At 36.1% G+C, this 115,343-nt stretch carries 101 protein-coding genes, 3 tRNA genes and 3 pseudogenes (2 of these 107 only partly in view); 57 read left to right on the top strand and 50 right to left on the bottom strand.

Translation table 11 applies throughout. From position 1 onward, the window contains the following. Positions 1 to 68: the 3' portion of an orotate phosphoribosyltransferase gene (gene pyrE / locus GQR59_RS16815; protein ID WP_160064634.1), read on the top strand. The gene continues 574 nt to the left of window position 1, outside the view; the window shows 68 of its 642 coding nt (coding positions 575-642); the start codon falls outside the window, past its left edge; it ends in the stop codon at positions 66 to 68. Positions 69 to 241: 173 nt separating this feature from the next. On the opposite strand, the gene GQR59_RS16810 is transcribed toward pyrE, so the two are convergent. From GQR59_RS16810 to GQR59_RS16800, 3 genes are read right to left on the bottom strand one after another with little or no spacing between them, the layout of a single operon-like run. Further along, complete coding sequence (locus GQR59_RS16810) at positions 242 to 3,328, bottom strand: multidrug efflux RND transporter permease subunit (RefSeq protein ID WP_160064632.1); 3,087 nt, start codon at positions 3,326 to 3,328, stop codon at positions 242 to 244. Between the two features lie 8 nt (positions 3,329 to 3,336). Continuing rightward, on the bottom strand, positions 3,337 to 4,458 hold the full coding sequence (locus GQR59_RS16805; protein ID WP_160064630.1) for an efflux RND transporter periplasmic adaptor subunit: 1,122 nt from the start codon (positions 4,456 to 4,458) through the stop codon (positions 3,337 to 3,339). Then, complete coding sequence (locus GQR59_RS16800) at positions 4,455 to 5,045, bottom strand: TetR/AcrR family transcriptional regulator (protein WP_160064628.1); 591 nt, start codon at positions 5,043 to 5,045, stop codon at positions 4,455 to 4,457. The genes GQR59_RS16805 and GQR59_RS16800 overlap by 4 nt, the downstream gene beginning before the upstream one ends. Positions 5,046 to 5,291: 246 nt before the next feature. Between GQR59_RS16800 and rep the strand changes: the two genes are divergently transcribed. Further along, positions 5,292 to 7,301, top strand: a complete 2,010-nt coding sequence (rep, locus tag GQR59_RS16795; RefSeq protein ID WP_160064626.1) for a DNA helicase Rep — start codon at positions 5,292 to 5,294, stop codon at positions 7,299 to 7,301. Between the two features lie 166 nt (positions 7,302 to 7,467). Next, positions 7,468 to 8,199 carry a glutathione peroxidase gene (locus GQR59_RS16790; protein ID WP_137297938.1) on the top strand — a complete coding sequence of 244 codons (732 nt, stop codon included), beginning with the start codon at positions 7,468 to 7,470 and terminating at the stop codon, positions 8,197 to 8,199. A 606-nt stretch (positions 8,200 to 8,805) separates the two neighbouring features. Here the strand turns inward: GQR59_RS16790 and ubiA are convergent. Continuing rightward, on the bottom strand, positions 8,806 to 9,669 hold the full coding sequence (gene ubiA, locus GQR59_RS16785) for a 4-hydroxybenzoate octaprenyltransferase (RefSeq protein ID WP_160064624.1): 864 nt from the start codon (positions 9,667 to 9,669) through the stop codon (positions 8,806 to 8,808). Next, positions 9,669 to 10,226 (bottom strand): chorismate--pyruvate lyase family protein, encoded by a 558-nt coding sequence (locus GQR59_RS16780; protein ID WP_160064622.1) that lies wholly within the window; start codon positions 10,224 to 10,226, stop codon positions 9,669 to 9,671. The genes ubiA and GQR59_RS16780 overlap by 1 nt, the downstream gene beginning before the upstream one ends. A 252-nt stretch (positions 10,227 to 10,478) precedes the next feature. On the opposite strand from GQR59_RS16780, the gene GQR59_RS16775 reads away from it, so the two are divergent. Continuing rightward, positions 10,479 to 10,895, top strand: a complete 417-nt coding sequence (locus GQR59_RS16775; protein WP_160064620.1) for a flagellar basal body-associated FliL family protein — start codon at positions 10,479 to 10,481, stop codon at positions 10,893 to 10,895. 20 nt (positions 10,896 to 10,915) lie between these two features. Here the strand turns inward: GQR59_RS16775 and glpG are convergent, their stop codons facing one another. After that, a complete protein-coding gene (gene glpG, locus GQR59_RS16770; RefSeq protein WP_160064618.1) occupies positions 10,916 to 11,752 on the bottom strand; it encodes a rhomboid family intramembrane serine protease GlpG in 837 nt (278 codons plus the stop codon). Positions 11,753 to 12,087: 335 nt separating this feature from the next. Between glpG and GQR59_RS16765 the strand changes: the two genes are divergently transcribed. Both GQR59_RS16765 and galE read left to right on the top strand, forming a co-directional pair. Continuing rightward, positions 12,088 to 12,453, top strand: a complete 366-nt coding sequence (locus GQR59_RS16765) for a ComEA family DNA-binding protein (RefSeq protein ID WP_160064616.1) — start codon at positions 12,088 to 12,090, stop codon at positions 12,451 to 12,453. Between the two features lie 227 nt (positions 12,454 to 12,680). Beyond that, positions 12,681 to 13,697, top strand: a complete 1,017-nt coding sequence (gene galE / locus GQR59_RS16760) for a UDP-glucose 4-epimerase GalE (RefSeq protein ID WP_160064614.1) — start codon at positions 12,681 to 12,683, stop codon at positions 13,695 to 13,697. 185 nt (positions 13,698 to 13,882) lie between these two features. Here galE and GQR59_RS16755 read toward each other — a convergent pair whose 3' ends face one another. After that, positions 13,883 to 14,767: a GGDEF domain-containing protein gene (locus GQR59_RS16755; protein WP_160064612.1), complete on the bottom strand. Its 885-nt coding sequence runs from the start codon at positions 14,765 to 14,767 to the stop codon at positions 13,883 to 13,885. Positions 14,768 to 14,903: 136 nt separating this feature from the next. Between GQR59_RS16755 and GQR59_RS16750 the strand changes: the two genes are divergently transcribed. Continuing rightward, on the top strand, positions 14,904 to 18,218 hold the full coding sequence (locus GQR59_RS16750) for a DEAD/DEAH box helicase (RefSeq protein WP_236546825.1): 3,315 nt from the start codon (positions 14,904 to 14,906) through the stop codon (positions 18,216 to 18,218). Next, positions 18,219 to 18,980 (top strand): tRNA isopentenyl-2-thiomethyl-A-37 hydroxylase MiaE, encoded by a 762-nt coding sequence (gene miaE / locus GQR59_RS16745; RefSeq protein ID WP_160064610.1) that lies wholly within the window; start codon positions 18,219 to 18,221, stop codon positions 18,978 to 18,980. A gap of 65 nt (positions 18,981 to 19,045) precedes the next feature. Here the strand turns inward: miaE and GQR59_RS16740 are convergent, their stop codons facing one another. From GQR59_RS16740 to GQR59_RS16730, 3 genes are read right to left on the bottom strand one after another with little or no spacing between them, the layout of a single operon-like run. Further along, a complete protein-coding gene (locus tag GQR59_RS16740) occupies positions 19,046 to 20,146 on the bottom strand; it encodes a YcbX family protein (RefSeq protein ID WP_160064608.1) in 1,101 nt (366 codons plus the stop codon). A 15-nt stretch (positions 20,147 to 20,161) separates the two neighbouring features. Continuing rightward, a complete protein-coding gene (locus GQR59_RS16735; RefSeq protein ID WP_160064606.1) occupies positions 20,162 to 20,620 on the bottom strand; it encodes a methylglyoxal synthase in 459 nt (152 codons plus the stop codon). A gap of 21 nt (positions 20,621 to 20,641) precedes the next feature. Continuing rightward, positions 20,642 to 21,025: a YijD family membrane protein gene (locus tag GQR59_RS16730; protein ID WP_160064604.1), complete on the bottom strand. Its 384-nt coding sequence runs from the start codon at positions 21,023 to 21,025 to the stop codon at positions 20,642 to 20,644. Between the two features lie 222 nt (positions 21,026 to 21,247). Between GQR59_RS16730 and sthA the strand changes: the two genes are divergently transcribed. Beyond that, entirely contained in the window at positions 21,248 to 22,678 is a 1,431-nt protein-coding gene (sthA, locus tag GQR59_RS16725) for a Si-specific NAD(P)(+) transhydrogenase (RefSeq protein WP_160064602.1), read from the top strand. Between the two features lie 72 nt (positions 22,679 to 22,750). On the opposite strand, the gene nudE is transcribed toward sthA, so the two are convergent. After that, complete coding sequence (gene nudE, locus GQR59_RS16720) at positions 22,751 to 23,302, bottom strand: ADP compounds hydrolase NudE (RefSeq protein WP_160064600.1); 552 nt, start codon at positions 23,300 to 23,302, stop codon at positions 22,751 to 22,753. A 255-nt stretch (positions 23,303 to 23,557) separates the two neighbouring features. Between nudE and yrfG the strand changes: the two genes are divergently transcribed. Continuing rightward, positions 23,558 to 24,223, top strand: a complete 666-nt coding sequence (gene yrfG / locus GQR59_RS16715) for a GMP/IMP nucleotidase (protein ID WP_160064598.1) — start codon at positions 23,558 to 23,560, stop codon at positions 24,221 to 24,223. Here yrfG and GQR59_RS16710 read toward each other — a convergent pair. Next, on the bottom strand, positions 24,220 to 26,793 hold the full coding sequence (locus tag GQR59_RS16710) for a penicillin-binding protein 1A (protein WP_201288132.1): 2,574 nt from the start codon (positions 26,791 to 26,793) through the stop codon (positions 24,220 to 24,222). The two genes, yrfG and GQR59_RS16710, sit on opposite strands and share 4 nt — an antisense overlap. A gap of 191 nt (positions 26,794 to 26,984) precedes the next feature. On the opposite strand from GQR59_RS16710, the gene pilM reads away from it, so the two are divergent. From pilM to trpS, 12 genes and pseudogenes are all read left to right on the top strand, one after another. Further along, complete coding sequence (gene pilM, locus GQR59_RS16705) at positions 26,985 to 28,043, top strand: type IV pilus assembly protein PilM (protein WP_160064596.1); 1,059 nt, start codon at positions 26,985 to 26,987, stop codon at positions 28,041 to 28,043. Further along, on the top strand, positions 28,043 to 28,594 hold the full coding sequence (locus GQR59_RS16700) for a PilN domain-containing protein (RefSeq protein ID WP_160064594.1): 552 nt from the start codon (positions 28,043 to 28,045) through the stop codon (positions 28,592 to 28,594). The genes pilM and GQR59_RS16700 overlap by 1 nt, the downstream gene beginning before the upstream one ends. Positions 28,595 to 28,596: 2 nt before the next feature. Continuing rightward, positions 28,597 to 29,166, top strand: coding sequence for a type 4a pilus biogenesis protein PilO (locus GQR59_RS16695; protein ID WP_160064592.1), 570 nt, complete (start codon positions 28,597 to 28,599; stop codon positions 29,164 to 29,166). Next, positions 29,166 to 29,684: a pilus assembly protein PilP gene (locus GQR59_RS16690; protein WP_160064590.1), complete on the top strand. Its 519-nt coding sequence runs from the start codon at positions 29,166 to 29,168 to the stop codon at positions 29,682 to 29,684. The genes GQR59_RS16695 and GQR59_RS16690 overlap by 1 nt, the downstream gene beginning before the upstream one ends. A gap of 26 nt (positions 29,685 to 29,710) precedes the next feature. Further along, positions 29,711 to 31,786 (top strand): type IV pilus secretin PilQ, encoded by a 2,076-nt coding sequence (locus GQR59_RS16685; protein WP_160064588.1) that lies wholly within the window; start codon positions 29,711 to 29,713, stop codon positions 31,784 to 31,786. A 157-nt stretch (positions 31,787 to 31,943) separates the two neighbouring features. Further along, positions 31,944 to 32,459 (top strand): shikimate kinase AroK, encoded by a 516-nt coding sequence (aroK, locus tag GQR59_RS16680; protein WP_113819341.1) that lies wholly within the window; start codon positions 31,944 to 31,946, stop codon positions 32,457 to 32,459. Then, positions 32,459 to 33,529: a 3-dehydroquinate synthase gene (aroB, locus tag GQR59_RS16675; protein ID WP_160064586.1), complete on the top strand. Its 1,071-nt coding sequence runs from the start codon at positions 32,459 to 32,461 to the stop codon at positions 33,527 to 33,529. The genes aroK and aroB overlap by 1 nt, the downstream gene beginning before the upstream one ends. A 6-nt stretch (positions 33,530 to 33,535) precedes the next feature. After that, on the top strand, positions 33,536 to 35,161 hold the full coding sequence (locus tag GQR59_RS16670) for an AAA family ATPase (RefSeq protein WP_160064584.1): 1,626 nt from the start codon (positions 33,536 to 33,538) through the stop codon (positions 35,159 to 35,161). Next, a complete protein-coding gene (locus tag GQR59_RS16665) occupies positions 35,154 to 35,966 on the top strand; it encodes a Dam family site-specific DNA-(adenine-N6)-methyltransferase (protein ID WP_160064582.1) in 813 nt (270 codons plus the stop codon). The genes GQR59_RS16670 and GQR59_RS16665 overlap by 8 nt, the downstream gene beginning before the upstream one ends. 102 nt (positions 35,967 to 36,068) lie before the next feature. Then, positions 36,069 to 36,741: pseudogene (gene rpe / locus GQR59_RS16660) on the top strand (ribulose-phosphate 3-epimerase). A 12-nt stretch (positions 36,742 to 36,753) separates the two neighbouring features. Continuing rightward, entirely contained in the window at positions 36,754 to 37,425 is a 672-nt protein-coding gene (locus GQR59_RS16655; protein ID WP_160064580.1) for a phosphoglycolate phosphatase, read from the top strand. Positions 37,426 to 37,446: 21 nt separating this feature from the next. Further along, positions 37,447 to 38,448, top strand: a complete 1,002-nt coding sequence (gene trpS / locus GQR59_RS16650) for a tryptophan--tRNA ligase (protein WP_160064578.1) — start codon at positions 37,447 to 37,449, stop codon at positions 38,446 to 38,448. 139 nt (positions 38,449 to 38,587) lie between these two features. Here trpS and gloA read toward each other — a convergent pair whose 3' ends face one another. From gloA to plsY, 3 genes are all read right to left on the bottom strand, one after another. Next, entirely contained in the window at positions 38,588 to 38,998 is a 411-nt protein-coding gene (gene gloA / locus GQR59_RS16645; protein WP_160064576.1) for a lactoylglutathione lyase, read from the bottom strand. A gap of 107 nt (positions 38,999 to 39,105) precedes the next feature. Then, positions 39,106 to 39,531, bottom strand: a complete 426-nt coding sequence (locus GQR59_RS16640) for a c-type cytochrome (RefSeq protein ID WP_236546800.1) — start codon at positions 39,529 to 39,531, stop codon at positions 39,106 to 39,108. A 124-nt stretch (positions 39,532 to 39,655) separates the two neighbouring features. Then, complete coding sequence (gene plsY / locus GQR59_RS16635) at positions 39,656 to 40,252, bottom strand: glycerol-3-phosphate 1-O-acyltransferase PlsY (protein ID WP_160064574.1); 597 nt, start codon at positions 40,250 to 40,252, stop codon at positions 39,656 to 39,658. Between the two features lie 170 nt (positions 40,253 to 40,422). On the opposite strand from plsY, the gene folB reads away from it, so the two are divergent. Genes folB through GQR59_RS16620 form a run of 3 tightly spaced genes read left to right on the top strand, consistent with a single transcriptional unit; the run spans position 40,423 to position 42,098 of the window. Continuing rightward, positions 40,423 to 40,776: a dihydroneopterin aldolase gene (gene folB / locus GQR59_RS16630; RefSeq protein ID WP_160064572.1), complete on the top strand. Its 354-nt coding sequence runs from the start codon at positions 40,423 to 40,425 to the stop codon at positions 40,774 to 40,776. After that, a complete protein-coding gene (gene folK, locus GQR59_RS16625; RefSeq protein ID WP_160064570.1) occupies positions 40,776 to 41,264 on the top strand; it encodes a 2-amino-4-hydroxy-6-hydroxymethyldihydropteridine diphosphokinase in 489 nt (162 codons plus the stop codon). The genes folB and folK overlap by 1 nt, the downstream gene beginning before the upstream one ends. Positions 41,265 to 41,297: 33 nt before the next feature. Further along, positions 41,298 to 42,098, top strand: coding sequence for an undecaprenyl-diphosphate phosphatase (locus tag GQR59_RS16620; RefSeq protein WP_160064568.1), 801 nt, complete (start codon positions 41,298 to 41,300; stop codon positions 42,096 to 42,098). 180 nt (positions 42,099 to 42,278) lie between these two features. Here the strand turns inward: GQR59_RS16620 and GQR59_RS16615 are convergent, their stop codons facing one another. Next, the gene (locus tag GQR59_RS16615) at positions 42,279 to 43,514 is read right to left on the bottom strand and encodes a multifunctional CCA addition/repair protein (RefSeq protein WP_160064566.1); all 1,236 of its coding nucleotides are present in this window, start codon (positions 43,512 to 43,514) and stop codon (positions 42,279 to 42,281) included. A 183-nt stretch (positions 43,515 to 43,697) separates the two neighbouring features. Here GQR59_RS16615 and GQR59_RS16610 point away from each other — a divergent pair, with 183 nt between their 5' ends. Further along, positions 43,698 to 45,311, top strand: a complete 1,614-nt coding sequence (locus GQR59_RS16610; RefSeq protein ID WP_160064564.1) for an AAA family ATPase — start codon at positions 43,698 to 43,700, stop codon at positions 45,309 to 45,311. Positions 45,312 to 45,318: 7 nt separating this feature from the next. Then, positions 45,319 to 46,119 carry a general secretion pathway protein GspB gene (locus tag GQR59_RS16605; protein WP_160064562.1) on the top strand — a complete coding sequence of 267 codons (801 nt, stop codon included), beginning with the start codon at positions 45,319 to 45,321 and terminating at the stop codon, positions 46,117 to 46,119. A gap of 190 nt (positions 46,120 to 46,309) precedes the next feature. Here GQR59_RS16605 and GQR59_RS16600 read toward each other — a convergent pair whose 3' ends face one another. The 3 genes from GQR59_RS16600 to GQR59_RS16590 form a co-directional block, all read right to left on the bottom strand. After that, entirely contained in the window at positions 46,310 to 46,912 is a 603-nt protein-coding gene (locus GQR59_RS16600) for a TIGR04211 family SH3 domain-containing protein (protein ID WP_160064560.1), read from the bottom strand. 112 nt (positions 46,913 to 47,024) lie between these two features. Continuing rightward, positions 47,025 to 48,290 (bottom strand): inorganic phosphate transporter, encoded by a 1,266-nt coding sequence (locus GQR59_RS16595; protein WP_160064558.1) that lies wholly within the window; start codon positions 48,288 to 48,290, stop codon positions 47,025 to 47,027. Between the two features lie 16 nt (positions 48,291 to 48,306). Continuing rightward, entirely contained in the window at positions 48,307 to 48,987 is a 681-nt protein-coding gene (locus GQR59_RS16590; protein ID WP_025562551.1) for a TIGR00153 family protein, read from the bottom strand. A gap of 179 nt (positions 48,988 to 49,166) precedes the next feature. On the opposite strand from GQR59_RS16590, the gene GQR59_RS16585 reads away from it, so the two are divergent. Together GQR59_RS16585 and GQR59_RS16580 are read left to right on the top strand one after the other, a co-directional pair. Then, positions 49,167 to 50,678, top strand: a complete 1,512-nt coding sequence (locus GQR59_RS16585; RefSeq protein ID WP_160064556.1) for a CYTH and CHAD domain-containing protein — start codon at positions 49,167 to 49,169, stop codon at positions 50,676 to 50,678. A gap of 199 nt (positions 50,679 to 50,877) precedes the next feature. After that, on the top strand, positions 50,878 to 52,026 hold the full coding sequence (locus GQR59_RS16580) for a methyl-accepting chemotaxis protein (RefSeq protein ID WP_160064554.1): 1,149 nt from the start codon (positions 50,878 to 50,880) through the stop codon (positions 52,024 to 52,026). A gap of 114 nt (positions 52,027 to 52,140) precedes the next feature. On the opposite strand, the gene GQR59_RS16575 is transcribed toward GQR59_RS16580, so the two are convergent. The 4 genes from GQR59_RS16575 to GQR59_RS16560 all read right to left on the bottom strand — a co-directional run bounded on the left by GQR59_RS16575 (position 52,141) and on the right by GQR59_RS16560 (position 54,450). Further along, a complete protein-coding gene (locus tag GQR59_RS16575) occupies positions 52,141 to 52,482 on the bottom strand; it encodes a hypothetical protein (RefSeq protein WP_201288131.1) in 342 nt (113 codons plus the stop codon). 2 nt (positions 52,483 to 52,484) lie between these two features. Next, positions 52,485 to 53,132 carry a hypothetical protein gene (locus tag GQR59_RS16570; RefSeq protein ID WP_160064552.1) on the bottom strand — a complete coding sequence of 216 codons (648 nt, stop codon included), beginning with the start codon at positions 53,130 to 53,132 and terminating at the stop codon, positions 52,485 to 52,487. 207 nt (positions 53,133 to 53,339) lie between these two features. Then, on the bottom strand, positions 53,340 to 54,023 hold the full coding sequence (locus tag GQR59_RS16565; RefSeq protein WP_160064550.1) for a PspA/IM30 family protein: 684 nt from the start codon (positions 54,021 to 54,023) through the stop codon (positions 53,340 to 53,342). 13 nt (positions 54,024 to 54,036) lie between these two features. Beyond that, positions 54,037 to 54,450 (bottom strand): YjfI family protein, encoded by a 414-nt coding sequence (locus GQR59_RS16560; RefSeq protein ID WP_160064548.1) that lies wholly within the window; start codon positions 54,448 to 54,450, stop codon positions 54,037 to 54,039. Between the two features lie 307 nt (positions 54,451 to 54,757). Between GQR59_RS16560 and glnE the strand changes: the two genes are divergently transcribed. Next, a complete protein-coding gene (gene glnE / locus GQR59_RS16555; RefSeq protein WP_160064546.1) occupies positions 54,758 to 57,613 on the top strand; it encodes a bifunctional [glutamate--ammonia ligase]-adenylyl-L-tyrosine phosphorylase/[glutamate--ammonia-ligase] adenylyltransferase in 2,856 nt (951 codons plus the stop codon). Between the two features lie 120 nt (positions 57,614 to 57,733). On the opposite strand, the gene lpxL is transcribed toward glnE, so the two are convergent. Further along, positions 57,734 to 58,654 carry an LpxL/LpxP family Kdo(2)-lipid IV(A) lauroyl/palmitoleoyl acyltransferase gene (gene lpxL, locus GQR59_RS16550; protein WP_160064544.1) on the bottom strand — a complete coding sequence of 307 codons (921 nt, stop codon included), beginning with the start codon at positions 58,652 to 58,654 and terminating at the stop codon, positions 57,734 to 57,736. Between the two features lie 124 nt (positions 58,655 to 58,778). On the opposite strand from lpxL, the gene GQR59_RS16545 reads away from it, so the two are divergent. Then, positions 58,779 to 61,055, top strand: a complete 2,277-nt coding sequence (locus GQR59_RS16545) for a sensor domain-containing diguanylate cyclase (protein ID WP_160064542.1) — start codon at positions 58,779 to 58,781, stop codon at positions 61,053 to 61,055. Here GQR59_RS16545 and GQR59_RS16540 read toward each other — a convergent pair. The 4 genes from GQR59_RS16540 to GQR59_RS16525 all read right to left on the bottom strand — a co-directional run bounded on the left by GQR59_RS16540 (position 61,047) and on the right by GQR59_RS16525 (position 65,370). Further along, positions 61,047 to 62,495, bottom strand: a complete 1,449-nt coding sequence (locus GQR59_RS16540) for an AMP-binding protein (protein ID WP_160064540.1) — start codon at positions 62,493 to 62,495, stop codon at positions 61,047 to 61,049. The two genes, GQR59_RS16545 and GQR59_RS16540, sit on opposite strands and share 9 nt — an antisense overlap. Beyond that, positions 62,480 to 63,523 (bottom strand): o-succinylbenzoate synthase, encoded by a 1,044-nt coding sequence (gene menC, locus GQR59_RS16535; RefSeq protein ID WP_160064538.1) that lies wholly within the window; start codon positions 63,521 to 63,523, stop codon positions 62,480 to 62,482. Before menC ends, GQR59_RS16540 begins: the two co-directional genes overlap by 16 nt. A gap of 63 nt (positions 63,524 to 63,586) precedes the next feature. Further along, positions 63,587 to 64,987, bottom strand: coding sequence for a replicative DNA helicase (dnaB, locus tag GQR59_RS16530; RefSeq protein ID WP_160064536.1), 1,401 nt, complete (start codon positions 64,985 to 64,987; stop codon positions 63,587 to 63,589). A gap of 26 nt (positions 64,988 to 65,013) precedes the next feature. Further along, positions 65,014 to 65,370, bottom strand: a complete 357-nt coding sequence (locus GQR59_RS16525) for a diacylglycerol kinase (protein WP_160064534.1) — start codon at positions 65,368 to 65,370, stop codon at positions 65,014 to 65,016. A 196-nt stretch (positions 65,371 to 65,566) separates the two neighbouring features. On the opposite strand from GQR59_RS16525, the gene plsB reads away from it, so the two are divergent. The 6 genes from plsB to recQ all read left to right on the top strand — a co-directional run bounded on the left by plsB (position 65,567) and on the right by recQ (position 72,894). After that, positions 65,567 to 67,888, top strand: a complete 2,322-nt coding sequence (gene plsB / locus GQR59_RS16520) for a glycerol-3-phosphate 1-O-acyltransferase PlsB (RefSeq protein WP_236546799.1) — start codon at positions 65,567 to 65,569, stop codon at positions 67,886 to 67,888. A gap of 8 nt (positions 67,889 to 67,896) precedes the next feature. After that, the gene (locus GQR59_RS16515) at positions 67,897 to 68,292 is read left to right on the top strand and encodes a rhodanese-like domain-containing protein (protein ID WP_160064530.1); all 396 of its coding nucleotides are present in this window, start codon (positions 67,897 to 67,899) and stop codon (positions 68,290 to 68,292) included. Next, positions 68,285 to 68,920 (top strand): YigZ family protein, encoded by a 636-nt coding sequence (locus tag GQR59_RS16510; RefSeq protein WP_160065270.1) that lies wholly within the window; start codon positions 68,285 to 68,287, stop codon positions 68,918 to 68,920. Before GQR59_RS16515 ends, GQR59_RS16510 begins: the two co-directional genes overlap by 8 nt. Positions 68,921 to 68,923: 3 nt before the next feature. Next, a complete protein-coding gene (locus GQR59_RS16505) occupies positions 68,924 to 70,381 on the top strand; it encodes a TrkH family potassium uptake protein (protein ID WP_160064528.1) in 1,458 nt (485 codons plus the stop codon). Positions 70,382 to 70,384: 3 nt separating this feature from the next. After that, the gene (gene hemG / locus GQR59_RS16500; RefSeq protein ID WP_160064526.1) at positions 70,385 to 70,981 is read left to right on the top strand and encodes a menaquinone-dependent protoporphyrinogen IX dehydrogenase; all 597 of its coding nucleotides are present in this window, start codon (positions 70,385 to 70,387) and stop codon (positions 70,979 to 70,981) included. 110 nt (positions 70,982 to 71,091) lie between these two features. Further along, a complete protein-coding gene (gene recQ / locus GQR59_RS16495; protein WP_160065268.1) occupies positions 71,092 to 72,894 on the top strand; it encodes a DNA helicase RecQ in 1,803 nt (600 codons plus the stop codon). A gap of 170 nt (positions 72,895 to 73,064) precedes the next feature. Here the strand turns inward: recQ and GQR59_RS16490 are convergent, their stop codons facing one another. The 7 genes and pseudogenes from GQR59_RS16490 to GQR59_RS16460 all read right to left on the bottom strand — a co-directional run bounded on the left by GQR59_RS16490 (position 73,065) and on the right by GQR59_RS16460 (position 81,039). Next, positions 73,065 to 74,039, bottom strand: a complete 975-nt coding sequence (locus GQR59_RS16490; protein ID WP_160064524.1) for a metal-dependent hydrolase — start codon at positions 74,037 to 74,039, stop codon at positions 73,065 to 73,067. A 126-nt stretch (positions 74,040 to 74,165) separates the two neighbouring features. After that, positions 74,166 to 74,519, bottom strand: a complete 354-nt coding sequence (locus GQR59_RS16485; protein ID WP_160064522.1) for a hypothetical protein — start codon at positions 74,517 to 74,519, stop codon at positions 74,166 to 74,168. An 810-nt stretch (positions 74,520 to 75,329) separates the two neighbouring features. Further along, positions 75,330 to 76,364, bottom strand: a pseudogene (locus GQR59_RS16480) (IS110 family transposase). A 513-nt stretch (positions 76,365 to 76,877) separates the two neighbouring features. Further along, positions 76,878 to 77,309, bottom strand: coding sequence for an META domain-containing protein (locus GQR59_RS16475; RefSeq protein WP_160064520.1), 432 nt, complete (start codon positions 77,307 to 77,309; stop codon positions 76,878 to 76,880). A gap of 105 nt (positions 77,310 to 77,414) precedes the next feature. Then, positions 77,415 to 79,538 carry a RelA/SpoT family protein gene (locus GQR59_RS16470; RefSeq protein WP_160065266.1) on the bottom strand — a complete coding sequence of 708 codons (2,124 nt, stop codon included), beginning with the start codon at positions 79,536 to 79,538 and terminating at the stop codon, positions 77,415 to 77,417. Between the two features lie 90 nt (positions 79,539 to 79,628). Further along, positions 79,629 to 80,477 (bottom strand): deoxyribonuclease IV, encoded by an 849-nt coding sequence (gene nfo, locus GQR59_RS16465; protein ID WP_160064518.1) that lies wholly within the window; start codon positions 80,475 to 80,477, stop codon positions 79,629 to 79,631. Positions 80,478 to 80,667: 190 nt separating this feature from the next. Beyond that, the gene (locus tag GQR59_RS16460; protein WP_160064516.1) at positions 80,668 to 81,039 is read right to left on the bottom strand and encodes a hypothetical protein; all 372 of its coding nucleotides are present in this window, start codon (positions 81,037 to 81,039) and stop codon (positions 80,668 to 80,670) included. Positions 81,040 to 81,167: 128 nt separating this feature from the next. Here GQR59_RS16460 and GQR59_RS19050 point away from each other — a divergent pair, with 128 nt between their 5' ends. Continuing rightward, positions 81,168 to 81,407, top strand: a complete 240-nt coding sequence (locus tag GQR59_RS19050; protein WP_442966199.1) for a DUF3624 family protein — start codon at positions 81,168 to 81,170, stop codon at positions 81,405 to 81,407. A 130-nt stretch (positions 81,408 to 81,537) separates the two neighbouring features. On the opposite strand, the gene GQR59_RS16450 is transcribed toward GQR59_RS19050, so the two are convergent. The 5 genes from GQR59_RS16450 to GQR59_RS16430 form a co-directional block, all read right to left on the bottom strand. Next, positions 81,538 to 82,680, bottom strand: a complete 1,143-nt coding sequence (locus GQR59_RS16450) for an anhydro-N-acetylmuramic acid kinase (RefSeq protein ID WP_236546798.1) — start codon at positions 82,678 to 82,680, stop codon at positions 81,538 to 81,540. After that, positions 82,670 to 84,037 (bottom strand): oxygen-independent coproporphyrinogen III oxidase, encoded by a 1,368-nt coding sequence (hemN, locus tag GQR59_RS16445; protein ID WP_160064510.1) that lies wholly within the window; start codon positions 84,035 to 84,037, stop codon positions 82,670 to 82,672. Before hemN ends, GQR59_RS16450 begins: the two co-directional genes overlap by 11 nt. Positions 84,038 to 84,198: 161 nt before the next feature. Next, positions 84,199 to 84,678, bottom strand: a complete 480-nt coding sequence (locus GQR59_RS16440; protein WP_160064508.1) for a DUF2489 domain-containing protein — start codon at positions 84,676 to 84,678, stop codon at positions 84,199 to 84,201. 20 nt (positions 84,679 to 84,698) lie between these two features. Then, the gene (yihI, locus tag GQR59_RS16435; RefSeq protein WP_160064506.1) at positions 84,699 to 85,301 is read right to left on the bottom strand and encodes a Der GTPase-activating protein YihI; all 603 of its coding nucleotides are present in this window, start codon (positions 85,299 to 85,301) and stop codon (positions 84,699 to 84,701) included. 306 nt (positions 85,302 to 85,607) lie between these two features. Next, entirely contained in the window at positions 85,608 to 86,210 is a 603-nt protein-coding gene (locus GQR59_RS16430) for a c-type cytochrome (RefSeq protein WP_160064504.1), read from the bottom strand. Between the two features lie 135 nt (positions 86,211 to 86,345). Between GQR59_RS16430 and yihA the strand changes: the two genes are divergently transcribed. Next, entirely contained in the window at positions 86,346 to 87,029 is a 684-nt protein-coding gene (gene yihA / locus GQR59_RS16425; protein ID WP_160064502.1) for a ribosome biogenesis GTP-binding protein YihA/YsxC, read from the top strand. 127 nt (positions 87,030 to 87,156) lie between these two features. Here yihA and GQR59_RS16420 read toward each other — a convergent pair whose 3' ends face one another. Further along, a complete protein-coding gene (locus GQR59_RS16420; RefSeq protein ID WP_160064500.1) occupies positions 87,157 to 89,145 on the bottom strand; it encodes an ATP-binding protein in 1,989 nt (662 codons plus the stop codon). A gap of 203 nt (positions 89,146 to 89,348) precedes the next feature. Between GQR59_RS16420 and prlC the strand changes: the two are divergent. After that, a pseudogene (gene prlC, locus GQR59_RS16415) lies at positions 89,349 to 91,403 on the top strand (oligopeptidase A). A gap of 109 nt (positions 91,404 to 91,512) precedes the next feature. Here the strand turns inward: prlC and cobO are convergent. Then, positions 91,513 to 92,121: a cob(I)yrinic acid a,c-diamide adenosyltransferase gene (gene cobO / locus GQR59_RS16410; protein WP_160064498.1), complete on the bottom strand. Its 609-nt coding sequence runs from the start codon at positions 92,119 to 92,121 to the stop codon at positions 91,513 to 91,515. A gap of 418 nt (positions 92,122 to 92,539) precedes the next feature. Here cobO and GQR59_RS16405 point away from each other — a divergent pair, with 418 nt between their 5' ends. Further along, positions 92,540 to 93,748, top strand: coding sequence for a DUF945 family protein (locus GQR59_RS16405; protein ID WP_160064496.1), 1,209 nt, complete (start codon positions 92,540 to 92,542; stop codon positions 93,746 to 93,748). A gap of 101 nt (positions 93,749 to 93,849) precedes the next feature. On the opposite strand, the gene GQR59_RS16400 is transcribed toward GQR59_RS16405, so the two are convergent. Next, the gene (locus GQR59_RS16400) at positions 93,850 to 94,479 is read right to left on the bottom strand and encodes an MBL fold metallo-hydrolase (protein ID WP_160064494.1); all 630 of its coding nucleotides are present in this window, start codon (positions 94,477 to 94,479) and stop codon (positions 93,850 to 93,852) included. Positions 94,480 to 94,592: 113 nt separating this feature from the next. Next, on the bottom strand, positions 94,593 to 96,143 hold the full coding sequence (gene leuA, locus GQR59_RS16395; RefSeq protein ID WP_160064492.1) for a 2-isopropylmalate synthase: 1,551 nt from the start codon (positions 96,141 to 96,143) through the stop codon (positions 94,593 to 94,595). A 357-nt stretch (positions 96,144 to 96,500) separates the two neighbouring features. Between leuA and msrB the strand changes: the two genes are divergently transcribed. Continuing rightward, the gene (gene msrB / locus GQR59_RS16390) at positions 96,501 to 96,944 is read left to right on the top strand and encodes a peptide-methionine (R)-S-oxide reductase MsrB (RefSeq protein ID WP_160064490.1); all 444 of its coding nucleotides are present in this window, start codon (positions 96,501 to 96,503) and stop codon (positions 96,942 to 96,944) included. Positions 96,945 to 97,031: 87 nt separating this feature from the next. Here the strand turns inward: msrB and GQR59_RS16385 are convergent, their stop codons facing one another. Beyond that, complete coding sequence (locus GQR59_RS16385) at positions 97,032 to 97,454, bottom strand: GNAT family N-acetyltransferase (protein WP_160064488.1); 423 nt, start codon at positions 97,452 to 97,454, stop codon at positions 97,032 to 97,034. 120 nt (positions 97,455 to 97,574) lie between these two features. On the opposite strand from GQR59_RS16385, the gene murB reads away from it, so the two are divergent. The 11 genes from murB to GQR59_RS16330 all read left to right on the top strand — a co-directional run bounded on the left by murB (position 97,575) and on the right by GQR59_RS16330 (position 106,435). Further along, positions 97,575 to 98,636, top strand: coding sequence for a UDP-N-acetylmuramate dehydrogenase (gene murB, locus GQR59_RS16380; RefSeq protein ID WP_160064486.1), 1,062 nt, complete (start codon positions 97,575 to 97,577; stop codon positions 98,634 to 98,636). Next, complete coding sequence (gene birA, locus GQR59_RS16375; protein ID WP_160064484.1) at positions 98,629 to 99,600, top strand: bifunctional biotin--[acetyl-CoA-carboxylase] ligase/biotin operon repressor BirA; 972 nt, start codon at positions 98,629 to 98,631, stop codon at positions 99,598 to 99,600. Before murB ends, birA begins: the two co-directional genes overlap by 8 nt. 117 nt (positions 99,601 to 99,717) lie before the next feature. Further along, a tRNA-Thr gene (locus tag GQR59_RS16370) sits at positions 99,718 to 99,793 on the top strand. Positions 99,794 to 99,803: 10 nt separating this feature from the next. Then, positions 99,804 to 99,887 (top strand) — tRNA-Tyr (locus GQR59_RS16365). Positions 99,888 to 99,978: 91 nt separating this feature from the next. Continuing rightward, positions 99,979 to 100,053: transfer RNA gene (locus tag GQR59_RS16360), tRNA-Gly, on the top strand. Between the two features lie 587 nt (positions 100,054 to 100,640). Then, positions 100,641 to 103,436, top strand: coding sequence for a monovalent cation/H+ antiporter subunit A (locus GQR59_RS16355; protein ID WP_160064482.1), 2,796 nt, complete (start codon positions 100,641 to 100,643; stop codon positions 103,434 to 103,436). Next, positions 103,436 to 103,786, top strand: a complete 351-nt coding sequence (locus GQR59_RS16350; protein WP_160064480.1) for a Na+/H+ antiporter subunit C — start codon at positions 103,436 to 103,438, stop codon at positions 103,784 to 103,786. The genes GQR59_RS16355 and GQR59_RS16350 overlap by 1 nt, the downstream gene beginning before the upstream one ends. After that, the gene (locus tag GQR59_RS16345; RefSeq protein ID WP_160064478.1) at positions 103,786 to 105,297 is read left to right on the top strand and encodes a monovalent cation/H+ antiporter subunit D; all 1,512 of its coding nucleotides are present in this window, start codon (positions 103,786 to 103,788) and stop codon (positions 105,295 to 105,297) included. The genes GQR59_RS16350 and GQR59_RS16345 overlap by 1 nt, the downstream gene beginning before the upstream one ends. Beyond that, the gene (locus GQR59_RS16340) at positions 105,297 to 105,797 is read left to right on the top strand and encodes a Na+/H+ antiporter subunit E (RefSeq protein ID WP_160064476.1); all 501 of its coding nucleotides are present in this window, start codon (positions 105,297 to 105,299) and stop codon (positions 105,795 to 105,797) included. Before GQR59_RS16345 ends, GQR59_RS16340 begins: the two co-directional genes overlap by 1 nt. Further along, positions 105,791 to 106,060: a K+/H+ antiporter subunit F gene (locus GQR59_RS16335; protein ID WP_160064474.1), complete on the top strand. Its 270-nt coding sequence runs from the start codon at positions 105,791 to 105,793 to the stop codon at positions 106,058 to 106,060. Before GQR59_RS16340 ends, GQR59_RS16335 begins: the two co-directional genes overlap by 7 nt. A gap of 9 nt (positions 106,061 to 106,069) precedes the next feature. Beyond that, a complete protein-coding gene (locus tag GQR59_RS16330) occupies positions 106,070 to 106,435 on the top strand; it encodes a Na+/H+ antiporter subunit G (protein WP_160064472.1) in 366 nt (121 codons plus the stop codon). Between the two features lie 803 nt (positions 106,436 to 107,238). Here GQR59_RS16330 and GQR59_RS16325 read toward each other — a convergent pair. From GQR59_RS16325 to GQR59_RS16305, 5 genes are all read right to left on the bottom strand, one after another. Beyond that, the gene (locus GQR59_RS16325; RefSeq protein ID WP_160064470.1) at positions 107,239 to 108,036 is read right to left on the bottom strand and encodes an amino acid ABC transporter ATP-binding protein; all 798 of its coding nucleotides are present in this window, start codon (positions 108,034 to 108,036) and stop codon (positions 107,239 to 107,241) included. Between the two features lie 17 nt (positions 108,037 to 108,053). Next, entirely contained in the window at positions 108,054 to 108,716 is a 663-nt protein-coding gene (locus tag GQR59_RS16320) for an amino acid ABC transporter permease (protein WP_160064468.1), read from the bottom strand. Positions 108,717 to 108,727: 11 nt separating this feature from the next. Beyond that, positions 108,728 to 109,378, bottom strand: coding sequence for an amino acid ABC transporter permease (locus tag GQR59_RS16315; protein ID WP_160064466.1), 651 nt, complete (start codon positions 109,376 to 109,378; stop codon positions 108,728 to 108,730). A 1-nt stretch (position 109,379) separates the two neighbouring features. Next, complete coding sequence (gene speB, locus GQR59_RS16310; RefSeq protein WP_160064464.1) at positions 109,380 to 110,330, bottom strand: agmatinase; 951 nt, start codon at positions 110,328 to 110,330, stop codon at positions 109,380 to 109,382. Positions 110,331 to 110,475: 145 nt separating this feature from the next. Beyond that, on the bottom strand, positions 110,476 to 111,330 hold the full coding sequence (locus tag GQR59_RS16305; RefSeq protein ID WP_160064462.1) for a transporter substrate-binding domain-containing protein: 855 nt from the start codon (positions 111,328 to 111,330) through the stop codon (positions 110,476 to 110,478). A 340-nt stretch (positions 111,331 to 111,670) separates the two neighbouring features. On the opposite strand from GQR59_RS16305, the gene gcvA reads away from it, so the two are divergent. The 4 genes from gcvA to GQR59_RS16285 form a co-directional block, all read left to right on the top strand. Further along, a complete protein-coding gene (gene gcvA, locus GQR59_RS16300) occupies positions 111,671 to 112,633 on the top strand; it encodes a transcriptional regulator GcvA (RefSeq protein ID WP_160064460.1) in 963 nt (320 codons plus the stop codon). A gap of 281 nt (positions 112,634 to 112,914) precedes the next feature. Further along, positions 112,915 to 113,712: a helix-turn-helix transcriptional regulator gene (locus GQR59_RS16295; RefSeq protein ID WP_160064458.1), complete on the top strand. Its 798-nt coding sequence runs from the start codon at positions 112,915 to 112,917 to the stop codon at positions 113,710 to 113,712. A 95-nt stretch (positions 113,713 to 113,807) separates the two neighbouring features. Further along, complete coding sequence (locus tag GQR59_RS16290) at positions 113,808 to 115,040, top strand: M20 family metallo-hydrolase (protein WP_160064456.1); 1,233 nt, start codon at positions 113,808 to 113,810, stop codon at positions 115,038 to 115,040. Positions 115,041 to 115,045: 5 nt separating this feature from the next. Further along, a protein-coding gene (locus tag GQR59_RS16285) for a dimethylarginine dimethylaminohydrolase family protein (RefSeq protein WP_160064454.1) crosses the window boundary here: on the top strand, positions 115,046 to 115,343 show its 5' portion. Its footprint extends 611 nt past the window's final position; only the first 298 of its 909 coding nucleotides appear in the window; its start codon is at positions 115,046 to 115,048; its stop codon lies off the right edge, out of view.

Here is a 115,343-nt window from a genome sequence, read left to right as displayed (position 1 = left end):
AAACGTTACCTGAAATGCAGCAATACCTTGAATCGGTTCAAGCATATCGTCAACAATATGGTGTTTAAGCTTTAATCATTTTTTAGTATAAAGCGCTATAAAATAAAAATGCCAAAGCCTATCACTAGTCTTTGGCATTTTTGTATGTGCTATAAATAATCACATTTAAGAATTCAATTTCAAGATAATAGAGTCGTGCTTATTAGGCTATTTTTCGCACGATGCTATTTTCCATTCCATTCTATGACTTTGTACTATTTACCTTTAAGGCTTGTTCTTCATCGAATTCAGGCAGTTTTTTATGTTCACTGGCAATGAATGAATAGATAACAGGTAAGATAAATAACGTAAATAACGTACCGATTGATAACCCAGCTACAATAACAATACCAATACCAAAACGACTCACTGCGCCTGCTCCGGTTGCAAATAATAGTGGGATAAGACCCGCTACCATTGCTGCTGTTGTCATCAATATTGGACGTAAACGCACGGTTGCTGCTTTTTTAACTGCGGCAATTTTATCTAGACCATGATGCAATTGCTCTTCTTTTGCTACTTCAGCAATCAAAATACCATGTTTAGTAATCAATCCCACCAAGGTTATCAAACCAACCTGAGTGTAGATATTCATGGTTGCAAAACCCCAAGCAAGTGCGAGTAAAGCGCCACTAATCGCTAATGGTACGGTCATGATAATAACCAATGGATCTCGAATACTTTCAAACTGACTTGCTAGCACTAAAAATATAATAAATAACGCAAGAATAAAGGTCACGTATAACGCGCCGCCTTCCGTTACAAATTGACGTGCTTCGCCTAAATAGTCATGGCTATAACCTTGTGGCAATTTAGTTGTTGATAGCCCTTCAAAGAAGGTGATTGCCGTCCCCATCGTGACACCCGGCGAAAGTACTGCGCCTATTGTTGCACTGTTAAGTTGGTTAAAGTGCGGTAATGAACGAGGTTCCGCGACAACATTGACAGTAATCAGTTCGCTTAATGGCACCATGTCATTATTTTTAGCACGCACATAAAAATCACCTAATTGTTCAGGTGATAAACGATATTTACGTTCTACTTGTGCAATCACTTCATAACTACGGCCATTTAAGTTAATACGGTTTAAGTATCCATCACTTAACAACGTGCCTAAGGTAATACCAATATCTTGCATGGTTACACCATAAGCACCGGCTTTGTCACGATCAATGCTGATATTCATGGTCGCAGAATCAAAGGCTAAATCTAACTCTGAATAAACAAAGCTTGGGTTAGCTTGTGTTTCTGCTAATACATCGGCAGCGATACTCACTAAACTTTGGAATGGATTAGAGGTAGTAATAACAAATTGTACTGGTAGACCACCCGATGAACCCGGTAACTCAGGTCTTTGGAAAGTAACTGTCGCCACAGAAGGGATCATACTAAATGCTGGTGTTAATGTTTTAGATAGCTCATCTGGGCTTTTTTCTCGTTGGCTCCATGGTTTCATGATGGCGATACCAAAGGCTTGGTTAGCATTCGGAATACCAGACATCGCTAAGCTACTTTCTACTTCTGGTTGTTTCGCTATTTCGCTAGTGACTAAACGCATACTATTTTCAACAAAATCCAAGTTGGCATTAGCAGGGGCTTTAGACAACATCATGAGAACACCTTTATCTTCTTTTGGTGCTAACTCTGATGGGATAAATTTAAATAGGAACGGTAGTGAAATAAACACTAATAATGCAAAGATAATAATGGCAGGACGTCGCAACATAATAATATTGAGCGCATTGCTATATTTATTCGTTAAGCCGGTTAGCGTTCTATCAACAGCACGTTCAAATCTATTTGGCTGATGATTGATGGTCAACATTTTACTACACATCATCGGAGATAGTGTAAGTGCAACAATACCTGATACAAATACTGCGCCTGCTAACGTTAAAGCAAACTCGGTAAAGAGTGACCCTGTAATACCGCCCATTAATGCAATAGGTGCGTATACAGCTGCTAAGGTGATGGTCATGGAAATAACCGGTACTGCAATTTCACGCGTACCAATAATCGCTGCGCGGAAAGGTTCTTCACCTGCTTTAATATGGCGGTCGATATTTTCTACTACAACAATCGCATCATCTACTACCAAACCAATCGCTAATACCATGGCTAATAGTGTCATTAGGTTGATAGTAAAACCAAACATTTGCATCACAACGGCTACACCAATCAGTGATAGCGGAATAGTAATGATTGGAATGAGCACTGCACGCCATGATCCTAAAAATAGAATCATTACAATGAGTACAATTAATCCGGCTTCTGCAATAGTTTTAATGACTTCATAAATAGACTCTTCAATCGCAATGGTCGAATCATAAAGGACTTTCATTTTGATTGAGCTAGGATTGTTTTTTTCTAAATCAGGTAGCATTTTCCTTACATCTGACGTTATATCCAATGGATTTGCACTTGCAGTTGCATCAATCGCAACAACAACTGCATCATTACCATTAGCCATTGCTCGGTAGATGTCATGACTTTTTTCAAGAGAAACGCGTGCAATATCCTGTAGGTGGATTGTTCTACCGTTATCGCGTGTCGCAATGATCAGGTTTTCTAGCTCGCTTGCATTCTTAACCTGGGTCTGTGCACTGCCATTAAACAGAGTGAAATAACCCATTGCTTGGCCTGAAGCTGACTGAATATTATTAGCTTGTAAAATAGTAATAACATCAGCGGTATTAAGCCCGAAAGCAGCCATACGTTCTGGATCTAACCAAATACGCATTGCAAATTTAGTACCCCCATAAAGGTTAACTTTTGCAACACCATTAATACTAAACAACTGCGGTTTAATAACACGTTCTAAATAGTCGGTAATTTGACTAGAGTTTAATTGCTCACTTGAAAAGGCAATGTAGATAACAGAAGTCGTTGAGCCAGTACTGACATCAATCGTAGGATCTTCTGCATCACTTGGTAACTGAGAGCTAACACTGTTTACTTTAGCAAGAATATCCGCCACAGCACCACTTGGATCAGTGTTTAGCTTCATATTCACAGTAATGGTTGAACTACCCATAAAACTTTGTGAGCTGATAAAGTCAATATTATCGGCTTGTGCAATCGCTTGTTCAATTGGTTGAGTAATAAACCCTTGAATTAAATCAGCACTTGCTCCGTAATAGCTGGTGGTTACCGTCACTACGGTATTGGTCATGGTCGGGTACTCTCGTACCTGCATTTTTGTAAGCGCTTGTATCCCTAACAATACAATCAGCAAACTCAACGAGATTGCTAAAATGGGGCGCTTTATAAAGATATCTGTAAATTTCATAACGTCGCCTACAGTGCTGGAAGAACAGAAGGAGTATCAAGCGCGTTTGATTCAACGATTTTAACGTGTGAACCATTGCTTAATCTAACTTGTCCGCTAGTGGCAATCACATCATTTTCATCTAAGCCAGATAACACATGAACACTATCGTCCTTTGCTTTACCTAATGTGACGATTCTTTGTTTCGCTTCTAAAAATGTTTTACCATCATCAGTTTGTTGTTCTGTTAAAACATAAACTGTTTCACCGTAAAGCGTGTAGTTAACGGCGGTAACAGGAACGATGATTTGTTTTTTTACGGTCGGCAAAATGATATTTGCTTTAGCAAACATACCTGAACGTAGCTTTTGTTGTTCATTTGGAATAGACGCTTGAATGAGGATAAGTCCACTTTCAGAGTTCACAGCGGGCTCAATAGCAGTAATCACACCAGTAAATGACGAATCAGGCTGGGCATCAATAAACACATCCATTGCTTGATTTATATGTACTTTATTAATATCGTTTTGAGCAATAGTAAAGCGCATTTGCATGCGGCTAATATCTTCTAAACGAACTATTTCAGTACCATTCGCTAGATATTGCCCCAAAAACACATTTCGTAAACCTGTTACTCCTGAGAATGGTGCACGAATAGTACGTAAGCTAATGGTTGCTGCGTAACCTTCAATCTCACCTTGAAGTGCTAGGTATTCTGCTTGTGCATCATCAACATTACCCTGAGAAACAGATCCTTTTTTAAGTAATGAGTTTAAACGTTTATAGTTACGCTCTACGGAAGGTAAACGCGCTTTAGCTGCTTTTAAGTTGGCTTGTTCTACTTCGCTGTCTTGGTAAACAATGGGATCACCTTTTTGTAATTTTTGACCCGATACAAAATTAATTTTAGAGACTTTACCGGCGACTTCGTTAGTAATAGTAACGCCTTGCATTGGCTCAATAAAACCAATAGCACGTAAATGAGGAGTCCAATCTTCCAATTTTACAGTCGTCGCTGTAACTGGGAATTCAGGAATAGGACGCGATGAAAGGTATTCGTTTATTTTTTTAGCTTTAAACATATTAAAGCCAATCACAGTACCAAATACAAGTATTGCTAAGATGATTGCCGAAGCTATCCATTTTTTCATTGAATTATTCCTGTTGGTTTAAAGTGTGGGTTTTGAATGATGTTCCATGAAGCGTCTCTAACTTGATCTAACTGTTTTTGATCAGGTGTCACTCGCTCTCGTATTACTTGTTTTGCTAATGAAATGGCAGTGTCGATACTAACCGCTATTAATGCAAATAATTGCCAATTTAAGAATTGTTTTGTATTGATGCCCTGTTGGTAAAAGAAGATAAGCGGTTTAAAAGCTTCATTCTCGAATAAGGTGATATCGGCTTGGTCTACATTAGGTATGCAATGAAGTACTTCGATTAGCGTTAAGCGCCTAGGATTGGCTATGACGTAATCAAATATATTCTGCCATACTAAATCGTATTTATTTTTTGTCGTTGAACATTCATTAAAGCCAGCTAATATGATATTAGCCGATTGCTCCCGAATAAATTTTTGTAGTTCATTCATTAATGCCTCTTTGCTATCAAAGTAACGATAAAGCGTACCTGCTGCAACGCCAGCAGTATCAGCTAGATTTTGCATAGAAAAAGCGTAAAAACCTCGTTCTGCTAAAACGCATTCTGCAGCAATTAAAATTTGAGTCCGCTTATCCATAAGGCCACTTTAAAATGAATGAACGTTCATTATCGTTTAATGTGAGGTGATTGCAATCTTAAAGCGATAATTTATATAAATATTATTGTGATCTACAATATAGGCTTTTTTGATATTAAAAATAAAAACATCTTTAAGTTAATGAGTTAATTCCTTAATCAACCCTATCTACCTTTCTACGCTAGCTTTCAATTAAAAGATCAGTAAAATCGAATGGCTTTTTCTTTTTAAATTTTTGGACTCAATATGAAACTAAATCCTGGACAAGATGCCGCGGTTAAAACGATTTCTGGCCCTTGTTTAGTGCTAGCAGGTGCTGGCAGTGGTAAAACGCGCGTCATTACTAATAAAATCGCTTATTTAATACAACATTGTGATTACCTAGCGAAGAATATCGTTGCGGTAACATTTACCAACAAAGCTGCACGTGAAATGAAAGAGCGTGTCAGTGAAACCTTAGGTAGAAAAGAGTCTCGTGGTTTAATGGTCTCTACTTTTCACTCCTTGGGTTTAGAAATCATTAAGCGAGAAATAAAAACCTTAGGCATGAAAGCCGGTTTTACGTTATTTGATGATCAAGATACCTTGGCATTATTAAAAGAATTAACCGAGAAACAATTAAAAGAAGATACTGATTTATTAAAAGCGTTAGTGACGCAAATTTCTAATTGGAAAAATGCGCTTATTCTTCCTCCTCAGGCAAAAAAACAAGCTAAGGGCGAACGAGATGTCATTTTTGCTCATTGCTATGACTTATACCAACGTCAACTAAAAGCTTATAACGCCTTAGATTTTGATGATTTAATCGTTTTACCCACTTTATTACTAAAATTTAAAGAGGAAGTTCGTTTACGTTGGCAGAAGAAAATTCGTTATTTATTAGTAGATGAATACCAAGATACTAATACAAGTCAATATGAGTTGATTAAATCCTTAGTGGGAGAAAGGGCTCGCTTCACCGTAGTAGGTGATGATGACCAATCTATCTATTCTTGGCGCGGTGCCCGACCTGAAAACTTAGTCTTGTTACAAAGAGATTTTCCACAACTCAAAGTCATTAAATTAGAGCAAAATTACCGTTCTAGCCAACGTGTATTAAAAGCTGCGAATGTACTCATTGCGAATAATCCTCATGAGTTCGATAAACGTTTATTTAGTGAATTAGCTTATGGTGAATCACTTAAAGTATTGTTGGCCAAAAATGAGCAAAATGAAGCAGAAAGAGTTGTTATGGAGATTTCTGGACATAAGTTTATGAATGGTGCTAATTTTAAAGATTACGCTGTTTTATACCGAGGCAATCATCAAAGTCGTTTATTAGAAAAAGTGATGATGGAAAATCGTATCCCTTACAAAATAAGTGGCGGAACGTCATTTTTTGCTCGTAGTGAAGTAAAAGACATCATGGCTTATTTGAAATTATTAGTGAATCACGATGATGAAAATGCATTTATTCGCGTGGTTAATAAACCCCCTAGAGGGATTGGTGCCGTGAGTCGTGAAAAGCTAGGTAATTATGCTAATTTACGTCATATCAGTATGTTTTCGGCTAGCTTTGAGCTTGGCTTAGAGCAAACCTTAAATGGTAAATCGTTACATACATTACAAGCCTTTACTTGTTGGTTAGTCGAATTAAATGATCGTTTAAAAAAAGAAGATGATATCGATGTAGTAAGAGACTTAATTCGTGATATTGGTTATGAAGATTGGTTATACGAAAATAGTCCAAGCCCTAAAGCTGCAGAGATGCAAATGAAGAACGTTTCCACACTCTTTAAGTGGGTGACTGAAATGCTGAAAGGTGATGACTTAGATGAGGAAATGACATTAGAGCAGGTAGTTGCACGATTAACATTACGTGATATGTTATCTCGTAATGAAAGTGAAGAAGAGTTAGATCAAGTACAATTAATGACATTGCATGCATCGAAGGGATTAGAGTTCCCTTACGTTTATATGATTGGTATGGAAGAAGGTTTATTGCCACATCAAGTTAGTATTGACGAAGATAATGTCGAAGAAGAACGACGTTTAGCTTATGTTGGTATTACACGTGCACAAAAAGAATTAACATTTACTTTAGCTAAAGAACGTAGCCAGTATGGAGAAACAATTAAACCGACTCCAAGTCGTTTTTTAAATGAGTTACCACAGGAAGATGTGGAGTGGGAAAGTGGCCCAAAAAAACGCACGGAAGATCAAAAGAAGCAATTAGCCGATAAAGGCATTGCAAACTTGAAAGCCTTATTTGATTAACAATAAAAATAATGTGAATCAATAGCTAAAGACTATTTCTAGAAGTGATAGTTGATGTTAATTTTAAATAATTAGCATTTGCGATTTCGCATAATAACGCCACCGCAACAAACGCGTGTTTGTTAGCAAACTTAACATAAATAATTGAAAATTTCAGGAGCAATACATGTTAGATAATATCGAAGGTCAAAGCGTACCATCAGCAACTTTTCCAACTCGCCAAGGCGATGAATGGGTTAATGTTACAACCGACGAATTATTCAAAGGTAAAACAGTGGTTGTATTTGCATTACCAGGTGCCTTTACACCAACTTGTTCTTCTACACATTTACCTCGTTATAATGAATTAGCAGGTGTATTAAAAGAAAATGGTGTTGATGAAATCATTTGTTTAAGTGTTAATGATACGTTTGTTATGAATGCATGGCTTGCAGATCAAGAAGCTGAAAATATCACTGTTGTACCTGATGGTAGCGGTGAATTTACTGAAGGCATGGGTATGCTAGTTAATAAAAATGACATTGGTTTTGGTAAGCGTAGCTGGCGCTACAGTATGCTGGTTAAAGATGGCGTGATTGAAAAAATGTTCATCGAACCAAATCAACCTGGTGACCCGTTTGAAGTGTCTGATGCAGATACAATGCTAAATTATGTGAACCCAAATGCTAAAGCGCCTGCTGCAGTTGCGTTGTTAACTAAGCCTGGTTGTCCTTTTTGTGAGAAAGCGAAAGCGGCATTAAAAGATAACAATATTAGTTTTGAAGAGATTGTATTGGGTAAAGATGCAACTAGTATTAGTTTGAAAGCAATGACAGGTCAAACGACTGTGCCACAACTTTTTGTAGATGGTAAACATATTGGTGATAGTGATGCTGCTGTTGCCTATGCAAATAGTTAGTAATCGCTAACTAAATATTACTTAAAGCGTATGTTTTTATAATGAAACATACGCTTTTTTTGTTTAAAAACTCTAAAAATAGATAATAAATATAAAGTAAGTGGTTATATACATTATGGTTATTGGCAGTAGAGGAGGGGACTATCACTAAAGAAAGGTCATAGGCTCAGTGATTTTTATACTGGTATGTCTTTTTTGTTAGTAAGTACTTATATCAATCACACTAATTAACTGATCTATTTTACTTGTTAAAATAACTTATTTCTTCGTTGTAAATTTCGTAAAGGGAACAGCCATTAATGAATTAACATGTTTTAGTTAATTCACCGACAGACAATTAACGAAGTTAATCTTCGAAAGGCCTCAATTTACGCCTTAAACTAAGTCATTTTTCAGGTGCAAAATTTAGATCACTTATTTAATGTAATCGGTATTACTTTGTTTTTTGATAATTGAATATGCTGGTGGAAATCTAAGCGCTGCTTTTATTTTTAAGTTATTTTAATGCTAGAAAAATGATAAGCAATAGAGTACATATCATTTTTATTCAGACCTTCAACAGCGCTATTGTATGGTTTTTTTGTGTTATCAATAAAGTTAGTTTATTTACAGATAAGTTAATAACAAACCAACAAAAACGATTAACCCTACATAATTATTATCTAAAAAAGCTTTAAAGCAGGCACTTTTATCACGATCTTTAATACGTCGTTGTTGCTGTGAAAATAAAAATCCCGCAATGACTAACCCTGCATAATAAAACCAAGTTAACTGCTCTAAGATGCCTACAGTCATTAATAGAAGTAATGTGGCTAGCTGTAATAATCCGATAATTAGTTTATCATTTTTTCCAAATAAAATAGCAGTAGATTTAATGCCTATTTTTAGATCATCTTCCTTATCGACCATGCCATACATGGTGTCGTAGGCAATAGTCCACGTAATATTGGCAATAAATAGCAGCCATATAGAATTAGAAAGCATGTTCGCTTCTGCTGCATAAGCCATCGGAATAGACCAAGAAAAAGCCAGGCCTAATACAAATTGAGGCAAGTGCGTAAAACGCTTCATAAACGGATATGCAAAGGCTAATAATAGGCCGATTACTGAAAGCTGAATAGTCAAATTATTTTGTGTCAATACTAATAAAAAGGATGATATTGCTAAGCCTAAAAACAAATAAACAGCTTCTTTGCTGGTGGCTCTACCTGATGGTAAAGGCCTATTTTTAGTGCGGGAAACGAAACCATCTACTTTCCTATCGGCAAAGTCATTGATTACACAACCTGCACTGCGCATTAAAAATACACCTAAACAAAAAACAATTAATACACTGATTTTAGGCAAACCTTGTGCAGCAATCCATAATGCCCACAATGTTGGCCATAGTAATAATAACGTACCAATAGGCTTATCGACTCGCATTAATTCCAATAAGGCTTGGCGTTTAGGTGCATTTAAATAGACCATTATTTATAAATTCCAGATGCAGGTAAAAATACTTCACTGACTAATAAAGGCTTATTTTCGATGTAAAACAATGAACGTCTTGCCCAAAGAGAGTGATCACAAGGTTGTTGTAATACATCGCATAATTCATGTAACGATGAACCAATAGGAAATTCTGCGATTTCAATTTTTCCGCGTTGTAATGTTTTATCTTGAAACAAAAACTTACCTAATGACTCAGAACCGATGTTAGCTAGTTTTTTTTGTTTATCAGCCAGTGTTTGATAAGGGATTTCTGTTTGTGCAAATATATTTGCAACACCATCACAATGTAAGAGTACTTCCCGCACCAATATTTGTTCCGATTGAGGAAATAACTGAGAAAGTACTGACTCATTAGCATTGGTATTTAATTGTTGTTTGACCTCTACAGTAAATTTTTCACATTGTTGTTCAAGTTTTTTAGTTAAAGAAGTTTCATCCAATAACCAAGATAGTATTTGCTTAGAACAACTTTGTGGGTGACTATTTTTTTGCCAATGCGTAGATGACACAATATTAAGTAACGGATTAAACATACAAACCTTTTATTTTAAATCATTTTATTTATTGCTGTGAAGTCATCGATATTTCATTAAGTTTCCATTTAAATACTATTAAATCAATTACTTTACCTTAAGTAAAAATTTTAATTGAAGATAAGTTTAGATAGAAATTTACATCTTTATAAATTATTTAACTAAGAAATGCTTTTTTTATGCACAATATTGGGTATAGATTGATATCATATCACCCAAAAAATATTAACGCCTTAGTTGAAGGAATCGATCATGTTCAAAAAAATACTCTTTTGTCTATTTTATTTAACGCTATTTTCACCATTTAATCTTGTATCTGCTGAAGAAGAAAGTACAGAGCTAGTGGCGGATTATCAATATTATGCATTAGAACCAGATATTATTACTAATTATATTAAACCTGGTAAGCAGCTTGGCTATATTCGATTAGGCATTGATTTAATGGTTAAATCGACAGCTGCTTATCAAGCGGTAGAAACGCATGAGCCAATTATTCGTGATCGTATTATAACGATCCTTGGTGAGCAAAGTGAACAACAAATAAAATCCATAACTGAACGTCAAACAATTAGAACTCGTTGTTTAAATGCTGCGAATGATGCTATTTTTGAAATTACTGGCACCAGACCTATTGAAGATCTATTATTTACCAAGTATTTAGATCAATAATTTATTCGCTTTGTTTATTTTTATAGTTTCAATTTGCTGCAAGCGGCTGCTAAGAGAAGACCTGCTAATAAACCAACTAAGTGCGCGTAGTTTGCAACGTTAACAGGCAATATATCTATAAAACCTAATACTAACCAACCTAATAGAAATGCAAACATACTATTTGGTAAATGTACTTGGCTGCCTTTATTCATCAAACCGTATAACCAACAGTAGCCGACTAAGGCATAAACCACGCCACTCAAGCCTCCAAAGTAAGGGCCGACTAAAAAAAACTGCGCCAAGTTAGAAGCAATGGCTGAAAATAGAAAGAGTATGAATAATCGTTGTTTACCTTGTTTTTTTTCAACCATCCCCCCTAGTTGCCACCACCATAATGAATTAAAAACGATATGTAATAGGCTGAAATGCAAAAAAGCAGGTGTGATAAAACGCCAGCTTTGAAGGTAATCAAAAGGTTGTTTTACAAAAAATGAAAAAATGGAATTGATTGGATTGAAAAAACCTAATGCCGACACTCCGTAAATAACCAAGCAAATAATAAATACACTATGTGTAATGATCCCACCATGCTGTTTAAAGTTACTTAATAAACTGGAATTAGCATAGGCAAGACTCGTTGAATTTTCTTCAATATTACCTGATTCCCAGCTAGCGGAAAGATATTTGCTTTTAGTTGGGTTTGCTAAAAATAGAGCGAGTTCTGATTCTGCCAGTATTAACTGAGTTTCATTTTTAATAATGATTTGGTGTTGGAATTCACTTCGCTGAATAATATTATGAATATTTTTACTATTTAAATAATCTGAAAAAGCTTGTGCTAAACGTAAATGCTCAAAGCTGTGTAATACTGTCATAATATACCTCTGAAAATTTATGCCATCATATTTAATAATTTATCTTATTAATTAACATGTTATAAAGGATTTTTTTGCCAAAAAATTAATGTTTTTTATTGTTTTTACTCTATATAAACCCATTCAACTTTGAATTCTCTTTATTTTTTTGTATTGCGTTAAATCCTATAAGAACGTGATAGAGAACTGTTTTGTAGTGTAATGAATAACTAAGGATGAATCGAATTAAATAAATTAGCTATTTATTCAATAAACTTTATTTGTGATATTTTATTGACACAGCGGAAGAGTAAACTAAATTTAGTATTCCCAATAATAAAAGAAAGGAACGTTATATGATCAATAAATTTATACGTGGATTAACCCTCGCTGCGTCTTTAGTTTTATTACCAACTAGTTTATTTGCCGCCGATCTTAACAGTCTCACTTCCTCTAGTGTTGAAAAGGTTAGCTCTGCAACCACTAGTGTTAAAAAAGCTAGTGCGACGGCCGCTGCTGCTACAAAAATATCGAGTATTGATGTTAATAGTGCGAGTCTAGACCAATTGACTTCTATCTCAGGAGTTGGGCCTAAAACCGCACAGTCTATTATTGACTATCGAGACCAATATGGTGATTTTACAGATTTAAAAGATCTCGTGAATGTTAAAGGTATTGGTGCGAGCACTTTAGAGAAAATAATGCCTTACTTGAGTTTGTGATTATTTCTAAGTCCCTTCGATAATGCAGGGACTTATACTTCTTTTAATTTTTCTATTTTTCTATTTTTCTATTTTCTATTTAGCTAATTGGTCTAATCACTTCAAATTTCATTTTTACAGTTGCTTCCATACTTGTTATTCCCTCTCTTTAAACGTTAAAATGTGAGAACAAATTTAATTTATTTATTTTTCCTTTATATTTTAATTTATAGAACAATAGGCAACTTATGACAATTTTAGTTACTGGCGGTGCAGGTTATATTGGTTCTCATACAGTGGTAGAGCTTTTAGAGGAAGGGCAGCAAGTTATTATTATCGATAATTTATGTAACTCTTCATTAGAGTCACTTTCTCGTGTTAAAAAAATAACTGGTAAAGCCCCTATTTTTTATCAAGGTGATATTTTAGACAAAAGTTTTTTAGAGACAGTATTTAAACAACATAAAATTGATTCTGTTATTCATTTCGCAGGTTTAAAAGCAGTAGGCGAGTCGGTTGCTAAACCTATTTCTTACTATCAAAACAACGTTCAAGGAACATTAACACTACTTGATGCGATGAAAGATGCAGGTGTGTTTAAACTTGTTTTTAGTTCTTCTGCTACGGTCTATGGTGATCCTGCTGCGTTGCCTATTCGTGAAGATTTTCCCGTTGGTGGCACAACAAACCCTTATGGAACATCAAAGTTAATGGTAGAAATGGTGTTAGCAGATGTGGCGAAGTCAGATCCTCGTTGGGCATTTGTTATTTTACGTTATTTCAATCCAGTTGGTGCGCATCTATCAGGTTTAATTGGCGAAGATCCTAATGGTATTCCAAATAACTTATTACCTTACATTGCTCAAGTTGGCGTAGGAAAACTAAAAGCACTCGCTGTTTTTGGTGATGACTATGATACGCCTGATGGAACTGGTGTACGTGATTATATACACGTAGTTGATTTAGCGGTTGGCCATTTAAAAGCCTTAAAAAGAATTGAGAATGAAAAAGGCGTATTTATTTACAATTTAGGTACGGGTAATGGTTATTCTGTTTTAGATATGATTAAGGCATTTGAAACTGCTAGTAAAAAATCCATCCCTTACAAGGTTTCACCACGTCGTGAAGGCGATATTGCAGCTTGTTATGCTGCACCAGAAAAAGCATTAACAGAGTTAGATTGGAAAGCGGAACGTGGTTTAGAAGATATGATGCAAGATACCTGGCGCTGGCAGTCAAATAACCCTAATGGCTATAAAGATTAGAAGAGTATTGATGTTATTTTAAAATGCTAATCCATAAATATAAGGTTCATAAAGAGCCTTATAGATTTATTGAAATAACTAAAAAATGAGATTGTAATAAAATTGTTTAATTTCTCTCTAAATATCAAAAGTTTAAATGTCAAAAATATATCGTATACAAATGTTAATTGGTATATATCAATAAATTATACTATTCCAGCATCCACTCGCACGTATACTTGATTTTTACCTTGCTGTTTTGCTTTAGATAAACATTGTTCTGCACTGTTAATAAGCTCACTACTTTTTAATTCATCTTTGTAAGTAACAGCGCCAATGCTGACTGTGATATTAATAATATCTTGATCATATTCTACACATAATAATTCTGTGTTTGTTCGTATCATTTCTGCCACTTGTTTAGCGATCTCATCATTACTATTATTCAGTAAAATAATAAATTCTTCACCACCCCAACGCGCTATGGTATCGGTTTTACGTACACAATCTCTTAATTTATTAGCGAGTCGTTTTAATACAATATCGCCAGCTGCTTGGCTGTAGCGTTCATTAGTGAGTTTAAAGTTATCAATATTAATTAATAGGATAGAGAAGGTTTCAATGCGAGGTGAAATTAATAAGTTAGTCAGTTGATAATTAAAGTGGCTACGAGTGTATAGTTGGGTAAGGTCATCGGTTTCAGAAAGTTTTTTTAATTTAGAAGAGTTAGCATTATTTTGTGCTATCCATTTGCCTATTCCGTATGTCACTAAAACAAACCCGATTAATTGTCCTGTATCTTCAAATAAAGCCCCTAATAACCAAGGTTGAACAAATATTTCATCTAATGTGTCGGTTAACATCGCAACAAATAGAAAGAAAAAGCCACTCATCAGGTATTTATAGACATCAGGGTTATATTTTACTTTTTGCATATTAACAAATGAAAAAAGCAAAGTGGCAGTAATCATGACACCAAAAAATAGACTATAGAGGTCTATTTGATAGGTAATCGGAAATAACCACGTTTGTAGTGCTACATAGGCAATAACAAAAAAGTAAAGTGAGCTGGCTGCTGTGCTTTTAATCAAGTGGTTTTATCTCTATTAACTGAATTGTTATCAATATTATGTGAATTTGATAACAAATAAATATTTAAATACAACTTACTACAATTATATTTCTGAGTAAATAAATGAACGACTAAATAGATCATTTTTGAATAATGTGATTAATGCTTTATTTATGCCGACTATCTCTTTATCATTAACGATCCGTTTTTTAGATGGTTTTTTTCCGATGCCTAAAGTAACTCAGCAAGATATTTCAACAAGTTTTGGTCGTAACATTATTGATCGAGGCACCCTTTATTTTAAAGAAAGTCGTGTATTAGCCTGCGATTATGATGAATCGAGTAACGCCCTTGTTGGGCTAGTTAAAGGGAGCCATGATACTCCTTATAAAACTAAAGCATCAATAAAACCTTCTAATAAAGGTGGTTATATAATTCATAGCACTTGTTCTTGCCCTGTGGGTTGGAACTGTAAACATGCTGTGGCTTTATTATTAGCTTATCAAGCAGATACACCTAATTATAACGTCGAAAATAGTTATCAAACTTGGTATGAAATGTTAAATGGTAAAGCGGCTGCTCCTGCAAAAATAAGGGCCTCTGCTTATCAAGGTTATTTCCGCTTTTCATTTGATAAAAAAATACTTAATCATGAGCACCGTTATATAAAAGTCGAATATGGCACGGTACGTTTTTTGAAAAGTGAAAATACACATGTCTTTAGCGAAAAAGATTTAGTTTCAGTTGCTGATAACGAAAGCTGGATGGAAAGCTTTAAATGGGTTGAAGATGTAGATGTTGAAATCTTACGTCTTTTATTAACCAAAGAAGGACGAGCGACTAAATTAGGCAAAACCTATATAAAAACGGAACTCGATTTACTGGCATTACAAAAAATATTAGAGACGGGACGTTGTTTTTGGGAGCATTTAGAACAAAAAATAACAGTTTCTGAATCACGTCCAATGAAACTTGAGTGGCAATCAATAGAAGATGACTTAAAACAGTTAACTGTTAATTTAGATGACTGTGAAGAATGGTTGTTGATTCCTACTCCTAAACCTTATTTTTATGATTTAACGCGTCATCAAGTTGGTGAAATTGAAACACATTTTAATCGTGATTGGTTACTTTCTCTATTACAGACTCCGCCATTAGGTGAAGTACAATGCGCTCATTTTACCCAAGAGGTTTCATTAGGCTTTTCACAGGATGTATTACCTAATCCACAACATTACGATATTCAGCCTATCGATGAAAAACTTCAGGTTATTTTTAAGTTAGATGTACAAACAATTAAATCTCAAACCTTATTTTTAGGGCGTTTATATTTCAAGTATGGTGATTTGCTATTAACACCAAGTATTCTAGATGATAAAGAACGTAACCAGTACATGCATAAAAGCCAGATCGTGAGTATTTCTCGAGATATTGAAGCTGAACTCGCGGCGCTTAAAGAGTTCAATGACTTATGTCTTCTTGATGTCTATATGTATGATCCAAAATACCCTATTACCAAAGATCTACAGGGTATTTTACCGCCAGAGTTAGGTGGTTCTCAAGAGTTCCAATGGTTATCTCTATTAACTGCACATAAAGCACGCTTAGAAGTATTAGGTTGGGAGTTTGATATTGCTAAAGATTTAGCACTGCAGAGCCAACAAGTTGATAGCATTGATATTGCGATCGATGAAAAAGGTAATTGGTTTGACTTAGGGGTGTCGATTGAAGTTGAGGGTAAACGTATTGAGTTATTACCACTATTATTAGAGTGGTTACGTAGTAACGAAGATTGGCAGCAGAATAATTACGATATCTTGTTAGCGCAAGGCAATGGACGCCCACTGCGTGTTAAACGAGAATCTATCCAGCCTATTTTGTCAATTTTACAAGAACTCGGTGAAGTTAATGAAAGCAAAATTAATTTACCGCAAAACCAAGCTGCATTATTAGCTCAGTTACCGGAAATTAATCGTTGGGTTGGTGGTGAGCATGTACAAAATCTAGCTAAAAAATTAGCTAATTTTAGTGGTATCCAAGAAATCGCTAAACCTGAAGGTTTAGCAGCAGAATTACGTGACTATCAAAAAGAAGGTCTTAACTGGTTAATGTTCTTAAATGAATATGGCTTCTCTGGTGTGCTTGCGGATGACATGGGTTTAGGTAAAACCGTGCAAACGTTAGCTTATTTGTTATATAAAAAGCAGCATCAGTTACTAACATTACCTGCGATGGTTATTTGTCCTACCTCGTTGGTAGGCAACTGGTTAAACGAAGCGATTAAATTTACGCCTGATTTAAAAGTATTAGTATTACATGGCGTTAGCCGCCATCAATTCTTTAAAGATATTAATGATTATGATTTGGTGATCACGACTTATCCACTTATTGCTCGTGACTTTAAAGAATTTTCTGATTTTTCTTTTGCTGACCTTATATTAGATGAAGCACAAACGATCAAAAACCCACTCGCAAAAATGACTAAAAGTATTAAATTGATCGATGCTAAACAGCGTTTATGTTTAACAGGTACGCCAATGGAAAACCATTTAGGTGAATTGTGGTCTTTATTCGACTTCCTAATGCCTGGGTTCTTAGGGTCGTACAGCACTTTCAATCGCGTTTACCGCAAAGGTATTGAAGGTGAGGGTAATCAACAAATTCAACATTGGTTAATTCAAAAAACCAAACCTTTCTTATTACGTCGTACAAAAGATGATGTTGCTAAAGAGTTACCAGCTAAAACTGAAATCATTCATAAAATTGCGCTACAAAATGACCAACGTACATTATATGAAAGCATTCGTATTACGATGGAAGCAAAAGTACGTGATTTATTACGTGAAAAAGGCATGGCAAGAAGCCGCATTGAATTTTTAGATGCATTATTAAAACTACGCCAAGCTTGTTGTGACCCTCGTCTAGTAAAACTAGAACATGCACAGCAAATTAAGAGCTCTGCTAAATTAGACTTCTTAATGGATATTGTGCCTGAGATGGTTGAGGAAGGTCGTCGTATTCTTATTTTCTCTCAATTTGCACAGATGTTAGGGTTAATTGAAGAAGCATTACTAGAAACTGGGATTGATTTTGTTAAATTAACTGGGCAAACACGTAATCGTAGTGAAGTTATTGAAAAATTCCAAACAGGCGATGTACCTGTCTTTTTAATCTCCTTAAAAGCGGGTGGTGTAGGGCTTAACTTAACAGCAGCTGATACAGTGATTCATTATGACCCATGGTGGAATCCTGCAGTAGAAAATCAAGCGACTGACCGTGCATATCGAATTGGCCAAGATAAGCCTGTATTTGTTTATAAATTGATTTGTGAAGAAACCGTTGAAGAGCGTGTTTTAGCATTACAGTCTCGTAAGCAAAAGTTAGCTGATAGCGTGTACGGTAAAGAGCAAGAAGAGAACTTTGCACCTGATAACAGCGATGCATTATTAAAACTATTTGAGCGTTATTAAATGCAGACAGATGATCAATTATTAGCACCGATTAAGCAGTTTTTGCATGTAGAAACACCACAAGCTTGGGTAGATAAAGCTAAACTTGTTGAAAACCAATCTGCGTTATTAGTTGATCATATGATTTGCGAGCTAAAAGCGGCACAAACGGCGATGTTATTAGTTCGTCGTTATGCTGTAGATAAACAAAGCGGTGATGCGCTTATGGCTTGGCTCACACCTTATAATGACTTTGTTTATCGTAAGCAAGGTGATTGGAAAGCGTTAGCGAGTAATGGTTTATCTAAAAAAATAGTCGTAAAAGAAAATATTGCTTATGGGCAGGATTTGATTGATAAAATGGTCTTGTTAATTAAAGAAGAATTGCACCATTTTTATCAAGTTGTAGAAATTATGCAAGCACGCGATATCACCTTTCATTTTGTTGGTTCAAGCCGCTATGCAAGAGAATTATTGAAGCATGTCACCACACATGAGCCTGATACATTAATTGATAAGCTTATTTGTAGTGCTTATATTGAAGCGAGATCTTGTGAGCGATTTGCTAAAATTGCCCCACACTTAGATCCTGTGTTAAATAAATTTTACCTTTCGTTGTTACGTTCAGAAGCTCGTCATTATCAAGATTATCTATCTTTAGCTGAGCGAATTGCAGGTAAAGATATTTCTGAGCGAATTCAATTTTTTGGAAAATTGGAAGGTGAGTTAATCAGTCGCTATGATGATGACTTTAAGTTTCATAGTGGGTGCCCTGAAAAGTGACTATGAAATATAATCACTCTCTAATAAATAAAGCATTTAAAGAGTGATTAATGGCTTTTTTCGTATTAGTGCTCGATACTAATATCCGAGGTAGGAATACAACTACAAGCCAATACATAGCCTGCTGCAATGTCTTCTGTAAACAAACCTTGGTTATTTAATACATCAACCTCACCGGATAATAATTTCGTTTTACAACGACCGCATTTACCGCCTCTACATGAAAATGGGATATTAACACCTGCGAGTTCTGCTTGATCTAATAAGGGTAGTTGAGTATTGCCAGTTACTTCAATATCGCTAACAGAAAAGTGTATTTTTACTGCTTTTTTGTCGCTTTCAAGATTGTTTAGCATCGAGTGATATACAGGAGCCTCTTTAGTCTCTAGTACTTGCACCGGATCACCACTGCGGATAATCCCTTCATTTAAGGGGATTAGGTTTTGTCCAAAATCAATTTCACCTTCATGGAATCTAAATTGTGCTAATGTTTTAAGCGGCTGTTCAATATCTGCAATACCTGTTTTAGGGTCAACATTAGTAAAAATACAGCGAGAACAAGGCTTACTAACCTCAAACTCTACTTCCCCAATTTTAATACGAGCCCAATTATCTTCAATAAAAGGAGCCTCTCCTTTAACCACCAAATTAGGTCGAAAGTGCAAAGCACTAACAGGTTTTTCCAAATGAGTATTGAGTTGATCAACTGATGCTTGGTTAATAATTAATAATGGATAACCATCAGCAAAACTAACTTGCGTTTGTTTGTTTTTTACACACCGCATACTGCTGTTAGAAAAATAAACCAGTTTGCAGTCCTGCTTTAAGAACGCCGAAAACCAACGGTCGTAATCTGGATGGCAATGTTGTGCTTGTAATGTATCTGACCAAATATCAACGGTTAATATTTGCTCTGTAAATTGTTTTTGTTGGATATAAAAACTAGTTTGATTAGGTGCACTAACAAATAAGCCTTTTTTAGAAAACTCTATACTCACCTGGGTTAACTGAGGGTGAGTACGGCCAGTGATAAATTGGCCATCAAGATCCACTAACATATAACGCCTATCATCTTTCAAACCTTTTTGTTCAACAAACGTTTGAGGTAATTCGACACCTTTAGTGGATTTTATTGGGTAAATATAAATATCTGTTAAGCTTTGCACGTCAATCTCCAAGCCCTATTGTGTACGTTCGAGCAAATAACCTTGGTAATCAGGAATACGTGTCGCGTAGTCTTGATCAATATGAACAGAGTCCATAATAAAATCGGCTGTTGCAATATTAGTCGCGATAGGAATATTCCATACCGCTGCTAATCGTAAAAGCGCTTTCACATCAGTGTCATGTGGTACCGCATTCATTGGATCCCAGAAAAAAATCAATAGATCAAGTTTACCTTCGGCAATTTTAGATCCAAGTTGTTGATCTCCTCCCATTGGTCCTGATAGTAGACACTCTATTGGAAGACCTGTTTTTTTGGTTAATAGAGAGCCCGTTGTACCCGTTGCGAATAACTCATGTTGCTTTAATTGTTCTGTTCTTTTTGATACCCAACTAGTTAATAGGGTTTTCATGTGATCATGTGCAACTAAAGCGATTTTTTTAGATTTTGGTATATTGCGAGTAATATAATCCATTTTTTTGCCTTTATAGAATAATTACGCTGAATAACGTTTGTCGCCAAACATTAATTTATACATTAACCAAATAGCCAAAACCAGTGCGATAGTGATAGATATAAAATTTGAGCCTAGCTCTGGGTATAACGCACTAGTGAAGGCAGAGTAAGAAAACAATCCAATGAAAAATGCAGCCCATGCAGGTCTGATGCTTCCTTCGTTATTAGCTTCATGAATATATAAACGGTAAAAGTGACTAATCGCAAAAAATAGCGTAAAAAATGGAAAAAGAGAAAAAGTCACTTGGGAAATCGTTAAAATAGAAAAACACGCATTTGTTGATAGCCCTATTAAGAAAGCATAAATTAACCATTTTACAGATATATTACTATCCTGCTGTGAAGAGATGTTGCTGTCTTGCATTGTCATTACTCCTGTAGTTTGACTGGTTTAAAATTTAAACCTTAAAAATAACATGAACTAATACCTATTTCTTACATTTATAGTGTATGTGAGAAGTTAAAGATACTTAAACAATAACAATAGACTATTTATAAAAGGTTTACAGCTAACTTTGTTGTAAGAATGTGTGACAAATGCTATCAAATTGTTAAGATAAGTTACTTTCCAACTTGAGGTCGTCTAATGTCAACTCCAAAGAATCAAAAAATTGCTCCTGTAAATTACGATTATGATGTCATTGTTATTGGTACTGGCCCAGGTGGAGAAGGTTCGGCGATGAAGCTTGCAAAAGCGGGTAAGCGTGTCGCAGTTGTTGAAAAATATCGAGATATAGGCGGCGGTTGTACTCATTGGGGAACTATTCCTTCCAAAGCGCTTCGTCATAGTGTGACGCAGTTGATTGAATTGAAGAACAATGCATTATTTACAAATAATTACCCTCAAAAACAAGAATTTACTTTTGCAGATGTACTTCGTCACACCGCACAAGTGATCGGTAAGCAAGTTAAGATGCGCAGTAGTTTTTATAATCGCAATAACTGTACTTTACATTTTGGTGAAGCATCTTTTGTCGATAACCATTCTGTAAAAGTAAAGAATGCAGATGGTTCTGTGGAAGTTATCACTGCCAAAGATATTGTTATTGCAACGGGATCTCGCCCTTATCATCCTGATGATATCGATTTTAATTCCGCTAATGTTTACGACAGTGATACGATTTTATCGTTAGATTATCAACCACAACATATTGTTATTTATGGTGCAGGTGTTATCGGATGTGAGTATGCGTCTATTTTTAGAGGGTTGAGTGTTAAGACTGATTTGGTGAATACTCGAGACCGATTGCTCTCATTTTTAGATGCAGAAATGTCAGATGCTTTATCTTACCATTTTAGAAATTCAGGTATGATTTTACGTCATGATGAAGAGTATGAAAAAGTAGAATCATCATCTGATGGGGTTGTTATTCATTTCAAATCAGGCAAAAAAATGAAGGCTGATTGTCTGTTGTATGCCAATGGCCGAACAGGTAATACTGATTTGCTGAATTTACAAGCAGTGGGCTTGAAGCCAGACAGCCGTGGACAACTAGCGATTAATGAACATTACCAAACGTCGGTTGATAATATTTATGCCGTAGGTGATGTTATTGGTTACCCAAGTCTGGCAAGTGCAGCTTATGACCAAGGTCGAATTGCGGCTAATTTAATTATCACCGGTGAAGGCAAAAGAAAGCTTATTAAAGATATTCCTACTGGTATTTATACGATTCCTGAAATCAGTTCTGTGGGTAAAACAGAGCAAATGCTTACGCAGCAGCAAGTGCCTTATGAAGTAGGACGTGCACAATTTAAAGATTTAGCACGTTCGCAAATTTTAGGGTCTGATGTGGGCAGTTTGAAAATTTTATTCCATCGTGAGACCAAAGAAATATTAGGTATTCATTGTTTTGGAGAGCGTGCAGCGGAGATTATTCATATCGGTCAAGCGATCATGGAACAAGAGGGGCCGGGCAATACTATTGAATATTTTGCGAATACGACTTTTAATTATCCAACCATGGCAGAAGCATATCGAGTCGCTGCATTAAATGGTTTAAATCGTTTATTTTAAATAGCGAATTTGTTGTTTTTAGAAATGAGCAGGCAGTATATGCATACTGTCTGCTTACTCTTGAAATTCTTTTTATTTGTAGTTTTTCATCACCCAAAGTAAAGCACTGATACTACGCGCCTCTTGAAAATCACTTCTATTTAGTAATTCATCTGCTTTATTTAATGGCCATTTTATCACTTCTAAAGGCTCTGGTTCATCTCCAATTAAGCTTTCAGGGTATAAATCATTAGCCATAAAAAGTGTCATTTCACTACTAAAGTAACTGGGTGCCATCACTACTTTTTTTAGTTCGGTAAACTCATTAGCACCAAAGCCAACTTCTTCTTTTAATTCACGATTAGCGGCTTCTAAAGGTGTTTCGCCGGGGTCAATAAGCCCTTTAGGAAAGCCTAATTCATAACTATGCGTACCTGCTGCATACTCGCGTATTAATAAGATTGTATCTTTATCATAAAAAGGAACGACTAAAACTGCACCTTGATTACTACTTTGCATGCGTTCAAATTCACGCTGTTCGCCATTACTAAATTTTAGTTGTAGTGTTTCAATTTTAAAAAATCGACTACAAGCGGCAACACTTTTATTTAAAATTTCAGGTAACGTTTGCGAAGAGTTGCTCATAAGTGCCTCATAGTTTTATTAGTATATATAAATGTCATCTTACAATGCTTATTGTCTCTACGATACTGTATTATGCCAATCCAAATGAATATCTCACCTATTCAGTGAATTGAGAGAACTTATTGCTACGATGTGAGTTCTGTAAAAGGATCAATTATTTACACTGGCTTCCATTAACGGCATTAGGTATTAAACTCATTTTGAAAAAATTAATTCGCTTTCCTCCATTCAACCTTAGACATTTTTAGGAAAAGTATGTTGTTAGAAAAAGATATCGATCTTGTATTACTAGATATGGATGGAACGCTATTAGACTTGCACTATGACTCTCATTTCTGGATGGAATTAGTACCAGAACAATATGCAATTATTCATCGTATCTCTTTTGAAAAAGCAGCCGAAATTGTATTTTCGGAGTGTAAAAAAGTATCTGGGACATTATCTTGGTATTGTTATGATTATTGGAGCAATACTTTAGGTTTAGATATTCATCAACTACAACATCAATGTAAAGATAAAATCCAGTGGCGTGAAGATACCTTATGGTTTTTAAAAACGCTAAAAGAGCTCAATAAAAAAATTGTTATTTTAACTAATGCGCACCCTAGTGGTATTAAATTAAAAGATCAGCAAACCCAATTGTTATCATATGTAGATTTAGTTATTTCTAGCCATGAAATTGGTCATGCAAAAGAGGACCAAGGTTTTTGGTCTGCAGTAAAAAAGCAGCTTAATACTGATTTTTCAAGATCTGTTTTTATTGATGATAGTGAAAAGATATTAGTTGCTGCTGAGTCTGCTGGCGTGGAGTATTTAATGGGTATTAATAAACCAGATAGTAAAAAGCCTGCACAATTAATGCAAGGCTTTTCATCTATCTGTCAATTTAATGAATTTTTTAGTTTGAATATTATTCGTTAAAATAATTCATCACCAAAAATAGACCCACCTTCTTGCGAATCAGAACCACTGAACATTGGCTCTGGTACATAGTTAGCAGGTATTGTACCGGCTCTGAAGAACTCAAACCGTGTAGTTTCATCTCTTGCTGTAGTCAATAAGCCGGTTGCAGCATCAATACGTACACTAGAAATGGTTTGTGGTCGAGGGGGTTGATAAACAGGTTGGTCTGCCATTGTTTTACTCATAAAGTAATTCCATGCTGGTAAAGCTGTTCGTGCACCAAATTCACCGCCAGCCACTTGGTTTTTACCTAAATTGTTATTGTAAGTTGCACGACCTAACTCTCGACTAAAATCATCGAAGCCAACCCAAGAGGTTGCGACCATGTTACCAACAAATCCTGAAAACCAAGCATCTTTGGAATCATTTGTAGTACCTGTTTTTCCACCCATATCTTGTCGCCCGATAGCTCGACCTGCTCTCCAACCGGTTCCGTTCCAGTTGGTTTTATTTTTTCTGTTTCCACCACCCCAAACGGCCGTTCTTAACATTTCTCGTGTTAAAAAGGCTGTCTCTGGTGATATTACTGATGGTGCAATCTGTGTTTTATCAATAGGTGAAATAACACAAACTTCGGCTTCTCCATCAATAATAGTGGTCGTTGCTAATAAGTCGGTTTCTTTCTCTTGTTGTTTATAGATACTAATACATTCAGGACATACAATTTTGGGCTCAGCTTGATACAGTATGGTTCCATAAGCGTCCTCAATACGTTCTATAATATAAGGTTCTACTTTATATCCACCATTAGCAATAACAGCATAACCTGTCGCTAACTCAATTGGTGTCATTGCTGCAGAGCCCAAAGCTAAAGAGTTACTTTTTGGCATGTCATCTTCATTAAAACCAAACTTAACAAGTTGATCGATAACTTTAGTAAGACCCAAGTCTTCTACTAGACGCACTGATACAACATTTTTAGATTGGCCTAGTGCTTGACGTAAACGAATTGGACCTGCGTATACTGCGGGCGAGTTTTTAGGGCGCCAAGCTTCATCTCCACTCCATTGACTAATTGGCGTATCACTAACTAATGTTGCCAGCGTATAACCATTATCAAGGGCAGCCGAATATATAAAAGGTTTTATATTAGAACCCACTTGTCGTTTTGCTTGAGTTGCACGGTTAAATTTACTTTGTGCAAAGTTGAACCCACCGACCATTGAAGTAATAGCACCATCTTGTGGGTTCAAAGAAACAAATGCTGCACTTACAGCTGGATATTGAGATAGCTGTAATTGTTTATTGGTCGTCGATTTTTCTTTATCTTCTACTTCAATTTCTCGCACCCAAATTTGTTCACCGACTTTAACAATATCTTTCGCTTCTTTAGGTGGATACCCCTGTCTTAAATCTGTTTTAAATGCACGAGCCCAACTTAAGCCGTCCCATTCAATGGTTGATTTCTTTTGTTGCTGACCTTTAATGATGACATCAATGCTTTTTTTATTAACGCCAACGACAACGGCAGCATGTAAATCTGCTATATCGTTTTCTTTTGATAGTATTTTGACTATTTTTTCTGGTGTCCATGGTGTTTCATCTTCTTCCCATAATACTTTGCTCGCACCACGGTAGCCATGTCGCATATCGTAATTATATAAATTTTCAATAACCGCTTGATTTGCTGCTTCTTGAGCACTTTTAGTCACAGTGGTGTAAACGTTAAAGCCTTCATTATAACTTCTGTCTTCACCGTACAACTCGATTAATTTATTACGTGCTATTTCTGCTACGTAATGTGCTGAAAGGGTTATTTCAGCACCGTGGTAATTACTTAATACAACTTCATCACGTGCATCTTGATACTCTTTTTCTGTAATATAGCCTTCGTCTAACATTCGTATTAATACAATGTTACGACGCTCTGTTGCATTTTCTACAGAATAAATAGGGTTTAATCGTGAAGGTGCTTTTGGAAGGCCTGCTAATACAGCCATCTCTGATAATGTTAATTCTGAAACTGATTTACCAAAGTAAACTTGTGCTGCTGCACCAACACCAAAAGAACGATGCCCGAGCGCAATTTTATTAAGATAAAGCATTAATATTTCATCTTTTGTTAAAATTTGCTCAATTTGAATGGCAATGAAGATTTCTCGTACTTTACGAAGAATTGTTTTTTCATTGGTTAAAAAGAAATTTCTAGCGACCTGTTGTGTAATTGTACTTGCACCTTGTTTAGCGCTACCTGACATAATATAAACACTAGCTGCTCGCATTATACCAATCGGATCCATACCAACATGTTGATAAAATCGACTATCTTCTGTTGCAATAAATGCATTAGCTAACTGATCTGGTATCTCTTTACGCACTAATGGAATACGTCTTTTTTCACCAAATTGTGAGATCAACTCACCGTCTTTGCTTAGTACCTTCATTGGAACTTGTAACGGTATATCTTGAATACTTGTTACATCAGGCAAATCAGATTTCAGCTGATAATAAATAACTATTACAGTTGCTGCACCTAATAGTGCCAAGATAATAGCTACTATAAAAAGTCGCTTGATCCATTTCATCATATTTAAATAATTCCATTGATAGTGTGACTACGTCACTTTTATGTTAGATATATTGAGTATGTAGTATATAGTTATAAATCATGAGTTAAAGAGTGAACTGTGACTTATCAGCTTGGAAATTGTCGAATTTAAACTTATTATTGTATATTAATTAAAAAAAACTTATTAATGCTTTATGCAGCAAGGAAATTATGTTTTTTGGATTTAAAAAATTAGGTTCGAGTAGTGTTATTGGTATTGACTTCGGTTCGAATTCAATAAAAGCAATTGCAATCTCAAAAGGACAAGGAACGTACCATGTTGATGGTATTGCAGAAGCACCTTTGGCAAAAGGGCTCATCGTCGATAATCGATTCGAAGATATTGATAAAATCACTGCAATCATAAAACAATTACGTAAAAGTTTCCCTTCAAATTATAAAAATGTTGCTATCGCTGTAACGGGATCTGATGTCATCACAAAAGTGATGAAAATGAATGCTTCTCTTAGTGAGTTGGATTTAGAATCACGTGTTGAAATTGAAGCAGAAAATAGTATTCCTTTCCCATTAGATGAAATTTTTATTGATTTTGAATTAATTGGCCCCAATAGTAATGACCCATCATTAAATGACATTTTAGTGAGTGCGGCTAGAAAGGAGCGTGTATTATCCCAAGCTCAATGCGTTGATGAAAGTGGTCTCAAGACAACAATTGTTGATATTGCTAGCCATGCACTTGCCCGTTCTGCAGAGCTCGTTATTACATCAGATGATTACGATAAAGGCGTTGCAATTGTTGACATTGGCGCTTCTCAAATGATGCTCAATATCCTATATCAGGGTAATGTCATCTTTACTCGAAGTAAGAGTCATGGCGGTGCAGTGTGCAGTCAAATGATTGCTGAACGCTACGGTCTATCGGGACCAGAAGCGGAGAGAGTAAAAGTTGAGAATGACTTACCTATTGATTGCGATGTCGATGTCATTACTCCATTTGTTAATATGACGATTAACCATTTACGTTTCGACTTGCGGATGTTTACCAATGCACCTAATAAAGTTGATATTAGTAAGCTGATATTAACGGGTGGTGGAGTGTTAATGGCAGAGTTAGCTAAACAATTACAAGAAGAGTTAGATATCCAAGTAGAAGTTGCAAACCCGTCTCTAAGCCTGGAATGTAAAAATGAAGCAGATAACAATCTATTAAAAGAATCTGGCCCTAAATATATGATGGCGTTAGGTCTGGCATTAAGGAGCTTTTCATAATGTCGAATATTAATTTATTACCTTGGCGCGAAAATTATAAACAACAAAAGAAAATTGCCTTCTTTATTTTACTAGGTTGTAGCTGTGTCGTTGCATTCGGTTTATCTTTTGCTGGGAAAATGTATGTAGATTCTTTGATTAATGCTCAAAATGAACGGAATCAATATTTACAAACCCAAACTATCATTTTGGATAGACGCATTGCTGAAATAAAAGAGATTAAAAAAGAAAAAGCGGAGCTAGTACGTCGAATAGACCTTATTCAGGAGCTTGAGCAGCAACGTAATACCGTTACTCGCTTTTTTAATACTTTGCCTGCCGTTACTCCTCCTGGTGTTTATATAAATTCAATTAACTTTAATAAAAGTACTATTAGTGTAAAAGGCCTTTCTGATTCAACAGGACACGTTAGCAATATGGTAAGAAATGTTGATGCATCTGGTTGGTTAGGGGATACGTCATTACCATCAATTGTTAGCGGTCCAACAACACCAATCAAGTTATATAATTTCTCTATGAACTTTATTGTTCTACCTGAAGATAGGAAATAATCATGCATATTAATGATATGGACCTAGAAAATATAGGTAGTTGGCCAAAACTTCATAAGTCGATTGTTGTGATCATCACTTGTTGCCTTTTAATTGGCGGTTTTTACTATTACGTTATTGAAGATCAACTTAAACAATTAGAGAAAGTAGAAGCAAAAGAAGCAACACTAAAAAATGAGTTCAAAGTGAAAGCAGCATTGTCTTCAAATCTTGAAGCTTATCGCGAACAAATGACTGAAATTTCAGTAATATTAGATGGACTAGTTAATAAATTACCGAGTAAAAAAGAACTTGCTAGTTTATTAGATGATGTCGGTTTTATTGGTGCTAATAATGGTTTGCAGTTTAAAAGTCTTAATTGGGGAGTCAAAAAGCAATTAGAGCTTGCTGAAGAAGTTCCAATTAGTATTAAAGTTATCGGTACTTATGAGCAATTAGGGAAGTTTTCTGCTGATATTGCCGCTTTACCTCGAATTGTTATATTAGATAATTTACGTTTGAAACATAACGATAAAGATACGCTAATGTTAGATATCGTTGCTAAAACATATCGTTATAAAGGGAAGAAATAATGAAGCGACTGTTGCCTTTATCATTGGTTTTTTTATTATTTTCTTGTGCCGAAGCAGATCTTGATGATTTAGAAGTCTTTGTTGTGGATACCAAATCTAAAGTCTACCCTGTGAAAAATGAAGTACCTACACTGGAAAAAATTGATACGCTTAATTTTACGCAAGAAGGAGAAAGAAATCCTTTTTCGCAACCACAACTTGAAGTCGTTACAGAAGTAAAGGATACTCCTAAAAGTTGTCCGCAACCTAATTTTGACCGTAAAAAACAAGCCCTAGAATTGTATTCTCTTGGATTATTACAGATGAAAGGAACACTATCTATTAATGGTGAGCTCTGGGCGCTTGTTCAAGTTTCAGGTAGTGAAGTTCATAAAGTTAGACCCGGTAACTATCTTGGTTTAAATTATGGAAAAGTACTAAAAATAAGTAAAAATAAAATAGATTTATTAGAGTTAGCACCAGATAGAAATGGTTGTTGGGAAGAGCGTGTTACTCAAATGACATTAGTATCGGAATGAAGTTAATCAGGGATGAAATGGAAAACATGAAATTTAGAAATCTTAAACAAATAATATTGTTGAGTGTCGGCGTTGCTTTGCTATTTGTATCTTCTTTTTCAGTTGCTGAATCACAATTAATTAAACTTAATGTCAACCCTCTTTCGGAAGGGAAATTTGAGTTAAATTTTGAGTTCAATGATGAAATCGCCTCTTATACTGAGAAATTACATTATCGTCCGAATAAGCTGGTCATCGATGTTAAAGATGCAAGCTCATTACTTGAATTAAATCCTATTGGTATTAATAAAAGTGGTATAGACAGTGTAGAAGCTATACGTATGAATGGCGGTTTACGCTTAGTTATTATGATTGATGAGTTAATGCCTTATTACATTTCTGAAGAAAGTAAGAGTTTAGTTGTTCGTTTTGGTGATACTGAGAAAAGATCAGTTGCAACTGAAGCTGAGTCTGCTGTTGCAGCTGCAATTATTCAGAATACGGGCGATCAAACTGCACAAAAAACATTAAATGAAGCGGCTGAAAAAGCACGTAAAGCAGCATTGATTGATAGACCAAAAGGTTACGTTAATACTATTTCTGATATCGACTTTAAACGTGGCTCAGAAGGCCAAGGTAAGTTGTTTGTTTATTTAGATAATTCAAGTGTTGCTGTTGATATAAAAAGACGTGACCAACAGTTAATCGTTGAGTTTCAAAGTACTTATATTCCAGATGATTTTTTATATATAATGGATGTTGTTGATTTTGCTACTACTGTAGAAAAAATAGAAACATTTAGAGACAATGGTAAAACGCGTTTCATTTTTAATATAAAAGATGAATATAATTATCGTTATGATCAACTAGATACTTTATTTATGGTTGAAGTATCTAAAAAACCAGAAGATGAAGAGGATATGCCTTACGAAGGTAAAGCTATTTCTCTTAATTTCCAAGATATTCCGGTACGTACCGTGTTGCAGTTAATTGCTGACTTTAATGGTTTGAACTTAGTTATCACTGATTCAGTAAGTGGTAATATCACATTGCGTCTTGATGACGTTCCTTGGGAACAAGCATTAGATATTATTCTTAAGGTGAGAGGTTTAGGCAAACGCATGGATGGCAATGTTCTTCTGATTGCTCCTGCTACTGAACTTGCAGCAAAAGAGCGTGAACAACTAGAGTCTAATAATGAAGTTGCTGCTTTATCCCCTTTGTATTCTGAGTTTATTCAAATTAATTATGCAAAAGCGGCTACGATTGCAACTATGCTCTCAAGTCAAAATGCAAGTTTACTATCTGAGCGTGGTAATGTGACGGTGGATACGCGTACTAACACATTGTTAATTAAAGATACTGCAGCGGTCATTGACTCTGTTAAAGAAATTATTGATGTCTTAGATATTGCAGTCCGACAGGTTGTTATTGAAGCTAGAATGGTAACGGTTAGTGACTCTGTTGGTGAAGATTTAGGTATTACTTGGGGGCTTTCAAATAGTACAGGGGAAGATACCACCTTGAATACCTTAGATGTTAATTTACCTCTTTCTACATCAGCTGGCACACTTGGGTTTCAAGTTGCTAGACTAGCCAATGGTAATATTCTAGATTTAGAGTTGTCTGCTTTAGAACAAGAAAGTAAAGCAGAGATTATTGCAAGTCCACGTATTACAACATTAAATCAACAAACAGCTTATATTGAGCAAGGTACAGAAATTCCTTTTGTAGAATCTTCATCATCAGGTGCGACATCAATTAGTTTTAAAAAAGCAGTATTAAGTTTACAAGTAACGCCACAAATTACACCTGATAATAAATTGATCCTAGATCTCGTTATTACTCAAGACTCTGTTGGTGAAACGATTATAACAAATGATGGTGAATCAGTTTCTATTGATACACAAGAAATTCAAACTCAGGTATTAGTTGATAATGGTGAAACCTTAGTTTTGGGTGGTATTTATCAACAGCAAATTACAGATACCGTCAGTAAAGTGCCATTTTTAGGTGATATTCCTTATCTTGGCTTCTTATTTAGAAATTCAGTAACCGACAATAGTAAGTCAGAATTATTAATTTTTGTTACACCGCGTATTGTTATGCAAACAAAATATTAAGTCTTAAATTCCTTTAGTATTGAATAAGCCTGAAGTTTACCTTCAGGCTTATTTTTTTATGGCTTGCAATATATTGTTAACAATTGCGATAATAAGGCACTTCTCTTTAATTTTTAAGGGGCTTCCCAGTAATCAACCACTTGAGTAAAAATTCAACATGGCAGAACAGCGTAATATATTTTTAATTGGCCCAATGGGGGCTGGTAAAAGCACAATTGGCCGTCAACTAGCACAAATGCTGCACTTAGACTTCCTTGATTCAGATAGTGAAATTGAACGTAAAACTGGCGCGGATATCGCTTGGGTTTTTGACGTTGAAGGTGAAGAAGGTTTTAGAAATCGCGAACAAGAAATGTTAGATGAACTAACTAAAAAACATGGTATTGTTTTAGCGACAGGCGGTGGGGCGGTTATTCGACAGGAAAACAGAACTCATCTGTCGGCTCGTGGTATTGTGGTTTACTTAAAAACAAGCGTTCAAAAACAGCTTGCAAGAACACTAAAAGATAAGCGTAGACCGCTTCTTCAAACTGATGATCCACAGTCGGTATTGGAAACATTGGCAGAAAAACGCAACGCGCTTTATGAAGAAGCTGCGGATTATACTATTGAAACTGACGAGCAAAGTGCAAAAGTTGTTGCGAGTCAAATTATTGCTTTATTGGATTTTTAATGGAAAAGTTACTCGTTGATCTAGGTGATCGTAGTTACCCAATCTCTATTGGATCAAACTTATTGTCTGATACCGCACTTTTTAGCAGTGCAATCAAAGGCAAAAAAGTGATGATCGTTACTAATGATGTCGTTGCACCTCTATATTTAGAGGCTTGTAAAAACACATTAAAAGATTATCAAATAGATGAAGTTATTTTACCTGATGGCGAGCAACATAAAACGTTAAGTACATTCGAAGTAATATTGAGCGAATTATTAGCAAAAAAACATGCTCGCGATTCAACCATTGTTGCATTGGGGGGTGGTGTTATCGGTGATATGGCTGGTTTTGCTGCTGCTTGTTATCAAAGGGGCATCGCATTTGTACAGATACCAACCACTTTATTATCACAAGTTGATTCGTCGGTTGGTGGAAAAACGGCCGTAAATCATCCACTTGGTAAAAATATGATAGGTGCTTTTTATCAACCACAAGCGGTTATCATTGATATTGAGTGTTTAAAAACACTGCCTGCACGTGAATTTGCTGCTGGTATGGCAGAAGTGATTAAGTACGGTATTATTTATGATAAAGACTTTTTCAGTTGGTTAGAATCAAATATAGAAGCAATCAAATCACTTGACCCAACGGCTATCGTTTATATGCTTAAACGTTGTTGTGCTATTAAAGCTGAAGTGGTGGCACTAGATGAAAAAGAGCATGGGATTCGAGCACTATTGAATCTTGGGCATACTTTTGGCCATGCTATTGAAGCTGAGCAAGGTTATGGTAATTGGCTACATGGTGAAGCGGTTGCTGTTGGTATGGTATTAGCTGCTGAAACCTCTTATATATTGGGGTTAGTCGATCATAGTGATGTGGAACAAATCATTGATTTAATTGAAGCCTTTGACCTACCGTTAACAGCGCCTGCAGATATGCAATACAAACATTTTGCGGAACATATGCAGTTAGATAAAAAAGTACTTAATGGTCAACTACGTTTAGTTTTACCGACCTCTGTAGGTACAAGTGCATTATTTGATAATGTCAGTGAGAAAGTACTCCGTGACGTCATAGAATCTTAATCGATTATGGTCGAGAGAACATTAATTTCACTCCCCTCTCAGTTGCAGTTAATAGAACGGCTGCAACATCATATTTATTTATCTTCTTCACTTATTTTTGTTTCTGGAGAGGCTGGCTCAGGTAAAAGTACACTTACTGAAAATCTCTCAAATATTTTACCGAGTGATTTACAGCAAGTGTATATCTCATTAGGTAATGAGCTGACAGATAATGCATTACGTCAAAAAATTATTGCTCAGTTGTACGCTAAGGCATTATTTAATGCTGAAGATAAACTATTAGATACAATTTCTCGATTACAACAATCAGAAAAAAGAGTGCAGAATAAATTAATCATTATTGATAACGCACAATACTTACCCGATGATTTCATTATTGAACTATGTGAGTTATTTTCTGCGCCTAATCTTGCACAAGATAATACATTTAATGTCTTGTTGTTAACGGATGAAAAAACAACCCGAACTTATTTAAATTATATTGGTACCCACTTGGTCAGTCGACTTCAATCTACATTGAATCATCTTGAGTTAACATTACCGGCATTGAGTGCTCAAGAAGCGAAGGAATTAATGCTTCATAACTTTCAACAAGTAGGCTATCAGGCTAAATTACAACATCAAGATGCTTTAAATCGTCAGTTAAGTTTGTGCAATGGCAACCCTCAAAAAATAATTAAATTAGCAGAAGATTTAAGCCAAGGTTTACTTGAAACCATCGCACCTTCTTGGATTAAAACAAAGTTACCTGCAGTATTATTAATGCTTATGTTAGTCATTATTGTCAGTATATTGGCTGCTTATCTTTACCCTAAGTTTGTATCAAACTCACCACAAAAAAGTGAATCGAATGATGCGTTACGTGTTACAGATGAAATTACTGAGTTAACTTCTACTGAGACGACAAAACAAGAGTCACTTGCTAGTTCATGGTCTACTTTAGAGCTTGGGGTTACAGATAATAAAGCAATGGTAGGTTTATCAGATAGAACTGAACAACGTGTTGTCATATCAGATAATCAGTTAATTGAGTTAACAGTATTGAGCGAAACGGTAAGTAGTGACGTTCAGAAGATGCCTGCGAATAAAAATATTGATGAGCATGAAGTACCGTTATTATTACAGCTTCCTCCTGTTATTAATGATGAGATAGTTAACGAAGATGTTCTAATTAATAAAAAACAAGATACTACACCGCTAGTTGATGGTGATATTGAACCATCAGCAGAAAATAAAAGTGTTGTAGAGCAGCTACCAGTCAGTGTTTCTTCGACTAGTGTAAAGGAGAAACAGCCTATAACTTCTAAGCAAAAAGAAGATAGCTTATTAACTCCTACTTATATTTTATTATCGAAAAGTCCAAAAAAATTCACGATACAAATATCAGGTATGGCATCTCGCGCCTATTTAGTCGCTTTTCAACAGAAATATAGTTCAGATAGAGGGGATGTTTTTTCTTATAAAACGATTCGAAATAATAAACCTTGGTTTGTAGTGGTTTATGGTGAGTATTCTTCAGTAGAGTCTGCAAGTTTGGCAATTAAAAGTTTCCCTGATGCATTTAAAGGTATGCCAACTTGGATAAAAACATGGCAAGCGGTACATAATGATTTGCGGTTAAATAATGAATAAAAAAAATAGAGCCTTTTTGAAGTGGGCTGGTGGTAAATACACCTTAACTGAGCAAATTAATGCTCGTTTACCTGAAGCAAAACGTTTAATAGAGCCTTTTGTTGGCGCAGGATCGGTATTTTTAAATAGTGATTTTGATGAATACATACTCAATGATATCAACCCTGATCTAATTGAAATGTATAAAATTATTAAACGTAAACCTAAACAGTTTATTCGTGATGCGAAGGTTTATTTCCAACCTGAATATAATAAAGAAGATGTTTATTATCAGTTACGAGAAAAATTTAATAAAAGCGAAGATGTCTACTTACGTTCATTGTTATTCTTATATATGAATCGTCATGGTTATAATGGCTTGTGCCGTTATAATAAAAGTGGCGGTTTTAATGTCCCTTTTGGTCGCTATAAACAGCCGTATTTTCCAGAAAATGAATTATTATATTTTTCTGAAAAAGCTAAAAAAGCCACTTTTACCTGTAAGCCTTATCAAAAGCTATTTTTGTATCTACGCGATACAGATGTGCTTTATTGTGATCCTCCTTACGTTCCATTAAGTAAAAGTGCTTCTTTTACGAGTTACGCAACCCAAGGGTTCAGCTTGGATGATCAAGCTCAATTAGCAAAACTAGCGCGTGAAAGTAAAGCTGCAGTCTTGTTAAGTAATCATGATACAACGTTAACGCAGGAATTATATCGTGATGCTGATTGCGATAAGATTTTTGTCTCACGTACGATTAGCAGTAAATCAACAGATCGTAAACCAGTTGCTGAATTATTTGCATTTTTCCCCGCTAAAAAATAAATCTAGAGCAAACATCAGAAATAAAAATTAGTGTGTTAGGCGCCGCTTAGGTAGAATAATGCACTCATTATTTAGCTTATTTCTATCTAGGGACAAACCACCATGACTGATTATTTAATTGCACCTTCTATCCTTTCTGCAGACTTTGCTCGTTTAGGCGAAGATGTTCAAAAAGTATTAGACGATGGTGCCGATGTAGTGCATTTTGATGTAATGGATAACCATTACGTTCCTAACTTAACGATCGGTCCAATGGTTTGTAAAGCGCTACGTGACTTTGGTATCACAGCACCAATCGATGTACATCTTATGGTAGAACCTGTTGATACAATGATTGTTGAGTTTGCTAATGCAGGTGCATCAATTATTACTTTCCATCCTGATGCGTCAAAGCATGTCGATCGTTCATTACAATTAATTAGAGATCATGGCTGTAAAGCTGGGTTAGTTTTAAACCCAGCCTCTTCATTAGAAGAATTAACGCACGTTATGGATAGACTCGATGTGGTTTTATTAATGTCAGTGAACCCAGGTTTTGGGTGGCCAATCATTCATTCCCCATACACTTGAAAAACTACGTCAAGTACGTAAATTAATTGATGATAGTGGTCGAGATATTCGTCTACAAGTCGATGGTGGTGTTAAAACGGATAATATCAAAGAAATTGCAGAGGCAGGTGCAGATATGTTTGTTGCTGGTTCAGCTATCTTTAATCAGCCTGATTACAAAGCGGTTATTGACGACATGCGTGAACAGCTAGCTCAAGTAAAATAGAGATGAGTTAATATGCCCCAAATTACTGATATTAAATTAATTTGTTTTGATCTTGATGGTACGTTAGTTAATAGCGTACCGGATTTACGTTTAGCATTGAACTCAATGTTAGAGGATTTATCATTACCAAATGTAAATGGCCTAATTGTTAAAACATGGGTAGGCGACGGCATCACCAAAATGGTGGAACGTTGTTTATTGCATGTTCAAGATAAAACTATATCTGATGTTGAATTAATTGAAGCCGTTGCGATCTTTGAAGGTTATTATCGACAATTTTTAAATACTGAATCTGGTTTATACCCTGCTGTAAAAAGTACTTTATTTTCGCTACAAGACAAAGGTTATAAAATTGCTTTAATTACCAATAAAGCAGAGAAATTTTTACCTGAACTATTACGCTATTTTGGAATAAATCGTTGTTTTGATTTGTTAATTGGTGGAGATACATTAGCTAAAAACAAGCCTGATCCAATGCAAGTTAACCATGCCTGTGAACATTTTAACGTCAACAAGTCTGAAACCGTAATGGTAGGGGACTCTCGCAACGACATATTAGCTGGCCAAAATGCATCAGTAAAAACTATTGCATTAACTTACGGATATAACTTCGGCGAGCCAATTGCGGATATGAAACCAGATTATCTTATTAATCATTTTGATGAATTATTAACATTGCTTTAAAAGCAATGAAGGAAATAAACAATGACTAAACCAGTTGTATTAAGCGGATGTCAGCCATCAGGCGGCTTAACTATCGGTAACTACATGGGCGCATTGCGTCAATGGGTTGTAATGCAAGAGACACATGACTGTTTATTCTGTCTTGTCGATTTACATGCAATTACAGTTCGTCAAGACCCAAAAGCGTTGCGTAGCGCGATTTATGATGGTTTAGCAATGTATCAAGCTGTTGGCATTGATCCACAAAAAAGTACTATGTTTATTCAATCTCAAGTACCAGAGCATGCAGAATTATCTTGGATTTTAAACTGTCATACGCAAATGGGTGAGTTAAACCGTATGACGCAGTTTAAAGATAAATCGCAAAAAAATGTGACTAACATTAACGCGGGTTTGTATAGCTACCCTGTATTGATGGCTGCAGATATTTTGTTATATGGCCCTAGTAGTGTGCCTGTTGGAAGTGACCAAAAACAGCATCTTGAATTAGCACGTGATATCGCCACTCGTTTTAATAACGCTTATGGCAATACTTTTGTCGTTCCTGAGCCTGCTATTCCAGAGCATGGTGCTCGTATTATGAGCTTGCAAGAACCCACTAAAAAGATGTCTAAATCTGACGATAATGAAAAGAACTTTATTGCATTATTGGAAGACCCAAAGAAAATAGCCAAGAAAATTAAAAGTGCGATGACAGATACTGACGAGCAAGCGCGTATCTATTTTGATACTGCTGAAAAACCAGGTGTTTCTAACTTATTAACCTTACTTTCATGTTCAACAGGTAAATCAATTGAAAGCTTGATCCCTGAATACGAAGATAAAATGTATGGGCATTTAAAATCAGACACGGCAGAAGCAGTTGTAACTTTATTAGCGCCAATTCAAGAGCGTTTCAAAGCATTGCGTGCTGATGAAGATGCATTGCAGTCGATTGCAAGAGTTGGCGCAGAGAAAGCACGTGAACGAGCGGCTGAAACACTGGCTAAAGTGTATGATCGCGTTGGCTTTTTACCTAAATAAATACATTTATTAAATCAATGCTAAAGCGTAATAAATGGACACAAAAAAGGCTGATATCGAATCAGCCTTTTTTATTTAATCTTAATATGCCATTTTCTATTCGATACTGACTCATCACGCTAAGTAATGAGTCTAATAATTAGCTTTCGCCTAAACCTTTACCTGCATCTTTTTTATTAATTAATTCAATCATGTAACCATCCGGATCTTTTACAAATGCAATCACAGTGGTACCGCCTTTTACTGGTCCTGGTTCACGCGTGATAACGCCACCCAAACTTTTTATTTTTTCGCAAGTTTGGTAAATATCATCAGTTTCAATGGCAATATGACCATAAGCATTACCTAATTCGTAAGCGTCTGTACCCCAGTTATAAGTTAATTCGATAACTGTTGTGTCAAGCTCATCACCGTAACCTAAAAAAGCAAGTGTATACTTATACTCAGCATTTTCTGACTGGCGTAATAATTTCATATCCAGTACATTTTGGTAAAAATCTAATGACTTTTGTAAATCAGTCACACGTAACATTGTGTGTAATAAACGCATAATACTTGTCCTCTTATCGAAAATAGATACAAAAAAAGACAAATCTAAATTTGTCTTTTTTAATTTTTACTCATACACAAGCTTAATAATAAAGATTTTAACGCTTATTATAAACCTTGGATCAAAAACTTAACTGTTGCAATAATTTCGTCGTCGCTACAGTTGCTACAAGTTCCTTTTGCAGGCATTGCATTAAAGCCTGAAAGAGCATGTTTAATTAACGTTTCTTCACCTTGTGCTATACGAGGCCCCCACGCTGCAGCATCTCCTTTGATTGGAGCACCAGCGGCACCTGTACCATGACAAGCGATACAAAATGTACCGTAAACTTGCTCACCAGAACGCGGTTCTGCAGGCTCATCTGATGCACTAGTGGTATTAGCAGTGACTATTTCACCATTTATATATACATCACTGATAGGAGCGATACGACTTGCAATCGCTTCATCAGAGAAATCTTGTGCAAAGCTCGATACGCTGAACAAGCTCATTGAAAGAGTGATAAATAGGCTGAGACGTTTAATAAGGGTCACATGAACTCCTGTAAGTGTTAATAAAAAGCCAATATTTTTACCAATCCTGGTAATTATTGTGTATTTGTTGTGATTTTTTCAATTATAACGAGATTGCCTTTAACTACCAATCTCTTTATGGATATTATTGTTTCCAGTTCACTATTTTCTTTTCTTTACCGGTTAATAAACGACGAATATTACTAATATGCCTCAGAATGATTAAACATGAGAGCATCAAAACAGGCAAAGTGAACTCAGGCTTTATGTAGTGTACAAAAACCGGTGCGGCAATAGCAGTAATAATTGCAGCCAATGAAGCATAACCACTGATCGCAACGGTTAATAACCAGGTAATAACAACTAACCCTGTCATATCCATTCCTAAAGGTAACAACGTCCCTAATCCTGTTGCGACCGCTTTTCCGCCTTTGAAGTCAAAATAAGGAGGGAAGATATGGCCTAAGCAAGTTGCGATACCAATAATACCAATAGCAATCGGTGGAATACCTGCAAAATAAGCTAAATAAACAGGTAAAGTCCCTTTTAATAAGTCAAAGAGAAGTACTAAACTGGCTGCTTGAGCGTGATGCATTCGTAATATATTGGTAGCACCTGGGTTTTTTGAGCCATGTAATCTTGGGTCTGGCCAGCCTTTAAATTTACATAATAAAATGGCGCCATTTAAGGCTCCTAAAAAGTAAGCCGATATACTAAAAATAAATGTTGCCAGTATAATCATGGTACTTATTTCATCCTATTAAGGTAAAATGCGGTGCAATTATAATAGATATATAGATAAATATTTTATTAACTTATTATAATATTCAGTTTAACACTCGAGTTTACTCGCTAATAGACACAAAAAAAAGCGCCGTTGTATCAAAATGGACATCGCTATGGGATTTAAAAATGGATATTGTTTTTATTAAACAGTTAGAAGTAATTAGTACAATTGGTGTTTATGGTTGGGAAAAAGGAATACAACAAAAATTGTATTTTGACCTAGAAATGGCATTTGATAATAAACCAGCTGCCGATAGTGATGATATTAACCTTGCTTTGAATTATTTCAGTGTTTCTGAACGCGTAAACCAGTTTGCACAGCAGAATCAATTTGAACTAATTGAAACCATGGCGGAACGTGTTGCTGCATTGATCATGCAGGAATTTTCGGTGACATGGATAAAACTAACACTGCATAAACCTGGTGCATTAGCTAAAGCGCAAAGCCTAGGTGTACAAATTGAACGTGGAATAAAATAGTGGCTCATATTTTTGTTGGTGTCGGCTCTAGTATCAATCGACAGGACAATATTCGAGAAGGGATACTGTTATTAAAAGATACCTTCGGAGAGCTCAAGTTATCCAGTATTTTTGAAAGTGAGTCTGTGGGGTTTAAAGGAGGACTTTTTTATAATTTAGTAGTGGAACTAAATAGCGAGTTATCAATCTCACTGGTTATACAAAAATTAAAGAAGATAGAAGTGCAGCTAGGAAGGCCTGAAAAAGCCATTAAATTTGCCCCAAGAACGTTGGATTTAGATTTATTATTATACGATCAAGAGATAGAGTATACGTTAGATCTTCCGCGTGCAGAAATCATCAAAAATGCTTTTGTACTTCAACCCTTAGCTGAATTAGCGCCAACATTAATACATCCCATTTTAGGTGTCAGTTACCAGAATTTATGGTCGAAATACCCAGCGGGCAAACAAAAACTATGGAAAGTAGCATTGCCTATTTTTAATTAATAAAGCAATGACACATAAGCAGATGAGATAAAAATGAGTATTTTAGAAGTTGTAGTATTAGCCTTGATTCAAGGGTTAACTGAGTTTTTGCCCATTTCCAGTTCAGCACATTTAATTTTGCCGTCAGTATTATTAGGCTGGCAAGATCAGGGGTTAGCCTTTGATTTAATGTTGAATATTGGCACCTTATCGGCTGTGCTGATCTATTTTTATCGTGAAGTCAGTAACATGTCGGTTGCCTGGGTTGATTCAGTAAAAAATAAAAAACACAGCCAAGATAGTAAATTAGCATGGTGGATTATATGGTCAACGATACCTGCTGCAGCGATTGGTTTTTTAGGTAAAGATTATATTGAAGTGTATTTACGTAGTGGTTATGTCATTGCAATAACCACTGTTGTGTTTGGCTTGTTACTTTGGTGGGCAGATGCAAAAGCAACACAAGTAAAAACTGAATATCAGACAGGATTAAAAGGTGCCATTATTTTAGGTTTTGCACAGGCACTCGCTTTAATACCTGGAACCTCTCGCTCTGGAATCACTATCACTGCCGGCTTAATGCTTGGTTTAACGCGTAATGCTGCTGCTCGTTTTTCTTTTTTAATGTCAATTCCAATTATTGCGATGGCATCGGGATATGACTTATTAAAGTTTGTTTTATCAGATGAATATGTTGATTGGCCATCTTTATTTTTAGGTGCAGGTGTTTCATTTATCAGTGCAATTTTATGTATTCATGTATTTTTAATCTTATTAAATAAAGTCGGTATGCTACCGTTTGTTATTTATCGATTGTTATTGGGGGCGGCTTTGTTTTATGTTTTAGCAAGTTAAGTTGGCTTGTTAAAACGGGAATTAAGTGGATTTGAAATAGACAAAGTGGCTTCAATAGCCACCTTGTATATTTCTATTATCAGACACTGCTAAGTAATATAAGTACAGTAAAAATAAATAACTTCATATTCATAATAGAAACAAGTATGAGTCGTTATCTAATACGCTTATTAATTATAATTAAGTCGTGCGTTTATGAACGTCTTTAAATATTTGTACTAACTGAATACGTTGTTCATTTAATTTACTTCTGATGTCAGCCCCTTGAAAACCTTGCGCTATGATGGCTTGTATATCTACTTTTAAAGCAGCTTGAAATCCTTGCCACATATAATCTGCCGTTGGGTAAGGTAACAACTCAAAGCCAGTTCGTCCCTTAGAGTCTGCTACACAGCATTGCAACATTTGTTGAAAGCGGTGTGGTTTACGCCATGCATCACATTTATCCATGATACCGACCATCGTGCTCGCTCTTAACTCAAAAGCACTGTGAATATTAGTGTGGTGCTCACTCACTAATAATGCGAGATCTCGGTACTCATTAGGCACTTTAAGGCGCTTACAGAATTTTTTAATCACTGATAAACCTTTAAACCCATGTCCTTTATGACTCGGCCATTCACTTTCTGGCGTCAAAGCTTTTCCTAAATCATGCACTAAGCAGGCGAAACGAAAAGCAACTGAGTCTGACAATAAACAAGCTTGCTCTACAACCATTAAAGTATGGATACCAGTATCAATTTCTGGATGCCAGCGTTTCGGAGCAGGCACGCCATATAAGTTATCAATTTCAGGAAATAAAGCGGCTAATGCACCACAGTCACGCAGTATTTGAAAATAAACTTGCGGGCTATCTGTTTGTAAAGCTTTTTCAGTTTCAACCCAAACACGTTCTGGGGTTAAACTTTGTAATTCTCCACTGGCCGAAATCTCTTTCATTAGAGTGAGTGTTTCTGGTGCGATATGAAAACCAAGGTTGGCGAATCGAGCCGCAAAACGGGCAACTCTTAATACTCTTAGAGGGTCTTCGCTGAATGCTGGACTAATGTGGCGCAATATTTTCTTTTCTAAATCTTGTTGTCCGAAATAAGGATCGAATAACTGCTTGTCTTCAGATTGGGCAATAGCATTAATAGTGAGGTCACGCCTTGCTAAATCATCTTCTAAACTGACATCTTGCCCTGCGTAACAACTAAACCCAGTATATCCGATACCTTGTTTACGTTCAGTTCTGGCTAATGCATACTCTTCACCAGTATTGGGGTGAAGAAAGACAGGAAAGTCTTTACCAACTTGGGTAAAACCTTTTTCTAACATTGCTTCTGGGGTGCTATTAATGACAACAAAATCATGGTCTTTGACTTCTAGGCCTAATAGTTGATCTCTAACTGCGCCGCCGACTAAAAATACACGCATTGTTTCCCCCCTTAATGAATAATTTAGTTATTATACCGAAACTAGCTAAATATGCAGAAGCTTGTTTATTTCATTAATGATAATTGTCATCAGTATGTGATCTAATATGATGGTTAGTAATATTTATCGGTTATTTATTTCCATTGTTATTAATACGGCTCAACATTTTGTCTAAGGTTTATAATGTACCAAGAATTTTTTTCTTTGAAAGAACAGCCATTTTCGATCTCTCCAGATCCTGATTTCTTATTTTTAAGTGATCGCCATAAAGAAGCATTAGCGCATTTAATGTATGGCTTGATAGGTAACGGTGGTTTTGTTTTATTAACCGGTGAAGTGGGAACAGGTAAAACCACTGTATGCCGTGCACTCTTAAAAGATATCTCTGATGATACGGATATTGCCTACATACTAAATCCTGCTCAAACAGAAGTAGAATTGTTAGCGACTATTTGTGACCAATTAAAAATTGATTATGATGTTGATAGAGCAAGCTTAAAAACCTTATTTGACGCAATCAGTAGTTGGATGATTGGCAATTTTGAAAATGGACGTAATGCGATCGTTTTGATCGATGAAGCTCAACATCTTAGCTTCGCTGTTCTTGAGCAATTAAGGCTATTAACTAATATAGAATCAAACAACAAAAAACCATTACAAGTTATTTTAATTGGACAAACAGAGTTACAACAAAAACTCAAAGAAAACCAATTACGTCAATTAGCTCAACGTATTACCGCTCGTTACCATCTATTGCCACTGACTTTACAAGAAAGTGAATTTTATATTCAGCATAGACTCAATGTTGCAGGTGCAACTACCCCTATTTTTGAAACAAAATTACTTAAACGCATATTTAAGTATAGTCGTGGTGTACCAAGATTAATTAATTTAATTTGTGACCGCAGTATGCTTTGTGCATATAGTCAAAATTCACCTAAAGTGACGGCTAAAATGATTGATTTAGCTGTAAAAGAAATTGATTTAAGTCTTAATGATAAAAATGAAGGTAGATCGTTTAAGCAAGGATGGCGAATTTTACTACTCGTTATTTTAACCGCGTTTACAGCTATACAAGCTCCTAAAATATTTCATAATTTTAATCAACCAAGAGAATCAATTGAAACAATAAGTGAGTTTAATTTATCTCATACTGTGCCTGTACAGTCTAGAGCGGTTAGTACTTCTTTTAATAACTTATCTTGGTTTGATAATTATCCCGAGTTAGATTTAAGTAATGGCGAGTTTTCAAATGCCCTAAAAACACTTTATGCCATATGGGGTTATGAGGTTAGTTTAGATCAGGCAAGCTGTGCAGAAGGCGATACAGCCTCATTACAATGTTATTCAGAGAACACGTCCTTACAAAAGTTAGAGCAACTCAATTACCCTGCTGTTATCGAACTCGTGAGTGATGAGGATTCTGTTTATGCGGTACTTTATAAAGTAAATAAAGAATATGAACTATTGATTGGTAAACAAAAGATAGAAGTAAATCGTTCATGGTTAACCGAGTATTGGACTGGCGAATTAACGCTATTATGGCAAGTTCCTTTTGATATTACTAAACCATTAAAATTTGGTGAAAAAGGCGATAGAGTATTATGGTTATCTAAACAATTAAATCGAGTGTATGGGGTATCTGAAAACCCTAAAAGTCGCTTTGATTGGAAATTGAAAAATACAGTGATTGAGTTCCAAAATAATAATAATTTAGTTGCGGATGGCATTGTTGGTCGACAAACATTAATGCCTTTAGTGCAGCAGTTAGATACAACAATACCTTCATTATTGTAGAGGCATTATGTCCACCATATTAAAAGCATTAGAAAAAAATAAAGAACAAAATCAACCTGTTGTTGTTGATAAATCAACAGATACTATTTGGAAGTCAATGATGGTAGCTGCGTTGTTAGTGATTGTTATATTACTAACTATAGTGGTGTTTTTGTTATTTAAACCGACGGTTGAAGCAGTTAAACCAATACCATATATTCCTTCTGTGGCAGAGCTAATACATGCAATACCTGAAAAACAAAACCCACGTTACGATAGCTTAGTGAGTGAGATTGATTTTAACACTGAGCCTTTGCCGATTGTATCGCAAAAGACTGAAATGAAGTGGACACCTGCGGTAAAAGCTAATGTTAATACGGCGAAAAACTCAGTAGCCAAAAATGCTGAATCAGATCAATTAATTATTGATGGCTCTGTTCCAAAAAGAACCATTTCTAGTAAGCAAAATACTCATCATATCTCTCTTGATGATGTGCCTGATGATTTACAACAACGTTTTGCATTAGCGGTGGAAGAAGAGAGCAATGCGACTTTTACTGAGTATGTCGATAAAAATGAAGAATTATTAACCTCTGATATTGCATCAATGCCTGCTCGCTTTCAATATAGAGTACCTGTGATGCGCTATGATTCACATGTCTATTCTACTGAAGCTAAAGATCGTTGGATACGTATTAATGGAGTTGATTTACGTGTTGGTGAGTCTCTTGGCGAAATAGAATTAGTCGATATATTACCTCATCAGAGTATATTCCGTCTTGGTAAACAAAGCTTTACGTTGGAGTCACTACAGGATTGGAAAGGTTAATTTTTTTATTTTAGATGATTTTTTAAAGTATTTATTAAGCTAGGAAGCTAAACTATATACATTAAATGATACAACTAAAGTTTAAAATGAAGCCATAAAAAAACGCACTAATGTGCGTTTTTATTTATAAGTTATTTACATGTTAAGTAACTTATATTTTAAATTATTGTATTGCTTTATTTTTTGTTCTTTACCAGTTGTCAGTACGCTTTTTACGACGTGGTAAAAACGGTAGAATTAAGCCTACCAACATACCAAAGAATAAAACACTACCACCGTACATTAACCATTCCATTTTAATGCGTTCATCTTTAGTCGATTGTAATAAATCTAATTCCATATTACGTTCTTTTAAATCTGCAATGGTATCGCGTAACGCTCTTTTTTCACTGTCAAGTTGTGCTATTAGGCTATCTTTATCAATAATAGCTTGTTCTTTATCAGCGTTTGCTTTTGCATTATCACTATTGATAGTGTTGAGCTTGTCTTGGCTTGTTTGAAATTGTTTTTGTATCTCAGGTAGCAATGATTTTGCTGGTGGTTGTTTTTGAATCTCAGATGATTTTACCCAACCGATTCTACCCGTTGGGGTTTTGACTTGCATAAACTTTGTTTTCTCATTGTATTTTAAAGTATCAACCGATGTACCTACTTCGATAGTACCGATAATACGATATTGTAGGCTTGGGCCTGAGTGCATGTAGATAGATAATTCGTCACTTACGTATTGTGTCGCAGCAAAGCTACTGAATGGGAATAAGAAGCACAGTAAAAGTAATTTGATTGATTTCAAAAGAAAGACCTTTTAGCAAATAAATTGAGCAATCATTCTAAAAGTTATTGATGCTCAGTAAAAGCAAAAAAGAGAGCCTAAGCTCTCTTTTTTCGATTTGAAGTATTAATTTTTAAGAAAAAACACTTTTTAACATGTAGAAGAAGATAATCGATAAACCAGCACCGATAGGTAATGTAACGACCCATGAAATGACGATGTTACGCACCACACCTAGGTTCAAGGCTGCAATTCCTCTTGCCATACCAACCCCTAATACCGCACCAACTAATGTCTGTGTTGTTGAAATAGGTAATCCAGTACCAGAGGCAATTACAACCGTAGAAGCGGCTGCTAATTCAGCTGCAAAACCACGGCTAGGTGTTAGATGGGTAATGCCATGGCCAATAGTTGCCATTACACGTTTACCGAATATCGCTAAACCTAATACGATACCAATACCACCTAATGGCAAAATCCACCAAGCTAGTTCAGCTTTAGCTGTAATTTGTCCATTATGCTCAACAATACTTACTACCGCCGCTAATGGACCGATTGCATTAGCAACATCATTTGAACCGTGTGCAAATGCCATAGCACAAGCGGTTACAATCATTAAAACAGCAAATATTTTTTCTACATTAGCAAAATGCATTTGTTTGTCTGCTTTAGGATCAATTTTCACTCGATTAACAAATACTTTGCCAATAACCGCGATTGAAGTACCGACTATAGTCGCTAATATGATAGCTTCTATGGTACTAAAATGTAATCCAACGTGTTTAAGACCTTTAGTAATCGTCACTAAAGACAATATGAAACCGGCCAAAAACATGTAAAAAGGCACATAGCGTTTTGCATTAGTAATGGGATCTTTGGTATTAAAAATCAGCTTTTGCGAACTCATGAAAATAAAGTAAGCAATAATACCGGAAATAAGTGGTGTCACTATCCAACTGCCGATAATGCCTCCAACTTTACTCCATGTAACACTGTCAACACCAACACCTACCGCTGAGAAGCCAACAATGGCACCTACAATCGAGTGTGTTGTAGAAACAGGCCAACCAAAGTAAGAAGCGATAATTAGCCATAAACCAGCCGCTAATAATGCGGCCGTCATACCATAAACAAGCAACTCAGGTTGATCGACAAAATAGGAAGCATCAATAATGCCTTTACGTATTGTTGACGTTACTTCGCCACCCGCTAAATAAGCACCTGCAAACTCAAAAATCATTGCGATGATAATAGCTTGTTTGATCGTTAGTGCTTTTGAACCAACAGAGGTCCCCATTGCATTGGCAACATCGTTTGCACCAATACCCCAAGCCATTAAAAAGCCTACTGCGCCAGCAAACATAACTAACATGCTGCCGTATGTATTTAAAATATCCATCTTTAAGTCCTTAGAGCTACGATCTAGCTAGAATAAGTTCTAACTGGGTGCCGATTAATTCTGAATGATCTGCAAGACTGCCTACCCACTCTAGAATTTTATACAAAAACATTACATCTACAGGTTTGTAATTATCTTCAATGGCTAATAAATTGCGACGAAGTTTGATTTGTAATGAATCTGTATCATCTTCAATCGTTTCAAGCACTTCAATCATTTTGGTTACAATGTCTACTTCACGGCCTTTAAAGCCTGTTTCTAGTAATTCATCTAGCTCATTAATTGCATTTTTTGCTTGTTGAATAGCATCTAAACTACGTTGCACGTATGCCATGAAATCAACAAAAATTTCACTCGGTATTTGCAGCTGACGACCAAAAATACGTCCAGCTATGTCTTTTGCAGTATTAGCAATTTTATCTTGGCGATTAACAAGCTCTAATAAGTCAGCTCGGTCAATCGGCATAAACAAACCTTTTGGAAGCGTTAAACGCAATTCACGTTTAAGTTCATCTGCTTGTTTTTCATATTGAGAGATTTGTTTACGAACTTTCTCTGCTTCGACCCAGTCATTTTTTGAACTGGCTTCAAAGAAAGGTAATAACAATTCACTACATACTGCAACTTTGTCCATGTGTAATTGGATCGGTTTGATTGGAGATTTTGCAAACACTCCAAATATCGAATTAACTGGCATGATTCACCTTAGGTTTTGATGGTTTGGTAACCACATTCTAGTTCAATTGAACATCTAATATGCGGCGCATGTTAACTTTCTTTTGCACACAATAGAACATCAATTTAGTATAATTGAGAAAATTTTACGATTAAAACTGATCTAGGCTATTAAATAAAGGGTAATTTGCGGTATATATTATGGAAACAGAGATAGAAATTAAGTTTTTTTTTAACGCACACTTCGCCGATGAATTGCTGAATAAAATAAGCCAGCACACAGTTATTTCTCATAAAGATCAAATGATGTACAACGTCTATTTTGAAACACCATCACGTTCTCTAAGAATGATGGATATGGGATTAAGAGTTCGTCGTATTGATGATCAATATACTCAAACGATTAAAACATCTGGTCGTGTTATTGGTGGCTTACATCAGCGTCCAGAATATAATGAACCGATTGAAGGTTTAGAACCTGAGCTAACACGATTTAATAATAAAATTTGGCCTAAGGATTGTAATTTAAGTGAATTACAGGAACAAATAGCACCATTATTTAGTACAGATTTCAGACGCTTACATTGGTTATTAGAAATGCAAGAGGGAACGTTAATTGAAGTTGCTTATGATTGCGGAAAAATTATAGCCAATCAAGGTGAGACTGAAATTTGCGAAATAGAATTAGAATTAGTGAAAGGAGATGAGGCTCAATTATTTATTTTAGCGCAAGATATTGCTTCTTTACCACAAGTTCGTTTAGGTAATGTGAGCAAAGCACAGCGAGGTTATATGCTCACAGAAGGTGCTAATTTCTTAGTTAAACGGATTGATTTTTCGGCTTTGAACCCTGAAATGGTTTTGCGTGAAGCACTTTCTGTTAATTTTCAACATGGTTTAAAACATCTTCAATATCATGAACATTGTTATCTTGAAAGTGGTGATTTTGATGCTTTAGTTGAACTACAGAAAAGTATTATGTTTTTACATCAAAATATTCATCTTTTTAGAGAAGCAGGTACTTCATTCTTAGGTTGTGCATGGGTTGAAGACCTACAATGGCTAGCGAGAAGCTTTTCATGGATTGATGAGCGTTTAGTTTTTAGAAAATTATTAGAAAATAAAGCCTATTACATTCGTAAATTACCTCGATTAAAACAATTAAAAAAAGATTTACGTCTAGCTGACCAAGCGCTTCCAAGTGAAGAAGACATTTTTAATATATTGCACAGTTCACGCTATTGCCATTTTGTTTTAGGTTTAACGCAATGGTTAATTGCACTAGAAAAAACAGCGGATACTGAAGCGGACTCAATATCGCTACTGACATTTTCAGATATGGTATTAACTGAGGGTTGGTCTAAATTAAAAACAGCCCTATCTTCTGAACCATTATTAACAACGGATAATTTATTACAGCATCAAGGGTTATTAACGGCAAACTTAATGACAGGGTTTAGTCTTGGCAACTTATTTGATGCGGAACAAAGTGCTGAGTATTGTTATCCATGGTTAGATATTTACCAAGGCATCCAAGAGCTTTCTATGCTTGGAGCTATTTCTGAGTTAGCAGTTGATGAAGAAGATATTGTGGTACAGGCGGAATATTTTAAATGGGTTAAGCGTAAACAATTTTCATTATTAAGTGCTATTGAGCAATCCAAACAACGCGCGATAGCTAATGAAATGTATTGGCTTGCTTCAGAGAGTTAACTCGTATTTTTATAAAGCAGGACAAAATAAAGCATTTAATTAAAAGCAAAAAAAATGTAGAGGGAGTAATAGATCACAAATTCTCTACATTTAACCTTAAATAGGTATATTTAAGCGCGTTATCATTAATGTTTTCTTTCACAGTGCCGATAAGTTAAGTAACTTCTTATCTTACTTACCTTTTCTTGCGAGTGAATTTATGGCGAAAATACAACTAAACGGTTTAGAACAAAAATTAGTGAACACTTCTGCTTTAGGGAAAGGTTTTATTTTATTTATTATTGGAGCGGTATTTACATTATTACTTAATCAACTTTTGCCTTTTAACTTAACCCCAGTATTTATTCTAATTGCCTTATTAAGCTTGGCTGTTATTTGGCAGCATTATTGTCATCAAAAGCAAGTTTTAATCTTAAAGCAGTATATTGAAGAGCCTCACACATCTAAACCAGACCAATTAAAAGGTGCGTTTTCTGAGTTGTATTTATGTGCTGTTCAGGAAGCTGCAAACGCAAAAAATCAAACTGAACAGAATGCGAATACTATGGCTAAGCTTCATGAAGTAATAGAGCAGTTTAGTACTTGCATGGAAATAATTAATGAATCAATCGCAGAAGAATTTGATCAAATCGGCTCTTTAGCAACAGCAATGAACGAAATGACCGCTGCTGTTAAAGAAGTAGAAGGTAATGCAGAAAGCGCTTCAGTTTCTACTTTGGAAGCTACAAATGTAGCGGAAGAAGGGCGTAATGCCGTTGATGCAACTATCTCGTCAATTAATGCGCTATCAAGAAATATTGATGACTCAGCGACAGCAGTAAATAATGTAGAAATGAAAGTCGAAAGCATTGGTAGTGTCGTTGATACTATTCGTAGTATTTCCGATCAAACTAATTTATTAGCATTAAATGCAGCAATAGAAGCTGCTCGAGCTGGTGAAGCTGGACGTGGTTTTGCAGTGGTTGCCGATGAAGTAAGAAACCTTGCTAAACGTACTCAAGATGCCACTGTTGAAATTCAAGCAATGATCGAACTATTACAAAAGAGCGCACAACAAGCAGTAGGTTTGATGGACAGTAGTGTTAAAGAAGCTGAAATTGGTGTAACGGAAGTAACTAAAGCAGGTATTAAATTGTCTGATATTGTAGGTAAAGTCAATCATATTTCAGACCTTAACTACCAAATTGCTTCAGCTTCAAAAGAGCAGGCAACAGTCGCAGATGAAATCAATAGCAATTTAGTGCAAGTAAAAGAAACCGTTGAAGGCTCAGTGGTAGTATTACAAGAAGTAACAGAAATGACGGAAGAAATTCTTGGTTATTCTGTGCAACTAACTAAGGCATCATAGTGGTAAGTTATGAAAGTCATACACACTAAAATCGAATAAAAAGCACTGTCTTACAGTGCTTTTTATTCTGATAAGTAAATATTAACCAAGGCATTTTTGAGTGTGTTTTTTATATTATTCTTCTTCAAAGTATTCACTATAAGTTGCAAACTTAGTGAGTTCTTCAATCACACACTTTTTAATATCAAGTTGGTTTTCTGCCGCAATATTATAACGGAGACCAAGCTGAATATAATCATCAGTGCTCAAACTAACCGTCAAACGAGGGCGCTTAGGTTTCTTATGTGTTGGTAATTCTAATAAGTCACGAATCTTTTCAGAAGGGCTGATGCCTTCGTCTAATGCACTACGGCGAATGCTATATTGCAGCTTACTATCCATATCAAAAGCAATTTGTACTGCTTTGACTACTTTTGCTGATTGCTGCCATTTTTTAGGTAATTCACCATTGGGCATTATTACTCTCCTTTTATCCACAATTCCGCAATGTCGCTAGCTGGGCGTAAGCTAGATAAATAAACATCGGTATCACCATTTTCAAAAATAAATATTTCTATTAAACGTAAACCCTTATTACCTTCTAATGAGAAGTATTGAAACTCACGTCCATGTTCTTGATCGGTAAATTCTGGTGGCTTGCTATCTCTATAATCTGCTTGATGGATATAGCCTGATGTTTCAAAATCTTGTTGAATGTATTCCGTCGCTAACATATCACCATAACTATGCTGTTCAGTTAATGGTGCTAGACGTGCTTTTCCTGGAGCTTCAAAAATCTCTGAAAAATCATCTAAATTAAACAAGGTTTCAACTTCAGCGCGACTTAATAACAAACTACATTTAATAAGATTTTTAGGGTTTTTAGGGAAACTGACATAAACCAGTTTCTCACTTGCGCCTTGACTAATAAGTTGTATGTGATGCTCATGACTGAATTCAATGGTTGTGATGTCATTAACTTGTAATTGTTGCTTACGCATTGCTTCAGGTAACGCAAAACTATCACCAAAACAGAATATGTCACCGTTTAACAATTGCTTAGGTTCATTTAAAACACGAGTAGGTACGGCAGGTTTTTTATTAAATAACGATTTTAAAAAGCGCATAGAGATCCTTAAACTAACCGTATTAACTACTTGAGTTAATACTACATAGAATTATTAGGTAGAAAAATAACATATTTTAATGAATATGACTGTATCGTAATTATTGCAGGCGACTATTTATAGTTATTAACACAAAAAATTATAGTCATTAACGTAAAAAACACGACGAGCATCCGCTGGTCGTGTTTTCATTACAGTGAAGATAGATTATTTATTTTTTAAACGGTCTAATACTGATTGTGCACTGTTTTGTTGCTCACCAATGCCCGCTTCTTGTAATTTGTTTTTTAATGTTTGCTCTGGTGTTTCAGATTCTAATTGTTCAGCCGCTTTTAGCTTATCATCAAACATTGCTTGTTTTTTCTTAATACGTTCAAGAGAATCTTTTGCATTTAATAACTTAGAGTTACTTGCAGTAAAGTTATCTGTTATTGCAGACGTTGCTTTTTGAACGCTTTCAGTTGTTTTTACCATGGTTAACTGACGTTTATATTCAGTTAATTGACGTTCACTTTTCTTAATTAGTTCTTTTAATCGATCTGCACTCTTTAAGAAGCTTTCATTTGCTTGTTGTTGCTCAGCAGCTGTTGTTTCTAATTCAGCAATTTTTTCAGCAACTTCAATCGCTAATGCTTCATTGCTCTGGTTTAGGGCTTGCATTGCATAGCCTTCGTGCTCTTTAATACTTGCTTGCAATTGTGCTAACTCGCGTGCCGCTTGCATTTGCTTCGCCATCACTTCTGTTAAGTCACGTTTTGCAATAGTAATGTGTTTTTCTGAATCACGAATTTCTTGTTCGAAAATTCTTGTTGAATTGGCATCTACAATCGCTTCACCAGCTTCTGTTGCACCACCACGTACTGCAGTAATAATTTTTTTAAATATGCTCATTGTAAACTCCGAATTAATTTAAGTAACTATCCATTTCACTGATCACTTCAAGGCTGTTATCGCTTAGAGTGACTAGTTCAAGCTCAATATCTTCAAGGCTTGAGTTGATTGATAGGGCGCCAAAAACAACGTATTTGTCTTCGACTTTAGCAAAAGCTGATAATGGCATTGGGATGTTCATTTCTAACATCGCTTCCATCATATTTGCTTTTAGTTCTGATTTGATTTCATCTTCGCCCCATAAGTAGGCAATACATAAAATTTGGTTATCACTAATAGAAACAAAAATCGGTATCTCTTCTCGACCAATAATTTCCACCTGTAGTACATCTATCTCACCGTCAATCGGTGTGCAGTCAAAGTTAAAGCCCGTTTCGGTATCGTCTGCTAACTTATTTAGATGTGTAGCAATAGTATGAATATTCATCTTGTTCCTTAACCTTTTTGACATTAAATGTCTTGTGAGTGTTAATTTAGACCCCGTGGCATTATATGTCAATGGGTTTGTGTGTTTTATTTGTACTAGCCTAATTTAACAATAGGGTAACCGTTTAATCTAAGTTTACTGAGCGCGTATATTTAAGGTTGCGAGTTATCGGTGTTTATTCAATGACTCGTACTACAATAATGCGGCCTTTAAATCACTTTTCAATGATTAAGTGCTAAAAATTACTGATCAGATTTAAAACTCCTGTTAAGTTAATGAATAGTCTAATTTTTAGCATAGGTAATGTATGTCTTTATTAAAAGCTGCCGCACAAAAATACACTCAACAATTGAGTGAACGTTTTGATTTATCGACCTTGACTGAGCAACAACAGGGAACATTATTTGATGTGTTTGCGTTAAGTGATTTTATTGCTAGTTCATTAATAAAACAGCCTGATCTTATTTCTATTTTATTTAAAGGCAATTTGTTAACCAGTGCTGATCGCAAAAAGCAGTTAATAGATGAATTACATACAGTACTGACAACTACTGAAACCGAACCCCAATTACACCAGGCTCTGCGTTTATTTAGGCGAAAACACATGGTGGTGATTGCATGGCGTGAACTCTTAAACCTCAGTGCTTTACAAGAGAGTTTTGAGCATATTTCATTATTAGCGGATCAATTAATCCTACAAGGTTTGGATTGGCTATATCAACTGCAATGTAAAGAGCAAGGCACGCCATTCGGAGAATCAGGTAAACAGCAAACGATGTTTGTTTTTGCTATGGGGAAATTAGGTGGTAAAGAGCTTAACTTCTCTTCTGATATTGATCTTATCTTTTCTTACCCTGAGCGTGGGGCAACCCAAGGCGGTCGTCGTGTTATTGAAAATTCAGCATTTTTCACTAAATTAGGTCAACGTCTAATCGCTGCATTACATCAGATCACTGTTGATGGTTTTGTTTATCGGGTTGATATGCGTTTACGTCCTTTTGGAGAGTCAGGCCCATTAGTCACAACCTTTAACTCTATAGAAGATTATTATCAAACCCAAGGTCGAGAATGGGAGCGGTATGCAATGGTGAAAGCTCGCGTATTAGGACAAGATGGTGAAGACAAAGAAGAACTAAAAAATATGCTCAAACCTTTTGTGTTTAGACGCTATATAGATTTCAGTGCTATTGATTCATTACGAAAGATGAAAGCAATGATCAGTGCAGAAGTTCGCCGTAAAGGATTAAAAGATAATATTAAGTTAGGCATGGGGGGCATTCGTGAAATTGAGTTTGTTGCACAAGCATTTCAACTTATTCATGGCGGTCGTAATGTAGAGCTACAATGTAAAGGCTTACAAGAAACACTGCAGGTCATTGCTGATATTAATGTGTTACCACAAGAGAGAGTTGATTGTTTATTAAGCTCTTATCATTTCCTTCGCGCTGTTGAGAATGTATTACAGCAAATTGGAGACCAGCAAACTCAAACGTTACCTGATAATGAACTCGATAAATTACGTTTAATTAAAGTCATGAAGTTTGAGGATTGGGAAAGTTTTTATGTTCGTCTGAATCAAATCATGGTTAATGTGCATAATGAATTTAACTGGGTTATTGGCGAGTCTGAAGAGCAACAATCCGAAGCAGAAGAAACATTTATTGAAATGTGGGAATTGCAATTAAGTAGTGAAGAAATAGCACCATTATTAGCTGAAAGTATTAATAGTGACGATGTGAATTCAGATCAAATTAATACGTTTGCAAAAATGATTGTTTCATTGAAAGTGGATTTGATTCGACGCCCTATAGGCCCTCGTGGACAAGAAACGATTGATAAGTTGTTGCCTCGATTGATCTCATTGATTTGTGACTACCCACAGCCTGAAAAATTATTTGAACGTATTCATCACTTATTACTTAATATCGTTAGTCGTACTGCGTATTTAGAGTTATTAAATGAAAATGAAGGTGCGTTGAAGCAACTGCTAAAATTATGCTCTGAAAGTCCTCGGGTATCAGCTCAATTAGCTCGACATCCTATTCTATTAGATGAATTATTAGATCCTCAAAAGCTTTATAACCCGACAGAGTTAACGCGTTATAGAAGTGAATTACAACTGTTTATGTTACGTATTCCTGAAGATGATATGGAACAACAAATGGAAGCATTGCGTCAATTTAAGCAAATGCAGTTTTTACATATCGCGACTGCAGATATAGCAAAAGGCATTAAACTTCCGCAAGTCAGTGATCATTTAACGTGTTTAAGTGAAGCTATTTTAGATTATGTAGTACAGATAGCTTGGGCACAAATAACCTATAAATTTGGCTTGCCTAGTAATGTGGTAGGAACGGACAGAAAAGGCTTCGCTGTAATAGGATACGGAAAAATGGGGGGGGTAGAGTTAGGTTATAACTCAGATCTTGATGTGGTATTTTTACACGAAAATAATATATCAGGGACGACCAATGGCGATCGTTCTATCGATAATCAATTATTTTACTTTCGTTTAGCGCAGCGCATTATTCATTTATTTAGTACTCGCACGAATTCTGGAATTTTGTATGAAATCGATATGCGTTTACGCCCATCAGGAGATTCTGGTTCCTTAGTGGCAAGTTTAGCTGGTTTTGAGCGTTATCTAAAAGAAAATGCTTGGACTTGGGAACATCAAGCATTGGTGCGTACTCGCCCAGTATTTATTGATTCAAGCATGGCACAATATTTTGCTAAAATTCGTTTGCTCGTGTTAAGTCAACAACGAGATATTGATAAGCTACGCACTGATGTGTCAGAAATGCGCGCTAAAATGCGACACCATTTAAATCGAGCGGTATCTGGACAGTTCGATCTGAAACAATCGCCCGGAGGAATGGTTGATATTGAGTTTATTGCACAATATTTAGTGCTTGCTAATGCCTATAAATTCCCTGAACTATTAACAAAGTGGTCAGATAACCTACGTATTTTTGCAGCATGTCAGGAAGCAGGGTTATTAACACAACAACAAACCTCAGAGTTAATTGACGCATATTGCCACCTTCGTGATGCAGGGCATCGTTTGGCCTTAGGCAAAGAAACACGCATTACTGCTGAAGAACAATTTATTGAAGAGCGTAAGGTAGTTACTAACGTATGGGAACAGTTATTTAATGCTTAAGCTTAAGCATGAGTTTAAGATTATATAGGGTTAGTTGAGGATAACACTGTAAATAAAAACCAGTAGATTGACCAATTTAGTTTTTATTTACAGTGTTTATATTAAATGAGATCTTCGACGTTAATATAAGGAAGGTTCGCCTTCAGGACGTGTTTTGAAGCGTCGATGTAACCACATATATTGCTCATCACACTCTTTTATCATCAGTTCTATTTGTTCATTTATGCGTGTTGTATCCAACACTAGGTCACTGCTTGGAAAGTCTTGCAATGGTTCCTTAAAAACTAATTCATAGCCTTTAGCGTTAGGTAATCGTTTTAAAAATACTGGAATAACAGTCGTATTTTTAACGCGTGCCAATGTACTGATACCTGATACTGTATTTGCATTTTTTACATTAAAAAAGGGCGCAAAAACGCTGCTGTTATGTTTTCCATAGTCGTGGTCTGGTGCATACCATAATGCCTGACCATTTTTTAATGCTCGTAGCATGCTTTTAAAATCTTTACGGTCTAACATCGCTTTGTTTTCACGCATTCGACCCCAATAAAACCAATAATCTAATACTTCATTACTGTTTTTTCTATAAACAGCGTAACTTGGATGAATTAAGCCGGCAGCGCGTCCCCCCATTTCCAACGTTAGGAAATGAGCTCCTAAAAAAACCACACCTTTATCTTGTCGGATTGCCTTTTCGAAGTGTTCAAGACCGCGAATGCTGACTAAGCCACGTACACGCCAAGCTGGCCAAAACCATGCCATACCCATTTCAAATAGTGCGATACCCGTATGTTCAAAATTCATTTTTACTTTTTTATCGACTTGCTCTGGTGTTAAATCAGGAAAGCATAATTCAATATTACGGCGCGCTGTGTAGAACCGTTTTTTAGCAAAAGGAATAGATAAGCGTCCCAATAACCTACCTAACCTAAGTAATGTCGAATAAGGCAATAATGAAAATAGAAATAGCGCTAATATCCCTAACCAAGCAAACCAATACTTAGGGTGGATAAAGCGAGCTTTTAATTTGTATGTATCCATAAATTACTCTCTATATTTTGGAAACATTATTCTACCGACTATTGCTGAAAATGACTATTTTGTAGTTAAATCTTTTACAGTGCCTGTTATATACTATATATTATTTGGTTTAATCAGGTTTTAAATGTTGAAAGCAAAGCGTTTTTACTCTTTTGATTTTGTTTTTTTTATTGCTATTGTCAGTTTAATTGTATCGACCTTTTTTTTAATGGTCGATGATGGAAATCAACAACAACAACGAAACTTAACGGAACGAACTGTTTATAGAAGCTTTGTTTCTACATTAGCCCAAGTTAAATCAAATGCGACTCTGTTATTTGAACTTCAATACACTTATGGGCCGATTCTGTCTTTGTTAGATGATGCGAATAAAGCCATAAATTCCCCTGAAAATTTACAACTAATTCAGCAACAACTCCAAGAAAAACTACAGTCTCAATTTCGAGTGAGTAGCAAAATATTTCCTTCTCAAAAAATATATTTAAATAATGGCGACCTTTTATTAAATATCGGTAAATACTTTTATGATGGTAAAAAAGTTGCGGAGAAGAAAGGTACGGAGTTAAATGGTGGCCTTGAAAAGGTACTCAAAAGACTAAAGCCTTCGTTTGGGTTGTCATTAGAAAATGGGCGCTATTTATATCGTTATTTCTTTCCTGTTTTTAATGCTTCAAATGAGTTTATTGCCATTATAGAAATCGCTATACCGTTGGCTAATGTGCAATATATATCAAGCAATGCAAGTAATATGAAATCCCAATATTTATTAGCCAAACGGCCTTTACTTGCTTCGGCACAAAAAAATAGGTTCTATCAAGAAACAGAATTTTCAAGCAGCTTTTTTGTTAACAAACATATTAATTTGATTGAAGCTAATTTAAGTGAAACAGATTTAGATGAATTAAAAAATAGCCTTAGCCCGATAGAGGAGTCTAAATTAATGCAATTAAAGCAATTTTCAATTAGTGCTCAGGTTGCAGGGCAAGATGGTGTTGCTGTATTTATGCCTATTAATGATGTGTATGGCTACAATGTAGGAGGAGTACTCAGCTTTATCCCTACAACTAAATGGTATGTATCCAGTACTGAATTTAATACGATCAGCGTAATGTTAATGTTGATGCTAGTATTGGTATTGTTGTATGCGATGAGAAAGTCTGCCGCTATATATAGAATGAAACTATCCTACCAACAGTGTTTAGATGTTTTGCCTTTCCCTATTTTCTTAAAAGATAATAATGACCAATATTTTGGTGCAAACAAAGCTTTTTATGACTTTTTAAAGGTCAGTAAAAAGCAATTGCTCGATGTCGACCAAAATAGTGAGCATGAACCTGATGCGCTTAAAATCTCTATTGCAGAAATAAACGAAGCTGGTGGATGTATTGAAATAGAATCTGACAACTTGAAAAAAGATGATAATTCTATTTATAAAGTTTCCCACTACGAAGTTGTTCAACAAGGGACTACAAGGCATGGTGTTATTGGTTATATTGAAGATGTTAGTCATTACAAACTATTAAACGATTCATTAAAATCATCATTATTTGATCAAACTGAATTTATGGACATATTGCCTTTAGGTGTTCGTATTTTCAATCTAGAAGGACGTGCGACTTATATAAACAAAATGTTTAAAAGCCTCAACGGTTTTAATGTTAATGATTTATTAAATGCTGATTGTGAAGCGATATTTAATTGTTTAGAGTGCCACAATAATGTTTGTTCGTTGCATAAAAATAAAATTTCAAAATTAAATCAACGTGTTGAAGTTATAAAATATAATGTTGAAGGTGAAGCTAAAACCTATGAAGTGACTTATTACCCTTATTATTCAATTAATAAAAATATTCAAGGAATTATTGAATTAACCCGTGACATTACTATTCATAAATCCTTGTTAGATCAAAATCATTCCTTAATATTGACCGATCAATTAACGGGCGCATTAAACTATCGTGGCCTCATGAGCGCTGGTGAAAATTACTTCCGTTTAGCTCAACGAGCTAAAAAAGCCTATTTTGTACTCTATGTGAATGTAGTGGAATTGGAAAATATCAATGCTATGCAAGGCAAACAAGAAAGTGAGCAGTTATTGATTTTGTTTACTGATATTTTGAAAAAAACATTCAGAGAAACAGATATTATTGCACGTACAGGTGATGATGAATTCATTGTATTAATGAATGATAGTGAATACGAGATTGTTGATAATACTAAGTTTGTGCGTTTAGATGAGAATGTTAAAAAGTTTAATTCAACAATGAATAAAGCATATCGCTTAGTTATTGATACTGGCATCGTTGAATATAATGCAGGTAGCCATAGCAGCTTATCTTCGTTAATTAAAAATGCAGAGCAATTGGTTTATGAACTCCGTTTAAAGCGTTCATTAAATTAATTTTTGTTCTTTTAATTGTGCCATGAAAGCTTCTTTTGGTACTTTTAAGCTTTGTTGGTTAGTGATTTGAGGCCAAGCTAAATAAACATTTGGTTGCTTAAAGCGTGTTAACTGTGTTGCTAGATACGTTTTAAGTATTTGGACTTGTTGCTCAAAGCGCGTTATTTCATTTTCAAAAAATTCAATAAAAATGGCAATACGTTGCCCATATTGCTGATCTTTAATCGGGCAGATATATGCTTTTTCAACACTGTTGTGTTGTAAGCAAACATACTCAATCTCTTCTGGTTGAATATTCTCGCCGCCACTAATAAATTGTCGATCTTTTCGCCCTGAAACGTGTAAATAATTGTTTGTTAACCTTCCTGTATCACCAATTCTTATCCATTGTTTGGGATCTACTTCAACAATCTTGTTCTCTTGGAAGTATCCGTATAAACGCGTTTTTCCTCGAAGATATATTTCATTATTTCGTATTTTAACTTCTCTGTAAGGCAATATTTGTAAGTGGTTACTATTGTTTGAAGTCGCCACTTGAGAAGCCATTTCAGTACACCCATAACTCAAGTGATAGTCAAAACCACGTGCAGTTAATGATGTTAATAATGAATCAGAGAAAGCACTACCACCTAATAAAATATGTTTTATCGGACATTCTTTTACAGTAAAAAATGGATCGGATAATAAGCGTATTAACTGTGTTGAAACCAACGATAAATGGGTTATTTTTTGCTGTTGCAGCATCAATATATTTAATGCGGATGAGGTTAAATGGATACAAGCGCCAGCAATAATGGTACGAATGACTGTTGCATAACCCCCTATGTGAAAGAGAGGCAACGATAATAAATTATGGTCATAGCGGTTTAAAGGAATGAGTGCTTGAGAGCCTAAAGCACTAAAAAAATGATTCTCATAATGATGAATAATGGCTTTAGGGGAGCCGCTACTCCCAGAGGTAAAAATAATGTTGCAAGGTTGTTTTGGGTTAATGGTTATATTGGTTAATTTATTATCTTTAACCGTTTTTTTCTCAGATAAAGAAAAGTCTATATCTAACGTTTTAAAATGCGAATGTGTTGAATCATCAGCAACCCAACAATAATCACTACTTAATATAGCGAGCCTTTGAGTTATCTCAGGGTCAGTAAATCGAGGGTTTAAAGGGCAGAATAACCATCCAAGGCGAATACATAACAATTGTAGTAGCAACAATTCAAGGCCATTACTGGCGATACAAACTAATCTTATTGACCGAGAGCTTGTTTCTAACTCATCTTCTTTTTTATTAATTTTAATTATTAACTGTGTTTGTAAATCAATTAAAAGGTTATCTAACTGTTGATAAGTTATTTGCTGTTTCTCACTCTCTATGGCAACTGTCTGGCTATTATGCATGGCTTGCCAACGGACAGGGCAATAGTTTACTGAGACTTCCATAAGCAGGTCACTTGTATTGAAGAGTTAAGATGAGGATGAATTAATAAGCTTTCTAATTGAGTGATTATATCACTCGGCTTATCTGCAAAAGCATGTAATGTATCTAACCCTAAACTCACTTTTACATTATATTGCTGTTGCCATTTTATTGCTAAATGTTGAAGTTGGTTAATAGCGACTGGAGATTCAAAACTAGCACTGACACTAACACTTAATTGTTGCTGCTGAGCATGTTGTAATAATTGTTCAATCCGATCAGGGCAACCAATTAATGTCGGCTTAATAATCAATGCTTTAACGCAATCATGTGTTGGAATTGAGACATTATTTAATAAACTTTCATCTAGTGCTATCGACACGTTAAACTGTTTTGAAATGTTGATATTGCTAACAAGCGAAGCCGTTGGCTCTTCGATATAATCTATATATTTCGAGTCTATTAAGGTTAAGAATTGTGCGTATTGCTGTTCTGTCCATTGCTGATTTGCATCTAATCTAAAACGTATTTTAGGATTAAGCTGAATAAGTTTTTTTAATAAATTTACTTCTTCTTTAACCGTAAATCTGCCTACTTTAAGCTTTATTAATGCTGGGCATGTTAACTGCTGATAACGAAGTAGTATTTCTGCATGATCGCCTTGTAACAAAGGTACACTGGTTAGGTTTACTAAATCACTATTCTCTGCTTTGTGCCATGGAATCTGTTGTTGTAAACAAAATAATGCAAAATGGACACTCGATAACAGCGGGAAATGATGAATGTTTATTTCTTGAAGATTTGAGGCGGTTTGAAGTGCACCTAATAGGTATTGCTGGCATTGCTCTAGTGTTTCATTACTAAAGCCGGGAAGAGGGCAAACTTCACCAATTAAACATTGCCCGTCAGCTTGATGACTGACTAACCATAAACCTTCACGAGCGGTTAAATGATGCCCTTTAAAATTTAAGGGGTGTTTAAAAGGTAATGAAAAACGATACAAGCTTAATTGCATATTTGCTAGGTGAAATATTTTATTAAGCTTGCTCATTATAGGCTTTATACCTTTGTGTTTTGATATGAACTCTTTAGCAATTGTATAGCGTTTTAAAGGTTACTCTTCACCATGGTAAGCAGTGCCTGTGTAATCATCAAAACGAGAATAACGCCCTTGGAACGTTAAACGTACTTTACCAATTGGACCGTTACGTTGCTTACCAATGATTATTTCTGCAATACCTTTATGCTCACTGTCTTCGTGATAAACCTCATCTCGATAAATAAACATAATTAAATCGGCATCTTGCTCAATCGCGCCTGATTCACGTAAATCTGAGTTAATTGGGCGTTTATCTGCACGTTGTTCAAGACCACGGTTTAGCTGTGATAGTGCAATAACAGGGCAGCGCAATTCTTTTGCTAATGCTTTTAAAGAACGAGAAATTTCAGAAATTTCCAACGTACGGTTTTCACTTAACGATGGCACGCGCATTAATTGTAAGTAATCGACCATGATCATACTAACGCCACCATGATCTCGAGCAATACGACGTGCGCGTGAACGTAATTCGGTCGGAGTTAAACCTGAGCTATCATCAATAAACATCTTACCGCGATCTAATAGAATCGACATAGTTGACGATAATGAAGCCCAATCGTTTTCATCTAATTGGCCCGTACGAATTTTACCTTGGTCAATGCGTCCTAAAGAAGCCAGCATACGATTCATTATCTGGTCTGAAGGCATCTCTAATGAGAAAATAATGGTGGGTTTGTCGGCATTCAAAGCCGCATGCTCTGCTAAGTTCATCGCAAAGGTTGTTTTACCCATCGACGGACGAGCTGCGACAATAATTAAATCACCTGGTTGGAAACCAGTGGTCATTTGGTCTAAATCATTATAACCCGATGATAAACCTGTAATACCATCGCGTGGGTTTTTACATAAGTCATCAATCTTGGCGACAGTCTCTTTAAGAATGTCTTTAATGGGTTGTGGGCCTTCATTTTGATTATTACGGGCCTCAGCAATTTGGAATACTTTAGTTTCTGCAAAGTCTAATAACTCCGCACTATCACGTCCTTCAGTATCATATCCGGCTTCTGCGATATCATTTGCTACACCGATTAACTCTCTAACAATGGCACGTTCACGAACGATATCAGCATAGTTATTGATGTTCGCGGCACTAGGGGTGTTTTGTAATAGTTCGGCTAAATAGGCGATACCACCGATACCTTCTAATTCTTGGGTATCTTCTAACTTTTCAGACAAGGTAACGATATCAACCGGGATATCATTACTACTGAGTTTTTCAATAGTAGAAAAGATAAGACGATGTGCTCGTGTGTAAAAGTCACGGTCAACAACACGCTCAGAAACATCAGACCAAGTATCATTATCTAATAATAGACCACCAATAACCGCTTGCTCTGCTTCAAAAGAATGAGGTACGGTTTTAATGGGAGAATTCATGTTATTTTTTTGTTTAGTAAAAGCAGGTTTATCCGCCATATTAAAATCCTAATGAGTAAAGTGGGTTAAAAAAACAGGATTTCTATCCAAATATAAGCAGTTAAAGCTAAACCAATTAATACTGCCGCTGAGCCCATGTCTTTGGCGCGGCCAGCTAATTCATGGAATTCACTTCCAACTCTATCTACTACGGCTTCAATAGCAGAGTTAATGATTTCAAATATGATCACTAATATCACAGGTGAAATTAATAGAATACGTTCTATTTGAGACACTTCTAAAGTAAATGCAGTAGGGATCAAAATGATGGCCAATAAAACCTCTTGGCGAAAAGCAGCTTCATGTTTAAAAGCGCTTTTAATGCCTTTTATTGAATAACCGAAGGCCAAAAATATTCGTTTTAATCCGGTGTTTTTTTGCATTTACCGATAATCTCATGTGCGTTGATTTAAGCCGACACTTTAGCAAATAGACATCGTTTGGTCATCAATTAGCTGCCTATTGATAGTAATGATTTGTTAGTTATCGCAGAACTACTTGCAACGCCTATACGCTCTAGTGTGGTATGTTAAACTCGTACCATAAAGTATCAAAGTAATAATGGAAAAAGGAAAGTATGTGTTAGCTAAAGGCTCATTTTGGTCACGGATGGTTAGTCGATTTTGGGTAAAGAGTGTGGTTGTGCCACAAAATCCCTTAGTAGAATTAAAATTAGATCTATCTCGCCCTATCATTTACGTGTTAGATCAAAATAGTGCCAATGACTTATTAGCATTACAAAAAGCATGTCGTGAACTGGCTTTACCTGATCCTTACCTACCTTTACAAGTGCATGATACAAGGCTGTCCGCGGTTATTTATTTACATGATTGGTATCTTTTTATAAAGAAGCCATTACAACAAGAACAATCCACTTATTTGCAACAATATCAACAGTTATCAGACCTACATCAACAATACGCTGACCTTGATGTACAACTAGTCCCGGTTACTTTTTTCTGGGGGAGAAACCCTGGAGTACAAAATCCACGACAAGCATTTTCTGGTAATAGTAATATCAGCTGTTTGCAAAAGGCATGGTCAATTATAACTGCTGGAAATGATCACCTAATACGCTTTAATGCGCCTATTTCGGTTAAAATGTTATTAGGGAAAAATAACAACTCGAAGCAACAGGCTTATAAATTGGCGCGCGTAGCACTTCATTATTTTACTATTCAACACCGCTCTAGCCGAGGGCCTCAAATTCCTAACCGTAAAAAAATGATTAACCAGGTTGTTGCTAGTGAGAAAATGCAGCAAATAATTAAACAACAGAGTATTGAAAGTGGTGAGTCCGAAGCGGTTGTCAGTAAAAAGTGCCATGCTTATTTGGAAGAAATTAGCAGTAACTTTTCCTATCGTTTTTTGCGTGTTTTCCGATTTATTTTAAGTAAAGTTTGGAATGGTATCTATCAAGGTATTGAAGTTAATCACGCCCAAGCAGTACGAGAGGCAACACAAAGCGGTGCTGAAATTATTTATATGCCTTGTCATCGTAGTCATATGGATTATTTATTACTTTCTTATTTGTTATATGGTGAAGGGTTAGTACCTCCGCACGTTGCAGCGGGAGTGAATCTTAACTTTTTTCCTGCTGGTGGTATTTTTAGACGCTCTGGCGCTTTCTTTTTACGCCGTAGTTTCAAAGATAACCCACTCTACGGTAAGGTATTTAAAGCATATTTTGCTATGCTGTTTAAGCAAGGTTATCCCATTGAATTTTTTACAGAAGGTGGACGCAGTAGAACAGGGCGTTTATTGCCTGCTAAAACGGGGTTGCTTGCGATGAGTGTGCAGACCTTTTTAGATCAACCTGAACGAAATGTAATGATAGTGCCAGTATATATAGGTTATGACCATATCATGGAAGTGAGCACTTACATGAAAGAACTTTCTGGCCAGAAAAAAGAAAAGGAAAATGCGTGGCAAGTGTTAGGGATTTTCAAAAAGCTACAAAATTTCGGACGTGCTTTTGTTAATTTCGGTGAGCCGATTAATCTCAAACAATATTTTGACCAACAGCAACCTAATTGGCGAGAACAAATTTTATCTGAACAGGCGTTGCAACGGCAAATTAATCATCTTGCTGATAATGTGATGCAGGGGATCAATCAAGTAACGGCGGTTAATGCGTTACCTTTATGCGCTGCTATTTTACTATCAAGTGTTAATCATCAATTAGGTAAGCAGCGAATGCTGACGCTGTTGCGATTGCATCAGCAGTTATTAGCAAGTATCTCCGACAATGCGGGGATTACTTATCCAACACAGTCGCCTGAATTAATTTACCAACAGGCATTAGCGATGAATAAGTTTTCTGAATCTAATCATGTTGTGAGTTGTGACCACCAACAAAGTACGCATTTAACGTATTACCGTAATACAGTGGTACATGTATTTACGTTACCGTCATTACTCAGTTATGCCTTAATAAAGCTAAGTAATGAAAGCACCGAAAATGCTGGAATAAATGTTGTTCAAGTTACTGGCTTAGTTGCTAAGTTATTAGGTTTTGTTGAAGCGGAATATTTTTTAAAAGCTACATCGGGAATCTTTGAAAAAAGAGTCATAGATTTATTAGTTGAATTTAAAGCTGCGAACTTAATTCGGTTTGACGGTAATATAATAACCTTGAGTAATGTGTCATTCTTACAAGTTTTAAGTGCACATTTAAACGAAACAAGACTACGTTATCATTGTGTATTAAGCTTATTATCTGAAAAGTTTACACAAACTAATGAAGAGTTAATTATCGCAACTAAAGATAAGTTAATTGGAAAAAGCATTGAGCCTTTTGATGAAAAAGTCATTAAGGTGTTTATTAAACAACTCGATAGACATAATCTAACGCTCCCACAAGTTGAAGAATTACTGGCTTGCTTATCTGCTAAAGAGTAGGAATAAATATGTTATTAGATGGAAAAGGGTTGGTTGAATCATTTCGCTCTCAAGTTAACGAAGTTGAATGTGAAACTGTTAACCAGCATTTACAAAATAATCAGCCTTTGTTGTTTATTGATATCAGAGAACCAGAAGAAACTGCGGCTGGTTACGCAATGGGAAGTCAACTAGTCCCGCGTGGTGTGTTAGAAATGCAGTTGAGTAATTTACCTCTTTACCAATCATTAATTAAACACGTTTCCTGTGCTGAACAATTGCCTATTTATTTACTTTGTCGTTCTGGTGCTCGAAGTATTTTAGCAGCGGCCTCTTTACAACAAATGGGTTATCAAAAAGTGTATTCAGTGAACGGTGGTTTTATCGCTTGGCAATCACAAGGTTTATTAATTGAAAGTGAATAAACCCTATTTTATCTTAAATAAATCTGTTTTTTTTGAAGAAGAAATTAAAAAAAGTCGATTTTTAACTTTTATCAGTCCAGCTAAAGGAAAAATAGCTGCAATGAAGTTTCTTGCAGAAATGAAAATCTTACATAAAGACGCAGGTCACCATTGTTGGGCTTACATAGGTGGCAGCCCTAATGATAGTGTTAATATGGGCTGTAGTGATGATGGCGAGCCAAAAGGTACCGCTGGAAAGCCTATGTTAGCTGTATTACAAGGCACTAACGTTGGTGAAATGGTCGCAGTTGTGATCAGATATTCGGGTGGTATTAAATTAGGTACTGGAGGTTTAGTGCGCGCCTATAGTAATGGTTTACAACAATTATGTCCTACTATGCCAACATCCGAAAAACGTTTTTTTGAACGATTTGAGTTACAATGTTCGTATTCTCAAATGGCAACCTTAGAACATCTACTCGAATCAAATTCAGGACGAATTATTAATGCTAGTTATGAGCAATCAGTGATGGTGTTAATAGAAGTAGATAGTGAGCAGGTCGATATTTTTAAGCAAAAATTACAATCATTGATGCAGGGACAAGTCATTGCAAAGAAAATTAATACGTCAGCCGTTGAGCTGGATTAACTAGTGGCTATTCGCTCTATTATCAGGATCGTTGCGATGCTGATTGGGTTATTTAGTTTAACTATGTTGCCTCCTGTATTTATTGCATACATTTACCAAGATGGTGGCGGTAATGATTTTTTGGCCGCTTTTTTTGTTACTTTAATCATTGGTTTTTTCTTTTGGATTCCCAATCGACGCCATAAAAGCGAATTAAAAGCCCGAGAAGGCTTTTTAATTGTGGTACTTTTTTGGGCTACGCTAGGTAGCGTCGGTGCAATTCCCTTTTTAATGAGTTCTAGTGTTGATATGAATTTGGCTACGGCTTTTTTTGAGTCATTTTCAGGTTTAACCACTACCGGTGCAACGACCATTGCTGAGCTTAATGACTTACCTAAATCTATTCTTTTTTATCGCCAAATGCTGCAATGGTTCGGTGGTATGGGGATCATTGTATTAGCCGTCGCTGTGTTACCGATGTTAGGGATTGGTGGCATGCAGCTGTATCGTGCAGAAACACCTGGGCCTGTTAAAGACTCTAAAATGACGCCTCGAATAGCAGAAACAGCAAAAGCGCTATGGTATGTTTATTTATGCTTAACAGTGGCTTGTATGTTAGCTTTTTGGCTTGCAGGAATGAGTTTATTTGATGCGCTTGGGCATAGCTTCTCAACCGTATCAATTGGTGGATTCTCAACTTATGATGCAAGTATGGGACACTTTGATAGTGAAATTATTAATATCATTACCGTGGTTTTCTTAATCATTTCAGGTATTAATTACGCGCTACATTTTACCGCTTTCTCAGCTAAAAAATTCAGTTTGGAAGTTTACCGAAGAGATCCTGAAGTACGTGCGTTTATCTTTATTCAAGTATTGTTAACTGCGATCTGTTTTCTGGTACTGATAGATAATGATGTTTATAACTCCATTGAAACTACCTTTTCACACGCTATGTTTCAAGCTGTTTCTATTGCGACAACGGCAGGTTTTACCACTACTTCATTTTCAGATTGGCCTTTGTTTTTACCTGTATTACTTATCTTTGCTAGTTTTATTGGAGGTTGTGCAGGGTCAACAGGGGGCGGTTTAAAAGTGATTCGAGTCCTATTGCTTAATTTACAAGGGCAACGTGAGCTAAAACGTTTGGTTCACCCTAAAGCTGTTTATAAAATAAAATTAGGCAATAAAGCCTTACCTGACAGAGTAGTTGAAGCAGTTTGGGGATTCTTTTCTACCTATGCTTTAGTGTTTATTGTTTGTATGCTGGCCTTGTTAATGACGGGTATGGATGAACTGAGTGCTTTCTCCTCGGTCGTTGCCATGTTAAATAACCTTGGCCCTGGTCTTGGTGAGGTCGCTTTACACTTTAATGATGTCAGTGATGCGTCTAAATGGGTGATGATTATTGCCATGTTATTTGGACGATTAGAAGTCTTTACCTTATTGGTGTTATTCACACCTGTATTTTGGAAAAATTAAATTATGCCTATTGAAACTAAATCTAACGACACTATAACTGGTGAAGTTGTGCCTAACGAAGCAACGCCTAACGAAACCATTTCTAAGAATACGTTGATCTTATATTCTTCTGTTGATGGGCAAACTTTAAAAATTATCAATCATATCAAACAATCTATTCTTGGTGATGTGACGGTATTAAATATCGATGATAATCCACAGATTGATTTCTCTTTGTATCAAAAAGTATTAGTGGGAGCTTCTATTCGTTACGGTAATTATCGACCGAATATCCTCAAGTTTGTCAATCAACATAAACAACAGTTAGATTCAATATCGAATGCTTTTTTTGTGGTTTGTTTGACCGCTCGTAAGCCAGAAAAAGCGATTCCTGAAAATAATGCTTATATGAAAAAGTTTGATCAATTATCCGAGTGGCAGCCACAGCTAAAAGGCGTGTTTGCAGGTGCGTTACTGTATTCTCGTTATAATTGGTGGCAAACACTGTTAATTCAACTGATTATGAAGATGACAGGCGGTAGCACTGATAAGACACAAGATTTAGAATTAACTGATTGGCAGAAAGTGGATATATTTAGTAAGGAATTTAGTGCACTATAGTATGTGCTAAATCAGAAAATTTAGGCTGAAATATTTATGCCGCTGATTTACAATGCATACCCTTTTATCCGCTTAGACTATCAATAGGTTGCTATATTTTGACCCAGAGTATGACAAGTACTGCACATAACATTTTATTTGATGTGTTTGGTTACAAGCAATTTCGTGATGGTCAAGAAACAGTGATTAACGAACTTATTGCTGGTCGCGATGCATTAGTTGTAATGCCAACAGGTGGCGGCAAAAGTCTCTGTTTTCAAATTCCTGCTTTAGTAAGAGAAGGGATTTGTATTGTTGTTTCCCCTTTAATTTCTTTAATGAAAGATCAGGTCGATACCCTAAGAGCCTGTGGTGTAGCTGCTGCTTATCTTAATTCTAGTTTGTCTTACCAAGAACAAAATGACATTATCAATTCGTTACACCGTGGCCAGTTAAAACTATTATATGTTGCGCCTGAGCGTTTATTACGACCTGATTTTATTGGTCGTTTACAGCACCTCCCTATTAATTTATTTGCCATAGACGAAGCGCATTGTATATCTTCATGGGGCCATGATTTTAGACCAGAATATGCACAACTAGGCAATCTTAAAGAGTACTTCCCAGATATACCGTTAGTCGCATTAACCGCAACAGCAGATCACGCAACGCAACAAGATATTTTGCAGCGTTTAAAGCTTCAGGATCCGTTAATAGAAATTCGTAGCTTTGACCGTCCTAATATCGAATATTTATTGATTGAAAAATATCGCCCATTAACACAACTCTTTAATTATCTAGACCAACATAAAGACGAAAGTGGCATCATCTATTGTACCAGCCGTAAGCGTACGGAAGAGATAGCCGGTAAGCTTGCTGCTAAAGGCCTTAACTCACGCTGTTATCATGCTGGTTTACCGTTAGAAGAGCGTCAAAACGTACAAGACTTATTTATTAAAGATGAAGTTGAAATTGTGGTAGCGACTGTCGCCTTTGGGATGGGAATCGATAAACCTAATGTGCGTTTTGTTGTGCACTATGAAATTCCTAAAAATATAGAGTCTTATTATCAAGAAACAGGTAGAGCAGGACGTGATGGATTACCTGCGCAGGCGATGTTATTTTACGATCCAGCTGATCCTGCCCGTATTAGAAGCTTATTAGAAAAGAATCCAAATCAAGAACAACTGCGTATCGAGTTGCATAAACTGAATACCATGGTTGCCTTTGCAGAAGCGCAGACTTGTCGTCGTCGAGTTGTATTAAATTACTTTGGTGAATACAGCCCTAAAGCCTGTGGTAACTGTGATATCTGCTTAGATCCACCACAAAGTTATGATGCGACGATAGACGCTCAAAAAATTCTTTCTTGTGTTTACCGTACAGGGCAATACTTTGGGATCACACATGTGGTTGAAGTATTACGTGGTGCTCAAACGGCCCGTGTCAAAAGCCTTGGTCATGATCAGCTATCGACTTTTGGGATAGGTAAAGATAAATCAACAGAACACTGGTTTAGTATCGCTAGGCAATTAATTCACTGTGGATTGTTAATGCAAAACTTAACACGTGGTTCTGCGTTACAGTTAACAGAAGCAGCACGTACTGTTTTAAAGTCTGAAAATAGCTTAATGTTAGCGGTACCAAGACTACAATTAGTAAAAACGACTGCGAAACAAAAACGTCGTAGCGTTTCTGCCAATGCAGACAGTAAGTTGTTTGCAAGATTACGTCATTTACGCAAACAAATAGCAGATCACGAAAATTTACCTCCTTACGTTATTTTTAGTGACGTATCTTTATCGGAGATGAGTGAGTTAATGCCTACCAATGATTCTCAGTTTCTTTCAATCACAGGTGTTGGCCATATTAAGTTAGATAAATATGGCGAAGCGTTTCTCTCTGAAATTAAACAATACGTTGATACTTTATAAAAGGTATTCTTGTTTAAGTTTAAGTTTAAGTTTAAGTTTAAGTTTAAATTAATATTATTTTTAAATTAACTGACTCTCAATTTCTTTAAATCGCAGGTGTTGGCTATATTAAGTTAGATAAATATGGCGAAGCGTTTATCTCTGAAGTTAAACATTTTATAAGTTTATTTTTATATTTTGCTTAAAAAACGCATTAATTCAGTTAACTTGCTTAAGTTAATAACAGGCTCTGGCATTTTGTTCGATTTAATTTCTTGCCAATTATTTTTATCCTCAGCGATGCTGAATGAAAAAGGATAATAGTCTGTTAAACCAATACGCAGATCGGTAGCAATCAACTGATCATTCTGCTCTGTAAACCTCAATAACCCACCACTAAACCACTCCAAACGTTGTAATTCTGCTGAATCGAAGCCATTGATTAGTGACCTTCCTGTCTCGTAGGTTTGCCATGATAAAGGTTGGTCATTTAATGCTGTTGTAAAGCTTACATAATAAGTATCGTCATGGTAGCTAAGTACCTGCCAAACCCGCGTATTAAATGGTGTTGGTGCAATGAATAAGTGACCATTTTTTGCAATAGGATCGTGTGTTAATTTTTGTTGAATATTCCAAAATTGTACTTGGCCAAGTATTAAATATGTACAACTGAATGCTAACATTATTCGGTTTATTTTTTGCCACTTTAATGTTTTCTCGCGAAACCATAAACCGATGACTGCAAACATTAATGGTAATGTATAAAGAGGATCAATAATGAATATACTAGACCAAGAAGTAGGTTGAATATCCAACGGCCATAACAATTGCGTACCGTAGGTGGTGAAAGCGTCTAAAAGAGGGTGGGTGATTAAAGGTAAAAAGATAACTAAAAATAATGATTTTTTATGTGCGGATAATGCAGGCTTAAAATATAAAATAAGCCAATATAAAAATACACTAAAAAGACTTAAAACCAACAATGAGTGGCTGAAACCGCGATGTAGAGTAAAATCTTCAATCGCGGTTTGATAAGTCAGTAGTACATCTAAATCAGGCAAGGTACCTAATAATGCACCTGTAATTAACACTTTACGTCCAAAAGGTTTGATACCAACAGCACCAGAAACGCTTGCGCCTAAAACTATTTGAGTTAAGGAGTCCATACTTGCTCTTGTCTATTTATCGTAAACTCCAGTGTAATATAATGAGCGCTAATCACCAATCAGTCGAAGTGGAATGATTGATATTGTTTTCTATTTATTATTTTTAACTCTTGTTTAAAGCCGTTATTACTTAAAGTCATTTAAACGTTTTAATATCGCTTCAAATACACTTGGCGATATTTTCTTTTCAATTTGACTGAGTTTATTATGTTTAAAAGTTTCACTTAAAAATACGCATAAGTAAGTAAGAGGTGCGTGAGCAAATAGATTAGGATTTGCTAAATAATCATTGCCCCTATGGTTCATCCAAGCTGCATTATCTTCTTGGTCCATAAAATGGTTATGCATAACGGTGCTTTGTAGTTTTTCTAATAATTGATGGTAACTGAAATTATCATGTTTAAAATCGCCTTGGTAAGATGCGATTAGGTTGATTGTTGTTTGTTTAGGTAGGCTGTTAAGTTGATGTATATTACTCATTTTCGAATCCTCTATAGGTTTGAATTTAAATAATGTCCTTTGTTATTTCTATCTCTAAAAATCACTAGATGATTACCCCAATAAATGTAGGTCGTTTTTCGAGCAATTCTTAGTCTCTTAAATTAACACATAATAGTGACGTAATTGTTACTCAACTCTAGAGTTTTGATCATTTCTTACTTAATACTAAGATCATTGGAGTTTATTTAACCTCAATTCTAGTTAATGAAAGCAGAATTATATTTAAAATCATAAGATACTATTTTTTACTAGTCAGTGCCGTTAGTTTTGCGTAGTTCAAGGCGAATTATTGAAGCAATAACGGGTTATTGATAGATAATTTAACGCAGAAATCTACGGAAATAGCGGTGTTGTATCGCTTTGCTTATCCAGAACTGAGGTTATACCAATCACACTAATTAAGTTATCTATTTTACTTGTTAAAATAACTTATTTCTTCGTTGCAAATTTCGTAAAGGGAACAACCTATGTGGACTCCCCTGTGTCAACAACAAAATTAGTAACTAAGAATAAAGCACTCACTTATGTACGAGCTCTCATTGAGTAGCTAACTCAGGCTCTCTGATATTTACGCGCACAAGTAATCACATCTATTAAGCGAGATCAAAGTCTCTTGGTTGTTCACTGATTTTACTTGCTGATTTTTTCTTAGTTATTGCTTTTATTGTTTGAACTTCTTTACGCAGAAAAATAATTCTACTATTTCGTCAATTCCTTTGTGAACATCGCATATTTTCTTACTGGCTTTTATCTTAGTTATTCTTTTATTCTTTTATTGTTTGAACGTTTTTACACGGCAAGTAATTCCGCTTTGTAATCAGTTCCTTTAGTCATCATCGCATACGCCGTACGTACATTTTTGTTGGCAAGTGCAACTGCAGCACAACGTATGCCACGTCGAGATACTAACTCTTGTATCCAACGTTCTTTTTTTGTTTTTGCGTCTCTTTTAACTATCATTCTAATCGCAGCCATAGACCCAACTACCAATTGACTTCTGAGTATGCTGTTTTTTACATACTTCCCAACTGAGCCCAGCTTAGTTTTTCCTCCGGAAGAATGCTGTATTGGTGTTAACCCTATACACGCCGCTGCATCTTTGCCCTTAGCAAAAACACCTATCTCACTACAGCCTAATGCGATGTATAAATTAACTGCATTAATGACACCAACACCTTCTAATTTTAAAAGTTTCTTACATTCAGGATGCTCATTAATCGCCTTTATGAGTGATTCGTCATAGGTTGCAACAGACTGGCATATCATTAAGTAGTGATCCCATGCTGCTTTCAGTGAAGCACGAAGTGCCCATGAAAATTCATTCTCAGCATTTTCTAATACTTTCAATAGCGCCTCTTAATCCACCTAACTTTGGGGAGCAGCGAATATAAATTCCAGTAGTAGCGCTCCTAACTGATTGCTCAAGGCTGTTTTCTGCTTTGTTGCTAAGTCGCGTAATCGCATAATTGATTGTAATTGTTGCTGCTCAATACTTTTTCCAGAAATAAAAGTTATATCGGGTACAAATGATGCTTGTACGATTGCAAGCGCATCATTAGCATCTGTTTTTTGTTTCTTTCTAATTGAAGACACAAACTTCGGACAAATTAATTTTGCATCGTAGCCTAATGATAATGCGACCTGGTTCCAGTAGTTCGATGTACTGCAAGCCTCAAAGATAATAGTGGTAGGTTTGGTATTGATTAACCAAAGAGCAAACGCCTGATATGTCATTTCAGTATTAGAAAGCACTTTATTTCTTGCATAAATACAAACTTGGATAACATCTTTTGCTAAATCAACACCAATTCTAGTATTATTCATTTATTGGACTCCATTTAATATTTTTGTGTGGTAACAATGATATTAGCCTACACGTTGGTAATGGTGTAGGGGAGTCCAATTATCTATTTAGCTCAATTTTCGCCTTGAACTAACTCATTTTTCCTGCGCAAAATTTAGATCACTTATTTAATGTAATCGGTATTATTTAGATTGAAGTGTTGGATCTATAGATTTGGGTAAACGCTTAATAATATACGTTTATGCCAAAAGAGTTAATAAGGTGATCATTCTTACTGGTTAAAATCCCGCCTAACTGCGTTGTGAGTTTTGAAGTGAGAACAACTATCTCCTACAACTCACGCCTTATTAGTGTTAATTTTTCCTGCGCAATCTCTGATCACTTATTTAATTCCATTTGTATTAGCTGTAGATAGTGAGGGTGTTTAGGTGGTTAACAAGTCGAGAAGTGATAAAAATGACATAATAAAAACATGCTCGACTGAATATTATAGTGAGTTATTCAGTCGAGATTAGATTTTTTATTAAATTGAATTAGTTTAATGAGTCAGCAAGTTGGTAAGTCAAAGAATGCTTTTTATTACTGACAATTAACGTTTCATTATCAATCATAACATTTGCCCAGTTGCTTAAAACTTCACTTACGTCCATTTCAACACTGTTCTTCAATTCATCACACATTTTGCGTGTATTGGCCATTTTTTCTATTCGTAATTGGTTATCTACAAACTTAGCTTCACCAAAAAAACTATTACAACTCAAATTTCCTGATGTTTTATTATCCGCTTCGATTTTTAATGTGCTTTTAATGACGGTTGCTAGTTGGATATTATCAACATGAGTTAACTTCCAATTATGTTGCAGCTGAGACAGATTTACTTTTTGAGGAATAATTTGAGTTTCAGCGGTGCAAGCACCTAGTATTATGGTGCTCAACATCAACATCATAATTTTAACGGTTTTCATAGTGATCTAATCCATTGGGTATACGTTTAATATCTTAACAATACCGAATAAACTTGTTCTTTTACAATACTTTAAAGCATTTAGTACAAATTTAATCGGAATCTATTATTTTTTGCTGCTTCGTTTTACAGTTTTAACGCCAGTTAATTTCTTAATTTGACGCATAATGCGAGACAAGTGTATGCGATTTATGACCGTTAATGTCACATTAATCGAGTAGATCTGATTTGTCACGGCTGTTGTCTGTAAATCCAGCACATTCGCGTTACTTTTTGCTATTACATTAAACATTTTTGCTAATCCGGCTTTATGATTAACCATTTGAATAATCAAATCACTTGAATATTCATATTGATTCATAAAGTTCATGTCCCATTCGACCGCAATATACTTACCAAGTTCATTTTCAAAACCAATTACATTGTGACAACTTTTAACATGTACGACTAAACCCTTACCTGTACTAGTGTGAGCAACAATTTGATCGCCAGGTAATGGCTTACAACAGTTCGCATAAGAAAGCATAATATCTTCAGCTCCCTTAATGGCACTTTGTCTTATTTGTTGTTTTTGGTGCGATTCAGTTAACTCACCGGCATTACCGCGCAAACGTCTTGCGATAATAATGCTCAATAATTTACCGCTACCGATTTCATGTAATAGATGATTGAATCCATCCAAATGATGATCAGCAATGACCTTATCGATATTTTCTTGTGGAATATCTGTTAGATTCGTAGCATTTAAGGCTTGTTTTAATAAACGTCGACCCATTGGAATAGTGGCTGTTTGCGGTAATTGCTTAAGATAATTACGTATACTATTTCTGGCTCTATGGGTTGCTGCAAAATTTAACCATTCAGGGCTTGGGTTAGGCTCTTTAGCCGTGATGATTTCAATAGTTTGCCCGCTTTCTAGTTTTTGGCTTAATAATGAATATTCGTTATCAACTTTCGCGCCAATACAATGATGACCTATATTCGTGTGCAATGTATAAGCAAAATCAACGGGTGTCGCGAAGGCAGGTAATACGATAATTTTACCCTGAGGTGTTAATACGTGAATGTCATTTTTACCTAACTCTTGTTTAATGTTTTCTAATAAAACAATTGAGTTAGTACTGCTATCTTCTTGTTCTGTTAATCCCTGGAACCAATTACGTGTTTGTAACTGTGCTGAAATATTAGAGCTCTGCTTACCTTCTTTGTAACTCCAATGCGCAGCGATACCGTGTTTTGCTACTGCATCCATATCTTCAGTACGGATCTGGATCTCAATATTAACACCTTGATGAGTGATCAAAGTGGTGTGTAATGACTGGTAACTATTTGTTTTTGGTAATGCGATATAGTCTTCGAAATATTCTAATTTAGGTTGGTACAGGTGATGCACTTGGCCTAATACGCGATAACAAGTATCTAAATCTTTTACAATAATACGAAATGCATAAACATCCATTACATCATGGAATTGGCATCCTTTTTTACGCATTTTTTTGTATAAGCTATACAGGTGTTTTTCACGACCAATCACTTTTGCGTCAATGGATATTGAAGTTAATTGCTCTGATATTTCATCGCAAATACTTTCTATAAAATCTTTTCTATTGCCGCGTGCTTTGGTAATCGCTTCTTTAAGTACATGATAACGAGCTGAGTTTTGTGCTTTAAATGCTAATTCTTCAAGTTCATTTTTTAAGTAATGTAATCCAAGACGATTGGCAATGGGCGTAAATATTTCAAAGGTTTCTTGTGCAATACGTTGACGCTTATCTAAACGTAATGAGTCAAGCGTTCGCATGTTGTGCATACGATCGGCAAGTTTGATCAACATAACGCGGAAGTCTTTAGACATTGCGATAAGCATTTTTCGAATATTTTCAGCTTGTGCTTGTTCGCGATTTTCAAAATTGAATTTATCAAGTTTGGTCACACCTTCCACGAGTTGTGCAACATTGTCATTGAAAGCGTCGGCTAATTCTTGATGGGTGGTATCAGTATCTTCTAAAACATCGTGCATTAGAGCAGCTGAAATGGCTTCATAGTCTAGTTTCATGCCTGCGAGAATTTCAGCGACAGCCACTGGGTGAGTAATATAAGGTTCACCACTTGCTCTTTTCACACCATCATGTGCCGCATATGCATAATGATATGCGCGTTCGACAAAAGCACATTGATCTTCTGTCATATAGGTTTGAATAGATGCTTTTAGTGTTTGAAACATGAATATTACTTTCCTTATTTTATCGATACTTTTATAGCATAATCGCTGTGTAGCGAGTTTCAAAGTATTTACTACTATAAAAGCAACAAATAGCTTTTAATCGTCATTGGACCACTGTTTTAAACGTTTTATTTCTGTTGGCCATAATGTTTCATCGGTTGTTTCCAATATTAATGGAATGCCATCAAAACGTGGATCTTTCATTAAAAATTCAAAGCAATCCCAACCAATTTCACCTGCACCTAAAGGCGCATGTCGATCAACTCGACTGGCAAAAGGCACCTTACTGTCATTAATATGCATAGCGCGTAAATATTCAAATCCAACAATATCAGAGTAGGCTTTAAAGGTCGCTTCTGTTGCATTAGCCCCACGTAAATCATAGCCTGAAACGAAGGTATGACAAGTGTCGATACATACGCCAACACGTTGTTTATCATCAATTTGTTCAATAATCATCGCGAGATGCTCAAAACGGTAACCTAAGTTGGTACCTTGCCCTGCTGTATTCTCAATAACAGCAGAGACTGATGTTGTTTGTTGCAATGCTAAATTAATAGATTCTGCAATGCGTTTTAAACAATCTTGTTCTGTGATCTTTTTTAAGTGACTGCCAGGGTGGAAGTTTAGTAGGGATAATCCTAATTGTTCACAACGTTGCATTTCATCTAAAAAGGCAAGACGAGATTTTTGTAATGCTTCTTCTTCTGGGTGGCCTAAATTAATCAGATAAGAGTCATGTGGTAAAATATTTTTTGTATCAATTTTGTAACGCATACAAGCCGCTTTAAATTTGCGAATAGTATTTTCATCGAGCGCTTTTGCTTCCCATCGTCGTTGATTTTTAGTAAATAATGCAAAGGCATTTGCCCCAATGTCATAGGCATTTTTCGGTGCATTAAAAACACCGCCTGCTGCACTTACATGGGCTCCAATATACTTCATTATTCATCATCTCAAATCCAAGGGGATCATCAGTATATCTAAAGCTCACCCTAGGTCAAACCGTTTAATTAGGATAATCAGATATTTAATAGGTGAGTTATTCTAGTGAGTTAAAAATAGAACGAATGTGTATGTAGATTGGTCTTATTATGTAGCCATACAATGAAAATTAACTGTTCTTCTTAGGTAATTATTTTTTTATTGTTATATCTTCTTTAATACGTTGAGTTTTAATTTCAATCTTTTGTTGCCTTTCAGTTGGTGCAGCAGAAGAATCAGGCGTTGTCTGTTGTACTTCTTTAGTGACTACTTTAGGGATAGGTGCTTTTGGTACGGCTATTTTTTTAGAGAGACTATTGAAGTTTTCAATGGGCTCTATAATAGTATTTTTTAATAACCCATCAGTACCATTATTGTGAGGAACTGGAGTTGTTGTTTTTTGTTCTGCTGACTTTGATTTTATTATTTTGCTACTTTCAGTGCCGCTTGAATTAGCATTGCTTGAATTAGCATTGCTTGAAAGCGTTATCAAAAGCAATAATATGCTTATAAAATACGTCATATCGTTAGCTCTATAGGGGATAATAAGCAGACCATAATGAAAAAATAGTAGGAACACAAGAAAACAGGCTTTTTAGTGTGTTTGTTAATGTTTGTTAATGTTTGTTAATGTTAGTTATATAGGAAGTTATGATGGCTTGTGAGTTTTGCGTAGGTACTTTTTTTAAAGAGAAACTAGGCCGCTGTCAACAATGCATGGGCATTAACCTATTCTTGTTGCTTGGTGGTTTAGCTATTTATTTAAGCTTTAATATAAGCACTTGGTTAGCAGTGCAGCAAGTTACTTTAATTCTATTTATATGGGTTACTGGTCTTTTGATGATGATGCATTTAATGGCCTGGTGTTTTTACTATTTTAAAAAGACTTAATATCTTAAGTCTTTTATTATTTTAGTGATTTAAGGTGCTGCTTCAATCACTTTGGAGAGAATGACAGCGCTCAACCTTCAACCTTCAACCTTCAACCATCAACTCTAAGAGCTAAAATAAGTAAATCGTCTTAAGGTAAGTAAACACAACCTAAAATAGCATCTCTATTGGCACCTGTTACTGCTTTTAAAGGAACTGTTTTTTCTAAAATTCTTTGTTCTGCTAACCAAGCAAATGCAACGGCTTCAACATACATCGGGTTAATGGCTAATGCCTCGGTAGTTTGTATTATGTGATTTGGCATTAAGTCATTCAGACGCTGCATGAGTAATGGGTTTAGAGCACCACCACCACATACGTAAACATCACATGCATCGCTTTGCTGCTTTATTTGATCGCAAATAGTAACCGCAGTAAATTCTAGTAAAGTACGTTGAACATCCTCTGTAATAAGGTCGTGAGTCATTAATTTTTGCGCTAACCACGTTAAATTAAATTTTTCTCTACCAGTACTTTTAGGCGCCTTTAAAGCAAAGTAAGGATCGTCTAATAAGCTAGTTAACAAATCTAGATTTACTGTGCCTGCTGTTGCAAACCAGGCACTTTTATCAAAAGGTTGTTGATGGTGTAAATTAATCCAGGCATCCATTAGCATGTTACCTGGGCCGGTATCATAACCAAAAGCCTGCTCTAATCCATCTAATATGCTAATGTTGGCTATACCGCCAATATTCAAAATTACCCTTTGAGTACTGTGTTTTGCAAATAAAGCTTGGTGGAATGCAGGCACTAAAGGTGCACCTTGACCACCATAAGCCATATCCATTCTTCTAAAATCTGCAACGCAAGCTATCTGTGTTTTCGCTGCAATTAAGTTCGCATCACCGATCTGTTGTGTGAACGGATATTGTGTCTCAGGTGAGTGATAAATAGTTTGTCCGTGACTACCAATTGCAGTGACTTCACTTGCCTTGATATTCTCATTTTTTAATAGGTCATTGACAGCTTGCGCACAAGCTAATGCAAATTGATGGTCTATTTCACCTAAAGTTTGCAGAGTAACTTTTTTTTCATTACAAATAGTTAATAGCTGTTGGCGAAGTGATGGTGCTAAGTCGATTGCTACCCCTGCTTTTTGCACGAACCCAAGTTCATTGCGCTGACACAAGGCGACATCAATGGCATCTAAACTCGTACCAGACATTAAACCGATATAATATGGTTTAGTATTAACAGGTCTATTACCTAGGTGTGATAAAGGTTTAAATGACACGAGAAAACTGCTGTTGGCGAGCTTGTTTACGTAAATAAACATCAAAGCACATGCAAATATTACGAATCAATAGTTTTCCTGTTAATAACACTTGTACTTTGTTGCTATCAATTGTCACTAATTGGTCCTCAATAAAAGGGGTTAATAAGTTAATGTCTTCAGCAAAGTATTGATCAAAATTTAAGTCGAATTGCTGTTCAATATCTTTTTTATTTAATGTGAAATTACAGATTAATTGTTTAATCACTTCGCGGCGAATTAAATCATCTTTATTTAATGCTACGCCACGCCATTGTGCATGACCTAATTCTTCAACTTGTTGATAATAATCGCTGAGTTTTTTCTGGTTTTGAGAATAACAATGACCGACTTGGCTGATCGCTGAAACACCTAACCCTAATAAATCTGCATCTTGCTGGGTCGTGTAACCTTGGAAATTCCGATGTAAAACACCTTGCTGCTGAGCTAATGCCAATTCATCGTTTGGTTTTGCAAAATGATCCATACCAATAAATTGATAACCTGATTCCGTTAAAAATTCGATAGTATGTTGTAACATTGCTAACTTTTCAGCGGGTTTTGCCATGTCATCTTCATTAATTTTGCGTTGTGCTGCGAATAAGCTCGGCATATGAGCATAATTGAAAATAGACAAACGTGCAGGATCGAGTGCTAACACCTTCTCTAATGTAAAGGCAAAACTTTCTTTTGTTTGTAATGGCAAGCCATAAATCATATCTAGATTAGTCGAATGAAAGCCTTGCTCTTTTGCGCGTGTTAAAAGTTGTTTAATAAAGTCTTCATCTTGTTCGCGATTAACCGCTTTTTGTACATCTTTATTAAAATCTTGTACGCCTAAGCTCAGACGATTAAAGCCTTCTTTTGCTAAGTGGTCAATCGTACTTAATTCTATTTCACGGGGGTCAACTTCAATACTTAATTCTGCTTGCTCAGAAAAATTAAAATGAGTACGCAATAGGGTCATCAAACGTGTTATTTGTGGAGGCAATAAGAAAGTAGGTGTTCCACCTCCCCAATGCAATTGGCTAACGGTACGGTCTTTAAAATGAACCGCTTGTTGTTCTATCTCTTTTTCTAAAAAATCTAGGTACTTATCAGCTTTTTCCTGATGGCGAGTAATCACTTTATTACACCCACAGAAATAACAAAGTTTATGACAAAAAGGGATATGAATATAGAGAGATAAAGGGCGGTCTGGATAGGTGTGCGTCGCTGTGAGCAAATCACTATGTTGAAAGCTTTCCGCAAACTCTAATGCGGTTGGGTATGAAGTGTAACGTGGGCCACTGTAATTATATTTTTCAATTAAGGCCTGATCCCAAACAAGCTTCTGCATTCTAGACTCTCTTTATTTTATTGGTGTGAAATGCGATGGTAGCATTTCGATTATTACTCTTTATTGCGCTAAATCAGCCATTATGGGGTTAGCATGCATGAAAAGTGCATGCTATCCATATTTATAATGCGTAATAATATAACCAATACAATAACGCATGATTAGATAGTAAATTCTGCTAGCAGAGCACTTTCTTTAATTATTTTTTCTTCCATTTCGGCTTCGAATACTTCACGTTTTATATCTAGTATTTTAATCTCTTTCACAGGTCTAGCTTTGCGCTCTTCATGTGTAGGCATATCTTTTACTTTTTCAAACATAGCTGTTAAAGCAGGGTAAGTACCTGCTATATCGATAGCTTCTTTAAGTTGTAATGTCTCTAATAACACGGTCAAACGAATCGCAGCTTCCGATACATTGCATTGCTTTTGCATGGTTGCTTTGGCAATAAAACGAATACTTTCAACGATATTATTATTTCTATCTTGAATTTTTTGTTGTTTTATTTGCTCTTGAGCTTTCTCAATTTGTAATGCTTGTGCTTTTTGCATTTTAATTTTATTGATCAACATTCCTGCGTAAAACGCGAGAGCAAGTATTATGACAACTGCTGAAATTGCTAATATCGTATCCATATTCATATTTATAACCTATTTATAACTTATCTAAATTCGTCCAATGCTGAGCTTGCATCTTCAAACTGCTGTAATAAATCTTCTTCACCTTCTTCATCAATCCAACCTAGTTGTTTCATTAATTCTTGATGGCGTTTCATTTGTTTATCTGCCCAGATTTGATCATCTTTTGATAATGGTTGATCCATCTCTGCTTGCTCTAACAAGTCATTTAAACGCTCATCATTCTCAATATTAGCCAGTTCTTTCTCAGGTGATAGTTTTAGTACTGCTTTTGGTTGAACTTCACTTGTTTGAATTGAAGCTGGTTGAGCTAAAGCACTTTTAATGACTTTCGCTTTTGGCTGCATATTGATTTTAGGTTTAACAGCTTCTTGAGGTTTGTCGTTTGCTGTTAATGCAATTGGCTTTTTACTACCGTGACGCTTGTCATTTGTAGCTTGGCGTTGATTTTTTTGTGCAGTTTGCTTTGACTCAACCGCGTTACGATTACCTGCTTTGTTACCCTTTAATTTATCTTTACGTTTTTTATCACGTGCTTCTTGTGCTTGTGATGACGTTTCTTTTCTTTGACCGTCAAATTTAGGTTCTGAGTTACCAGCAGTACGGCTTTTTTTAGTACGAGACATTATTTATTTACCTTTTGTATCCATGGCTATCGATAGCATTGATGGACATTAATAATAGCGGTGTATTTACACCATAATTTGGGATGTTAATGTTGCGCAGAATAACAGGTTTATATGCCCGTTAGCAATCAAGCTGATTTATTCAATCATTAATCTTTTGAAGCATAAAATTATCTAGGGATAGCTTAATAATTAAGAAACCAGGCGCTGAGTGGCGGTAATACTTTTTAAAAGAGGAAGTTAGCGTAAATAAAAAAGGCACACCGTATCAGGCATGCCTTTCTTTGCTCAATTAATCGTTAATGATTAATGTAACGCTGAAATGTACTTAGATAGTAAATCGATATCTTCATCAGTTAACTTACCAGATATATCAGACATCATACCATTTGGAGAGTTATGACGTAGAGTATCGCGGAAGCCGATAAGTTGAGATTTAATATAAGCAGGGTGTTGACCTGATATTTTAGGGAATTTAGCTAATGCTAAGCCGTTACCACGAGGGCCATGACATGCAGTACAACCTGGGATAGCGCGCTCTTTATCGCCACCCATGTAAAAATTCTTACCTGCTTTTGCTACTTCTTCTGAAACCGTTTCTGGCGTACTTGTTTGTGAAGCATAATAAGCGGCTAAATCTTCCATATCTTGTTCTGAAAGTGCTGCTACCATACCTAACATAATTGCATTTTCACGTTCACCACTTTTAAACTCTTGTAATTGTTTTACAAGGTAAGATGAATGTTGACCTGCTAATTTTGGATATAGATCTGATGGGCTGTTACCGTCAGGGCCATGACAAGCTGCACACACCGCCGATTTAGTTTTCCCTGCATCTATGTCGCCCTGTGCCTGAGCGATATTCATAAAGCTCAATGCGGCGATTATTGCTACTAATAATTTATTCATAACTATCCAATCTAATTCTTAAAGTTGTTATTTTAGGGGGGCTACATGTTACAATATACGTAAATAAAGCTTGTGTAGTTTACACAGGTTTTCAGAAAAATAACAATTTTGCTACGCAAACATATGAGGCATATCGTGGAATTTCCAAAAATACATTTTCAAAAAGCGCATTTTTTAATTAGTGCACCAGATATTCGCCATCTAGATAAGCATTTGCCAGTAGAAAGTGGTATTGAAGTTGCCTTTGCTGGACGATCTAATGCGGGTAAATCAAGTGCGTTAAATCGCCTTACTCGTCAAAAAAGTTTAGCGAGAACGAGTAAAACTCCGGGCCGTACTCAGCTAATCAATGTGTTTGAAGTGGAAGAAGGGAAAAGACTAATCGATTTACCTGGTTATGGCTTTGCAAAAGTACCGTTAGCAATGAAATTGAAATGGCAAAAGTCATTAGGTGAATATTTACAAGAGCGAGAGTCATTAAAAGGACTTGTTGTTTTAATGGATATTCGTCACCCATTTAAAGATCTCGACCAACAGCTTATTTTTTGGGCTATTGATGCGAACATTCCTGTTTTAGCGTTATTAACAAAAGCGGATAAATTAAAGCAAGGTGCACGTAAAGCGACTTTGTTGCAAATGCGTGAAGAAGCGGAAAACTTTGAAGGTGATGTACAAGTTGAATTGTTCTCATCTTTAAAAGGATTCGGTGTGGATATATTAGAACGAAAAATAGCGCAATGGTATGGAGAGCACGATTTATTAGATGCTGAAATAACAGAAGAAAGCACAATATTAGATACAACAGAAGCTAACGAGTAGTCATTTACTAATTAATTTCAGTTTGATTGCTTAAATACTACAGAGCTAATAGTAAGCTGTAGTGTTTAAGCTTTAATACCCACTCTTTAATTTACTCGCCCTTTTACTTATTAATAACATTTCACACTTATGAATTCATGCAGGCACGATATGGCATTTTCATAATAAAGTGTGCTCCTTTTGCTTCTGCAATATATTCAATATCACCTTTAAATAACTGGCTGACAATATTGTAAACAATATGCGTCCCTAATCCGCTACCGCCAGATCCTTTTTTAGAAGTAACAAAGGGGTCAAATATGCGGTCTGAAACATCTTCTGAAACACCGCGACCTGTATCTTGATAATCAATCACAAGGGTTTCACCTTGTAATTCAATATCGATAAATATATTACGATCGCCATCCCAGTCGTGAAAACCATGAATAATAGAATTAATGATCAGGTTTGAATAAATTTGAACAAAACTACCAGGGAAACTATAGATAGATAAGTCATTAGGGCAAACAATTTCAACACGAGTATTACTTTGTTTTATTTTATGTTTTAAGGAAGTGACAACTTGCTCGACATTTTCTTTCACATTAAAGGAATAACAAGATTCAGAAGATTGATCAACGGCAACTTGTTTAAAGCTACTAATTAAATCTGCTGCTCTTTTTAAGTTATGGTTGAGTAGTTTACTTGATTCAGTAAAGTGGCAAATAAAACTATCTAAATGTGAACGTGAAAGATGATTTTCTAATAATTCTTGTTTTAAGATTGAAATCTCTTCCTGTAATGAGGAAGCGGCCGTGACACTAATGCCAATGGGAGTATTAATCTCATGTGCAACACCTGCCACCAAACTTCCTAATGATGCCATTTTCTTAGATTCAACTAAGGTTTGTTGAGTTCGTTTCAGTTGCTCAACGGTCTGCACCATTTGTGTGTTACTTGCCGTTAACGCGGCAGTTCTTTTTGATACTTTTTCTTCAAGTTGATCATTGAGTAATAAAATTTCCTGTTCAACTTGTTTTTGTGGCGTAATGTCATGTCCAAAACCAATCAGGTATTTAATATCCATGCCTTCATAGAAAGCAGAGAAGGTCCATAATAAGGTGTTCACTTCACCCATTTGATCATGCATGTTAATTTCAATGCCATAAAGAGGTTCATTATCTGATAGTTTTTCTTGTAATTCTGCTCTGCGATTTTCTAATACAAAAATATCTAACCAATTTTTTTGGTTTAATTCTTCTTGTGAGTAACCAGTAAGAATAACCGCAGCTGGATTGATAGTAGATATTTTAAAGTCAGCATCTAAACAACATATAATAGTACTTGATGAGTTAATGATTGTTGCTGAAAAGTCGCGTTCTTGTTGTAACTCATTTATGGCAATTTCTTTATCTGTTAACTCTGCAACAATACGTTTTTGCATTTTATTGAGCAGATAAACTAATTCATCTAACTCATCACTTGGAGAGGATGTGAGGCGTTTACGCCCATCTAATACTAAGTTTTTATTATGTGAAGAGAGTTTGATATTGCGGGTATACAAAGCAATTTTATTGATATGCCTAATCAGCATGTAATAAATGATGAATAAAATACAGATTGAAACAATCATAATTCTAATCGTTTGATTTATTAAAATCATTAACGACTTATCGATTAATTGCTCATAAACCTGATCTAATGAAGCGGCAACAAATAATGTTCCAACCACTTGCTTCTGGTGGATTAAATCAAATTTCTTGCTGATATCGTATTGGTCTTTGATAATGCCTTGGTGTGAGATGGCAACTTCAGTATTGCCTACTACTTCATAGACTTTGACATATTGCATATAAGGCAATTTCATAATGCCTTTACTTTGAATTTCTATTTGTTCTTTATCAAAATTCCACAGGCTCGTTGCAAGCGGTTCTACAAAGCTAGATTCAACTTGCTCAATACTGGCATCAATTTTGGTCAGATCGTTTTGGTAATCTAATAATAATTGTAACAAGGTGATAATAATTGCGAGAGCAAAACTACAAATCAAAATATAAGAAAGTAAACGAATAGCTAAACTATCTTTGATTTTAAAAGGCTGTAGTTTTATTAACGATTTTATTTTTTTTATCAGCATTGATGTAAATCCATTACCTAATTATATATAGAAACAAGCTTTGTTTTACACACTTTTCAGCTGATTGTCAGTTAGTAAGTCGACTTTATGACTAATTTGACTCTCTAGAAGTAAATATATATGGATTAGTATTAACCCAACACCTTGAATTTTAGCATTTCTAACCGCATATTATTAGTTCCTTCTCAGATAAGATGAATGCTATGACTATAACAAAAGACTCAAGCTTAACAAAAACCGATGGCCTTCCTTTTTTTAGTGATCTCAACATCAGTGAAATTGAGCCCACCGTTAAACAAACGATTGCAGACAATAAAGCACTAATTGAACAAAAATTAGCTGAGCTAGATACTTATACCTGGGATAATTTTGTCGCAGTATTAGACCAAGCAGATGACCATTTAGGCAAGCTATGGTCGCCAATATCACATATGAATGCAGTGGTGAGTAATGATGAGTTACGTGCTGCACATGATGCTTGCATTGGTTTATTTTCAGAATACGGTACCTTTGTAGGGCAACACCAAGGTTTGTACGAAGCGTATTTAAGTATTGCTAACAGTACAGAATTTCCTGAACTAAAAGGTGAGCAACAAAAAGTAATTGAGAATGCATTACGTGACTTTAAGTTAGCGGGTATTGCATTAAGTGACGATAAAAAACAGCGTTACGGTGAAATTAAACAACAACTTTCACAACTACAATCTTCTTTTAGCAACAATGTAATGGATGCCACTATTGCATGGAGCAAATTAGTTACTGATGTAGATACATTAAGTGGTTTACCAAAAACCGCGATAGCAGCAGCAAAACAAGCCGCAGAAGAAAAAGAGTTAGTAGGTTATTTATTCACACTAGATTTCCCAAGCTATTTAGCGGTAATGTCATACGCAGAAAATCGTGAATTGCGTAAAGAAGTGTATACCGCTTTTGCTACACGTGCGTCTGACCAAGGGCCTAATGCTAATGAGTTTGATAACAGTGAGAATATTGAACAAATATTAGCGCTACGCCATGAACTTGCTCAACTATTAGATTTTAATGACTTTGGTGAATACAGTTTGGCTACCAAAATGGCTGAAAAACCATCTCAAGTGATCGAGTTTTTAAGTGAGTTAGCCGATAAGTCGATACTGCAAGCGAGACAAGAACGTGACCAAGTATTGGCTTTTGCAAAGGAAAAAGATGGTATAGATGATTTACAGTCATGGGACTTAAGTTACTATGCAGAGTTATTAAAAACAGCAACGTTACAACATCTCAGATGAACAATTACGTCCTTATTTTCCTGAAAGTAAAGTTGTGTCGGGTTTATTTGATGTTGTACACCGTCTATTTGATTTAAACATCAAAGAGTCTAAAGATGTTGATACTTGGCATAAAGATGCGCGTTTCTTTAAAATCTATAATCGCCAAAAAGAACATATTGGTAGTTTCTACTTAGACTTATATGCGCGTGCCCACAAACGCGGCGGTGCTTGGATGCAAGATTGTCGTTCACACGTCGTCGTCAAGTGGATGGAAGCTTACAATTACCTGTTGCTTACTTAACGTGTAACTTCAATAAACCCGTTGGTGATCAAGAAGCGTTATTTACACATAATGAAGTCGTCACGTTATTCCATGAGTTCGGTCATGGTATTCACCATATGTTAACTAAAGTTGAATCGTCTGGTGTGTCTGGTATTAGCGGCGTACCTTGGGATGCAGTGGAATTACCAAGTCAGTTCTTAGAGAACTGGTGCTGGGAACCTGAAGCATTAGCGTTGATTTCTGGTCATGTTGATACAGGTGATATATTGCCAGCTGACTTACTGAAAAAAATGTTAGAAGCTAAAAACTATAACAGCGCGTTACAAATGATGCGTCAACTTGAGTTTTCACTATTTGATTTCATTTTACATCATGACTACAAGGTCGGTGAAGAAGGTCAAGTACAACGTGTACTCGCTGAAGTGCGCGCTAAAGTTGCAGTGATAGAAGCACCTGAATTTAATCGCTTCCAACATAGCTTTAGCCATATTTTTGCTGGCGGTTATGCCGCGGGTTATTACAGTTATAAATGGGCTGAAGTATTATCTGCAGATGCATTTTCTCGTTTTGAAGAAACGGGCATATTCAATGCAGAAACAGGTCGCTCATTTTTAACTAATATCCTTGAGAAAGGGGGGAGCGAAGCACCAATGACATTATTTAAAGCCTTTATGGGACGCGAGCCATCAATCGATGCGTTATTACGTCACTCAGGTATTAAATAGCGTTAAAATACTTGATGTAAGTAATCTTATATAAATAAAAAAGGGCTTGAAGTTAATCACTTCAAGCCCTTTTTTACGATAGTAATTTATTAATTATATTACTTCACGCCTACCATTCAATACCGGCTTGGGCTTTTACGCCGTCTTTAAAGGCATGCTTCTCAGCTAGAATAAGGCTGTAAGTATCTACTGCATCAATTAACTCTTGCTTAGGGCCACGACCTGTTAATACAACGTTCATATTTTTAGGGCGATTTTTTAATGCATCTAAAGTGGGTTGGATCTGAAGATACTCATATTTAAACATATAAGTAATTTCATCTAAAATAATCAAATTATATTTTTCATCAGCCATTAATTCAGCGGCTTTATCCCATGCTTTTTGTGCACTATCGATGTCATTTTGTCTATTTTGAGTTTCCCAAGTAAACCCATCGCCCATCGTGTACCAATCAACATTGTCATGGCTATTAAAGAACTTTTCTTCGCCCGTTGACATTGCACCTTTCAGAAATTGTACAACAGCTACTTTATGACCATGGCCTAAAGAGCGCGCTAACATACCAAATGCAGAACTACTTTTGCCTTTTCCCGGGCCAGCAAGAAGGATACTTACACCACGCACTTCTGTTGCTGCTGCAATTTTTTGGTCTTGTTTTTCTTTAACCGCTTTCATTCTCTTTAAATGTTTTTCTTCTGAATTTCTATCTGTAGCCATGTTCTTTGTCCCCATTAACAATATAAAGCCTACGTTGGTAGACTTTATGACTTAATTAACAAAATATAAATGACGTTAATTAAAGGTAAGTAAAATTTATTTGATGAACTTTATCACTGAATCCAATTAAATTTCCCAAATAGTGTTGTGCCATACATGATCGGGAATGATATTTGCCCAAAGGTCTGCTGCGATAACGAATAAAACACTGTCGGTAATCGGACTATGTAACCAGTGTCATTTGTGTAAACTCATTAAAATGCTAATTTAGTTTAAATTTATTTTAACCATATTCACTAAAGTTTGTGATCTAACTGTTGTAATCTACAATGTTTTCAATAAATAATGAAGTAAATCTCACTTAGATCAGTCCGATTTAAGCTCTCATCAAAAAAGCAATTTTCCTTGTAAGGTTATAATGAAAAAATTAATAATTGTATTAGTCGCTGTTTTTTGCGTTTTATTCTCAGGTGTTTATTTTGTTGGCGAAATGGCCAAAACAGAAATACAAAAAGAAATAAATCAATCTAATAACTCATTACTAACAATGGAATTGTTAAGTTATCAAAAATCCTTCTTCTCAGCGAAAGCTGAAATGAAAATATCCATCGAGTTGGAAGGACAAGCTCCACTGCAAGTATTCGTCCATTCAGATATTAGTCATTATCCTTATAAAGCTTTGTTGGTTAATCATATCAATCTCGTTGATCCCGTATTAGAAAAAAAGATGGCGATATTCTTTAAAGCTAAAGATTGGTTAGTTTCACAAGAAGAAATTAACCTATTAGGCAATATGAGTGGAAAAATTGCTTTAGCAAAAGGTGAGTTCATTAGCGAAACGGAACGTTTTAATACTGCGCCATTAAACTTAGCATATGAATATAATGTGAATGAGAAAAAAGGTTCATTTGATATTAATTGGGCTGGGTTAGAAGGAAATATTTACGATGAAACATTTGTAGTTAAAGATCTTTCTTTACAGGCCTCTTTTGCTCAAGTGAATAATAGCGATTTAGTTGACTATCAATATCACCTTGAAGTTGAACAATTAGAATTTGTCAAAGCGTTGCATCGTTTATCAACGAAAGGCATCGTTCTTGAAGGAGAAAGTAAAATAAGTACAGATCAATTAACGGTTAATAGTGAAACTAATTGGAAAGTTGAAGAGTTTGAAAATGGCCCTGAAATATTTTTAAATAACCATATAGATCTTTCATTATCTGAACTTAATTTGATTGCTTTAACTAAGCTGAAATCAAGTTTTGAAGATACAACATTGATGCGTCAGGCATTCGGTCATTTAGTAAGTTTAGGTGCAATTATTGACTTAAAAACACTCTATTCTGAAACTCCTTGGGGTGAGGTGAGTAGCCAATTGAAAATGAATATTCAGGCTGGTGTCGCGAGTGATGAAGTGCTAAGTAACCCGTTAGTTTTGATTGATTATACTAATGGAGAGTTGAACTTGAGCTTACCGAAAAAATTATCAGAGCAAGCTGATGTCGGCGGACTCTTACAAGTGGGGATTTTAACTGGGGTACTGAAAGATCAAAATGAAGCACTTGTTTTAGAATCGAGTTTAGACAGAGGTGAATTAACTGTAAATGGTAATGTTCTCCCTCTATAGAGTTGGAGTTTAGCGTAATAAATTGTCATCTAATTAATAGCGAGTCACTTCGTATATAAACCTCAATGTGTCTCGCTACTGTTAACAACAGAGTTAAAAAACTAACGTAAATAAGGATTGCTAATTTTCTCTCTACCAATGGTGGTTGTTGGACCATGACCGGGAAATACAACCGTTTCTTCTGGTAATGTTAATAACTTCTGTTTAATGCCTGATATGAGTTGTTGATGATTGCCTCGTGGGAAATCAGAACGACCAACAGCGCCATTAAATAAAATATCACCAACAATAATCTGCTTACTCACAGCATCAAAAAGTGTGATGTGGCCTGGTGTATGCCCTGGAATATGTAACACGCTGAGTTTTATATTACCCACTTCAACGTGATCACCTTCTTCTAACCATCGTGTTGGTAAAAAGCTTGTTGCCTTAGGGAAACCAAACATTTTACTTTGTTGCTCTAATTCATTTAGCCAAAATGCATCTTCTTTTTCTGGGCCAATCACCGGTATATTTAAACTTTCTGCCAACGCTTCAGTACCACCAACATGATCTAAATGGCCATGCGTTAAGATGATTTTATCCACAGTAACATTATGATTCTTAACGGCACTTAAAATGCGTTCAACTTCTCCACCAGGATCAACAATGGCCGCTTTGTTTGTTTCTTCACAAATCACTAAGCTGCAATTTTGTTGATAAGGGGTGACGGGGATAACCACTATTTTCATTTTTAATCCTCAAAAAAGATCAAGGCAACACTGAGTTGCCTTGTTATTCAGCTATTTATCATTAAGCTATTTACTCTTAAACTATGCCTCTAAAATAGAGAATACTATTTTGTTTAAACTTGAGTTAGATGTTTCTTTTTAACTTCAACGGCTTTAGCAAGGTGAATATGATTCATTACATGGACTAATGCTTTTGCTGATGATTCGATAATATCGGTTGATAAACCAATACCATGAAACTTTTGTCCATTATAAGACGCAACAATATCCACTTGGCCAAGTGCATCTTTTCCTTCACCTTTACTGGTGATTTTATAAGAGCTCATATTGATGTCTAACCCTGAAATACGCATTAAACATTGATAAGTTGCATCAATAGGGCCGTTACCTGTTGCTGCCTCTACTACACGCTTATCTTTACCTATTTCCATCACAACCGTGGCCGTTGCTACGACGCTGGTACCTGATTGTACGTTGATGCTGGATAATTTGTAATATTCAGGCTGATTTTCAATTTGATTAAAAAACATTAACGCTTCTAAGTCGTAATCAAAGACTTGGCCTTTTTTATCCGCTAACGCTAGGAAGCTTGTGTACAACTCTTCTAAGTCGTAATCCGTGTCGCGGTAACCTAATTCTTGCATGCGATGTTGAATAACATGACGGCCAGACCGAGACGTTAAGTTTAATTTATTGGTTAAAATGCCAACACTTTCCGGTGTGATGATTTCGTAAGTATTCTGTGCTTTTAATACGCCATCTTGATGAATACCCGATGAATGAGAAAAGGCATTGGCACCCACAATTGCTTTATTAGATTGAATCGGCATATTACAAATTTGACTGACTAATTGACTCGTACGGGCAATTTCAATGGGGTTAATATTTGTTTTATAACCCATTTTAGCTTGGCGTGTATGTAAGATCATCGCCACTTCTTCAAGTGAACAGTTACCTGCACGTTCACCAATACCGTTCATGGTACATTCAATTTGGCGTGCACCATTTTCAACTGCGGTGATCGAGTTAGCAACCGACATGCCCAAATCATCATGGCAATGAACAGAAATTACTGCTTGGTCAATATTAGGGACACGGTCAAATAACGTTTTAATAATACCGCCAAATTCACTTGGGTAAGTGTAACCGACAGTATCAGGGATATTAATGGTAGTAGCACCGGCTTTAATGGCTTGCTCAACCATTCTGCATAAATTGTCAATGGGAGTACGGCCTGCATCTTCACAAGAGAATTCAACATCATCAGTAAAGTTACGAGCATACTTAACTGCATTTACGGCCATTTCTAGTACATCATCAAAAGTACGTTTTAATTTACTTTCTACATGGATGGTTGATGTGGAAATGAAGGTATGAATACGGAAAGCGTCTGCGACTTTTAATGCTTCAGCGGCAGCATCAATATCTTTTGGTAATGCACGAGAAAGTGCACATACACGGCTATTTTTGACTTCTCGTGCGATTGTTTGTACTGACTCAAAATCACCAGGGGATGAGATTGGGAAGCCGACTTCCATAATATCGACACCTAAGCGTTCTAGTGCAAAGGCAATCTTAAGTTTTTCTTTTACTGTCAGGCTCGCGCTTAAGGCCTGTTCACCGTCACGTAACGTGGTGTCGAAAATAATAACTTGTTCAGACATAAAGCATTCCTTTTAGTGGTCTTCATTTTTGATAGGTACAAAAAAACCCGCACAATGTACGGGTTTCAGAGTCTCAGCTAGGTTTCTTCAGCTACTCGTTACCCATACGCTTTATGCGTCAGGAGTAAACTTGGCAGTAGTGAGTGTAATAGCGTCATCGAATTACCTAAATATGTTGATAGTGAGTTACATTATGAATAATGAAACATTCTTTAATCATAGATTAATAGTTACGTTTTTTAAATTATGCGTCAAGTGCTTATTCTAATAACCGAGAGAAAGACCGCAGTGTTTTTGGCGTTTTATTTCTACTAATAAAGTCGTATTATCGAGTACATAAAATAAAGAGGAAAAGTAATGAGCGAATTTAAAAAACCATCGCAAGACGAATTAAAACAACAATTAAACAATCTTCAATATCAAGTGACGCAAGAAGAGGGCACAGAGCCTCCTTTTAATAATTTATATTGGGATAACACTGCACCAGGCATTTATGTTGATATTGTGTCAGGTGAGCCATTATTCAGTTCGTTAGATAAGTTTGATGCACATTGTGGTTGGCCAAGTTTTACGCAGCCTATTGCACAAATAGAATTGACGGAAAAAATTGATACTAAACTATTTTCTCAACGCACCGAAGTCAGAAGTACCGGTGCAGACTCTCATTTGGGACATGTCTTTGACGACGGACCAGCACCAACAGGTTTACGTTACTGTATCAACTCTGCTTCATTACGTTTTATTGAAAAAGATAAAATGGCAGAACAAGGTTATGCAGACTTATTAAGTTTATTTGAATAATTGCTAAGCCTATTCAAATCGTTTTTAACTTATTTGAGTGAATTGAAGTATTGTGTAGCGCATTAGTATCCAACATAGGTTTGAATACTAATGCTTATGAACCATGCATAACAAATGTTTACGATTATTATAATTTTGATATTGACTACCTAATCTTTCGGGTAACTGCTCAGGATCGTAAAGTGTAAAACCAAGCTTTTCATAAAATACTTGCAAGTGTGGATAAGGAAAGCAATAAATATTCTGTTGCTGTGTTGTTAATAAATGAGTAATCAACAAGCTTGCGAGGCCTTGTTTACGATGTTCCTCTAAACAAGCCACTCCAGTTAATAGCAAACTACCTTGTACTTCTTTTAAACGTGCTGCACACAGTATTTGGGTTGTTTTCAATACAAACACTTGCTCGCTTTTATTCGCAAGGCCCTTCTTATAAACCTGCTTATAAAATTGATTTACCAAAGGAATGTGTTCTTTTTGTAACTGGCTAAATTGCAGTGAATTAAGGTCCATTTAAAGTCCGGTCGTTTGTTTCAGGTGCTTGATAAGGTAAACTAGTTATTCGTCACTGACTTAGCAATACTTTCTCATTAAAAAATTAGTGCAGCCATATTAACGCCATAAGGTTTTATCATGATTGAAAAAAACAGCTCGCTCAAGGCTTTTAATAGCTTTTCAATTGATGCTCATGCGCATCTCCTTTTTCATTTTCAGCAATTATCTGAATTACCTCAATTATTGGCATTAATTAAAAAAACACGCGCAGCGAACAAACCTATTTTAGTATTAGGTGGTGGAAGCAATACGTTATTTTGTAATGACTTTAGCGGCTTGGTGATTAAAGTTGAATTAATGGGCATAACTCAAAGCGAACATAATCAAGATTACTTGTTAGAAGTGGCTGCCGGTGAAGATTGGCATGAACTTGTAGAAGATACGGTTGCACAGGGTATTGATGGTTTAGAAAACCTTGCATTGATTCCAGGTGTTGTAGGCGCTGCACCAGTACAAAATATTGGTGCTTATGGTGTTGAATTTAAAGACTTCTGTACTAGCGTAGACTATATTGATTTAGAAGAGGGCACACTTAAAACCCTTAGCAATGAAGGTTGTTTGTTTGCTTACCGAGACAGTATTTTTAAAGGTGAATTAAAAGATCGTGCATTAATTACGTCAGTTTCACTTAAATTGCCTAAGCAATGGCAAGCACATTGTCGATACGGTTTATTACAAGGGCTTGATGAAACTGAGTCATCAGTGAGCGCACAACAAATTTTTGATAGTGTGTGTCGTATTCGCAGCGAAAAATTACCCGATCCTAAAGTGCTAGGTAATGCTGGTAGCTTCTTTAAAAATCCTATTGTTAGTGACAACTTGAGTGAACAACTGTTATCTCATCATCCTGATATGCCACATTATCCACAGCATGACGGTTCGGTAAAATTGGCCGCAGGTTGGTTAATTGACCAATGCGGGTTAAAAGGTAAAAAAATAGGTGGCGCCGCCGTTCATTTGCAACAAGCATTAGTACTTATTAACGAAGATGGTAAAGCAACGGCATCCGATGTTATTCAATTAGCATGGCATGTTAGAGAGCAAGTCTTACATAAGTTCGCTGTATTGTTAGAGCATGAAGTTCGATTTATTGATGCGCAAGGTGAAACCAATTTGCTACAGGTAATAGAAAATGTCTGAATTAAATGAAAAAGGTAATCAACTCATTGCTTTACTCGCTGATGGAGAGTTTCACTCTGGTGAAAAAATTGGTGAACTGTTAGGTGTATCAAGAACCTCTGTTAATAACTATATAAAAGCGTTGCAGGAAATCGGTTTAGATATTTATAAAGTCACTGGTAAAGGTTATTGCAGTGCCGTTCCTCTAACCTTACTAAATCAACACATCATCCAACAAGTGAGTGGCGTAGATAATGTCCATGTAGAGCAAATTCTTGAATCCACTAATCAATATTTATTGGATAAATTACCGAACATTAGCAACGGCCAAACTTGTATAGCAGAGTACCAAGCTGCAGGGCGTGGTCGTAGAGGCAGAGAATGGGTTTCTCCTTTTGCTTCTCATTTATATTTTTCAATGTACTGGCGTTTAGAAGCTGGCATAGATAAAGCTTCGGGTTTAAGTTTGCTGGTGGGCATTGCAACGGTTAATGCATTAGAAAAGCTAGGATTACATGGTGTAGGCTTAAAGTGGCCTAATGATCTTTATTATCAAGGGAAAAAGCTCGCAGGAATCTTGATAGAGTTAAACGCACAAGCCTCGGACGTTTGTCATAGTGTCATTGGTATTGGTATTAATGTGAGAATGCCTGAGCAGCAAGGTAAATTAATTGACCAACCTTGGATAGATTTAAATAATATCAGTACACAACCTGTTGACCGTAATCAGTTGTCAGGCTTGCTTATTAAAGAACTACACTCTTTATTAAGTGATTATGAAGAAAAAGGCTTAGCCCCATTTTTAGATCGTTGGTTTGAATTGGATTACTTTCTTAATAAACAAGTTAATTTAATTGTTGCTGATAATGTACAAACGGGCATTTGCAGAGGTATTAATGAGCAAGGCGCTTTATTGCTAGAAATAGACAATGAAATAAAACCTTACATAGGTGGTGAAATATCCTTACGTTTGGCGAATAATTAGTCGAAAAACACCAAATTGATTTTTTTTTAAGCAAACAATCAAAAAACTACTCTTTTTTTCTAAGAAAGGCTTGCAAGGAGTCCTCAAGTTCTTTAATATTCGCGGCACTTAGACAGCGCCGACTTAGCTCAGTAGGTAGAGCAACTGACTTGTAATCAGTAGGTCACCAGTTCGACTCCGGTAGTCGGCACCATCTAAGTACTGGAGGGGTTCCCGAGTGGCCAAAGGGAACAGATTGTAAATCTGTCGCGAAAGCTTCGGTGGTTCGAATCCACCTCCCTCCACCATATTTTTTCTCACTTGTCACAGTGAGACAGTAAATAACAATGCACAGCATTGTTTTTTGCTTTGTAGCTTACGCTACTTGATGCTAGATTTGCGGGCATCGTATAATGGCTATTACTCCAGCCTTCCAAGCTGATAATGCGGGTTCGATTCCCGCTGCCCGCTCCAAATTTTCTTCTTATTGAAGAACACAGAAATCAACCTTATGGTTGATTTTTTTGTTTCTGGCGTTTGATAAAAGTGGTTGAAAGATAAAAATTTGCCTACTTCTTGTAGAGCAAGCCTATTTTTTGTTTTTGTACGTTATTTTTTGATTCGTAATAAACTTCAAGCAATTCTTCAGCAGTACAATTCAAGTCATTACATAACAAGCTTAGTGTTTCAAAATCAACACAATTATTGATATATTCGATTGGATAGTAAACGAGTGAGAACACATCATATTAAATAAACATTCAATATGATTAGTCCTATAATAATGAAAACGAATACTGTTTGACTTTAATAGCGATCCAAACAACAGCCTTGGTATAAATACGCTTTATTGCATTTTATCAGGGGAGAGCAAGTATCAGTTCAACCAAAAAATAACCGTAATAAAAACATTATTTGAATGGTAACTTAAGTGCGAAAATAGAAAGTCTTTATAATCAGTGCTTTAGTAATTTTGGACATAATAAGGCGTTGATTTTTATCCAATTAATCATTATCGTGGTCGGGAATACCAACCACTTAGCTAACGGAGCTTCGCTTAAATGCATTATTTCTGGGTGCCATTTTTACCCATGTTCGGGATTATCGTTCCCTTACTCGCCAATAAACTTAATCGTAGCGCATGTACGCTGGCAACGGCCTTGTTACCGGCTTTAGCGCTTTGCTTGATTTTTCTCGATTTACCAGCGGTATTGGATGGGGAGTCTTTTAGCAAGAGTATTGAGTGGATCCCTCAATTAGGTTTATCGTTATCATTTCGGCTCGATGGCTTAGCTGCATTATTCAGTATATTGATCTTGGGGATTGGTCTACTGGTTATTTTATATGCGCGTTACTATTTATCTGAAAAAGACCATATGGGGCGTTTTTACTGTTATTTGATTATGTTTATGACGGCCATGCTCGGCATTGTTATGTCAAACAACATGCTACAACTCTGGTTCTATTGGGAGTTAACCAGTATTAGCTCGTTCCTGCTAATTGGTTTTTGGTCACATAATAGTGATGCACGTAAAGGCGCTAGAATGGCGCTGACTATTACCGGTGCTGGTGGTTTAGCGTTATTAGCTGGGATTATCCTATTAGGTCAGGTCGTTGGTAGTTACGAATTAGATGTTGTCCTCAACAGTGGTGAGTTGGTAAAACAAAGTCCTTATTATTTAGCTATTTTAAGTCTATTTTTAATTGGTGCATTTACTAAATCTGCCCAATTCCCATTTCATTTTTGGTTGCCTCACGCAATGGCTGCTCCTACGCCGGTCAGTGCTTATTTGCACTCGGCGACTATGGTAAAAGCAGGTATTTTCTTGTTAGCGCGTTTTTACCCAGTATTAGCCGGCACGGAAGTGTGGTTTGTGGTGGTCTCTTTAACCGGTTTATTTACTATGTTATTGGGGGCTTACACTGCATTATTTAAACATGATTTAAAAGGGCTGTTAGCTTATTCGACTATCAGTCATCTTGGTTTGATCGTACTGTTACTTGGCTTAAATACCGAATTAGCTGCGATTGCTGCAATATTTCACATCATGAATCATGCCGTTTTTAAAGCGTCATTATTTATGGCTGCAGGTATTATTGACCATGAATCTGGTTCGCGAGATATGCGTAAAATTAATGGGCTATGGAAATACATGCCTATCACTGCGACGTTAGCGATGGTTGCCTCTGCATCGATGGCAGGTGTGCCTCTGTTGAATGGATTTTTATCTAAAGAAATGTTCTTTGCTGAAACCTTAGAACAAAGCATTTTAGGCTCTATGTCTTGGTTAATTCCTGTTTTAGCGACGATTGCCGCTGCCTTTTCTGTCGCTTATTCACTGCGCTTCATTCATGATGTGTTTTTTAACGGTGAGCCTAAAGGCTTAACTAAAACACCACACGAGCCACCACGTTATATGCGTGTTCCTGTGGAAATTTTAGTGACGATTTGTTTGTTGGTCGGTATTTTTCCTAACTATACTATTGGTCCATTGTTACAAAGTACTTCATTGGCGGTCCTTAACCATACGTTACCTGAATATAGTTTAGCCATTTGGCATGGATTGAATCTCCCATTGCTAATGAGTGGGATGGCGATTATGGGTGGTGTTGCGATTTACTTGAACCGTAAACATTTATTTAAATTTGCAGGGATGTTTCCTGATATTGATGCAAAATTAGTATTTGAAGGTTGTATTCAGGCTTGTGTAACGTGGGCGCAAAAAATAACCATGATATTAGAAAACGGTTCTTTACAGCGTTATGCTTTTTGTCTTTGTTTCTTCGCTTTATTGCTGATAGCACCGCCTTTGTTTGAACTCGATACAACGAGAGGAAGTGTGCCCGGTACGCCTATCAATGGTGCTGTACTTGTTGCTGCTATTTTGATTATTGCAGGTTCGCTCGCCACCATTATTTGGAGCCATTACCGTCTCATTGCGTTATTAATGCTGTCACTAGTCGGTTTAGTCGTTTCGATAACCTTTGCTTACTTCTCTGCTCCCGACTTAGCGCTTACTCAACTATCGGTAGAAATTGTAACGGTTATTTTGTTATTGCTGGCGCTTTATTTTTTCCCTCAGCAAACCCCAACGAGTAAAAGTCGTCCTAGTCATTTTGTACGCGACTTGACCGTGGCATCATTCATAGGCTGTATTATTGGTAGTATTTGTTTTGCTTTAATGACCCATCCTTTGGATAGTATTTCTGCATTCTTCTTGGCTAATGCGAAAACAGGCGGTGGCGGAACCAATGTGGTGAACGTTATTCTGGTTGATTTCCGTGGTTTTGATACTTTTGGCGAGATAACGGTACTTGGGATTGCTGCATTAGGTATTCACAAGCTAATTGCTCGCATGCGTTTATCAGTGCGCACTAAAGATTACGCTGGGCGATTATGGGCTAAAGATAAATATCCTGTATTATTATCGGTTGTCTCACAAAGTTTGTTGCCACTATTTTTGCTTATTTCAGCTTATATATTTATGCGCGGACACAATTTACCTGGCGGTGGTTTCATTGCTGGTTTAATTACTTCGATTGCGCTAATTCAACAATATCTGGCACACGGTGTTGATTGGATGGCTAAAAGAGTCAGTGTGAGTTATCACTATATGATCGCGATTGGACTAACGATCGCTGGATTAACTGGCTTGGGTAGTTGGATCTTTGGTAGACCGTTCTTAACCTCTTGGTTTGAATATGTTTCGTTACCTTGGATAGGTAAATTCGAGCTTGCTAGTGCATTGGTATTTGATATCGGTGTTTACTTCACTGTTATTGGTGCGACATTGCTTATATTAGCGAGCTTAGGCAAGTTAACGACAACAGAACGACTCACAGTAGGAGAAAGATAATGGAATTAGTCTACGCAGTTTGTGTCGGCTTCATGAGTACCTGTGGCATCTTTTTAATGCTACGTGGTCATACTTTTACATTAGTTATTGGGCTTACTTTATTGTCTTACGCGGTTAACTTGTTTTTATTTGCCAGTGGTGGACTAACCATCGGCGCACCAGCAGTACTTAGCAGTAGTGAAAATTACGCAGATCCACTACCGCAGGCGTTAGTACTAACGGCGATTGTTATTGGCTTTGCCATGACCGCTTTTGCTGTGATTTTAGCAATGCGAGGACGCGCAGATTTAGGCAGTGATCACGTAGATGGTTTAGAACCTTTTGACCCTTTAGCTGAGGATAAATCCTAATGAGTTTGTTTGACCACTTAGTTATTTTCCCAGTATTAATACCTTTTTTTGTGGCTGTTGCTCTACTTTTTCCAGGTTTAAGTAACTCCTTAAGCAAACAACGTGTAGTGAGCATCACCGCTAATATTTTAATGGTCGTGGTTGCCTTTTCGCTACTATTCAAAGTTCAGGCACAAGGTATTCAAGTGTATGCACTTGGTGATTGGTCCGCTCCTTTTGGCATTGTATTAGTCGCTGATCTATTCTCGGTATTAATGGTTTGTTTAAGTGCTATTTTAGGCTTAGCGGTTACCATGTACGCGAGTGCTGGAGAAGATAAAACTGGCGCGTTTTTTCACACACTCATTATGTTCCAACTAATGGGGATTAACGGGGCATTTTTAACCGGTGATGCGTTTAACTTATTTGTGTTTTTCGAAGTGTTGTTAATCGCTTCGTACTCTCTCATGATACACGGAGGGGGCAAGCAACGGACACAAGCTAATATCCATTATGTATTTCTTAACTTAATTGGTTCATCTTTATTTTTATTTGCACTAGGTACATTGTACGGCACGTTAGGGACACTTAATTTTGCTGATATGGCTGATAGAATTCCACTGCTCTCCAGCAACGAATTACTGATTGCCAAGTCAGGGGCCTTATTGTTATTGGCAGTTTTTGGCTTGAAAGCGGCGATGCTTCCCTTGCACTTTTGGTTGCCTAAGGCTTACTCGTCTACAAGTACACCAGTCGCTGCATTATTTGCGATTATGACTAAAGTGGGTATTTATAGTATTTGGCGAGTACATGGAGTGATATTTGGTGACCAAGCTGGTGAACTGGCGAATATCGCCTTACCATGGTTGTGGCCGATTGCTTTATTAACGATTGCTATTGGTGCCATTGCAGTACTCGCGAGTAAAAGTTTGCGGGTGCTTTGTAGTAACTTGGTCATCGTATCCGTCGGTACGCTATTGGTGACCATTAGTTTGAACACAGTACAGGCCACTTCAGCAGGAATTTATTACTTACTACATAGTACAATCGCTTGTGCTGCTATGTTCTTGTTAGCAGGATTAATCCAACAACAACGTGGTCAAGCAGAAGATCGTTTTGTTGCCGCTAGAGCAATGCCACAAGCAGGCATTTTGGGCTTTATTTTTGCTTTATTAGCCATCGCTTTAATTGGTATGCCGCCACTATCAGGGTTTGTTGGTAAAGCATTGATTTTACAGTCAGTCACTAACGCAAGTGAGGCAATGTGGGTTTTCCCAATTATACTAGTGGGAGGATTGATTGCTTTAATCGCCTTATCACGTGCGGGTACCTCATTGTTTTGGCGAACCAATGGTGAAAACACTAGTGCACTAAAAGGTCATCCACTTCAATATTTAGCCATTGGTTTATTGGTCGTGATACTCCCTTTGATGGTTATTTTTGGAGGACCAGTAAGTGATTATACGCAATTGGCTGCAGAGCAACTTAAAGCAGGTTTGAGTTTACAACAACTTAACGAGGTCGCTAAATAATGGATAAAGTTCGCAAATTCGTTTGGTTTCCCACCCCTTACCACAGCATATTATTATGGTTAGTGTGGCAAATTTTGCATGACTTTAGTCGTGGACATATGGTGTTAGGGGCTGTGTTTGCTATTGCTATCCCTTGGATTGTTGCCCCACTGAGTGAAGAAGCAGCAGTCGCAAAAAAACCTATCAAGGCGGTGACCTACACGTTTCGTTTATTAATTGACATTGTTGTCTCTAATTACGATGTAGCGAAGCGTGTATTACAAAATAATCGCACTTTAAAGCCTGCTTTCATTGCAGTGCCTTTGGACATTAAAGAGTCTGTGCCACTCGCTATTTTTACCAGTAGTGTTTCATTAACACCGGGTACGGTGAGTGTTGAATTGTCAGATGACAGAACATGGTTATATGTTCATGTGCTGCATCTTGAAGACGAGCAGGCATTAATTAAGCTTATCAAAGAACGTTATGAAGCACCTTTAAAGGAGATTTTCGGATGTTAAGTGTCGCTATACTGATTGCTTGTGCGTTAATTTGTTGTGCTTTAGCCTTGAATGCTTGGCGTTTAATCATTGGCCCCACGACACCAGACAGAATCATTGCCGTTGATACTATGTACATAAATAGTATTGCGCTGATCATCTTGTTAGGCATTCATCAAGGTTCCGCGATTTATTATGAGGGTGCGTTATTAATTGCGGTTCTTGGTTTTGTAAGTACTTCAGCTTTTTGTAAGTACTTATTACGTGGCGATATTATCGAATAAGGAAGACAAATGACTGTATTTGTAGAAGTAGTGGTGAGTATATTATTGGTTTTTGGTAGCATTGTTATGCTAATCGGCTCTATTGGCTTAGCAAAACTCCCAGATTACTTTACTCGTTTACACGCACCAACGAAAGCCAGTACGCTAGGGGTTGCCTGTATTTTAATGGCATCGATGATATATTTCAGCTTTCAACTTGGTCATGTGGACTTAAAAGAAGTATTAATCAGCATGTTTTTGCTGATCACAGCACCCGTTGCCGCTCATATGTTAGGGAAAGCGGGTTTACACTACAAAGTAAAAATGACTGATAATACCCAAAACCAACACTTGGCTAAAAAAGCATATTTACAACAACACCCTGATGATAAATAGTCTGTTTTACCTTGCTGTAAATAACCACAAGCAAACACCTTAACCTATGTGATTTAGCGTATCAATCCACTCAGAAATAACAAAAGAAAATGAGATTGTTCAAATATAATGAGTAAACTCAATGAGTTTTTAGGGTGTGATAAATAGCCTACTTTGAACTGCTCGATATTTAATGCAAATATAATATTATGGCCTTTGCTGTGAGCGCTCATTTATAGAATAGGACCGATTTAGTTACATATTAAATTTCGGTTAAGGTATGTTTACTTGGCTTTGCCCAATAAGTTGCCAATATCCAATTATTATCGGTATTAATTAAAAAGCTTACATGCATTTCATTTTGTAGAAGGTAATCGTTTTTTACACATTCCAAGTTAGAAAGTTAGTTGCGCTATTATATTGTTGTGGTTACTTTTAATATACTTGAGTTATTCTAATTAATTTCTATGTTTTACAACTAGTGACAGAGATATATGGAGTTATATCTTGTATTTTATATAAGCTATCACATCATAACACCTGAATGCTTTTCTTTTCATTGTAAGCTTTCTTAAGTAACTCGCTCTTGTAATGTAATAAAAGTTAAGGGAGGACATGGAGTCATTATTACTTTCCTAGTGCTCATTTTACGTTCGGTTTTGGTATACGTTAATTCACATCAGTTTGATGTGTCTTCATCTTATTCTAGGGCGAGATATTGCCATTACTTGGAATCATAGTTGGTAAAAAGTCTTAGAGGTGATTTTTCTGAAAGCTAATTTATTAATCCGATAACATCGGATTAATAAATAACACTAATTATATTAACTGATTCCGCTATTACGCTCTGCCCAAGTACTTAAAAAACTTTTTAAGTTTTCTGATTTAGGTTGACTAAATAGTATTTTAGGATCCCCTTGCTCCTCTATTAAACCCTTGGCAAGAAATACTACTTTATCAGATACTTGCGCTGCAAATCCCATTTCATGAGTCACTATTACCATAGTCATTCCGTCTCGTGCTAATGACTTCATAACTTTTAATACTTCTCCTACTAATTCAGGATCTAATGCTGAAGTTGGTTCATCAAATAACATTATTTTAGGTTCTGTTCCTAAAGAACGAGCAATAGCAACTCGCTGTTGCTGTCCACCGGATAAATGTCCCGGATAAGCATCAGCTTTATGAGCCATATCTACTTTTTCAAGTACTTGTAGTGCTTTGGTTTTTGCCTCTTGTTTATTAAGTTTATGTACTCGTAATAATGGAGACATTACATTTTCTAATACACTCATATGTGGCCAGAGATTAAATTGCTGGAATACCATGCATACTTCGGACAGATCCTTTTGTACTATTTGGTTTGGTGCTAATTGGAAATTACCTTGTGCATCTGAGCCATAACCTAATAATTTTCCATTAATTTGCACTTCACCTGAGTCATATTTTTCAAGAAAATTCATACACCTTAACATAGTGCTTTTTCCTGAGCCGGATCCGCCAATAATACATACTACCTCTCCATAATTGATATCAAGATTGATGCCTTTTAAAACTTGGTTATCTCCATAATGCTTCTTTAAATTAACCAATTTGATTGCTTTGTGAGCTCTCTTTTCCATAATTTTTCCTTGAATATTTAATTAGTATGAAGCAAGTGAATAGTGGCTTTTTTTTCACACCATTGGCCTGCTTTTGAAACTAAAAAGGTGATTGCCCAATAAGTAACGGCTAAAAATAGATAAGGCTCGATAACACTAAATGTCTGTGTTGACATGGTTACTGCTGCGGTAGTGAGCTCTGCGACTGTAATAATAGAAAGAATCGCAGACTCTTTAATTAGGATAATGGTCTGGTTAATTCCTGGAGGAATAATTAGCCCTAGCATTTGTGGTAATTGAACATGCCTTAGTACTTGAATACGTGAATAACCTAAATCATAAGCAGCTTCTATATGACCTTTGGGAATACTTGCAAAGCCGGAACGGTATATTTCTGAAAAATAGGCTGCACCGTATAAGCCCAAACCTAAAATACCTACTTGTTCGGCACTGAGTTCAATACCTATAAATGGACCACCGTAATACACTAAATAAACTTGAACGAGTAAAGGTGTTCCACGAAAAATAGTTAAGTAAGTAGCATAAATAAAGCTAATAAAAGGAGATTGGAGTCGACTCATCAAGTGCAGTAATAAACCACCAATTAACGCTATTATTATGCTTAAAGAACAGACATAAAGTGTGTATAGCAATCCTTTCAATAACATTGGCCAATATGTAATAAATAAGCTTAAATCCATTTTAATACCCTCTAATGTGTAGCTAACCGTGATTCGATATAACGGGCAAACACACTGATGCAAGATGTGAGCAGTAAGTACAGTAGTCCTGCGCTAATAAAGAATTCAATTGGACGATAAGTTGTCGAAGAATACGTCTGTGTCATACGCATCAAATCGGTTACTGCAATAGTAGAAATAAGTGCTGAATTCTTAATAATATCAATAGTTTCATTAGTTAAAGAGGGGAGTGTGTGACGTAATACTTGTGGTAATTCGATATAACGAAAGCTTTGCCAAGGAGTATAACCATAATTCCAAGCTGCTTCTTTTTGTCCGGCGGGTATAACCTGAAAACCACCACGTAAAATTTCTGCTTGAAATGCCGCTGTGTTTAACGATAGTGCAATAATAGCTGCTGCAATGGGAGGAATATTTATTCCCCAATATGGAAGAAAATAAAAAACGATAGCTAATTGAACTAATAAAGGTGCCCCTCTTAACGCACTAATATAAAAACGGCTGCAATATTGAATCGCTGAATGGGAAGATAGCCTGCCCATACAAATGATAATACCCAGTACAAATCCTATTAGAATAGATAAAATAGAGATCCAAGCTGTGGTCCATAAACCATTCAATAACGCGTCACTGTGTTTTAAAACAACGCTAAAATCGAGCATATTAATCTCCAGATCCTTTACGCTTATTGAGGGACTCAGCTGCAATACAAAGTAGTTCAAACATCATCGTTGCACCTACTAATGCAGTTGCACCAGAAGGATCGAAAGGAGGAGCCACTTCAACTACGTCTCCGCCTACAATATGTAATCCTGTTAAACCTCGAATCATTTGCATTGCTTCAAAAGTGGTGAATCCTCCAACTTCTGGGGTGCCTGTTCCTACAGCAAAAGCCGGGTCTAAGCCATCGACATCAAAGGTCACATAAGCTGGCGAATCGCCCACTAAACGATGTATTTCAGCGAGTATTCCTTCGACGCCTAGTTGATAAAATTCATCCATATAAATAACGCGCATACCGCTGTCATGACTGAATTTCCAGATGTCTTTATGGTTTACTGAGCCTCTAATTCCTATTTGAATTGTCTTTTTAGGGTCGATTAAACCTTCTTCTACGGCTACTCGGAAAGGGGAACCATGATGAAATTTAGATCCTAAGTAATGTCCTCCTGTATCGCAATGTGCATCAAAATGGACTAAGGCTAAAGGGCCATTTTGGGCTAATGCTCTTAGAATTGGTAATGAGATCGAATGATCTCCTCCTGCAGAGATAGGTAAAATACCTGCTTTAACGATGTCATTATAAAAGGCCTCGATTGAACGATGACTTTTTTCTAATTCGAATGGACTTTCCGGTAAAGCATCTCCGACATCAGCGACTTTACATAATGTAAATGGATTAATACCCGTACTCTGGTTTACTGAACGCATTAAACTAGATTGGTTACGTATTTCTCTCGGACCATGGCGTGTTCCAGTGCGGTTAGTAACTCCACCATCAAAAGGAACTCCAATTAAGCCTATTTCAACATTGTCTAGTGATGGTTTATAAGGACTGCGCATAAAAGTAGCGATACCGCTGTAACGTGGTAATTGTTGAGGATCTTGGGTCATATCATTTCCTATGTTCTGTACCATTCAAGGTAGAACTAAAATTATTAATGAAGTCTTGATGTGCTAAATGCTATATAAATGAAGTTAGTACGTATTTTGTATATTTTAACGATTATCATGAAAGGGGCTACGCCCCTTGCAAGGGTTAATGCATAGGTATTGGAAGGGTACCAATAGGTAGATCCATCGTGAAGCCGAACCATTTTTGTTGCAATACGGTTAACTTGCCATTTTTTTGTAACTTCTCGATACCATCACTGAAAAATTGTACTAATGATGCTGAGTCGGCGTTTTTTCTACCCACCCAACCGTAATAGGTCTCAGGGCCAAAAACGGGTTGTACAATTTCAAACATATCAGGGCGTTCTTTTACAATAGGTGCTAGATTTGGTAGTGCTTGCGGTACAATATCGACTCGTCTTGAAGCCAATGCTGCATAGGCTTCATTGTAATCAGTAAAGTGTTTAATTGATTTGTATCCTTCACCTTGAGGAATTAGTACATTTTTTTCATAGTTTTCAATAACGGTAAGTTGTGATGATCCTGCTTGAGTACCAAGACGCATTCCTCCCATATCCTCTGGTTTCATAATACGGTCGTCGCCTTTACGTTTTAAAATGGCAATAGCGGCAGTGGAAATAGGATAAGCAAATGCATATTTATCCATACGTTTTTTTGTGATGGTTAGGGATGTTGCAACAAAATCATAACGTTTTGAGCTTAAGCCCGCTAAAATACCTTGGAAAGGAAGGTCTAATTGCGTTAATTTAACGCCTGGTAAGTCTTTTAATATTTCATCTAAAATATCCTTGCCATAACCTACTATTTTACCGTTTTCTAGCATTTCAAAAGGGGCGTACCGAGCTTCTGTCGCAATCACTATTTCGCCTTTTTTCTTAATGTCATCAAGCAAGTCAGCTTGCGCTACCTGGGTGAAAGCTGAGCACAATATACTAACTGTTAATAAAGTTTTCTTGAGTGGTAATAGTAAGTTTTGCATAACGATAGTCCTTAATCATTAGTGAGTTAATAGCTTGAATAACATACTGCTTTAATATCAAGCCTTCTGACAAGTTATGATTGCTAATGCTTATCCATAAGTATTTGTAATGCTACAAACTAGTGCGTTTAGCGCGCTTAATCAGGGCTAAACTTCTTTTAAAATTCATTTTTAGTATATTAATAAAATAATAATTAAGATAAGAAAGTCTTTTTAAAATAAAGTGTTAACGTGTTATTTTTGTTCTTTTATTATTTTTAGGTATGTCGGTTGGCGTAAAATTTGCTTTCTGAGTGGGTTCGCTGATGGCGCTATAAAAAATGATAAATGAGGTGTTAACTTGAGTACACGATTACCACCATTAGAAGCGTTACGTTATTTTGAATGTGCAGCTCGCCATTTAAACTTTACTACTGCTGCTCAAGAGTTATGTGTTTCTCAAAGTGCTGTTAGCCAGAAAGTACTTTTACTCGAGGGGCATTTAAACTACAAAGTTTTTGAACGAAAACCTCGACAACTGCTCCTTACTGGTAATGGTGAAGCGTTATTTAAATCGGTTCATATCGCTTTGAATCAAATACGTGACACGGTTAATAATATTGAATCACATAAGCAGGTAAGTCAGCTTGAAGTCTATTGTATGCCTGCTTTTGCTAGTCGTTGGTTAATGCCTTGTATTAACCATTTTCATCAAATGTATCCTGATATCGATCTTAATCTAGCCGCTAATTTTGCTGAACCTAATTTTCAAAATGAAGAGGTTGATATTGGAATTTGTCATGATGTAACAGAACAACCTAGCATGGCTCAATCGTTATTATTTCGTGATTATATCTATCCCGTCGCTAGTCCAGATCTATTAAAAAAAATCTCATTAAAAAAACCAGAGGATTTAAATAAAACTATCTTATTACATGACTCTCTGCCTCAGGCAAAATTTGGAACTTCTTGGTCTCGATGGTTATCTGAATTAAACATAGAAGGTGTTAATGTTAATAATGGTTATAGCTTTAACCAGGTCGATTTAATTGTTCAGGCGGCTATTAATGGTCAAGGAGTGGCTTTAGGTAGGCATGCATTGGTGGCAAAAGAAATTGCTAACGGTCGATTGGTTCCTTTGTTTGAACATTCGATAGAAGATGGTGGCATTTATGTTGTTTGCTTAAAAAAGTTACTAGAGCGGCCACAAGTAGCTAATTTTATTGATTGGATAAAACAACAATCAACAGATTTTGAAAGAGACTTCAATGTTAATAAAGTCATTCAACAAGCTAACAATCATATATCTAAAAAGTATGAATAAATGAACAGTGGCTTTTTATTGAAGTGGTGTTATTGGTAAGCATTAGAAAGTTTTTTATAACTGAAATTTCTGTTTATAAATCTTTTATTTAATCCTATCTTGATAATCAATACAGTTTAACCTGTACAAACATTAACGATGATGTATATCGATCTAGTTGTTATTTATATCATCATATCAGTATCAATTCATTGTCCTCTTTATGATATCTTCCATATGGAACATCTACTTTTGTCAAACAATTCGCTAACTTATAGATACACGAAATAATGAGAAAATTTATGCTTAAAGAACATCTTAGTTTTAATAATATGATTACCTATGGCATTGCAGATTTAATTCTTAATATTGGCGAGCCTACTTTCTTTGATAAGCTGACTTACTTGTTAAAATCAGCGGCCAGCTTTGATGATTATGTTATTTTAATTTACCACCCTGATAAATCACCGACGGTACTGAGTTCTTCTTTTGCTAATGAAGAACTTGATGTTTGGGAGCGCTACCTTGCAGGGGCTTATTTACTGAGTCCTTTTTATGATTATGGGGTTAACCAAGGTAAAGAGGGGTTTGTTACACTGGATGAAATTGTGCCCGATGACTTTTATCAAAGTGCTTATTATGAAGATTATTTTCGTCAATCTAAGCTAGTAGATGAAACGTGTTTTGCTGTTCAAGGTAAAGATAACAATGTGTATTTGTTGTCTTTGGGTAGAACTAAATCGTTGTCTAAATTTAGTGGGCGAGTCCTCAGTAAGTTAAGGGAGTTATACCCCATCTTTAGCTCTACGGTTAAAAAGCACGATCAAACACAACATCTTCCTGAACGTCATTCTCATCTGCAAATCAAAGAATACATTGCTCAATTTGGTATGGATGTCTTAACGCCAAGAGAGCACGATGTTACGTTATTACTTATTCGTGGTTATTCGAGCAAAGCCGCTGCTAGGCTGCTGGATATCTCCTATGAAACGGAGCGTGTACACCGCAAAAATATTTACAATAAGCTGAATGTAAATTCTCAACAGGCATTATTAGCGAAGATATTCGATGACATTGTGAACCTAAAACCAAACTTATAATTCAATAAAGTCTGTCCATACCACAATTGAGTAATAGTACTGCTAATACCCACTCGCTACTATGGTTTTAAGAATCAGAAACGTAGCGAGAATACATGAAAGCACTTCAAATTAAGACTGCCCGTTTACTCTCCTTTATTAGCAAAATGGCTAAGATTGGCGCGAAAAGTAATGGTGGTTGTAATCGACAGGCATTAACTGAAGAAGACCGTTTAGGGCGAGAATTGTTCTTAACATGGTGCCATGCCATTGGTGGTGTTGCTCGGTTGGATTCAATGGGGAATTTGTTTGTTCGGTTTGAAGGAACCGACTCCACCAAGTTACCTGTATTAATGGGATCGCATTTAGATACCCAACCATCAGGCGGTAATTTTGATGGAGTTTATGGTGTGTTAGCTGCGTTAGAGGTGATGTATACGCTTCATGATCAAAAAAAGAAACTCGTTCATCCAGTTGAGATAGTCGTTTGGAGTAATGAGGAAGGTTCACGTTTTACACCAGCTATGTCTGGGTCCGGTGTATTTGCGGGTAAATTAAAGCAATCTGATATTTATAAATCGCTTGATGACCAAGGTGTGTCTTATCATGATGCATTAATATCAAGTGGTCAAAATGGCACTGAGTTATGCCAAGCATTTCCATTTTTTGCCTCGTTAGAACTGCATATCGAACAAGGTCCTATCCTTGAAGCCGAGCAAAAAAGTATTGGCATCGTGACGGGTGTGCAAGGGATGAACTGGTATCAAATTACGCTAAGTGGTGAAACAACACATGCTGGGCCAACACCGATGTCGATGCGTAAAGATCCTGTTCAAGCATTGATGGCAATATTACCCAATATATACGATAAAGTCGCTGAGTACGGGGAACAGGCTAGAGTCACTATTGGTAAGTTAACGACCATCCCATCTTCAACAAATACAGTACCTGAGCATGTTATTTTCTCTTTAGACCTAAGACATCCTGTTCAAAAAACCTTAGATAACATGTCGAAAGAAGTGCTAGATCTGTGCAATCAAGTTCCCTCAATTTTCAATTCAGACGTTGAGTTGCTGTGGGAGTCACCTGCTATTGAGTTTGACCTACGTTGCATTGATGTCATCCATATGGCTACAGAATTATTGAATATGAATGCGATGCCGATTGTATCTGGTGCTGGACATGATTCTGTTTATTTATCAACGTTAGGGCCAACCGGAATGATTTTTGTTCCCTGTAAAGACGGGATTTCCCACAACGAAAAAGAACATGTTGAACCTGAACACTTAGTTTCAGGCGCCAATGTATTACTACATAGTTTGATTTTATTAACAGAAGAAAAGGAATGATAAATATGGAAAGCTTATTAAGTCGTCGTCAAAGTAATGGTGGAACAACTGCTTTGACTGACTGGGGCATAGCGTCTGAAACCGGACGTTTGAAAGAAGTATTAATCGGGCCTGTTGATCATTTTGAATGGCGCTCTGGTAACTCAACTTCTCGACGCCATATGGAAGCGGGTGAGCGATATGATGCGAACGTTGCCAAGGCACAATATGCTGAAATGCTGGATGTTTACCGTCAAACCGGTGTGAATGTGCATTTTTTGAATGCAAAGAAAGAACAACCTTATTCGATTTACGCAAGGGATT

The sequence above is a fragment of the Psychromonas sp. L1A2 genome (genome assembly GCF_009828855.1).
Taxonomy (GTDB): Bacteria; Pseudomonadota; Gammaproteobacteria; order Enterobacterales; family Psychromonadaceae; genus Psychromonas.
The sequence above is the reverse complement of the archived record's forward strand: the minus strand, read 5'-3'. Positions and strand labels throughout refer to the sequence as shown.

Excerpts from the sequence above, each read along its gene's own strand:
- GQR59_RS16810 (WP_160064632.1), bottom strand. The coding sequence starts at position 3,328 with ATGAAATTTACAGATATCTTTATAAAGCGCCCCATTTTAGCAATCTCG.
- GQR59_RS16805 (WP_160064630.1), bottom strand. The coding sequence starts at position 4,458 with ATGAAAAAATGGATAGCTTCGGCAATCATCTTAGCAATACTTGTATTT.
- GQR59_RS16800 (WP_160064628.1), bottom strand. The coding sequence starts at position 5,045 with ATGGATAAGCGGACTCAAATTTTAATTGCTGCAGAATGCGTTTTAGCA.
- rep (WP_160064626.1), top strand. The coding sequence starts at position 5,292 with ATGAAACTAAATCCTGGACAAGATGCCGCGGTTAAAACGATTTCTGGC.
- GQR59_RS16790 (WP_137297938.1), top strand. The coding sequence starts at position 7,468 with ATGTTAGATAATATCGAAGGTCAAAGCGTACCATCAGCAACTTTTCCA.
- ubiA (WP_160064624.1), bottom strand. The coding sequence starts at position 9,669 with ATGGTCTATTTAAATGCACCTAAACGCCAAGCCTTATTGGAATTAATG.
- GQR59_RS16780 (WP_160064622.1), bottom strand. The coding sequence starts at position 10,226 with ATGTTTAATCCGTTACTTAATATTGTGTCATCTACGCATTGGCAAAAA.
- GQR59_RS16775 (WP_160064620.1), top strand. The coding sequence starts at position 10,479 with ATGTTCAAAAAAATACTCTTTTGTCTATTTTATTTAACGCTATTTTCA.
- glpG (WP_160064618.1), bottom strand. The coding sequence starts at position 11,752 with ATGACAGTATTACACAGCTTTGAGCATTTACGTTTAGCACAAGCTTTT.
- GQR59_RS16765 (WP_160064616.1), top strand. The coding sequence starts at position 12,088 with ATGATCAATAAATTTATACGTGGATTAACCCTCGCTGCGTCTTTAGTT.
- galE (WP_160064614.1), top strand. The coding sequence starts at position 12,681 with ATGACAATTTTAGTTACTGGCGGTGCAGGTTATATTGGTTCTCATACA.
- miaE (WP_160064610.1), top strand. The coding sequence starts at position 18,219 with ATGCAGACAGATGATCAATTATTAGCACCGATTAAGCAGTTTTTGCAT.
- GQR59_RS16735 (WP_160064606.1), bottom strand. The coding sequence starts at position 20,620 with ATGGATTATATTACTCGCAATATACCAAAATCTAAAAAAATCGCTTTA.
- GQR59_RS16730 (WP_160064604.1), bottom strand. The coding sequence starts at position 21,025 with ATGCAAGACAGCAACATCTCTTCACAGCAGGATAGTAATATATCTGTA.
- sthA (WP_160064602.1), top strand. The coding sequence starts at position 21,248 with ATGTCAACTCCAAAGAATCAAAAAATTGCTCCTGTAAATTACGATTAT.
- nudE (WP_160064600.1), bottom strand. The coding sequence starts at position 23,302 with ATGAGCAACTCTTCGCAAACGTTACCTGAAATTTTAAATAAAAGTGTT.
- yrfG (WP_160064598.1), top strand. The coding sequence starts at position 23,558 with ATGTTGTTAGAAAAAGATATCGATCTTGTATTACTAGATATGGATGGA.
- GQR59_RS16710 (WP_201288132.1), bottom strand. The coding sequence starts at position 26,793 with ATGATGAAATGGATCAAGCGACTTTTTATAGTAGCTATTATCTTGGCA.
- pilM (WP_160064596.1), top strand. The coding sequence starts at position 26,985 with ATGTTTTTTGGATTTAAAAAATTAGGTTCGAGTAGTGTTATTGGTATT.
- GQR59_RS16700 (WP_160064594.1), top strand. The coding sequence starts at position 28,043 with ATGTCGAATATTAATTTATTACCTTGGCGCGAAAATTATAAACAACAA.
- GQR59_RS16695 (WP_160064592.1), top strand. The coding sequence starts at position 28,597 with ATGCATATTAATGATATGGACCTAGAAAATATAGGTAGTTGGCCAAAA.
- GQR59_RS16690 (WP_160064590.1), top strand. The coding sequence starts at position 29,166 with ATGAAGCGACTGTTGCCTTTATCATTGGTTTTTTTATTATTTTCTTGT.
- GQR59_RS16685 (WP_160064588.1), top strand. The coding sequence starts at position 29,711 with ATGAAATTTAGAAATCTTAAACAAATAATATTGTTGAGTGTCGGCGTT.
- aroK (WP_113819341.1), top strand. The coding sequence starts at position 31,944 with ATGGCAGAACAGCGTAATATATTTTTAATTGGCCCAATGGGGGCTGGT.
- aroB (WP_160064586.1), top strand. The coding sequence starts at position 32,459 with ATGGAAAAGTTACTCGTTGATCTAGGTGATCGTAGTTACCCAATCTCT.
- GQR59_RS16670 (WP_160064584.1), top strand. The coding sequence starts at position 33,536 with ATGGTCGAGAGAACATTAATTTCACTCCCCTCTCAGTTGCAGTTAATA.
- GQR59_RS16665 (WP_160064582.1), top strand. The coding sequence starts at position 35,154 with ATGAATAAAAAAAATAGAGCCTTTTTGAAGTGGGCTGGTGGTAAATAC.
- GQR59_RS16655 (WP_160064580.1), top strand. The coding sequence starts at position 36,754 with ATGCCCCAAATTACTGATATTAAATTAATTTGTTTTGATCTTGATGGT.
- trpS (WP_160064578.1), top strand. The coding sequence starts at position 37,447 with ATGACTAAACCAGTTGTATTAAGCGGATGTCAGCCATCAGGCGGCTTA.
- gloA (WP_160064576.1), bottom strand. The coding sequence starts at position 38,998 with ATGCGTTTATTACACACAATGTTACGTGTGACTGATTTACAAAAGTCA.
- plsY (WP_160064574.1), bottom strand. The coding sequence starts at position 40,252 with ATGATTATACTGGCAACATTTATTTTTAGTATATCGGCTTACTTTTTA.
- folB (WP_160064572.1), top strand. The coding sequence starts at position 40,423 with ATGGATATTGTTTTTATTAAACAGTTAGAAGTAATTAGTACAATTGGT.
- GQR59_RS16620 (WP_160064568.1), top strand. The coding sequence starts at position 41,298 with ATGAGTATTTTAGAAGTTGTAGTATTAGCCTTGATTCAAGGGTTAACT.
- GQR59_RS16615 (WP_160064566.1), bottom strand. The coding sequence starts at position 43,514 with ATGCGTGTATTTTTAGTCGGCGGCGCAGTTAGAGATCAACTATTAGGC.
- GQR59_RS16610 (WP_160064564.1), top strand. The coding sequence starts at position 43,698 with ATGTACCAAGAATTTTTTTCTTTGAAAGAACAGCCATTTTCGATCTCT.
- GQR59_RS16605 (WP_160064562.1), top strand. The coding sequence starts at position 45,319 with ATGTCCACCATATTAAAAGCATTAGAAAAAAATAAAGAACAAAATCAA.
- GQR59_RS16595 (WP_160064558.1), bottom strand. The coding sequence starts at position 48,290 with ATGGATATTTTAAATACATACGGCAGCATGTTAGTTATGTTTGCTGGC.
- GQR59_RS16590 (WP_025562551.1), bottom strand. The coding sequence starts at position 48,987 with ATGCCAGTTAATTCGATATTTGGAGTGTTTGCAAAATCTCCAATCAAA.
- GQR59_RS16585 (WP_160064556.1), top strand. The coding sequence starts at position 49,167 with ATGGAAACAGAGATAGAAATTAAGTTTTTTTTTAACGCACACTTCGCC.
- GQR59_RS16580 (WP_160064554.1), top strand. The coding sequence starts at position 50,878 with ATGGCGAAAATACAACTAAACGGTTTAGAACAAAAATTAGTGAACACT.
- GQR59_RS16575 (WP_201288131.1), bottom strand. The coding sequence starts at position 52,482 with ATGCCCAATGGTGAATTACCTAAAAAATGGCAGCAATCAGCAAAAGTA.
- GQR59_RS16570 (WP_160064552.1), bottom strand. The coding sequence starts at position 53,132 with ATGCGCTTTTTAAAATCGTTATTTAATAAAAAACCTGCCGTACCTACT.
- GQR59_RS16565 (WP_160064550.1), bottom strand. The coding sequence starts at position 54,023 with ATGAGCATATTTAAAAAAATTATTACTGCAGTACGTGGTGGTGCAACA.
- GQR59_RS16560 (WP_160064548.1), bottom strand. The coding sequence starts at position 54,450 with ATGAATATTCATACTATTGCTACACATCTAAATAAGTTAGCAGACGAT.
- glnE (WP_160064546.1), top strand. The coding sequence starts at position 54,758 with ATGTCTTTATTAAAAGCTGCCGCACAAAAATACACTCAACAATTGAGT.
- lpxL (WP_160064544.1), bottom strand. The coding sequence starts at position 58,654 with ATGGATACATACAAATTAAAAGCTCGCTTTATCCACCCTAAGTATTGG.
- GQR59_RS16545 (WP_160064542.1), top strand. The coding sequence starts at position 58,779 with ATGTTGAAAGCAAAGCGTTTTTACTCTTTTGATTTTGTTTTTTTTATT.
- GQR59_RS16540 (WP_160064540.1), bottom strand. The coding sequence starts at position 62,495 with ATGGAAGTCTCAGTAAACTATTGCCCTGTCCGTTGGCAAGCCATGCAT.
- menC (WP_160064538.1), bottom strand. The coding sequence starts at position 63,523 with ATGAGCAAGCTTAATAAAATATTTCACCTAGCAAATATGCAATTAAGC.
- dnaB (WP_160064536.1), bottom strand. The coding sequence starts at position 64,987 with ATGGCGGATAAACCTGCTTTTACTAAACAAAAAAATAACATGAATTCT.
- GQR59_RS16525 (WP_160064534.1), bottom strand. The coding sequence starts at position 65,370 with ATGCAAAAAAACACCGGATTAAAACGAATATTTTTGGCCTTCGGTTAT.
- GQR59_RS16515 (WP_160064530.1), top strand. The coding sequence starts at position 67,897 with ATGTTATTAGATGGAAAAGGGTTGGTTGAATCATTTCGCTCTCAAGTT.
- hemG (WP_160064526.1), top strand. The coding sequence starts at position 70,385 with ATGCCTATTGAAACTAAATCTAACGACACTATAACTGGTGAAGTTGTG.
- recQ (WP_160065268.1), top strand. The coding sequence starts at position 71,092 with ATGACAAGTACTGCACATAACATTTTATTTGATGTGTTTGGTTACAAG.
- GQR59_RS16490 (WP_160064524.1), bottom strand. The coding sequence starts at position 74,039 with ATGGACTCCTTAACTCAAATAGTTTTAGGCGCAAGCGTTTCTGGTGCT.
- GQR59_RS16485 (WP_160064522.1), bottom strand. The coding sequence starts at position 74,519 with ATGAGTAATATACATCAACTTAACAGCCTACCTAAACAAACAACAATC.
- GQR59_RS16475 (WP_160064520.1), bottom strand. The coding sequence starts at position 77,309 with ATGAAAACCGTTAAAATTATGATGTTGATGTTGAGCACCATAATACTA.
- nfo (WP_160064518.1), bottom strand. The coding sequence starts at position 80,477 with ATGAAGTATATTGGAGCCCATGTAAGTGCAGCAGGCGGTGTTTTTAAT.
- GQR59_RS16460 (WP_160064516.1), bottom strand. The coding sequence starts at position 81,039 with ATGACGTATTTTATAAGCATATTATTGCTTTTGATAACGCTTTCAAGC.
- GQR59_RS19050 (WP_442966199.1), top strand. The coding sequence starts at position 81,168 with ATGATGGCTTGTGAGTTTTGCGTAGGTACTTTTTTTAAAGAGAAACTA.
- hemN (WP_160064510.1), bottom strand. The coding sequence starts at position 84,037 with ATGCAGAAGCTTGTTTGGGATCAGGCCTTAATTGAAAAATATAATTAC.
- GQR59_RS16440 (WP_160064508.1), bottom strand. The coding sequence starts at position 84,678 with ATGAATATGGATACGATATTAGCAATTTCAGCAGTTGTCATAATACTT.
- yihI (WP_160064506.1), bottom strand. The coding sequence starts at position 85,301 with ATGTCTCGTACTAAAAAAAGCCGTACTGCTGGTAACTCAGAACCTAAA.
- GQR59_RS16430 (WP_160064504.1), bottom strand. The coding sequence starts at position 86,210 with ATGAATAAATTATTAGTAGCAATAATCGCCGCATTGAGCTTTATGAAT.
- GQR59_RS16420 (WP_160064500.1), bottom strand. The coding sequence starts at position 89,145 with ATGCTGATAAAAAAAATAAAATCGTTAATAAAACTACAGCCTTTTAAA.
- cobO (WP_160064498.1), bottom strand. The coding sequence starts at position 92,121 with ATGGCTACAGATAGAAATTCAGAAGAAAAACATTTAAAGAGAATGAAA.
- GQR59_RS16405 (WP_160064496.1), top strand. The coding sequence starts at position 92,540 with ATGAAAAAATTAATAATTGTATTAGTCGCTGTTTTTTGCGTTTTATTC.
- GQR59_RS16400 (WP_160064494.1), bottom strand. The coding sequence starts at position 94,479 with ATGAAAATAGTGGTTATCCCCGTCACCCCTTATCAACAAAATTGCAGC.
- leuA (WP_160064492.1), bottom strand. The coding sequence starts at position 96,143 with ATGTCTGAACAAGTTATTATTTTCGACACCACGTTACGTGACGGTGAA.
- msrB (WP_160064490.1), top strand. The coding sequence starts at position 96,501 with ATGAGCGAATTTAAAAAACCATCGCAAGACGAATTAAAACAACAATTA.
- GQR59_RS16385 (WP_160064488.1), bottom strand. The coding sequence starts at position 97,454 with ATGGACCTTAATTCACTGCAATTTAGCCAGTTACAAAAAGAACACATT.
- murB (WP_160064486.1), top strand. The coding sequence starts at position 97,575 with ATGATTGAAAAAAACAGCTCGCTCAAGGCTTTTAATAGCTTTTCAATT.
- birA (WP_160064484.1), top strand. The coding sequence starts at position 98,629 with ATGTCTGAATTAAATGAAAAAGGTAATCAACTCATTGCTTTACTCGCT.
- GQR59_RS16355 (WP_160064482.1), top strand. The coding sequence starts at position 100,641 with ATGCATTATTTCTGGGTGCCATTTTTACCCATGTTCGGGATTATCGTT.
- GQR59_RS16350 (WP_160064480.1), top strand. The coding sequence starts at position 103,436 with ATGGAATTAGTCTACGCAGTTTGTGTCGGCTTCATGAGTACCTGTGGC.
- GQR59_RS16345 (WP_160064478.1), top strand. The coding sequence starts at position 103,786 with ATGAGTTTGTTTGACCACTTAGTTATTTTCCCAGTATTAATACCTTTT.
- GQR59_RS16340 (WP_160064476.1), top strand. The coding sequence starts at position 105,297 with ATGGATAAAGTTCGCAAATTCGTTTGGTTTCCCACCCCTTACCACAGC.
- GQR59_RS16335 (WP_160064474.1), top strand. The coding sequence starts at position 105,791 with ATGTTAAGTGTCGCTATACTGATTGCTTGTGCGTTAATTTGTTGTGCT.
- GQR59_RS16330 (WP_160064472.1), top strand. The coding sequence starts at position 106,070 with ATGACTGTATTTGTAGAAGTAGTGGTGAGTATATTATTGGTTTTTGGT.
- GQR59_RS16325 (WP_160064470.1), bottom strand. The coding sequence starts at position 108,036 with ATGGAAAAGAGAGCTCACAAAGCAATCAAATTGGTTAATTTAAAGAAG.
- GQR59_RS16320 (WP_160064468.1), bottom strand. The coding sequence starts at position 108,716 with ATGGATTTAAGCTTATTTATTACATATTGGCCAATGTTATTGAAAGGA.
- GQR59_RS16315 (WP_160064466.1), bottom strand. The coding sequence starts at position 109,378 with ATGCTCGATTTTAGCGTTGTTTTAAAACACAGTGACGCGTTATTGAAT.
- speB (WP_160064464.1), bottom strand. The coding sequence starts at position 110,330 with ATGACCCAAGATCCTCAACAATTACCACGTTACAGCGGTATCGCTACT.
- GQR59_RS16305 (WP_160064462.1), bottom strand. The coding sequence starts at position 111,330 with ATGCAAAACTTACTATTACCACTCAAGAAAACTTTATTAACAGTTAGT.
- GQR59_RS16295 (WP_160064458.1), top strand. The coding sequence starts at position 112,915 with ATGCTTAAAGAACATCTTAGTTTTAATAATATGATTACCTATGGCATT.
- GQR59_RS16290 (WP_160064456.1), top strand. The coding sequence starts at position 113,808 with ATGAAAGCACTTCAAATTAAGACTGCCCGTTTACTCTCCTTTATTAGC.